General features: G+C 71.6%; 96 protein-coding genes and 1 tRNA gene (1 of these 97 only partly in view). 56 read left to right on the top strand and 41 right to left on the bottom strand.

Annotation, left to right across the window (positions count from 1 at the left end):
* The 15 genes from ftsZ to IRX98_RS15690 form a co-directional block, all read left to right on the top strand.
* Positions 1-980, top strand: partial view of a cell division protein FtsZ gene (gene ftsZ / locus IRX98_RS15620; protein ID WP_224278311.1) — the 3' portion only. 295 nt of this gene lie to the left of the window's left edge; the window shows 980 of its 1,275 coding nt (coding positions 296-1,275); its start codon lies off the left edge, out of view; it ends in the stop codon at positions 978-980.
* Between the two features lie 4 nt (positions 981-984).
* Positions 985-1,671, top strand: a complete 687-nt coding sequence (locus IRX98_RS15625; protein WP_224278314.1) for a purine nucleoside phosphorylase YfiH/LACC1 family protein — start codon at positions 985-987, stop codon at positions 1,669-1,671.
* Positions 1,668-2,369, top strand: coding sequence for a YggS family pyridoxal phosphate-dependent enzyme (locus IRX98_RS15630; protein WP_224278316.1), 702 nt, complete (start codon positions 1,668-1,670; stop codon positions 2,367-2,369). The genes IRX98_RS15625 and IRX98_RS15630 overlap by 4 nt, the downstream gene beginning before the upstream one ends.
* 61 nt (positions 2,370-2,430) lie before the next feature.
* A complete protein-coding gene (locus IRX98_RS15635) occupies positions 2,431-2,916 on the top strand; it encodes a cell division protein SepF (protein WP_224278317.1) in 486 nt (161 codons plus the stop codon).
* A 14-nt stretch (positions 2,917-2,930) separates the two neighbouring features.
* Positions 2,931-3,227 (top strand): YggT family protein, encoded by a 297-nt coding sequence (locus tag IRX98_RS15640; protein WP_224278318.1) that lies wholly within the window; start codon positions 2,931-2,933, stop codon positions 3,225-3,227.
* Positions 3,228-3,335: 108 nt separating this feature from the next.
* Entirely contained in the window at positions 3,336-4,091 is a 756-nt protein-coding gene (locus IRX98_RS15645; RefSeq protein WP_224278319.1) for a DivIVA domain-containing protein, read from the top strand.
* A 168-nt stretch (positions 4,092-4,259) separates the two neighbouring features.
* Positions 4,260-5,174, top strand: a complete 915-nt coding sequence (locus IRX98_RS15650) for a TraR/DksA C4-type zinc finger protein (protein WP_224278320.1) — start codon at positions 4,260-4,262, stop codon at positions 5,172-5,174.
* Positions 5,147-5,698, top strand: coding sequence for a signal peptidase II (gene lspA / locus IRX98_RS15655; protein WP_224278321.1), 552 nt, complete (start codon positions 5,147-5,149; stop codon positions 5,696-5,698). The genes IRX98_RS15650 and lspA overlap by 28 nt, the downstream gene beginning before the upstream one ends.
* A complete protein-coding gene (locus tag IRX98_RS15660; RefSeq protein WP_224278322.1) occupies positions 5,695-6,633 on the top strand; it encodes an RluA family pseudouridine synthase in 939 nt (312 codons plus the stop codon). The genes lspA and IRX98_RS15660 overlap by 4 nt, the downstream gene beginning before the upstream one ends.
* Complete coding sequence (locus tag IRX98_RS15665) at positions 6,623-7,321, top strand: GNAT family N-acetyltransferase (protein WP_224278324.1); 699 nt, start codon at positions 6,623-6,625, stop codon at positions 7,319-7,321. The genes IRX98_RS15660 and IRX98_RS15665 overlap by 11 nt, the downstream gene beginning before the upstream one ends.
* A gap of 1 nt (position 7,322) precedes the next feature.
* The gene (locus tag IRX98_RS15670) at positions 7,323-7,847 is read left to right on the top strand and encodes a DUF6886 family protein (RefSeq protein WP_224278326.1); all 525 of its coding nucleotides are present in this window, start codon (positions 7,323-7,325) and stop codon (positions 7,845-7,847) included.
* A 30-nt stretch (positions 7,848-7,877) separates the two neighbouring features.
* Entirely contained in the window at positions 7,878-8,840 is a 963-nt protein-coding gene (locus tag IRX98_RS15675; RefSeq protein WP_224278328.1) for a DUF2332 domain-containing protein, read from the top strand.
* Between the two features lie 159 nt (positions 8,841-8,999).
* Entirely contained in the window at positions 9,000-12,569 is a 3,570-nt protein-coding gene (gene dnaE, locus IRX98_RS15680) for a DNA polymerase III subunit alpha (protein WP_224278330.1), read from the top strand.
* Positions 12,566-13,126, top strand: coding sequence for a hypothetical protein (locus IRX98_RS15685; RefSeq protein ID WP_224278333.1), 561 nt, complete (start codon positions 12,566-12,568; stop codon positions 13,124-13,126). Before dnaE ends, IRX98_RS15685 begins: the two co-directional genes overlap by 4 nt.
* A gap of 67 nt (positions 13,127-13,193) precedes the next feature.
* Positions 13,194-14,912 carry a DUF3352 domain-containing protein gene (locus tag IRX98_RS15690; protein ID WP_224278335.1) on the top strand — a complete coding sequence of 573 codons (1,719 nt, stop codon included), beginning with the start codon at positions 13,194-13,196 and terminating at the stop codon, positions 14,910-14,912.
* 15 nt (positions 14,913-14,927) lie between these two features.
* Here the strand turns inward: IRX98_RS15690 and ybaK are convergent, their stop codons facing one another.
* Together ybaK and IRX98_RS15700 are read right to left on the bottom strand one after the other, a co-directional pair.
* A complete protein-coding gene (gene ybaK / locus IRX98_RS15695; RefSeq protein WP_224278337.1) occupies positions 14,928-15,416 on the bottom strand; it encodes a Cys-tRNA(Pro) deacylase in 489 nt (162 codons plus the stop codon).
* 132 nt (positions 15,417-15,548) lie between these two features.
* Entirely contained in the window at positions 15,549-16,214 is a 666-nt protein-coding gene (locus tag IRX98_RS15700) for an LON peptidase substrate-binding domain-containing protein (protein ID WP_224278339.1), read from the bottom strand.
* A 78-nt stretch (positions 16,215-16,292) separates the two neighbouring features.
* Here IRX98_RS15700 and hisD point away from each other — a divergent pair, with 78 nt between their 5' ends.
* The 5 genes from hisD (at position 16,293) to IRX98_RS15725 (ending at position 20,988) form a co-directional block, all read left to right on the top strand.
* Complete coding sequence (hisD, locus tag IRX98_RS15705; protein ID WP_224278342.1) at positions 16,293-17,615, top strand: histidinol dehydrogenase; 1,323 nt, start codon at positions 16,293-16,295, stop codon at positions 17,613-17,615.
* Entirely contained in the window at positions 17,612-18,742 is a 1,131-nt protein-coding gene (locus tag IRX98_RS15710) for a histidinol-phosphate transaminase (RefSeq protein ID WP_224278344.1), read from the top strand. The genes hisD and IRX98_RS15710 overlap by 4 nt, the downstream gene beginning before the upstream one ends.
* Positions 18,739-19,347 carry an imidazoleglycerol-phosphate dehydratase HisB gene (hisB, locus tag IRX98_RS15715; RefSeq protein WP_207081809.1) on the top strand — a complete coding sequence of 203 codons (609 nt, stop codon included), beginning with the start codon at positions 18,739-18,741 and terminating at the stop codon, positions 19,345-19,347. Before IRX98_RS15710 ends, hisB begins: the two co-directional genes overlap by 4 nt.
* On the top strand, positions 19,344-19,982 hold the full coding sequence (gene hisH / locus IRX98_RS15720; RefSeq protein WP_224278346.1) for an imidazole glycerol phosphate synthase subunit HisH: 639 nt from the start codon (positions 19,344-19,346) through the stop codon (positions 19,980-19,982). The genes hisB and hisH overlap by 4 nt, the downstream gene beginning before the upstream one ends.
* 67 nt (positions 19,983-20,049) lie before the next feature.
* On the top strand, positions 20,050-20,988 hold the full coding sequence (locus IRX98_RS15725; RefSeq protein WP_308045184.1) for an L-lactate dehydrogenase: 939 nt from the start codon (positions 20,050-20,052) through the stop codon (positions 20,986-20,988).
* Here IRX98_RS15725 and IRX98_RS15730 read toward each other — a convergent pair.
* Complete coding sequence (locus IRX98_RS15730) at positions 20,985-21,491, bottom strand: hypothetical protein (RefSeq protein ID WP_224278350.1); 507 nt, start codon at positions 21,489-21,491, stop codon at positions 20,985-20,987. The two genes, IRX98_RS15725 and IRX98_RS15730, sit on opposite strands and share 4 nt — an antisense overlap.
* Positions 21,492-21,606: 115 nt before the next feature.
* On the opposite strand from IRX98_RS15730, the gene IRX98_RS15735 reads away from it, so the two are divergent.
* A complete protein-coding gene (locus IRX98_RS15735) occupies positions 21,607-23,121 on the top strand; it encodes an HNH endonuclease signature motif containing protein (protein WP_224278351.1) in 1,515 nt (504 codons plus the stop codon).
* A 75-nt stretch (positions 23,122-23,196) separates the two neighbouring features.
* Here IRX98_RS15735 and IRX98_RS15740 read toward each other — a convergent pair whose 3' ends face one another.
* A complete protein-coding gene (locus IRX98_RS15740; RefSeq protein ID WP_224278353.1) occupies positions 23,197-24,036 on the bottom strand; it encodes a DUF3626 domain-containing protein in 840 nt (279 codons plus the stop codon).
* Between the two features lie 114 nt (positions 24,037-24,150).
* Here IRX98_RS15740 and priA point away from each other — a divergent pair, with 114 nt between their 5' ends.
* The 8 genes from priA to IRX98_RS15780 all read left to right on the top strand — a co-directional run bounded on the left by priA (position 24,151) and on the right by IRX98_RS15780 (position 32,417).
* On the top strand, positions 24,151-24,900 hold the full coding sequence (gene priA / locus IRX98_RS15745; protein WP_224278355.1) for a bifunctional 1-(5-phosphoribosyl)-5-((5-phosphoribosylamino)methylideneamino)imidazole-4-carboxamide isomerase/phosphoribosylanthranilate isomerase PriA: 750 nt from the start codon (positions 24,151-24,153) through the stop codon (positions 24,898-24,900).
* Positions 24,897-25,349, top strand: a complete 453-nt coding sequence (locus IRX98_RS15750) for an NUDIX hydrolase (protein WP_224278357.1) — start codon at positions 24,897-24,899, stop codon at positions 25,347-25,349. The genes priA and IRX98_RS15750 overlap by 4 nt, the downstream gene beginning before the upstream one ends.
* On the top strand, positions 25,346-26,137 hold the full coding sequence (gene hisF, locus IRX98_RS15755; protein ID WP_224278359.1) for an imidazole glycerol phosphate synthase subunit HisF: 792 nt from the start codon (positions 25,346-25,348) through the stop codon (positions 26,135-26,137). Before IRX98_RS15750 ends, hisF begins: the two co-directional genes overlap by 4 nt.
* A 9-nt stretch (positions 26,138-26,146) precedes the next feature.
* Positions 26,147-27,052 (top strand): ABC transporter substrate-binding protein, encoded by a 906-nt coding sequence (locus IRX98_RS15760; protein ID WP_224278361.1) that lies wholly within the window; start codon positions 26,147-26,149, stop codon positions 27,050-27,052.
* A complete protein-coding gene (locus IRX98_RS15765; RefSeq protein ID WP_224278362.1) occupies positions 27,052-27,927 on the top strand; it encodes an amino acid ABC transporter permease in 876 nt (291 codons plus the stop codon). The genes IRX98_RS15760 and IRX98_RS15765 overlap by 1 nt, the downstream gene beginning before the upstream one ends.
* The gene (locus IRX98_RS15770; RefSeq protein WP_224278364.1) at positions 27,924-28,661 is read left to right on the top strand and encodes an amino acid ABC transporter ATP-binding protein; all 738 of its coding nucleotides are present in this window, start codon (positions 27,924-27,926) and stop codon (positions 28,659-28,661) included. The genes IRX98_RS15765 and IRX98_RS15770 overlap by 4 nt, the downstream gene beginning before the upstream one ends.
* A 127-nt stretch (positions 28,662-28,788) precedes the next feature.
* The gene (locus IRX98_RS15775; protein WP_224278366.1) at positions 28,789-30,612 is read left to right on the top strand and encodes an ABC transporter ATP-binding protein; all 1,824 of its coding nucleotides are present in this window, start codon (positions 28,789-28,791) and stop codon (positions 30,610-30,612) included.
* Positions 30,609-32,417 carry an ABC transporter ATP-binding protein gene (locus tag IRX98_RS15780; protein WP_224278369.1) on the top strand — a complete coding sequence of 603 codons (1,809 nt, stop codon included), beginning with the start codon at positions 30,609-30,611 and terminating at the stop codon, positions 32,415-32,417. Before IRX98_RS15775 ends, IRX98_RS15780 begins: the two co-directional genes overlap by 4 nt.
* A gap of 20 nt (positions 32,418-32,437) precedes the next feature.
* On the opposite strand, the gene IRX98_RS15785 is transcribed toward IRX98_RS15780, so the two are convergent.
* Complete coding sequence (locus tag IRX98_RS15785; RefSeq protein ID WP_224278371.1) at positions 32,438-32,872, bottom strand: SsgA family sporulation/cell division regulator; 435 nt, start codon at positions 32,870-32,872, stop codon at positions 32,438-32,440.
* Positions 32,873-33,075: 203 nt separating this feature from the next.
* Between IRX98_RS15785 and IRX98_RS15790 the strand changes: the two genes are divergently transcribed.
* Both IRX98_RS15790 and IRX98_RS15795 read left to right on the top strand, forming a co-directional pair.
* Positions 33,076-33,573, top strand: a complete 498-nt coding sequence (locus tag IRX98_RS15790; RefSeq protein ID WP_224278373.1) for a PGPGW domain-containing protein — start codon at positions 33,076-33,078, stop codon at positions 33,571-33,573.
* 62 nt (positions 33,574-33,635) lie between these two features.
* Positions 33,636-33,707, top strand: a tRNA-Val gene (locus tag IRX98_RS15795).
* A 155-nt stretch (positions 33,708-33,862) separates the two neighbouring features.
* Here IRX98_RS15795 and IRX98_RS15800 read toward each other — a convergent pair.
* The 3 genes from IRX98_RS15800 to mobF form a co-directional block, all read right to left on the bottom strand.
* Complete coding sequence (locus IRX98_RS15800; RefSeq protein ID WP_224278376.1) at positions 33,863-34,060, bottom strand: helix-turn-helix domain-containing protein; 198 nt, start codon at positions 34,058-34,060, stop codon at positions 33,863-33,865.
* Positions 34,053-34,292, bottom strand: a complete 240-nt coding sequence (locus IRX98_RS15805) for a hypothetical protein (protein WP_224278378.1) — start codon at positions 34,290-34,292, stop codon at positions 34,053-34,055. Before IRX98_RS15805 ends, IRX98_RS15800 begins: the two co-directional genes overlap by 8 nt.
* A 486-nt stretch (positions 34,293-34,778) precedes the next feature.
* On the bottom strand, positions 34,779-37,253 hold the full coding sequence (gene mobF / locus IRX98_RS15810; RefSeq protein WP_224278379.1) for a MobF family relaxase: 2,475 nt from the start codon (positions 37,251-37,253) through the stop codon (positions 34,779-34,781).
* 495 nt (positions 37,254-37,748) lie between these two features.
* Here mobF and IRX98_RS15815 point away from each other — a divergent pair, with 495 nt between their 5' ends.
* The 4 genes from IRX98_RS15815 (at position 37,749) to IRX98_RS15830 (ending at position 40,851) form a co-directional block, all read left to right on the top strand.
* Positions 37,749-38,306, top strand: coding sequence for a VanZ family protein (locus tag IRX98_RS15815; RefSeq protein WP_224278380.1), 558 nt, complete (start codon positions 37,749-37,751; stop codon positions 38,304-38,306).
* Positions 38,307-38,869: 563 nt separating this feature from the next.
* Positions 38,870-39,775, top strand: coding sequence for a phytanoyl-CoA dioxygenase family protein (locus tag IRX98_RS15820; RefSeq protein ID WP_224278381.1), 906 nt, complete (start codon positions 38,870-38,872; stop codon positions 39,773-39,775).
* Between the two features lie 294 nt (positions 39,776-40,069).
* A complete protein-coding gene (locus IRX98_RS23775) occupies positions 40,070-40,426 on the top strand; it encodes a DUF6281 family protein (protein ID WP_224278486.1) in 357 nt (118 codons plus the stop codon).
* A gap of 158 nt (positions 40,427-40,584) precedes the next feature.
* Entirely contained in the window at positions 40,585-40,851 is a 267-nt protein-coding gene (locus IRX98_RS15830; RefSeq protein WP_224278382.1) for a hypothetical protein, read from the top strand.
* Positions 40,852-40,932: 81 nt separating this feature from the next.
* Here IRX98_RS15830 and IRX98_RS15835 read toward each other — a convergent pair whose 3' ends face one another.
* Positions 40,933-41,442 (bottom strand): hypothetical protein, encoded by a 510-nt coding sequence (locus IRX98_RS15835; RefSeq protein ID WP_224278383.1) that lies wholly within the window; start codon positions 41,440-41,442, stop codon positions 40,933-40,935.
* 199 nt (positions 41,443-41,641) lie between these two features.
* Here IRX98_RS15835 and IRX98_RS15840 point away from each other — a divergent pair, with 199 nt between their 5' ends.
* A complete protein-coding gene (locus IRX98_RS15840) occupies positions 41,642-42,142 on the top strand; it encodes a hypothetical protein (RefSeq protein ID WP_224278385.1) in 501 nt (166 codons plus the stop codon).
* 101 nt (positions 42,143-42,243) lie between these two features.
* Here the strand turns inward: IRX98_RS15840 and IRX98_RS15845 are convergent, their stop codons facing one another.
* On the bottom strand, positions 42,244-43,452 hold the full coding sequence (locus IRX98_RS15845; protein ID WP_224278387.1) for a hypothetical protein: 1,209 nt from the start codon (positions 43,450-43,452) through the stop codon (positions 42,244-42,246).
* The gene (locus IRX98_RS15850) at positions 43,449-43,955 is read right to left on the bottom strand and encodes a SigE family RNA polymerase sigma factor (protein ID WP_224278389.1); all 507 of its coding nucleotides are present in this window, start codon (positions 43,953-43,955) and stop codon (positions 43,449-43,451) included. The genes IRX98_RS15845 and IRX98_RS15850 overlap by 4 nt, the downstream gene beginning before the upstream one ends.
* A gap of 195 nt (positions 43,956-44,150) precedes the next feature.
* Between IRX98_RS15850 and IRX98_RS15855 the strand changes: the two genes are divergently transcribed.
* From IRX98_RS15855 to IRX98_RS15870, 4 genes are all read left to right on the top strand, one after another.
* Positions 44,151-44,885 carry a UPF0158 family protein gene (locus IRX98_RS15855; protein WP_224278391.1) on the top strand — a complete coding sequence of 245 codons (735 nt, stop codon included), beginning with the start codon at positions 44,151-44,153 and terminating at the stop codon, positions 44,883-44,885.
* Positions 44,886-45,083: 198 nt separating this feature from the next.
* Positions 45,084-45,923: a hypothetical protein gene (locus IRX98_RS15860; RefSeq protein ID WP_224278393.1), complete on the top strand. Its 840-nt coding sequence runs from the start codon at positions 45,084-45,086 to the stop codon at positions 45,921-45,923.
* Complete coding sequence (locus IRX98_RS15865) at positions 45,920-46,468, top strand: SigE family RNA polymerase sigma factor (protein ID WP_224278396.1); 549 nt, start codon at positions 45,920-45,922, stop codon at positions 46,466-46,468. The genes IRX98_RS15860 and IRX98_RS15865 overlap by 4 nt, the downstream gene beginning before the upstream one ends.
* A 178-nt stretch (positions 46,469-46,646) precedes the next feature.
* Positions 46,647-47,558: a tyrosine-type recombinase/integrase gene (locus IRX98_RS15870; protein ID WP_224278398.1), complete on the top strand. Its 912-nt coding sequence runs from the start codon at positions 46,647-46,649 to the stop codon at positions 47,556-47,558.
* A gap of 10 nt (positions 47,559-47,568) precedes the next feature.
* On the opposite strand, the gene IRX98_RS15875 is transcribed toward IRX98_RS15870, so the two are convergent.
* Together IRX98_RS15875 and IRX98_RS15880 are read right to left on the bottom strand one after the other, a co-directional pair.
* A complete protein-coding gene (locus IRX98_RS15875; RefSeq protein ID WP_224278400.1) occupies positions 47,569-48,672 on the bottom strand; it encodes a tyrosine-type recombinase/integrase in 1,104 nt (367 codons plus the stop codon).
* A gap of 454 nt (positions 48,673-49,126) precedes the next feature.
* Positions 49,127-49,420, bottom strand: coding sequence for a hypothetical protein (locus IRX98_RS15880; RefSeq protein WP_224278402.1), 294 nt, complete (start codon positions 49,418-49,420; stop codon positions 49,127-49,129).
* Positions 49,421-49,588: 168 nt separating this feature from the next.
* Here IRX98_RS15880 and IRX98_RS15885 point away from each other — a divergent pair, with 168 nt between their 5' ends.
* The gene (locus IRX98_RS15885) at positions 49,589-49,780 is read left to right on the top strand and encodes a hypothetical protein (protein ID WP_224278404.1); all 192 of its coding nucleotides are present in this window, start codon (positions 49,589-49,591) and stop codon (positions 49,778-49,780) included.
* 208 nt (positions 49,781-49,988) lie between these two features.
* A complete protein-coding gene (locus IRX98_RS15890) occupies positions 49,989-50,141 on the top strand; it encodes a hypothetical protein (protein ID WP_224278407.1) in 153 nt (50 codons plus the stop codon).
* A gap of 25 nt (positions 50,142-50,166) precedes the next feature.
* Here IRX98_RS15890 and IRX98_RS15895 read toward each other — a convergent pair whose 3' ends face one another.
* The 16 genes from IRX98_RS15895 to IRX98_RS15970 all read right to left on the bottom strand — a co-directional run bounded on the left by IRX98_RS15895 (position 50,167) and on the right by IRX98_RS15970 (position 65,756).
* Positions 50,167-52,308 carry a SpoIIE family protein phosphatase gene (locus IRX98_RS15895; protein WP_224278409.1) on the bottom strand — a complete coding sequence of 714 codons (2,142 nt, stop codon included), beginning with the start codon at positions 52,306-52,308 and terminating at the stop codon, positions 50,167-50,169.
* Positions 52,309-52,398: 90 nt separating this feature from the next.
* Positions 52,399-52,989, bottom strand: coding sequence for an isopentenyl-diphosphate Delta-isomerase (gene idi, locus IRX98_RS15900; RefSeq protein WP_224278411.1), 591 nt, complete (start codon positions 52,987-52,989; stop codon positions 52,399-52,401).
* The gene (locus IRX98_RS15905) at positions 52,986-54,023 is read right to left on the bottom strand and encodes an NAD(P)/FAD-dependent oxidoreductase (protein WP_224278413.1); all 1,038 of its coding nucleotides are present in this window, start codon (positions 54,021-54,023) and stop codon (positions 52,986-52,988) included. Before IRX98_RS15905 ends, idi begins: the two co-directional genes overlap by 4 nt.
* Positions 54,016-54,558 (bottom strand): isoprenylcysteine carboxyl methyltransferase family protein, encoded by a 543-nt coding sequence (locus IRX98_RS15910; RefSeq protein WP_224278415.1) that lies wholly within the window; start codon positions 54,556-54,558, stop codon positions 54,016-54,018. The genes IRX98_RS15905 and IRX98_RS15910 overlap by 8 nt, the downstream gene beginning before the upstream one ends.
* Positions 54,555-55,613: a type III polyketide synthase gene (locus IRX98_RS15915; protein WP_224278417.1), complete on the bottom strand. Its 1,059-nt coding sequence runs from the start codon at positions 55,611-55,613 to the stop codon at positions 54,555-54,557. The genes IRX98_RS15910 and IRX98_RS15915 overlap by 4 nt, the downstream gene beginning before the upstream one ends.
* Before the next feature lies 1 nt (position 55,614).
* On the bottom strand, positions 55,615-56,823 hold the full coding sequence (locus IRX98_RS15920) for an NAD(P)/FAD-dependent oxidoreductase (protein WP_224278419.1): 1,209 nt from the start codon (positions 56,821-56,823) through the stop codon (positions 55,615-55,617).
* Complete coding sequence (locus IRX98_RS15925) at positions 56,820-57,644, bottom strand: UbiA family prenyltransferase (protein WP_224278421.1); 825 nt, start codon at positions 57,642-57,644, stop codon at positions 56,820-56,822. The genes IRX98_RS15920 and IRX98_RS15925 overlap by 4 nt, the downstream gene beginning before the upstream one ends.
* Entirely contained in the window at positions 57,641-58,483 is an 843-nt protein-coding gene (locus IRX98_RS15930) for a phosphatase PAP2 family protein (protein ID WP_224278423.1), read from the bottom strand. Before IRX98_RS15930 ends, IRX98_RS15925 begins: the two co-directional genes overlap by 4 nt.
* Positions 58,480-58,980 carry a glycosyl-4,4'-diaponeurosporenoate acyltransferase CrtO family protein gene (locus tag IRX98_RS15935; protein ID WP_224278425.1) on the bottom strand — a complete coding sequence of 167 codons (501 nt, stop codon included), beginning with the start codon at positions 58,978-58,980 and terminating at the stop codon, positions 58,480-58,482. The genes IRX98_RS15930 and IRX98_RS15935 overlap by 4 nt, the downstream gene beginning before the upstream one ends.
* Positions 58,980-60,149, bottom strand: a complete 1,170-nt coding sequence (locus IRX98_RS15940; protein WP_224278426.1) for a glycosyltransferase — start codon at positions 60,147-60,149, stop codon at positions 58,980-58,982. The genes IRX98_RS15935 and IRX98_RS15940 overlap by 1 nt, the downstream gene beginning before the upstream one ends.
* Positions 60,146-61,543: a cytochrome P450 gene (locus IRX98_RS15945; protein ID WP_224278428.1), complete on the bottom strand. Its 1,398-nt coding sequence runs from the start codon at positions 61,541-61,543 to the stop codon at positions 60,146-60,148. The genes IRX98_RS15940 and IRX98_RS15945 overlap by 4 nt, the downstream gene beginning before the upstream one ends.
* Entirely contained in the window at positions 61,540-61,878 is a 339-nt protein-coding gene (locus IRX98_RS15950) for a lycopene cyclase domain-containing protein (protein WP_224278430.1), read from the bottom strand. The genes IRX98_RS15945 and IRX98_RS15950 overlap by 4 nt, the downstream gene beginning before the upstream one ends.
* Complete coding sequence (locus IRX98_RS15955) at positions 61,875-62,219, bottom strand: lycopene cyclase domain-containing protein (RefSeq protein ID WP_224278432.1); 345 nt, start codon at positions 62,217-62,219, stop codon at positions 61,875-61,877. The genes IRX98_RS15950 and IRX98_RS15955 overlap by 4 nt, the downstream gene beginning before the upstream one ends.
* Positions 62,216-63,829: a phytoene desaturase family protein gene (crtI, locus tag IRX98_RS15960; RefSeq protein WP_224278434.1), complete on the bottom strand. Its 1,614-nt coding sequence runs from the start codon at positions 63,827-63,829 to the stop codon at positions 62,216-62,218. The genes IRX98_RS15955 and crtI overlap by 4 nt, the downstream gene beginning before the upstream one ends.
* Before the next feature lie 2 nt (positions 63,830-63,831).
* Positions 63,832-64,710, bottom strand: coding sequence for a phytoene/squalene synthase family protein (locus IRX98_RS15965; protein WP_224278487.1), 879 nt, complete (start codon positions 64,708-64,710; stop codon positions 63,832-63,834).
* A gap of 2 nt (positions 64,711-64,712) precedes the next feature.
* The gene (locus IRX98_RS15970) at positions 64,713-65,756 is read right to left on the bottom strand and encodes a polyprenyl synthetase family protein (RefSeq protein WP_224278436.1); all 1,044 of its coding nucleotides are present in this window, start codon (positions 65,754-65,756) and stop codon (positions 64,713-64,715) included.
* A gap of 85 nt (positions 65,757-65,841) precedes the next feature.
* Between IRX98_RS15970 and IRX98_RS15975 the strand changes: the two genes are divergently transcribed.
* The gene (locus tag IRX98_RS15975; protein WP_224278438.1) at positions 65,842-66,723 is read left to right on the top strand and encodes a DICT sensory domain-containing protein; all 882 of its coding nucleotides are present in this window, start codon (positions 65,842-65,844) and stop codon (positions 66,721-66,723) included.
* A 30-nt stretch (positions 66,724-66,753) separates the two neighbouring features.
* Complete coding sequence (locus tag IRX98_RS15980; protein WP_224278440.1) at positions 66,754-67,428, top strand: HAD family hydrolase; 675 nt, start codon at positions 66,754-66,756, stop codon at positions 67,426-67,428.
* Here the strand turns inward: IRX98_RS15980 and IRX98_RS15985 are convergent.
* On the bottom strand, positions 67,374-67,859 hold the full coding sequence (locus tag IRX98_RS15985; protein WP_224278442.1) for an MSMEG_6728 family protein: 486 nt from the start codon (positions 67,857-67,859) through the stop codon (positions 67,374-67,376). The two genes, IRX98_RS15980 and IRX98_RS15985, sit on opposite strands and share 55 nt — an antisense overlap.
* 85 nt (positions 67,860-67,944) lie before the next feature.
* Here IRX98_RS15985 and IRX98_RS15990 point away from each other — a divergent pair, with 85 nt between their 5' ends.
* Positions 67,945-69,018, top strand: a complete 1,074-nt coding sequence (locus IRX98_RS15990; RefSeq protein ID WP_224278444.1) for a YihY/virulence factor BrkB family protein — start codon at positions 67,945-67,947, stop codon at positions 69,016-69,018.
* Positions 69,015-69,959, top strand: a complete 945-nt coding sequence (locus IRX98_RS15995; RefSeq protein WP_224278446.1) for an SDR family NAD(P)-dependent oxidoreductase — start codon at positions 69,015-69,017, stop codon at positions 69,957-69,959. Before IRX98_RS15990 ends, IRX98_RS15995 begins: the two co-directional genes overlap by 4 nt.
* Position 69,960: 1 nt before the next feature.
* Here IRX98_RS15995 and IRX98_RS16000 read toward each other — a convergent pair whose 3' ends face one another.
* The 5 genes from IRX98_RS16000 to IRX98_RS16020 are packed head-to-tail and all read right to left on the bottom strand — an operon-like array spanning position 69,961 to position 75,283.
* A complete protein-coding gene (locus tag IRX98_RS16000) occupies positions 69,961-71,211 on the bottom strand; it encodes a cytochrome P450 (protein WP_224278448.1) in 1,251 nt (416 codons plus the stop codon).
* A 28-nt stretch (positions 71,212-71,239) separates the two neighbouring features.
* A complete protein-coding gene (locus tag IRX98_RS16005; RefSeq protein ID WP_224278450.1) occupies positions 71,240-72,061 on the bottom strand; it encodes a glycosyltransferase family 2 protein in 822 nt (273 codons plus the stop codon).
* Positions 72,058-73,068 carry a glycosyltransferase gene (locus IRX98_RS16010; protein WP_224278452.1) on the bottom strand — a complete coding sequence of 337 codons (1,011 nt, stop codon included), beginning with the start codon at positions 73,066-73,068 and terminating at the stop codon, positions 72,058-72,060. The genes IRX98_RS16005 and IRX98_RS16010 overlap by 4 nt, the downstream gene beginning before the upstream one ends.
* Positions 73,065-74,180, bottom strand: a complete 1,116-nt coding sequence (locus tag IRX98_RS16015) for a glycosyltransferase (protein ID WP_224278454.1) — start codon at positions 74,178-74,180, stop codon at positions 73,065-73,067. Before IRX98_RS16015 ends, IRX98_RS16010 begins: the two co-directional genes overlap by 4 nt.
* Entirely contained in the window at positions 74,177-75,283 is a 1,107-nt protein-coding gene (locus IRX98_RS16020; RefSeq protein WP_224278457.1) for a glycosyltransferase, read from the bottom strand. Before IRX98_RS16020 ends, IRX98_RS16015 begins: the two co-directional genes overlap by 4 nt.
* Before the next feature lie 147 nt (positions 75,284-75,430).
* On the opposite strand from IRX98_RS16020, the gene thrS reads away from it, so the two are divergent.
* From thrS to IRX98_RS16040, 4 genes are all read left to right on the top strand, one after another.
* The gene (gene thrS, locus IRX98_RS16025) at positions 75,431-77,416 is read left to right on the top strand and encodes a threonine--tRNA ligase (RefSeq protein ID WP_372456093.1); all 1,986 of its coding nucleotides are present in this window, start codon (positions 75,431-75,433) and stop codon (positions 77,414-77,416) included.
* Positions 77,417-77,421: 5 nt separating this feature from the next.
* Positions 77,422-77,922, top strand: a complete 501-nt coding sequence (locus IRX98_RS16030) for a hypothetical protein (protein WP_224278459.1) — start codon at positions 77,422-77,424, stop codon at positions 77,920-77,922.
* Positions 77,922-79,079 (top strand): MalY/PatB family protein, encoded by a 1,158-nt coding sequence (locus IRX98_RS16035; protein ID WP_224278462.1) that lies wholly within the window; start codon positions 77,922-77,924, stop codon positions 79,077-79,079. Before IRX98_RS16030 ends, IRX98_RS16035 begins: the two co-directional genes overlap by 1 nt.
* A 307-nt stretch (positions 79,080-79,386) precedes the next feature.
* Positions 79,387-80,874, top strand: coding sequence for an HNH endonuclease signature motif containing protein (locus tag IRX98_RS16040; protein ID WP_224278464.1), 1,488 nt, complete (start codon positions 79,387-79,389; stop codon positions 80,872-80,874).
* Between the two features lie 176 nt (positions 80,875-81,050).
* Here the strand turns inward: IRX98_RS16040 and IRX98_RS16045 are convergent, their stop codons facing one another.
* Genes IRX98_RS16045 through IRX98_RS16055 form a run of 3 tightly spaced genes read right to left on the bottom strand, consistent with a single transcriptional unit; the run spans position 81,051 to position 83,050 of the window.
* On the bottom strand, positions 81,051-81,911 hold the full coding sequence (locus IRX98_RS16045; protein ID WP_224278466.1) for a phosphotransferase: 861 nt from the start codon (positions 81,909-81,911) through the stop codon (positions 81,051-81,053).
* Positions 81,912-81,951: 40 nt separating this feature from the next.
* A complete protein-coding gene (locus IRX98_RS16050) occupies positions 81,952-82,524 on the bottom strand; it encodes a hypothetical protein (protein ID WP_224278468.1) in 573 nt (190 codons plus the stop codon).
* Between the two features lie 49 nt (positions 82,525-82,573).
* The gene (locus IRX98_RS16055; RefSeq protein WP_224278470.1) at positions 82,574-83,050 is read right to left on the bottom strand and encodes a GNAT family N-acetyltransferase; all 477 of its coding nucleotides are present in this window, start codon (positions 83,048-83,050) and stop codon (positions 82,574-82,576) included.
* A gap of 23 nt (positions 83,051-83,073) precedes the next feature.
* Here IRX98_RS16055 and IRX98_RS16060 point away from each other — a divergent pair, with 23 nt between their 5' ends.
* Positions 83,074-83,583 carry an HIT family protein gene (locus tag IRX98_RS16060; protein ID WP_224278472.1) on the top strand — a complete coding sequence of 170 codons (510 nt, stop codon included), beginning with the start codon at positions 83,074-83,076 and terminating at the stop codon, positions 83,581-83,583.
* On the opposite strand, the gene IRX98_RS23575 is transcribed toward IRX98_RS16060, so the two are convergent.
* Both IRX98_RS23575 and IRX98_RS16070 read right to left on the bottom strand, forming a co-directional pair.
* On the bottom strand, positions 83,568-84,710 hold the full coding sequence (locus tag IRX98_RS23575) for a N(5)-(carboxyethyl)ornithine synthase (protein ID WP_224278474.1): 1,143 nt from the start codon (positions 84,708-84,710) through the stop codon (positions 83,568-83,570). The two genes, IRX98_RS16060 and IRX98_RS23575, sit on opposite strands and share 16 nt — an antisense overlap.
* The gene (locus IRX98_RS16070; RefSeq protein ID WP_165354226.1) at positions 84,707-84,844 is read right to left on the bottom strand and encodes a hypothetical protein; all 138 of its coding nucleotides are present in this window, start codon (positions 84,842-84,844) and stop codon (positions 84,707-84,709) included. The genes IRX98_RS23575 and IRX98_RS16070 overlap by 4 nt, the downstream gene beginning before the upstream one ends.
* Positions 84,845-84,917: 73 nt before the next feature.
* On the opposite strand from IRX98_RS16070, the gene IRX98_RS16075 reads away from it, so the two are divergent.
* From IRX98_RS16075 to pdxS, 3 genes are all read left to right on the top strand, one after another.
* On the top strand, positions 84,918-85,691 hold the full coding sequence (locus IRX98_RS16075) for an inositol monophosphatase family protein (RefSeq protein ID WP_224278476.1): 774 nt from the start codon (positions 84,918-84,920) through the stop codon (positions 85,689-85,691).
* Between the two features lie 9 nt (positions 85,692-85,700).
* Positions 85,701-86,324, top strand: coding sequence for a phosphatidylinositol phosphate synthase (gene pgsA / locus IRX98_RS16080; RefSeq protein WP_224278478.1), 624 nt, complete (start codon positions 85,701-85,703; stop codon positions 86,322-86,324).
* A 66-nt stretch (positions 86,325-86,390) separates the two neighbouring features.
* Positions 86,391-87,299, top strand: coding sequence for a pyridoxal 5'-phosphate synthase lyase subunit PdxS (gene pdxS / locus IRX98_RS16085; RefSeq protein WP_207081745.1), 909 nt, complete (start codon positions 86,391-86,393; stop codon positions 87,297-87,299).
* A gap of 9 nt (positions 87,300-87,308) precedes the next feature.
* On the opposite strand, the gene IRX98_RS16090 is transcribed toward pdxS, so the two are convergent.
* Complete coding sequence (locus tag IRX98_RS16090; protein ID WP_224278480.1) at positions 87,309-88,454, bottom strand: serine hydrolase domain-containing protein; 1,146 nt, start codon at positions 88,452-88,454, stop codon at positions 87,309-87,311.
* 66 nt (positions 88,455-88,520) lie between these two features.
* Between IRX98_RS16090 and pdxT the strand changes: the two genes are divergently transcribed.
* Together pdxT and IRX98_RS16100 are read left to right on the top strand one after the other, a co-directional pair.
* Complete coding sequence (gene pdxT / locus IRX98_RS16095) at positions 88,521-89,126, top strand: pyridoxal 5'-phosphate synthase glutaminase subunit PdxT (RefSeq protein WP_224278482.1); 606 nt, start codon at positions 88,521-88,523, stop codon at positions 89,124-89,126.
* Between the two features lie 36 nt (positions 89,127-89,162).
* Positions 89,163-89,948, top strand: a complete 786-nt coding sequence (locus IRX98_RS16100) for a YebC/PmpR family DNA-binding transcriptional regulator (protein ID WP_224278484.1) — start codon at positions 89,163-89,165, stop codon at positions 89,946-89,948.
* Positions 89,949-90,179 lie beyond the last annotated feature (231 nt).

The raw sequence follows: 90,179 nt of genomic DNA on the forward strand, positions 1-90,179 counted from the left end.
CGGCTGGCGAGGGTGGCGGCACCGGCACCGGCGGCGCCCCCGTCGTGGCGCGCATCGCGCGCTCGCTGGGCGCACTGACCATCGGCGTCGTGACCCGCCCGTTCGCCTTCGAAGGCCGTCGTCGCGCCAACTCCGCGGAGGAGGGCATCAGCCAGCTCCGCGAGGAGGTCGACACCCTCATCGTGATCCCCAACGACCGGCTGCTCTCGATCACCGACCGCAGCGTGTCGATCCTCGACGCCTTCAAGCAGGCCGACCAGGTCCTGCTGCAGGGTGTCTCGGGCATCACCGACCTCATCACCACGCCGGGCCTGATCAACCTCGACTTCGCCGACGTGAAGTCCGTCATGGCCAACGCCGGCTCGGCCCTCATGGGCATCGGTTCGGCGCGTGGCGAGGACCGCGCCGTCGCCGCGGCCGAGATGGCCGTCTCCAGCCCGCTGCTCGAGGCGAGCATCGAGGGTGCCCACGGCGTGCTCCTCTCCATCGCCGGTGGCTCGGACCTCGGCCTCTTCGAGATCAACGAGGCCGCGGCGCTCGTCTCGCAGGCCGCGCACGCCGAGGCCAACATCATCTTCGGCGCCACGATCGATGACGCGCTCGGCGACGAGGTGCGCGTGACCGTCATCGCCGCCGGCTTCGACGGCGGCATGCCGAAGCGTCGCTCGGACGGCAACGTGCTCCAGCGCAGCCAGCCCGCCCAGACGCAGGAGCAGACCCGTGCCGCCGCGCAGCAGCTGGCCGGGGGCTCCTCGACGCCGTCCGGACAGGGCGGCGGGCAGCAGGGGCAGGGCAGGCCCCAGGCCCCCGCCCAGACCACGTTCGCTCCCTCGGCCCCGTCCCAGCAGCAGCAGCAGCAGCAGGCCGCGCCGTCGCAGTCCGCCACCCCGTCCACGCCGGCTGCCCCCGCGCAGCCGCGCCCGGCCCGGCAGGTGCAGTTCGACGACGACGAGCTCGACGTGCCCGACTTCCTCAAGTGAGCACGTGAACCTGCGCCACCGCGATCGGATCGAAGGCGACCTCGTCATCGAGGTCGCCTTCACCGACGTCTCCCTGAGCCTCGGCGACGCCGCCGAGCCGGCCGTCCGTGACGAGGCCCTGCGCCTGGTCGCGGGCGAGACCGGCGCGTCCCCCGTGCTGATGCACCAGGTGCACGGTGCCGACGTCGAGCCGGTCGAGGCTCCGGGTGTCGCGCCCACGTGCGACGCCTTGGTCACCTCCCGGAGCGGCGTCGCCCTGCTCGCGCGCGCTGCCGACTGCGTCCCCGTCCTGCTGGCCGACCCTGCGACCGGCTGGATCGCCGCCGTGCACAGTGGTCGCCCCGGCCTCGCCGCCGGCGTGGTGCCCGCGGCGATCGCCCGCCTGCGCGAGCAGGGTGCAGAGCCGAGCGTCGCCTGGGTGGGGCCGCACGTGTGCGGGTCCTGCTACGAGGTGCCGTCCGACCTGCAGGAGGAGGTGGCCGCCGTCGTGCCGGAGTCCCGCTCCACGACCTCGTGGGGAACCCCGGCGCTCGACCTCGGTGCCGGTGTCCGAGCGCAGCTCGCCTCCGCCGGCATCACCGACGTCCGTTCCGTCGACGCCTGCACCCGCGAGGACTCCTCGTGGCCGTCCCACCGGCGCGACGGCACCGCGTCCACCCGCTTCGCCGGGGTCATCTGGAGCCACGCGTGAGCGCCCGCGCGGATGAGGTGGCCGCCCGCCTCGACGACGTACGCCGTCGCATCCGTGACGCCTGCGCCGAGGCCGGGCGGCCGGACGACGACGTCTCGCTCGTCGTGGTCACCAAGTTCTTCCCCGCCTCCGACGTGCGGCTGCTTGCCGACCTCGGTGTCACCGACGTCGGCGAGAACCGCCACCAGGAGGCCGAGGCCAAGGCGCGCGAGTGCGCCGACCTCGGACTGCGCTGGCACTTCATCGGCGGGCTGCAGTCCAACAAGGCGGCCGCCGTGGCGTCGTACGCCGGCGTGGTGGAGTCGCTCGACCGTCCCAAGCTCGTCGCCCCGTTGTCGCGCGGGGCCGGCGCGCGCGGGCACGAGGTCGACGTGCTCCTCCAGGTCAGCCTCGACCCGCCGGGGGCCGGCCACCGGGCCGGCGCCGATCCCGACGGGCTGGCGGCGCTGGCCGACGCGGTGGGGGAGTCCGCGGACCTGCGGCTGCGCGGGCTGATGGCCGTGGCGCCGCTCGGGGAGGACCCCGCGGAGGCCTTCGCGCGCCTGGCGCGGATCCGCACCACCTTCCTCGAGGACCACCCGGACGCCACCGTGCTGTCCGCGGGGATGAGCGGCGACCTCGAGCAGGCCATCAGCCACGGCGCGACACACGTGCGTGTCGGGTCCGCGGTCCTCGGTGAGAGGCCCGCGGTCAAGTAGTGTCCACATCAGTCAAGTGGCGCCCGGACCCGGGCGCCCGGTCTACCGGAGGATCTGTCTCATGAGCGGCGCGATGCGCAAGATCGGCGAGTACCTCGGCCTGCTCGAGGACACGGGCCACTACGACGACTACGACGGCGACACCGAGACGACGACCCAGGAGGCTGTCGACCAGCGTCCGGTCGCGCGCGAGCGTCGCCCTGCCCCCGTGTCCGACCTCGCCGAGCGCCGTCGTCCGGCGCCGGTCCAGACAGGAGTCGTGGCTGAGTTGAGCCGCATCACCACCCTGCACCCCCGCAACTACAACGAGGCCCGTCTCATCGGTGAGAACTACCGCGACGGCACGCCCGTGATCATGAACCTCAGCGAGATGGACGACAACGACGCCAAGCGCCTCGTCGACTTCGCTGCCGGCCTGATCTTCGCCACCCGAGGCACGATCGAGCGCGTGACCAACAAGGTCTTCCTGCTCTCGCCGCCCAATGTCGCGGTCTCGGCCGAGGACAAGCAGCGGATCGCCGAGGACGGCTTCTTCAACCAGAGCTGAGGCACCCTCTACCCGTGTACTACTTCGGCCTCACCCTCTACGTCATCCTCTACCTCTTCATCGCGCTGCTCTGGATCCGGTTCATCGTGGACTGGGTCCAGGTCTTCGCGCGGCAGTGGGAGCCCCGTGGCCCCCTGCTCGTGGCGCTGGAGGGCGTCTACTCCGCGACGGACCCGCCGATCATGGCGCTGCGCCGCGTGGTCCCGCCGCTGCGGATCGGCTCGGTCGCCCTCGACCTGAGCTTCATCCTCGTGCTCGTCACGGCCTGGCTGCTGCTGAGAGTGGTCGCCACTCTCTTCCTGTCGGCCTAGGCTGAACCATCCGCCACACGGGTCACTGTGCCCTGTGGATCCCCGGGCGCTATTGTCTCCTGACAGCAGAGCCACCGTGATATCGATCGTGAAAGTTTGGGTGAGGTCATGCCGCTGACGCCTGAGGACGTGAGCAACAAGCGCTTTACGCCCGTACGCCTCCGTGAGGGCTACGACATGGGCGAGGTCGACCAGTTCCTCGACGAGGTCGAGGCGGAGCTCGCGCGGCTCACCAAGGAGAACGACGACCTGCGGTCGAAGCTCTCCGCCGCCCAGTCCGGCGCGTCCGCTCCCGCCCCTGCGACCACGTCGTTCGCGCCTGCGGCACCCGAGCCGGAGCTCGAGCCCGAGCCGGAGCCGGAGCCGGAGCGCGCTGCCCCGGCGGCCGTCGCCGCCGCGCCGACGCAGACGGCCCGAGTCAGCAACATCGCCGACGCGTCCAACGCGGCGGCCCGCCTGCTCGAGATCGCCACGCGCAACGCCGACGAGCTCGTCGAGGACGCCAAGAACGAGGCCGACCGCATCGTCGGCGCCGCGCGCACCAAGGCCGAGCGCCTCGAGGCCGAGTCCAAGACGAAGGCCGACCGCATGGAGGCGGACGCCCGCCAGCGCTCGCAGATGCTCGACTCGGAGACGGCCGAGCGTCGCCAGCAGATGTTCGGCGACCTGGAGAAGGAGCGCGACAAGCTCAACAGCGACGTCGAGACCCTCCGCCAGTTCGAGCGCGAGTACCGCTCGCGCCTGAAGACCTACTTCACGCAGCAGCTGGAGGCCCTGGCCAACGGCAGCGAGAGCCAGGCCCCGGTCGACAGCTCGAGCGCGCCGAAGCGCCTGCGCTCGGTGCTCGGCGACGACGAGAGCTGAGCACGCCACGCAGGCTCGAACACGCCTGTGCAAGGAGGACGGTCACCCGAGAGGGTGGCCGTTCTCGCATTTCGGCGAGCCAGTGTTGGAACCCCCGTCCCCAACGGCTACCCTCCCTGCCACGTGTGGTTCCCGCCACACCCGATGCATGGCTGGAGGCCCTCGGAGATGGCTGGCACGCGCAAGTCCCTGGCCGGCACTGCCGCGGCCGCTGCCAAGCGGGTGATCGGACGCCGCGGCGCCGCACCCGAGGCCCCCGCGCCGGAGAAGGCGGCTCCAGCCAAGAAGGCGGCTGCGAAGAAGGCGGATCCCGCCAAGAAGGCGGCTCCGGCGAAGAAGGCGGCCGCGAAGACTGCGGCTCCGGCCAAGAAGGCCGCTCCGGCGAAGAAGGCCGCTGCGAAGAAGGCGGCTCCGGCCAAGAAGGCGGCTCCCGCCAAGAAGGCCGCTCCGGCGAAGAAGGCCGCTCCCGGGAAGAAGGCTGCTGCCTCGAAGGTTGCGCCTGCCAAGAAGGCGGCTCCTGTGAAGAAGGCCCCGGCCAAGAAGGCGGCGCCGACCAAGAAGTCGGCTCCGGCGAAGAAGACTGCTCCCACCTCGTCCTCCCCGAACCCGAAGGCTGCTCCTGTGACCAAGGCCGTGCCCGCGTCCGCCGAGAAGGCTGCGCCCGTGAAGAAGGCCCGCAAGGCCACCCCCTCCACCCTCGTCGTGCTCGAGGGCGAGGACGCCTGGACCCGCGCCGAGCTCAACGAGGTCGTCAAGGACCTGCGTGAGCACCGTGAGCGCCTCGCCGCCTCCGTCGGTCACGCCGAGGAGGAGTTGGCCCGCCTCATGCGCGACGCCGGTGACGGTGCGGGCCACGACCAGGCCGACGTGGGCGCCACCAGCTTCGAGCGCGACCACGAGCTCACCGTCCTGGCCAAGGAGCGCGAGACCCTCGGGCAGCTCGACCGGGCCCTGGCCCACATCGACGACGGCACCTACGGCGTCTGCGACTCCTGCGGCAACGCCATTGGCAAGAATCGGTTGATGGCGGTGCCCCATGCCACACTGTGCCTGACATGCAAGCAGCGCGAGGAGCGTCGCTGAGTTCCAGCGACACAGTCCAGGACGACCCGTCCCGTCGGCGACCCCGTGCCCTGCTGCTGTTCGCGTCGGTCGCCCTCGTGGCGTACGCCCTCGACCTCGGGACGAAGCAGTGGGCGCTCGCCGAGCTGGCCGACGGTGACATCGCGGTCCTGGGTGACTGGTTCGTCCTCCACCTGACGTTCAACCCCGGTGCCGCATTCAGCACCGGCACCGACTTCACCATCGTCTTCACGGGCCTCGCCGTGGTCGCGGTCGTGGTGGTCCTGTGGCTCAGCCGCCGGATCGCCAGCACGGGCTGGGCGCTCGCCCTGGGCTTCCTGCTCGGCGGCGTCGCCGGCAACCTCACCGACCGCCTCGTGCGCCAGCCCGAGCCGCTGCACGGGCACGTCGTCGACTTCCTGATGCTGCCCAACTGGCCGGTCTTCAACATCGCCGACATCTGCATCAACGTCGCGGCCGGCCTGATCATCCTGCAGACCTTCCGCGGGATCGCCCTCGACGGCACCCGGGAGTCCGACGCATGAGCACCCACACCGAGCAGCGCACCGTGCTGGTGCCCGACGGGCTCGCCGGCGAGCGCGTCGACGCCGCCATGGCGCGGATGTTCGGGTTCTCCCGCACCAAGGCCGCCGACCTCATCGCCCAGGGCCACGTGCTGGTCGACGGCGCGGACGTCGGCAAGAGCGACCGGGTCCACGCCGGCTCCATGCTCGACGTCACCATCCCGGCCGAGCGCGACCCGCTGGAGGTGAAGGCGGAGATCGTCGAGGGCATCCGGATCATCCACGACGACGACGCCATCGTGGTGATCGACAAGCCGGTCGGCGTGGCCGTGCACCCGTCCCCGGGCTGGCGCGGACCGACCGTCGTGGGCCACCTCGCCGGCGCCGGCTTCCGCATCTCGACCTCCGGTGCGAAGGAGCGCGAGGGCATCGTCCAGCGACTCGACGTCGGCACGTCCGGCGTCATGGTGATCGCGAAGTCCGAGCGCGCCTACTCGGTGCTCAAGAACGCGTTCCGCCACCGCACGGTCGACAAGACCTACCACGCGCTCGTGCAGGGCCACCCGGACCCGCTGGCCGGCACGGTCGACGCCCCGATCGGTCGTCACCCGCAGCACGACTACAAGTTCGCCGTGATGGGCGACGGTCGCCCGAGCATCACCCACTACGAGACCCTCGAGGCCCACCGGTTCGCCAGTCTCCTCGAGGTCCACCTCGAGACCGGTCGCACCCACCAGATCCGGGTGCACATGAGCGCACTGAAGCACCCCTGCGTCGGCGACCTGACCTACGGCGCCGACCCCACCCTCGCCAAGCGCGTGGGGCTCGAGCGCCAGTGGCTGCACGCCATGCGCCTCGGCTTCGAGCACCCCGAGAGCGGCGACCACGTCACCTACGAGTCCACCTACCCCGACGACCTCGCGCGCGCGCTCGAGGTCATCCGTGATGAGCACTGAGCCGGTCCTGCGTCCGGCCACGGCCGCTGACCTGCCGGCACTCGCCGAGGTCCACCTCGCCGCCCGTGCGGCTGCGGGTCCGGCGTTCCCGCCTGCGGCGCACCCCGACGACGAGGTGCGCGCCTGGGTGCGCGGCTGGGACCTGTCGGCGTACGACGTCCGCGTGGCGGAGCTCGACGGCCGTGTCGTCGGCTACTCCCGGGCCACGCCGACCTGGCTCGACGACCTCTACGTCGCTCCCGTCGCGCAGGGCAGGGGAGTGGGGACCGCCCTCCTGCGCGACGTGCTGGCGGGCCATCGCGACGGCGTCGGGCTGTGGGTCTTCGAGTCCAACCGGCCGGCCCGCGACTTCTACGCCCGCCACGGCTTCGTCGCCCTCGAGCGCACCGACGGCTCGGCCAACGAGGAGCGCGCGCCCGACATCCGCCTCGTGTGGCCCGGCAGCGACCCGGTCGCCTGCTTCCGCGCGATGATCGACGAGGTCGACCTCGTCCTCGGCGACGTGCTCGCCCGGCGTACGGCGCTCACCCGGGCCGTGCAGGCCGTCAAGCCGACCGGCGAGCGCGACCCCCGCCGCGAGGCCGAGATCGCCCGGCGGGTGGCGGACGTCGTCCCCGAGCTCGGCCGGGAGCGCGTGGCTCGGATCGTCGACGTCATCATCACCGAGTCCCTCGACGCCGCCCGCTGACGTGCTGCCGGGGCCCGGGGAGGTCCTGCACTTCAGCGAGGACCCCACGATCGAGCGGTTCGTGCCCCACGTCGCGGCCACCGCGCAGCAGCCGGAGGCCTACGTCTGGGCCGTCGACGCGCTGAACGCTCCCTGCTACTGGTTCCCGCGCCAGTGCCCGCGGGTCTGCTCGTGGGACGCCTCTCCTCCGGCGGGTGTCGCGCGCGTGCACGCTGTCGAGGAGCGGTGGCTGGCGACGGTGCGGGCGACCACGCTCCACGCCTACCGCTTCGCCGCGGCGGACTTCGAGCCCTTCGGCGACCGCCCGCACGCCCACGTCGCGACGCACCCGGTCGTCCCCCTCGGCCCTCCCGTCCCGGTCGACGACCTGGTGGGCCTGCACGCCGCCCACGGGATCGAGCTCCTCGTGCTGCCGGAGCTCGAGGAGCACTTCGCGGACGTCCGCGAGCGCGGACGGGAGTTCTCCGGGATCCGCCTGGGCAACGCGGGCATCGGTCCGGGTGGTCCGTTCCCGACCCGCCGCTGAGGCTGCGGCTGGCGGGGGCAGGATGGGTCCGTGCTGCTCCACGACGACGTGATCGCCGAGTACCTCGACTTCGCCGCCTACGCCGCGGGCGACTCGCCCTGCTTCGAGGAGTGGGCGCGGGGCGTCGCCGACGACCCCGAGGTGCTGGCCTGGCTCGGCACGCTCCCGACGATCAAGCGCCAGCCCAACCTCGTGTTCGCGGCTGCGCGCTGGCACGGCGCTCCCGCGCCCGGGCCGTACGCCGGACTGCGCCGGGTGCTGCTCGGGCAGGAGCCGGACGTGCGCGCCACCGTCATGGCCCGCGCCACCCAGACCAACGAGGTGGGCCGGCTCGCGACGCTGGTGCCGGTGCTGGCGCTCGTGGAGGGCCCGCTGGCGCTGGTCGAGGTCGGTGCGAGCGCCGGGTTGTGCCTGTTCCCCGACCGCTACGACTACGCCTGGCCGCCGCTGGGAGGGTTGCGGGGGAGCGGCGGGCCGGTGCTCACCGCGCAGGCGAGCGGACCGCTGCCGCTGCCCGTCCGGCACCCGGAGGTGGCCTGGCGCGCCGGGATCGACCTCAACCCGCTCGACGTCACCGACCCGGACGCGACGGCATGGCTGGAGAACCTGGTCTGGCCCGAGCAGGACGAGCGTCGGGAGCGGCTGCGCGCAGCGATCGACGTGGCCCGCCAGGACCCGCCGCTGCTGGTGCGCGGCGACCTCCTCGACCGGCTGCCGGACCTGCTGGAGCAGGCGGCTCCCCACGGCACCCCGGTCGTGCTCCACTCGGCCGTGGTCGCCTACCTCGACGAGCCCGACCGACGCCGGTTCCACGCGCTCATGACCGACCTGGTGACGGCCGGTCGGTGCCGCTGGATCAGCAACGAGGGGCCACGCGTGCTGCCGGACGTGACCGGCGACCGCGCGGTCCCGCCGGGGCGCTTCGTGACCGCGCTCGACGGTGTCCCGGTCGCCCTCAGCCACGGCCACGGCCACACCGTCGACTGGCTCTGAGCGGACCCGGCGCAGGGCCGGGTGTCCTGTCGGTGGGGCCGTGCACACTGACGTAGGCTGACGGCCTTCCCCCTTCTGGACACGAGGGCTGAGCAGTCAGCGCGACCCCCCAGAAACGACACCGTCAGCGACTCCTCGAAAGGTGCGGAAGTCTCCTCCATGTCGGCCGGCTCATCCCCACGCTCCTCGGACAGCTTCGTGCACCTGCACGTCCACACCGAGTACTCCATGCTCGACGGGGCCTCGCTCCTCGACGGCCTGTTCAGCCGCACCAGCGAGCTCGGCATGCCGGCGATCGCGATGACCGACCACGGCAACCTCCACGGCGCCTACGACTTCTACTCCAAGGCGCGCAAGCACGGCGTGAAGCCGATCATCGGCATAGAGGCCTACATCACCCCCGGCACCCAGCGCGGCGAGCGCCGCCGGGTGCGGTGGGGCCAGGGCGACCTCGCCGAGGAGGGCGGCAACGACGTCGCGGGCGGCGGGGCCTACACCCACATGACGATGTGGGCCGAGAGCACCGAGGGCATGCACAACCTCTTCCGGCTCTCGTCGCGCTCCAGCCTCGAGGGCTACTACTTCAAGCCCCGGATGGACAAGGAGATCCTGGCCGAGCACAGCAAGGGCCTCATCGTCAGCACCGGCTGCCCCAGCGGCGCGATCCAGACGCGGCTGCGCCTGGGCCAGTACGACGAGGCGGTCCGCGAGGCCGCCGAGCTCCAGGACATCTTCGGCCGCGACAACGTGTTCCTCGAGCTGATGGACCACGGCATCGACATCGAGAAGCGGGTCCGCGACGACCTGCTGCGCCTCGGCAAGCAGATGGGCCTGCCGCCCATCGCCACGAACGACTCCCACTACAACAACCCGGAGGACGCCGCCGCCCACGACGCCCTCATCTGCGTCGCGTCCGGCAAGCGGCTCTCCGACACCAACCGGCTCAAGTTCGACGGCGGCGGCTACTACATCAAGTCGGCTGCCGAGATGCGCGAGCTGTGGGGCGACCGGTTCGGGATGCCCGAAGCGTGCGACAACACCCTCGCGATCGCCGAGCGCTGCGAGGTCGAGTTCACCGAGTCCACCGGCGGCTACATGGCGCGCGCCGACGTGCCGGCCGACGAGACCGAGGAGTCGTGGTTCCGCAAGGAGGTGTGGCGCGGCATCGAGGCCCGCTACCCCGGCGAGCTGACGACCCAGGAGGTCCGCGACCGGGTCGAGATGGAGCTCGCGATCATCTCGCAGAAGGGCTACTGCGGCTACTACCTCGTGGTCGCCGACTTCATCAACTGGGCCAAGGACAACGGCATCCGCGTCGGCCCCGGTCGCGGCTCGGGTGCGGGGTCGATCGCGGCCTACGCGCTGCGGATCACCGACCTGTGCCCGCTCGAGCACGGCCTGTTCTTCGAGCGGTTCCTCAACCCCGAGCGACCCTCGATGCCCGACTTCGACATCGACTTCGACGACGCCCGCCGCGGCGAGGTCATCCACTACGTCAGCGAGAAGTACGGCGCCGACCGCGTCGCCCAGATCGCGACGTTCGGACGGCTCAAGGCCAAGGCCGCCATCAAGGACGCCGCCCGCGTCCTCGACCACGGCTTCGCGATCGGCGACCGGATCACCAAGGCCTACCCGGCCGACGTGATGGGCAAGGGCGTTGCGCTCAAGGACATCTTCAACGCCGACCACAAGCGCTACAACGACGGTGGCGAGTTCCGCGCGCTGCACGGCCAGGACCCCGACGTCCGCACCATCTACGAGACCGCGGTCGGCCTCGAGGGCCAGATCCGCAACTGGGGCGTGCACGCCGCCGGCGTCATCATGTCGAGCGAGCCGCTCATCGACATCGTGCCGATCATGGCCAGGCCGCAGGACGGTGCGGTCATCACCCAGTTCGACTACCCGATGTGCGAGTCGCTCGGCCTGGTCAAGATGGACTTCCTCGGCCTGTCCAACCTCCGCATCCTCGACGACGCGATCAGCAACATCGAGGTCAACCGCGGCGAGACGGTCGTCCTGGAGGAGCTCGGCTTCGAGGACCGCGCGACCTACGAGCTGATGGGCCGCGGTGACACGCTCGGCGTCTTCCAGCTCGATGGCTCGGGCATGCGTTCGCTGCTCCGCTCGCTGCAGCCCGACGCCTTCGCCGACATCACGGCCGTCAGCGCGCTCTACCGCCCCGGCCCGATGGGTGCCGACTCCCACAACAAGTACGCCCGTCGCAAGAACGGCCGCGAGGCGATCGAGCCGATCCACCCGGCGCTCGCCGAGGCGCTCGAGCCGGTGCTGGGGGAGACCTACGGCCTCATCGTCTACCAGGAGCAGGTGATGGCGATCGCGCAGGTGCTCGCCGGATTCACCCTGGGTGCCGCCGACAACCTGCGCCGCGCGATGGGCAAGAAGAAGAAGGAGGAGCTCGACAAGCAGTACGCCGGGTTCCAGGCCGGCATGCTCGAGCGGGGCTTCCCGCAGGTCGCGATCGACAAGCTGTGGGAGATCCTGCTCCCCTTCTCCGACTACGCCTTCAACAAGTCGCACTCCGCCGCCTACGGCGTCATCACCTACTGGACCGCCTACCTCAAGGCCAACTACCCGACGGAATACATGGCCGCGCTCCTCACCTCGGTGAAGGACGACAAGGACAAGATGGCGATCTACCTCAACGAGTGTCGCCGGATGAAGATCCAGGTGCTGCCGCCCGACGTCAACGAGTCCCACGCCAACTTCACCCCCGTCGGCACCGACATCCGCTTCGGCCTCACCGCGGTGCGCAACGTCGGCAGCAACGTCGTCGACGGGATCGCCTCCGCCCGTGAGCAGAAGGGCCGCTACGCCGACTTCAACGACTTCATGGAGAAGGTCCCCGCGCTGGTGTGCAACAAGCGCGTGGTCGAGTCGCTGATCAAGGCAGGTGCCTTCGACGACATGAAGCACAAGCGGCGCGCGCTGGTCGCGGTGCACGAGACCGCGGTCGACCAGTTCGTCGACCTCAAGAAGAACGAGGCCATCGGCCAGGACTCCCTCTTCGGCGGCCTGAGCGAGGACGACGCCGGCTTCGGGGTGAGCGTGACCATCCCCGACATCGACGACTGGGACAAGATGACCCTGCTCGGCCACGAGCGGGAGATGCTCGGGCTCTACGTCTCCGACCACCCCCTCCTCGGCCTCGAGCACGTCCTGTCCCAGGGCACCGACTGCACCATCGGCCAGCTGATGCTCGACGAGGACCGCCCCCACGGCACCACCCTCACGGTCAGCGGGCTGGTCACCTCGGTCGCGCGCAAGATCACCAAGCGGGGTGACCCGTGGGCCACCATCACGCTCGAGGACCTCGACGGCGCCATCGACGTGCTCCTCTTCCCCAGCGCCTACACCCTCGCGTCCACGCTCCTGGTCGAGGACCAGATCGTGCGGATCAAGGGCCAGCTCTCCCGCGACAAGGACCAGCCCGAGCTGCGCGCCCAGGAGGTCAGCGCCCCCGACCTGACGCAGGGGCCCGCTGGACCGGTGGTGATCAGCCTCCCGTCGACCCGCTGCACCCCGCCGGTCGTCGCCCAGCTCCGCGACGTCCTCGGCACCCATCCCGGGATGACGGAGGTCCAGCTCCGCCTGCTGACCCGCAGCTCCACCAAGGTGCTGCGCCTCGACGACAACCTGCGCGTCAGCCCCAGCCCGGCGCTGTTCGCCGACCTCAAGCAGCTGCTCGGCCCGGGGTGCCTGACCGGATGAGCGACCAGGTGGTCGTCGAGCAGGAGAGGCGCAGCGCGGCCGGAGCCCTCGGTCGTCTCGGCGTCCTCGTCGCGGTGTTCGTCGCCGCGGGCGCGGGCGCGGGCGTCGTGTGGGAGCGGCTGTGGGACGCGCCCGGGGGCCTGACCTACCAGGGCCAGTGGTACCTCGAGCCCGCCGGGCCCGACGTGGCCTTCGAGGGCGTCGCGTTGTTCGTCCTGATCGCCTTCCCGCTGGGACTGGTGCTGGCCGCCCTGGCGGGGCTGTGGCGCGGTCACGAGGTCGTGACCCTCGTCGGCGTGCTCGCCGGCGCGGCGCTCGCCTCCGTCGTGATGTACGCCGTCGGCAGCGCCCTGGGGCCGGCCGACCCGCAGGCACTGGCGGCGGGCGCGCCGGACTACACCCCGCTCTCGGGCGACCTCGCGCTCACCGCCCCGGACTCCGATCGGGAGCCGTGGCTCTCGACCGCGCTGGTCGCCTTCCCGGCGGGCGCGATGGCTGGTCTGGTCGGCACCTACCTTTTGGGAAGTCGGGGGTTGCGACGGCCCTCCCGCGGGTAGGCTGACCCGCGACCACACTGGTAGTCCCGAGCACCTCGGGACGCTGCAACGGGGGAGCGGGAGCAAGATGAGCATGTCACCGGGTGGACCGGAGTACCTCGAGGGATCGGGGCCGGCCACGACCGCCCCCGACAACGACAACCGCAAGCGGCTGATCGCGCTCGGCGCCATCGTCGCCGGCGGCGCGGTGGTCGCAGGTGGCGCCTGGGCGGCGACCAGCTTCTTCGCCACCGGTGAGCAGCCCGCCGAGGCGTTGCCCGCCTCGACCGTCGCCTACATGAGCGTCGACCTCGACCCCAGCGGCGGGCAGAAGATCGAGGCGATCCGGACGCTGCGCAAGTTCCCGGCCTTCACCGACGAGATCGACCTCGAGACCGACGACGACCTCCGCGAGCGCCTGTTCGAGGAGATCACCTCCTCCGGCGAGTGCGAGGGCCTCGACTACGCCGAGGACGTCGCGCCGTGGCTGGGCTCGCGCGCCGCCGTGGCAGCGGTCGACCTCGGTGAGGACGAGCCCGCGCCGGTCGCGGTCGTCCAGGTGACCGACGCGGGTGCGGCCGAGGAAGGGGTCCAGACCCTGATCGACACCTGCGGCGGCGGGTCGAGCGACGAGAGCGGTGACGTGGGCGGCTGGGCCGTCGAGGGCGACTGGCTCGTGCTGGCCGAGACCGACGAGATCGCCGACCAGGTGGTCGAGGCCGGGGGCTCCGGCACGCTCGCCGACGACGCGGCCTACGCGAAGTGGACCGGCGAGGCGGGTGACGACGGCTTCATGTCCTTCTACGTTGCCAAGAGCGCCGCCCAGTACCTCGGCGACGTGGCCGCGCTGGGTGCGCCGCTGACCGGGATGTCGTCGGACTCGATGGGCGGGTTGGACGAGCCCTTCGACCAGGAGTGCCTCGACTCGGCCACGACGTCCGAGGAGTTCGACGCTTGCTTCTCCGAGCCGACCGAGCCCTCCTCCGACAGCGGCTCGGGCGAGGTCCCGCCGGAGCTCCAGCAGGTGATCGACGACTTCGACGGCATGGCCGCCACCGTCCGCTTCGACGACGGCTCGATGGAGATCGAGTACGCCGTGTCCAACTATCAGCCCGACATGACGAAGTTCGTCGACTCCGACGAGGGTGCCTCGATGGTCGCCGGACTCCCCGAGGACACGGTGGCCGCGCTGGGCTTCTCCCTCGAGGAGGGCTGGGCCGAGGCGTTCGTCGACTACATCAAGACCACGCTGCCCGACGACACGGCGTCGATCGACGAGGGCATCGCGGAGCTCGAGAGCGAGACCGGGCTCGAGTTCCCCGAGGACATCGAGACGCTGATGGGCGAGGGCGTGACGATCTCCCTCGGCGGGGGCATCGACCCCGACGCGATCGCCAACGGCGGCCCCGGTGAGCTGCCCGCAGGCATCACCATCAAGGGTGACGCCGAGGAGATCCAGGCAGTGCTCGACAAGATCGTCGACCAGGTGCCCTCGGAGATGACTCCGATGATGGAGGTGACCGAGGGGGACGGCTACGCCGTCCTGGCGTTCCAGGACGGCTACCGCGGCAAGCTGGAGGCCGGTGGCGACCTCGGTGGCACCGACGACTACGGCCGGGTGGTGGAGGACGGCGACGCCCAGTCGGTGCTCTACGTCAACTTCGACGCCGACGACAACTGGCTGGTCCGCGTCACCGACGACATGCCCGAGGTGAGCGAGAACCTCGAGCCGCTCTCGGCCTTCGGGATCAGCAGCTGGGTGGACGGCGACGTGCTGCACGGCCAGATGGAGCTGACGACCGACTGAGTCGCTCGTACGCACTCAGCGACCGATGGTGGCGGTCACCGCACCGGTGACCGCCACCAGGTCGTGCGGGGCGAGCTCGAGGTCGAAGCCGCGTCGCCCGCCGGAGACCAGGATCGTGCCGTGCTCGAGCGCGGAGGCGTCCAGCACGGTCGGGTGGGCGCGCTTCTGACCGATGGGGGAGATGCCTCCCGCGACGTAGCCGGTGGCCCGCTCGGCGGCTGCGACCTCGGCCATGACCGCCTTGCTCCCGCCGAGGGCGCGCGCCAGGGCCTTCAGGTCCAGCTGCCCGGAGACCGGGACGATCCCGACGACCAGCCGGCCGTCGAGCGAGGCGAGCAGCGTCTTGAAGACCCGCGCCGGGTCGACGCCCAGCGCCTCGGCCGCCTCGAGGCCGTACGACGCCGCGCGGGGGTCGTGCTCGTAGGCGCGCACCTCGTAGGCGATGCCCGCGGCGCCCAGCGCCACGGTGGCCGGGGTGCCGCCGGGGGACTTGCGCTTTGCCACGGCTGCTCACTCCTCGCGTTCGTCATGGTGGATTTTCGACGCGCTCGTGCGACTTCGTTCCTCAGCCGCGTCGCTTGCTCGATCTGGCCGCGCCCACGCGCCGCGCTCCTCCCTCACGCGCCGCTGCGCGTCTCAGTTCGGCGACCACGCGGTGCGCGCGACCTGGGTCGCGGGCAGGGAGGGGATGACGTTGATCGCGCGGAGCTCCTCGGTGAGCAGGCGCGTCACCAGCCGGAGCCGCTCGGTGGCGTCGGGCGCCTCGAGCAGCGACTGGCGCTCGGCCATCGGCAGCGGGGTGAGGGCGGACAGCGTCCAGGCGAGGTAGTCGGGGTCGCGCGGCAGCGTGCCGCTGAACGGGTCGCCCTGGAGCTCGGTCATCGCTGCGCGGAAGGCCGTGAAGGTCGAGCGCGCGCGGTCGAGCACGTCGATGGGCACCTCGACCTCGGGCTCCGGCATCACCGCGACCATGCCCTGGGGGAACTCGTCGCCGCGCGACATCTCCTCCAGCTTCAGCCGCTCGCGTGCGACCGCGACGATGTCGAAGGTGCCGTCCTCGCGGCGGTCCACCTCGGTGAGCTGCAGCACGCACCCCACGCGGTAGACCGACTGGGCGCCGTGGTCGCCGACCTCGTAGCCCTCGCGGATCGCCACGGTGCCGAAGACCCGCGCCGCCGGGTCGTCCACCGTGAGCAGGTGCCGCACGAGCATGCGGTAGCGGTCCTCGAAGACGTGGAGCGGCAGGCTCATCCCCGGGAACACCACGGTGTTCAGCGGGAACATCGGCAGCGGGTCGCTCACGTTGCGAGACTAGCCGGGCGTGTCCACCCGGCACCCGCGACTTCGGTCCGACCCGCCGGGGAACCTAGACTCGGGGGCATGTCCCTCATCCGCCGCATCGACCTGCGGGACGCCGACCGGGCGTCCGTCGACTATCGCGCGAGCGTGCCTCGCGCCGAGTTCGACGTCGAGGCCGCGACGCATCAGGTGCAGCCGATCATCGACGCCGTCCGGGCCCGGGGCGTCGAGGCGATCACCGAGTTCTCCGCCCGTTTCGACGGCGTCGAGACCGAGGACATCACCGTGCCGCGCGAGGCCATCCGGGCCGCGCTCGAGGAGCTCGACCTGGGCGTGCGCGCCGCGCTGGAGGAGTCGATCCGCCGGCTGCGGATGACGTCGGAGGCCGAGCTCGAGCACGACGTGACCAGCGAGGTCGCGCCGGGCGCGACCGTCACCCACCGCAAGGTGGCCATCGACCGCGTCGGCCTCTACGTCCCCGGCGGGCTCGCGCCGCTGGTCAGCAGCGTCGTCATGAACGTCGTGCCCGCCCAGGTCGCCGGGGTGCGCTCGATCGCCCTCGCCAGCCCGCCGCAGAAGAACAACGGCGGCCTGCCGGAGCCCGCGATCCTGGCTGCGTGCGCGCTGCTCGGCGTCGACGAGGTGTACGCCGTCGGCGGCGCCCAGGCGATCGCGATGTTCGCCTACGGAGCCGGTCCGTGCGCGCCGGTCAACCTGGTGACGGGCCCCGGCAACATCTACGTCGCGGCGGCCAAGCGGCTGCTGCGCGGCGTGGTCGGCATCGACTCCGAGGCCGGTCCCACCGAGATCGCGATCCTCGCAGACGACAGCGCCGACCCGGCGTACGTCGCCGCCGACATGGTCAGCCAGGCCGAGCACGACCCGATGGCCGCATCCGTGCTGGTCACCGACTCGCTCGCCCTCGCCGACGCGGTCGAGGCCGAGCTCGACAAGCAGGTCCACGCGACCCGCCACACCGAGCGGATCCTCACCGCGCTCGGCGGTCGCCAGTCCGGCATCGTGCTGGTCGACGACATGGACCAGGGCGTGGAGGTCGTCGACGCCTACGCCGCCGAGCACCTCGAGATCCAGACCCTTGACTCCGCCGGCCACGCCGCGCGCATCCGCAACGCTGGCGCGATCTTCGTCGGACCGTGGTCCCCGGTCTCCCTGGGCGACTACTGCGCCGGCTCCAACCACGTGCTGCCCACCGCCGGCTGCGCCTGCCACTCCAGCGGGCTGTCGGTGCGCGCCTTCACGAAGTCGGTGCACGTCATCGACTACTCGCGTGAGGCGCTCGCCGAGGTCGCCGACCACGTGGTGACCCTGTCGGGGGCCGAGGACCTGCCCGGCCACGGCCAGGCGGTCAGCGTCCGGTTCGACGCCGAGCCCACGCAGCCGTGAGCGGCCGGTTCCCACCCCTGCGCGAGGAGCTGCAGGGGATCGAGCCCTACGGCGCGCCCCAGCTGACGCTCGAGCAGGCGCCGGTCCAGCTCAACGTCAACGAGAACCCCTACGGTCCCTCGCCGGAGGCCGCGGGCGACATCGCGCGTGCCGTCGGCGAGGCGGCGGTGACGCTGAACCGCTACCCCGACCGGGAGTTCGTCGAGCTGCGCGAGGCGCTGGCGGCGTACCTCAACACGTCGGGCGGCTCCGGCATCACGCCCGCGATGGTGTGGGCGGCCAACGGGTCCAACGAGGTGATGCTGCAGCTGCTGCAGGCCTTCGGCGGCCCCGGACGCGTCGCGCTGTCGTTCGCGCCGACGTACTCGATGTATCCCGAGTACGCCCGCGACACGATGACCGAGTGGGTGGCCGGCCACCGCGCCGAGGACTTCTCCCTCGACCTCGACGCCGCGCGGGAGCTCGTCCTCGAGCGCAAGCCGTCGGTGGTGCTGCTGCCCAGCCCCAACAACCCCACCGGCACCGCCCTCCCGCCCGAAGCGGTGTCCATGCTCTGCGAGGCTGCCGGGTCCTACGAGCCCGGGGGCCTCGTGGTGGTCGACGAGGCCTACGGCGAGTTCCGCCGCGCCGGTACGCCGAGCGCGCTGGAGCTGCTGCCCGAGCACCGCAACCTCGTGGTGACGCGCACGATGAGCAAGGCGTTCGCGCTGGCGGGCGCCCGACTGGGCTACCTCGCCGCGGACCCCGCCATCGGCGACGCGATCCGGGTGGTACGGCTGCCCTACCACCTCTCCGCCGTCACCCAGGCGACCGCGCTCGCCGCGCTGCGGTACGCGCCGGAGCTGCTCGGCCGGGTCGACGACCTGCGCGCCGAGCGCGACGCGACCGTGGTGTGGCTGCGCGAGCAGGGCTTCGAGGTCGCCGACTCCGACGCCAACTTCGTGCTGTTCGGCCGCTTCGGCGACCGGCACGCGGTCTGGCAGGGGCTGGTCGACCGCGGGGTGCTGATCCGTGAGACCGGACCCGAGGGCTGGCTGCGCGTCTCGGTTGGCACCCCCGACGAGATGGCAGCATTCAGGAAGGCACTGATGGACGTGACCATCGACGCGAACGAGGAGCAAGCATGAGCCGCACCGCCAGGATCGAGCGCACCACCAAGGAGTCGAAGGTGCTCGTCGAGGTCGACCTCGACGGGACCGGCCGCTCCGAGGTGTCCACCGGCGTGGGGTTCTACGACCACATGCTCGACGCCTTCTCGCGCCACTCGCTGACCGACCTCGTCGTCCGCACCGAGGGCGACACCCACATCGACGCCCACCACACCGTCGAGGACACCGCGATCGTGCTCGGCCAGGCCCTGCGCGAGGCGCTGGGCGACAAGTCCGGCATCCGCCGCTTCGGTGACGCGACCGTGCCGCTCGACGAGGCGCTCGTCCAGGCAGTCGTCGACGTCTCGGGCCGCCCCTACTGCGTGCACACCGGCGAGCCCGAGGGCCAGGTCTACGTCGCGATCGGCGGCACCGGTGCGGCGTACCAGGGCTCCCTGACCCGCCACGTCTTCGAGACCATCTCCTTCCACGCCCACCTCGCGCTGCACGTGCGCGTGCTGGCCGGACGCGACCCGCACCACCTCGTCGAGGCGCAGTTCAAGGCGTTCGCCCGGGCGTTCCGCGACGCGGTCGCGATCGACCCGCGCGAGACGGGTGTGCCGTCGACCAAGGGCAGCCTGTGACCCCTGACGTCGTCGTCCTCGACTACGGCTCGGGCAACCTGCGCTCGGTCGTGCGGGCCGTCGAGCGCGCCGGCGCCGAGGTCACCCTGACCGGCGACTTCGAGACCGCTCTCGCGGCCGACGGCCTCGTGGTGCCCGGCGTGGGGGCGTACGCCGCCTGCATGGAGGGCCTGCGCGCCATCAAGGGCGACCGCATCATCGGCCGGCGCCTGGCGGGCGGCCGGCCGGTGCTGGGCATCTGCGTGGGCATGCAGGTGCTGTTCTCCGGCGGTGTCGAGCACGGCGTGGAGACCGACGGCTGCGACGAGTGGCCCGGCCTGGTCACCCGCCTCGAGGCCGACGTGGTGCCGCACATGGGCTGGAACACGGTCGAGGTGCCGTCCGGTTCGCGGCTCTTCAGCGGCATCGAGGACGAGCGGTTCTACTTCGTGCACTCCTACGCCGCGCGGTCGTGGGACCTGGTCACCAACGACCGCACGCGCGCGCCCCTGGTGACGTGGGCCGAGCACGGGGGAGACCGGTTCGTGGCGGCGGTCGAGAACGGGCCCCTCGCGGCGACCCAGTTCCACCCCGAGAAGTCGGGGGACGCGGGCGCCGAGCTGCTCAAGAACTGGGTCGCGTCGCTCCGCGCCTGAGGTCTTGCTCGGACCTCCGGTCTGCACCAGTGGTCGCGGCCCGCTACCGCGTGCCACAGTGTCGTCCGTGTCCAAGGTCGCAGTCGTCGGAGCCGGAGCGGTCGGGACCGCCATCGCCTATGCAGCACAGACCCGTGGCACCTGCCGTGAGCTCGCGCTGTTCGACCTCAACGCCGGCAAGGTGCGCGCCGAGGTGCTCGACCTCAACCACGGCCTCCAGTTCACCCCGATGGCCCGGATCACCGGCAGCGACGACCTGGAGGTCTGCGCCGGCGCGGACGTCGTCGTCATCACGGCCGGCGCCAAGCAGGACCCCGGACAGACCCGCCTCGACCTCGCCGCGGCCAACGTGGCGATGTGCCGCGAGCTCGTGCCCGAGCTGGTGCGCCTCGCGCCCGACGCGCTGCTGCTGGTCGTGACCAACCCCGTCGACGTGGTGACCTACGCCGCGCTGGAGTTCAGCGGTCTGCCGCCGCACCGGGTCTTCGGCTCGGGCACGGTGCTGGACTCCTCCCGACTGCGCTTCCTCATCGCCGAGCACACCCGCGTGGCCGTGCAGAACGTGCACGCCTACATCGCCGGCGAGCACGGCGACTCCGAGGTGCCGCTGTGGTCCACCGCGACCATCGGGGGCGTGCCCGTGAAGGACTGGGAGGGCAACGGCGTACGCACCCTCGACGAGGAGGTGCGCACCCGCATCCACCACCAGGTGGTCACCTCGGCCTACGAGATCATCGCCGGCAAGGGGGCCACCAGCCTCGCGATCGGCCTGGCCGTCTCCCGTGTCCTGGAGGCGGTGCTCAACGACGAGCACCGGGTGCTGCCGGTGACCTCACGCCTCGACGACCTGCACGGCCTCTCCGACGTCTGCCTGTCCATGCCGTCGGTGGTCGGGCGCAACGGCATCGAGAGCGTGCTCGCCACCCCGCTCGCCGACGACGAGCTCGACGCGCTGACCGCGTCCGCCGCCGCGGTCACCGCCGTGGCACGGAGCCTGGGCCTCTAGCCCGACGCGCCCTGGTCCGACTCGGCGAGCGCCTTCAGGGTGAGCAGCTGCTTGCGGGCCATCACCAGGTCGCCGACCGACAGCGCCGGTGCGAGGATGCGGTGGGTGCGCGCGGCCACCTTCAGCAGCAACCGGGTGCCCGTGGCCTCCGGCACGACGGCGTACGACATGTACGCCGACATGATCCGCGCGGTGAGCTCGCGTCCGGGGTCGACCGCCAGCACCTCGCCCTGGTCGATCCCGAAGGCCCGGGTGAACGGGTCGCCGGGCGTGGGCTCCGGCACGTCGCGCAGCTCGCGAGGCGAACGGCGCCCGAGGTTGTCGACGAGGTCGTAGGAGTACGGCGCGATCCGCACCTGCCGCAGCCGCGCCCACACCGTCTCGGGGTCGGCGTGGACAGTGACGCCCCGCCACGCCTCGAGCGTGGGGGCGGCGACGAGCGCGTCGCAGCCGTAGCGCCGCTCCACCTCGGCCTGCGTCACGCCCCACCGATCGCCGATCACGCTGCCACGCTAGTCGGGGCCGCCACTTCGTTGGTCGAGTAGCCGGAGCTAGGTACGAGCGGAGGCGTATCGAGACCCGCGCCCACTGTCGGACCCCTTCCCTAGACTCGAACACATGATCGAGACACTGGAAGCGGGGCCGGAGGCTGGGGCAGACGCCCTGAGCCCCGCAGCCCTGCTCGCCTCGATCCGCTCCCGCAAGGCGGCTGAGGATCAGGCCGCGGCCGATGTGCTGGAGCTCGCTGCCAGGTGGGCGGACCTGCACCCGCCGGAGTCGATCCACAGCGCAGCGTCGTTCACGGTGGCGGGGTGTGAGCACGAGGAGCCGATCGCCGGACCGGGTACGCCGCTGGTGGCGGAGTTCTGCGTCGCCGAGCTCGGCACCGTCCTCGGCATCACGAGCGTGTCGGCGAAGAAGCTGATCGGTCATGCCCTGGAGCTGCGCCACCGTCTCCCGCGGTTGTGGGCGCAGGTCCACGCGGGACGGGTGCCGGCGTGGCGGGCTCGTGCGGTCGCCGAGGCGACGATCCACTCGACCCCTGCGTTGACTCGTGAGGCGGCGCGGTTCGTCGACGCGCAGGTCGCGGCCGTGGCCGGCAGGATCGGGCCCGCGCAGCTGGACCGGCTCGTCGCGGAGACCATCAAGCGCTACGACCTCGCCACGGTGGACCCGGCGGCGGATCCGGAGGACGGTTACCTGCACGTGGACCCGCGCCACGTGACGATCCACGACCAGGACGTGCACTTTGCCGGGACGGTGCGGCTCGAGGCCGAGGTCGACCTCGCCGACGGTCTCGACATCCACCAGGCCCTCGCCTACCGTGCTGCCACTCTCAAGGCCCTCGGGTCCGAGCTGCCGCTCGACGCACGGCGCGCCAAGGCCCTGGGTGACCTGGCCCGGACGCAGACCGCGCTCGACCTCCACGACTCTGCTGCTGGTCGAGCAGCCGGTGGATCTGCTGGTGATCGAGCAGCCGGTGGATCTGCTGGTGGTCGAGTAGCCGGTGGATCTGTTGGTGGTCGAGTAGCCGGTGAGGAACGAGCCGGCGTATCGAGGCCCGACCTCCCCGCAGCCCGTCAGGTCGTCCTCCACGCCCACTTCGACGCCACCACGGCCGGCGACACCACGATCTTCAGTCCGACCGGTCGGCTCGAGGAAGGCCAGCGGCTGGTCCTGCTCGACCAGCTGAAGTCGTGGTGCGGTGACTCGCGGACGAAGGTCACGGTCAAGCCGGTCATCGACCTCAACGAACCGAAGTCTGCGCCGGGATACGAGATCCCGGACCGGATCCGTGAGCACGTCATCCTCCGGGATCGGACCTGCGTGTTCCCGTGGTGCGCGCGGCCCGCGCGTGGTTGCGACGTCGACCACGTCACCGAGTTCGACCACGACGCCGAGGCAGACGGTCGACCCCAACCCGGACCGACGGAGACCGAGAACCTGGGCGCGTTGTGCCGGTTCCACCACAGGCTCAAGACCCACTCCGCCTGGCGCTACGACATGGTCGCGCCCGGAGTGTTCGAGTGGACCTCTCCTCACGGCCACCGATACCGCCGCGACCGCACGGGCACCACCGCACTCGACCCACCTGACCCCGGCCGTCCCCGGGTCCCGTCGCCGCGAAGATGACCACGCCCTATACCCCGCCACCCACGCGTCGGCGGGGTCACAGGCACGTCCCGGTCCGCCCGGCGCGGCCGGGCCTCACGAAGAAGCAGGTGCCCCGAGCGCCGCGACGCAGTGCCAGACCTTCTTCAGGTCCTGCGGATCCTCGTCCCCTCGGAGTGCGGCACGGCCGATGACCGCGGCGTCCAGGACGCCGGCTGCGGCGATCCTCCTGCCGACGTCGACGATCCGCGGCCCGCGCAAGTCGGGGTGCCGCTCGAGCACGTCGATCGGCAGGCGGCGGCCCTCGTGCCACTCGACCGGGACGCCCAGCGTGTGCGCCTGGTCCGCGACCTCGGTGCCCCTGAAGCACGGGTCCAGCACGAGCGCCTCGACGTCGGTGTCGAGCCTGACCGTGCCGTGCACATGGGCCTCGACGTAGTCGTCCAGCACCCCGTGCCCCTGACCGTCGGCGAGCTGGATCAGGTCGAACCGCTCGGCCGTGCCCATTGCCGTCGGGTCGAAGGTCGAGTCAGGGAAGCAGAACGTGCTTCGGTCCAGGACCGACTCCTTCAGGCGGAGGTGCGAGGACCCGAAGCGCGGTGCCCCGCCGATCGGTCGCCGACGGTGGTTCAGGGCCCCGTACTTCGGGCGCTGGGCGGCCGGTGCGTCGTCGTACGCGTCACCGAAGATGCGTTGCTCCCACCGCCACCGGTCGCCGCCGGGATGCGCGGTGAGCCCACCGTTGCTCGTCCCGGTCTCGAACTGCGAGCGGTAGACGCCGTCCCGGGCGAGGCACTCCAGCACGTTCGCACCGTCGAGGACCCGGTCCGGGTGGAAGTTGAGCGTGACGCGCAGCGAGCGGTCCAACGCACCGCCCGACGACGCCGCCGCAACGTGGGCGACCGCGCGAGCCGACCAGGAGCTGGTCGGCGTCACCACCGTGCTCCTCCGCCACCGATCCCCATGGGGTCAGTCAACCCGACGTGTGCCCCGTCTCGTGCCAGCGAGGGCACTCCCGGCCCGGCACGGCGCGACTCCTAGGATTCACCCATGCCCAGCACCCCCGAGCAGCCCTACCTCGAGCTCCTGCCCGCCGTCGACATCAAGGGCGGCCAGGCCGTCCAGCTGGTGCAGGGCGTGGACGGGTCGGAGAAGCGCTTCGGCGACCCGGTCGAGGCCGCGCTGCGCTGGCAGGAGGCGGGCGCCGAGTGGATCCACCTCGTGGACCTCGACGCGGCGTTCGGGCACGGCCACAACCGCGACCTCCAGGCCAGGATCGTCGGGGCCCTCGACATCCAGGTGGAGATGAGCGGCGGCATCCGCGACGACGAGTCGCTGGAGGCCGCGATGGCGACCGGCTGCCGGCGCGTCAACATCGGCACCGCCGCGCTCGAGCAGCCCGAGTGGTGCGCGAAGGCGATCGCGACGTACGGCGACCGCGTGGCCGTGGGCCTCGACGTGCGGGGCACCACCCTCGCCGCGCGCGGCTGGACCCGCGAGGGCGGCGACCTCTACGAGACGCTCGCCCGTCTCGACTCCGAGGGCTGCGCGCGCTACGTCGTCACCGACGTCAACAAGGACGGGATGCTCCAGGGCCCCAACCTCCAGCTGCTCCGCGACGTCTGCGCCGCCACCGACAAGCCCGTCGTGGCGAGCGGCGGCGTCACGACCCTCGACGACATCCGCGCCCTGATGACGCTCGTCGGTGAGGGCGTCGAGGGCGCGATCGCCGGTACGGCGCTCTACGAGGGTCGTTTCACCCTCGAGGACGCGCTCGCCCTGACGAGGCCGACGTCGTGAGCCTGGAGTTCACCGACTACCACACCCGGCTGGCGGCGTACGCCCTGCTGGTCGACGAGGACGAGCGCGTGCTCCTCGCGTGGTGGAACGGCGAGGGCCACAGCGACCCCGAGTGGTCGCTGCCCGGCGGCGGCATCGACTTCGACGAGTCGATCACCGACGGGCTGGTGCGGGAGGTCTTCGAGGAGACCGGCTACCGCATCGATCCGGGCGCGCTCGTGACCGACCACCACTTCACCGCCCGCGGCCGGACCTTCGACGGATGGTTCCGCTCGCAGCGGTTCGTCTTCGAGGCCACGATCACCGGGGGAGAACTCGGGACGACCGAGGTCGGCGGTTCGACGGACCACGCCGCGTGGGTGCCGCTCTCCGACCTGGAGGGACAGCCGCGCTCGGAGATCGTCGACATCGCGCTGGCCGCCCGTGGGGCCCAGGGGGCACGCGCATGAGCCTCGCGATCCGCGTCATCCCGTGCCTCGACGTCGACGGCGGCCGCGTCGTCAAGGGCGTCAACTTCACCGAGCTCCGCGACGCCGGTGACCCGGTCGAGCTCGCCCGCCTCTACGACGCCGAGGGCGCCGACGAGCTGACCTTCCTCGACATCTCCGCCTCCCACGAGGGCCGCGCGACGACGATGGAGGTCGTCAGTCGGTGCGCCGAGGAGGTCTTCATCCCGCTCACGGTCGGTGGCGGGGTGAGCAGCGTCGACGACGTCGACCGCCTGCTGCGCGCCGGTGCCGACAAGGTCGCGGTCAACACCGCCGCCATCCACCGCCCCGAGCTCGTCGCCGAGATCGCCGACCGCTTCGGCAACCAGGTGCTGGTGCTGAGCGTCGACGCCCGCCGCGTCGGCCCCGACCACGAGGGCAGCGCCAGCGGCTTCGAGGTGACCACCCACGGTGGGCGCAAGAGCGCCGGCCTCGACGCGATCGAGTGGGCCGTGCGCGCCGCCGAGCTGGGCGCGGGCGAGATCCTCCTCAACGCCATGGACGCCGACGGCACCACCGACGGCTTCGACCTCGAACTGATCCGGGCCGTACGCCGCGAGGTGAGCATCCCGGTCATCGCCAGCGGGGGAGCGGGCGCGGTCGAGCACTTCGCGCCGGCCGTCGACGCGGGCGCCGACGCGGTCCTGGCCGCGACGGTCTTCCACTTCGGCACCCTGCGCATCGGGGACGTCAAGGCAGGTCTGTCCACGGCCGGCCACCCGGTCCGCTGGGGCGCGCACGCGCCGTAGGATCAGCCCATGCTGAAGACCGCCCGGCCGCGCTCGATGCGGCACCTCGTCCTCGCGGCGACCGCGACCGCGACCCTCGTCCTGACGGCGTGCGCCCCGACCGACGAGGCCGACTCCGGCTCCGACAGCGCCGCCGACGGCTCGTCGGAGTCGCCCGCGGCCGACGAGTGCACGCCCGACTCGATGGAGACCATCGCCGACGGGACCCTGACGATCGCGACCGACGACCCGGCCTACGAGCCGTGGTTCGTCGACAACGACCCGACCAACGGCCAGGGCTACGAGTCCGCGGTGGCCTACGCCATCGCCGAGCAGCTCGGCTACACCCAGGACCAGGTCACCTGGGTCACCGTGCCGTTCAACAAGGTCGTCCAGCCGGGCCCGAAGGACTTCGACTTCGACGTCAACCAGGTCTCCATCACCGAGGCGCGCCGCAACGCTGTCGACTTCTCGTCCGGCTACTACGACGTCGTGCAGACGGTCATCACCAACAAGGGCAGCTCGATCGACGGCGTCACCAGCATCGCCGACCTCGCCGACGCCAAGCTCGGCGCCCAGGTGGGCACCACGAGCTACACCGCGATCATCGACCAGATCCAGCCCTCGGAGGAGCCGGCCGTCTTCGACACCAACGACCAGGCGGTGCAGGCGCTGAACAACGGCCAGATCGACGGCATCGTCGTCGACCTGCCCACCGCCTACTTCATGACGGCCGTCCAGCTCGACGACGGCACCATCGTCGGCCAGCTGCCGCTGCCCGCGGGCGAGCCCGAGCAGTTCGGCGCGGTGCTCGACAAGGACAGCCCGCTGACCGACTGCGTGTCCGGCGCCGTCGACGCCCTGCGTGAGGACGGCATCCTCGACCAGATCAGCCAGGAGTGGCTGGCGCAGCAGGGCGCACCCGAGCTGTCCTGATGCCGGAACGGGTGGCCTCCACGGCCGCTGGGGACTGGGCGCCGTCCGCGGTCCAGCGCGACCGCGACGAGTGGCGGAGGCGTCGTACGCTCCGCAGCGCGGCGATCGCGGCGGCCAGCACCCTGCTCCTGCTCGGCGCGCTCGCTGGCGCCGTGGTCAGCTCACCGGGCTGGGACCGGGTCCGCGAGACCTACTTCAGCTGGGACAAGGCGGTCTCGTCGTTCCCGGCGGTGCTCGACGGGCTCTGGCTCAACATCCGCGTCATGGCGATCTGCTGGGTCCTGATCCTGGTGCTCAGCCTCACGGTCGCGGTGGTGCGGACGCTGCGCGGCCCCGTCGCGTTCCCGTTGCGGCTCCTCGGGACGGCGTACGTCGACATCTTCCGCGGCCTGCCGCTGCTGCTCGTGATCTTCCTGCTCGGCTTCGGTGGTCCCGCCCTGCGCCTGCAGGGGCTGCCCACCTCGCCCCTGTTCTGGGGCGGCACCGCGCTCGTGCTCTCCTACTCGGCCTACGTCGCCGAGGTCTTCCGGTCCGGCATCGAGTCGGTGCATCCCAGCCAGCGGCTCGCCGGTCGCTCGCTGGGGCTGTCCTACGGCCAGACGCTGCGCCACGTCGTGCTGCCGCAGGCGTGGCGGCGGGTGATCCCGGCCCTGATGAACGACCTGGTCTCGCTCCAGAAGGACTCCGGACTGATCGCGGTCCTCGGGGTCTACGACGCCATCCGCAGGGCGCAGATCGAGACGTCGCTCGACTTCAACTACACGCCGTACGTCGTCGCGGGCGCGCTGTTCTGCTGCCTCACCATCCCGATGGCCAGGCTCACCGACCGCTACGCCCGCAAGAAGGGCTACCACGGGGCAGGAGGCCATCTGTGAGCACCGAGCTGCTGCGGCTGGAGGGCGTGCGCAAGTCCTTCGGCGACCACGTCGTGCTCAGCGACGTCGACCTCTCGGTCGAGCCCGGCCAGTGCGTGGTGCTCATCGGCGCGTCGGGCTCGGGGAAGTCGACGCTGCTGCGCTGCGTCAACCTCCTCGAGGTCGTCGACGACGGCGTGATCACCTTCGAGGGCCGCGACATCACCGACCCGCGGGTCGACGGCGACGAGGTGCGATCGCGGATGGGGCTGGTCTTCCAGTCCTACAACCTCTTCCCGCACCTCGACGTCATCGGCAACGTCACCCTGGCGCTCAGGCTGGTGCACGGCGTCGGCTCCGAGGAGGCGCGCACCCGTGGCCTCGCCATGCTGGAGCGCGTGGGCCTCGCCGAGAAGGCCACCGCCCGCCCCGACGACCTCTCGGGCGGCCAGCAGCAGCGCGTGGCCATCGCCCGGGCGCTGGTGGCCAACCCGCGGCTCATGCTCCTCGACGAGGTGACCAGCGCGCTCGACCCCGAGCTCGTGGGGGAGGTCCTCGACCTGCTCGGCGAGCTCAAGGACGAGGGCGTCACGATGCTGCTCAACACCCACGAGATGGGCTTCGCCCGCGAGGTCGCCGACCAGGTCTGCTTCCTGCACGCCGGGCGGATCCACGAGCAGGGGAGCCCCGAGCAGGTGCTCGGCGACCCCCAGCAGGAGCGCACCCGCGGCTTCCTGTCCCGCATCCGCGCCTGACCCCACCCGTCCGGTCGATCCGATTCGTCCGCTGTCGGTCCCGAGGAATAGCCTGACCCGGCTGGTTGGTTGCGCTCGGCAACCGACGTGGTCGGCGGACGAGACGGACAGGCGAGGTGCGACACCGGTGGGCGAGGACGCGGAGCTGAAGGGCACCACCACGCGCGACGGCTTCCGGGTCCTGTGGGTCGGCGTCAAGCGCGAGCCCAAGGTCTTCACGGTCGCCACCCTCGGGGCGGTCCTCTTCGGTGTGCTCACCGTGGCCGACGCCTGGGTGCTCGGCTGGTCCACGGAGAACGTGCTGATCCCGGCCTTCGACAACGGCGAGATCGGCACCGACATGCTGGTCTGGGTCTTCGCGCTCTTCATGGCCGTGGCCATCCTGCGCGCTGTCGGCATCGTCGCGCGCCGCCTCGGCGGCGGCATCATGTACTACCGGATGCAGTCGCACACCCGTCGGGCGGTGACCAGGCAGTACCTCTCCCTCCCGATGGAGTGGCACCAGCGCCACCCGACCGGCCAGCTGCTGTCCAACGCCTCCTCCGACATCGAGGCCGCCTGGTCGCCGATCATGCCGCTGCCCATGGCGCTCGGCACCGTCGTGATGATGGTCATCGCGGTCGTCCAGATGTTCGTCGCGGACGTCGTGCTGGCCCTGGTCGGGCTGCTGGTCTTCCCGGCCGTCGTGGCGGCGAACCTCCTCTACCAGCACTACTCCTCGCCCCTGATGACTCGCGCGCAGGGCCTGCGCGCCGAGGTCAGCGAGATCGCCCACGAGTCCTTCGACGGCGCCATGGTCGTCAAGACCCTCGGCCGCGAGACCGAGGAGACCGACCGCTTCGGCGCCAAGGCCCGTGAGCTGCGTGACGTCAACATCCGCGCAGGCCGCATCCGCGCGATCTTCGACCCGGCCCTGGCCAGCCTCCCGGGACTCGGCGTCCTCGTGGTGCTCGCCGTCGGCGTCGCGCGCGTCACCAGCGGTGCCACTGACGCGGGCGACGTCGTCACCGTCGCCTACCTCCTCACCATCGTCTCCTTCCCGATCCGCGCCATCGGCTGGCTGCTGGGCGAGTTCCCGCGCTCGGTCGTGGGCTACCGCCGCGCCAAGGCCGTGCTCGACGCGCAGGGGTCGATGCAGTGGGGCGACGCCGAGCTGCCCCGCACCGAGGAGGGCGCCCTCCTCGAGGTCCAGGATCTCCACTACTCCTACGACGCCGAGACGCCCCTGCTGCGCGGAGTCGACTTCGACGTACGCCCGGGGCGCACCGTCGCGCTCGTCGGCGCGACTGCGTCGGGCAAGAGCACGCTGACCAGCCTCATGACGCGACTCGTCGATCCCGACTCGGGCACGGTCCGCGTCGACGGGCAGGACGTCACGCAGCTGCGCAAGGGCCAGCTCTCGCGCAGCGTCTCGCTGGTCCCGCAGACCGCCTTCATGTTCGACGACACGGTCCGCGACAACGTCACCCTGGGCGCTGACGTCCCCGACGAGGACGTGTGGGCGGCCCTGCGCACAGCGCAGGCAGACGGCTTCGTCGCGGCCCTGCCCGGGGGGCTGGACTCCCTGCTGGGCGAGCGCGGCACGTCGCTGTCCGGTGGCCAGCGCCAGCGGCTGTCCCTGGCCCGTGCGCTGGTGCGCCAGCCCCGGCTGCTGATCCTCGACGACGCCACCTCCGCGGTGGACCCCGAGGTCGAGGCACGCATCCTCGCCTCGCTGCGCGACGACGTCGGCGGGTCCGCCGCCTCGCTCGTGGTCGTCGCCTACCGCAAGGCCACGATCTCCCTGGCCGACGAGGTCATCCACCTCGACGGGGGTCGGATCGTGGGGCGCGGCACCCACGCCGAGCTGCTGGCCTCCAGCCCGGCCTACGCCCAGCTCGTCAACGCCTACGAGGTCGACGCAGACGCAGACGCCGGTGCCGGTGCCGGCGCAGAGGGGACCACGCGATGAGTGCCACCGCACCCACCTCCGGCACCAAGATGGACTCCGGCGAGGAGATCGGCGCCTGGGCGACGATCCGCCTCGGCATGAAGTACTCCCCGGAGCTCCGCGAGGGCCTCGGCTGGACGCTCGCCCTGGCCGTCATCGCCTCGTGCGGGCAGATCGTGGTGCCCATCGCGGTCCAGCAGACCCTCGACAAGGGGCTCAACGGCCCCGGCGGCCCCCGCTTCGACTTCGTCGCCTGGATGGGCGTGCTCGCCGCCCTCGCGATCGTCGTCACGAGCGTCGCGTCCTACGCCATGACCAACCGGCTCTTCACCACCTCCGAGCACGGCCTGGCCACCCTGCGCACCAAGGCCTTCCGCCACGTCCACGACCTGCCACTGCTGACCCAGAACACCGAGCGCCGTGGCGCGCTGGTCTCGCGCGTCACCTCCGACGTCGACCAGGTGAGCCAGTTCCTGGTGTTCGGTGGCCTGATCTTCGTGGTCAGCATCGGGCAGATCCTGGTCGCCACCGTCCTGATGCTGTTCTACAGCTGGGAGCTCGCCGCAGTCGTGTGGCTCTGCTTCGCACCGCTCTTCGGTTCGATCCGCTGGTTCCAGAAGAAGCTCTCCGCCGCCTACACCGTCGTACGCCAGCAGGTGGGCGTCCTGCTCGGCGCCATCTCCGAGCCCGTCGTCGGCGCCGCCGTGGTCCGCACCTACGGTGTCGAGGACCGCACCCAGCGCCGCATCGACACCGCGATCTCGGACTGGCAGAACGCCTACACCCACGCCCAGACCTACACCGTCACGTCCTTCTCCCTGGGCGGCCTGTCGGGTGGTCTGGCCAACGCCGGCGTCATCATCGTCGGGATCCTGCTGGGCTTCACCTCTGACATGACCCCGGGACGGGTGCTCGCCTTCGCGTTCCTCGTCACCCTGTTCGTCGGCCCCGTGCAGATGGGCACGCAGATCCTCACCGACGCGCAGAACGCCATCGCCAGCTGGCGTCGCGTCCTCGGGATCCTCGAGACCCCCGCCGACCTGATCGACCCCGGCCCCGAGGGCGAGGCGCTGCCGCGCGGCCCCATCGACGTGCGGTTCGACCGCGTCACCTTCGCCTACCCCGCCGGACCGCCGGTGCTGCGCGACATCGACCTCACCATCGACGCCGGCACCCGGGTCGCGATCGTGGGGGAGACCGGGTCGGGCAAGTCGACCTTCGCCAAGCTGCTCACCCGCCTGATGGACCCCACCGAGGGCTCGGTGCTGCTCGACGGCATCGACGTACGCCGCATCGACGCCGGGTCGCTGCGCCGCAGCGTCGTCCTCGTGCCGCAGGAGGGCTTCCTCTTCGACGACACCATCGCCGCCAACGTGCGCTACGGCAAGCTCGACGCGACCGAGGACGAGATCCGTGCTTCGGCCGTCGAGCTCGGCGTCGACGACTGGGTGGCCGGCCTCCCGCGCGGCCTGCACACCCAGGTCGGCCAGCGAGGCGAGTCGCTCTCGGCCGGCGAGCGCCAGCTCGTCGCGCTGCTGCGGGCCCACCTCGCCGACCCGGACCTGCTGGTCCTCGACGAGGCCACGAGCGCGGTGGACCCGTCGCTGGAGATGCAGATCGGCCGCGCGCTCGAGCGACTCATGCAGTCGCGCACGTCCGTGACGATCGCGCACCGGCTCTCCACTGCGGAGAGCGCGGACGAGGTGATCGTGGTCGACAAGGGCCGCGTCGTGCAGCGCGGACCGCACACCGAGCTGGTCGCCCAGCACGGCAGCGTCTACTCAGGCCTGCACCGCAGCTGGATCGCCCAGCACTCCCACGGCTGAGCCGCGGACCGGGCAGCGCCTCAGGACGCGAGGACCTGGCTGATGAGCAGGTCGGCGTCGAAGAAGTCCGACTCGGTGCCCGGCGCGACGAGCGCCGCGGTGCGGGCGATGAAGTCGTGGATGTCGCCGGCTCGGGCCAGCAGCACGAGGTGCCCGTCGGGCGAGCTCAGCTCGATGCTGACCATCGCGCGGCCGCTGACCCCGACGGTGGGGGACACGTGCACGTCGCCGTCGCCGGAGGGGCTCTCGGTGCCCCGGATCAGCAGGTCGCGGCCGAAGGTCCACACCAGGTTGCCGTCGGAGGTGATGAACGTCATCGCCACGGCGAAGGGGTCGGAGCTTCGGTAGCCGAGGACGGTGTCGATCTCGTGGCGGATGCCGCGCTCGTCCATGCACTCGACCGTGATGTCCAACGCGACATCGGACAGGGTGTGCCCGCTACCGGACATGTTCATGGAGGCTCCTTGGGGTGCGCCCGGGGGTGAGGCCGGATTGAGTTGTTCATGAGACGACATCCGGACCCCCTCGTGATGCGAAACGACAAAATATGGTCAACACTGGTTTAGACCGGATCTTGACCCGGACTCATGATGAACTTGACGTTACATGCGATTAGAGCCCTGCGTGGGCGTGTGGCGCAGCCCGGTAGGTTTTCCCCATGACAGGGGCAGCGAAGCGCATCGCTCTCGAGATCCTGGGGTGGGTGCTCCTGCTCCTGGGCGTGGCCGCGATCTTCCTGCCCGGCCCGGGGCTGCTCGGCATCTTCGCCGGGCTCGCCCTGCTCTCCCAGCAGTACGACTGGGCCGAGCGCCGCGTGGAGCCCGTCCGCATCCGCGCGCTCCTGGGTGCGGCGGAGGGCGTGGAGACGTGGCCGCGCATCGTCGCCTCGTGCCTGGGCGCCGTGGCGCTGGCCGCGTGCGGCGTGCTCTGGATCATCAAGCCGCCGGCGCCCGAGTGGTGGCCGGTGTCGGAGACGTGGTGGCTGCCGGGCGGGATCTGGACGGGCATCACCCAGGTCGCGTCGGCGTTCATCGCGATCGCGTTGATCGTCTACAGCTACCGCCGCTTCCACGGCCACCCGGAGAAGGCCGCGGAGCTGCGCCGCCAGATCAAGGGCGAGGGCTCCGAGCGCGAGCAGGCCGCCGACCGGTCCTGAGCGGACCTCGGACCCCCTGATTGCAGTGGCGCTGCCGCCATGGGATATCGTTCCGGCGTCGCGGGCGATTGGCGCAGTGGTAGCGCGCTTCGTTCACACCGAAGAGGTCACTGGTTCGAACCCAGTATCGCCCACCCGAGTAGCTGCAGGTGAGAGGCCCTTTCCCATCCGGGGAAGGGCCTCTCGTGCAACATACGTGCAACAAGACCGACGCTGATCCGGCCAATGCTTGGCATGACTTGCTGTGTCGTTCGGCGGTGCGGCCGCTGTCAGCGGGGCCCACCGATCGTCAGGAATGCCCGGCGGGAATTTGTCGAGGGGTGGCCTCGAGGTCCTCGAGCTTGATCCGGATAGCGCGCTTGCCACAGCGGTACGCCGGGAGGTTGCCGGCGGCGATCCAGCGGCGGATGGTCTTGGTCGAGACCGACATGGCCTCGGCGGCCTCCTCGAGGCTGAGGTAGACGGGGATGGTGCGTCGTTCAGCCATCCGAGCCCACCTCCGTGTGCGTGATGGTCGCTGAGGCGAGGAAGCGTCGGGCTTCGGCGACGGTGATGTACAGCCGGCCGACGCCTTGGAAGCGGGTCCACCTGGGTCCCACGCCACGCTGGCGCCAGTCGCGGACGGTGCGCTGGGGTGTGCGGATGAGGTCGCAGAACTCTTCGAACAGGATCAGGTTGTTGTCGTCCCAGTCGTCGGGGATGCCGATGGGTGTCACCATCACGTCGCCTTTCGTCGTGGCCGTCGACGGATTCGAGGGCCTTCTCCCGGAAAAGCAACGGCCTGCTGTGCGGATCGGACATCCGCTGGCCATCCGTTGGTCATGCGATGGTCATCCGTGTCGAGGTCGGCGTCTCCGTAGTCACCTATGTCGTCGCTGGTCCCTCGAGCGATCACCCTTGGGGAAACCCGGATCAGCGACCGATCCCGCGGGACGGCGGCACGGTGGATGGGACCGGCGGGGTTGTGCGCCGCGGCCCGTCGCGCAGTGCCGCAGCCTGCAGTGCGGTCGCGGGTGAGGGCGCCGGTGTGGTTGCGGGTGAGGGCGCGTTCGGTCCATACCGGTCGATGTCGTCCGCGGCCCTCTGGGCGGCCTGGGCGGGTCCGAGGTCCGCACGGTCACGGCTGAAGACCTCAACCCACTGGCTGCGGGCGTCATCGACCGTCTCGGCGACGAGGTGGGCGACGTTGTGGTGACGGCCCCGGGTCATAGCGACGTACGCCGACGCCGCGCCGGTGTTTCACCGAGGGCGATGTGTGCCGAGTCGACAGTCTCGCCCTGGGCCCCGTAGGCAGTGGTGGTGAATGCCAGCTCGACGTGCTCGCGGACGTACTCGGCGGGAAGCGCGCGCTGCCCGGCGCGACCGACCACCAACAGGCTGCCGTCCTCACCGACACCGGCGACGGTCCAGGTGTCACGGTTGGCGACCTCGAGGTCGCGGTCGTTGCGTCGGGTCGCGACTCGGTCGCCGAGGCCGATTTGCTCACCACGACGCGTGACAGGCTCGCCAGCACTGTCCCCAGCCCGCTCACCAGATGGCTCACCAAGTCGTGTGTCAGAGCCGTGACGGCGGTCGCGGATGGCTGCGTTGAGCGCACTCACCTGGTCGCGGGTGTCGGCGATGATCAGCTGCTCACCATCCCTGGCACCATCCTTGACACTGCCATCGACACCGTCGGCGCCGATGGCGGCGAGGGCTGCGGTGCGTTCGACGTCGGTTGCGTGAAGGACGATCTGCCCGCGCTTGAGGATGGCGTCGAAGACCTCACCGGGCCGCTCACCCGAACGCATGAGAAGTGAGAGGTCGGCGTACGCGGGATCGGTGAACCGGTGGACCGACTCGAGCTCATGACGGGCTGCGGGTGACACCCAGCGCGCGGCGAGGTCGAGGACACCGCCACGCCCAACTGCCGGGAGCTGGTGGCGGTCACCGAGGAGCGCGACCCTGGCGTGGGCTCGGTCGGCGATGGCGAACAGCGCGCGGGCTGTGTCCTGGTCAAGCATGCCGGCCTCGTCGACGAGCAGGACGTCGCCGGGAAGCAGGCGTGCGCGGGCCTCAGGTGTGGCGTCGGTCTGCGACCAGTGGCCGTCCTCATCCCACCGGTAGCCGTGTTGGTGGATGAGCCAGGCTGCGGAGAAGGCGTCGGCGCCGACCTGCTGCTGGGCTGCTTGAGCGGCCTTGAGGGTGGGGGTGACGACCACGAGTCGACGGTCGGCGGCGTCGAGTACGTCGCGTGCCGCTGCGAGGGTCGTGGTTTTCCCGGTGCCGGCGGCGCCTTCGATCACGAGCAGACCGGCGCCGCCGGCCAGCGCCGCCACGATACGTCGCTGCGTGGGGTCGAGCCGCGCCAGATCAACGGGGCCGCGGACCCGGACCGCGTCGGTCACCGGCCGCGCGGCGCGTGCGGCGATGCTCTCGATCAGGTCGGCCTCGACCGCAAGGACCCGCTCGGAGGTCAGGCTGCGGGCGTGCTCAGGGACGTCGTCGCGGTCCAGCAATGGCACGCACCGTGTCCGGGCACGCTCGGCGATGTCCTCGACCAGCTCGTGCCGCACCCCACGTTCCGCGACGACGCCGACGGCGGCGATCAGTCGTTCGACCTCACCGCGGATGTCGGGGGCGTTCCACGCCGACCGCTTAGACCCGAGCCGGGTCAGCACGAGATCGGCCGCGACGTCGCGGTTGAGTCGACCGATATGCAGACCCGGTTCCGTCGCGGGAATGGTGGGTGGGTTGAACCCGAGGTCGCGCAGCTCGTTGTTCCATGCGGCGACGAGGTCGGCGCCGCTGCGTGGCACGACCTTGTCGGGTCGCGCGTCGGCCCACGCACGTCGGTCCCACGTCTGGCGCAGCCGCGGCCCGGGCTCGGTGCCGGGATGCGATGCTCGCCAAGCAGCCTCGTACCGATCGACGTTGCGGCCGATCTGCGCGGCGCGCTGGCTGAACCGTCCGACGTACGGCGCGAGCTGCTCGATCTCGCCGTCGTCATCCAGCGTGTACCCCCGCGCAGCCAGGGCTGCCCGGAACTCGGGGTCGCACATCACGGCCGCGTGCCCGATCCCGTTGAGCGCCTCGATGCTGTCCACCACCCCGACCGAGTGAAGGCCACGCCACGCCCCACGCGCGAAGACGCGTGCGCTGATCTGCACGTGCAGGTGACGGTGCGGGTCACCGGCACGCGACGTGTAGTGCTGCACCACCGCGGCCTCGAGCTTCTCCACCGGTACCTGCAACTGCCGACCACGCGGCCCGACGCGGGTGGTGGCGTGCTCGCCCACCCACCCGATCACCTCACCTGCGGCTCGGTCCATCGCCGCGTCGTACGCCGCCGCGATATCGGGGTTAAGTGCGGCGGCGACCGACCACGACTTCGGGCCGTTGACGACGACCTCGACGAACCGGAGTGCGTGCGAGTCGTCGCGCAGCCGCCCCTTCGGCGTTCCGGTCTCGATGTCGTAGCCCGCGACCCAGCGTTCATAGGCGTCCCCATCGAGCGTCCCCCCGTCCTGGACTGCGGTAACACCGCGTCCCCCCTCCCTCGGCGGAGTCGCGGCGATGTATCGCTCGGCCACCCCGGTGCCCTCGGCCAGGTAGTAGTCATCAACCCGGGAACGGTCGGCCTCGACGTAGGAGCGCGCAGCGGACGCCGAGCCGCGGTAGAACTTGATTCCACCGTGCACGCCCGTCACCGCCCATCAGCACTCGTCACCTAGCCTTGAAATGACGCCCGGCCCGCCCCAAGGGGCGGACCGAACTACGGACCTTCGTAGCATGCGTGCCGCTCGGTTTTGAAGGCTTTCGAGGTGGGTGCGGCGGTGCGGAATCCGGGTCCGTCACTGAACGTCAATCGAGCCGTCGCGCTGCAGGAGGCGCCGACGACTTCGGGTGGTGTGGCTGGATCGGCGTGGCCGTCGTAGCGTCATCGATCTTGGCTTTCGTCGGCCAACTTGGCGCGACGATGCGGGCGCTCCTCCGGACCGTTTTGGGGCGTCCGGCTGTATCGGTGAGCAACCGACCTGAACCCAACCCGGCACCCGGTTCGCCGGCCGGAAGCTGATGCGTCCGCCGCCCATCGACACGATTGTGTTACCGGATCTGCCGATGAGCGGGTGCGGTGCATCGCCGTCCGTGGCGAGTCGCTGGGGTTGAGGCGTCCCCACCCTTAGGTTCGGACCATGTTCGACGACGACGTCTGGCGGTACCTCCCGCTTGGTCCGCTGCCCACTCTCCTCGTGGCCGTTGTCGGGCTCGCTGCGGCTACCTACGTCACGGTGAACCGTTCCCGAACCGCTCGTACGGCGGCGGCGGTCATGCTCGTGTTCTCGGTGCTAGTTGTGCTCGTCGTGACAGCGCGAGGCACCCTGGCGAGCCCCGACGGGGAGTTCAGTTGGAGACTCGGCGAGTCGATCCGAGGCGAACTCGGCAGCGTGAACCGGGCATTGGGCCTGGTCAACGTCTTCGGGAATGTCGCGTTGCTTGTTCCGGTCGGCTGGATGGCCGCCGTCCTGTCGGATCGCCGAGAAGTACTTGTCGGGGTAGCGAGCGCGCTGGCGCTGTCGGTGTTTGTGGAGGTGTGGCAGATGCTCTCGGGGTCGTTCGGCGATGTCGACGATCTAGTCCTGAACTCCCTTGGAGGACTAGTGGGGGCCACTCTCGCTGTCATGCTGAAGCCCGTGCGGCGAGGCCGTACGGCTGGCGCTCCCGTAGTGGCGCAGAGCGAGTCCGCAGGCTAAGGAGCAGCCCTACCCAGCCGACATCGGTGCTTCGGAAGAACATTCGGATCTGCCGCGTTGAGGGCGGCTACGCTCGCCCGGATCTGCCGCGTTGAGGGCGGCTACGCCCGCCCGGATCTGGCACCCCTCTGTGTCAACGGGTGCTTGGAGTGAGGGTCTTCCGGCTGGCTGATGGTCGGCGTAGCGTCGGCTTCGCGGGTCCGGGAAGTGGCTGATCCAAAGTGCCGATGAGCGGGTGCGAGTCGGCCGTGCTGGATTGGAGAGTCGCCCCGCAGTGCCCTCCCGGATCCGCTCCATCCTGCTGTTGAGCGAACTGGGCGTCGGCGACGAGCTGGCGGTAGACGACGTCGGACAGGCGTCGCTTCAGGCACCGCAGTGCGACGCGAACCGGTTGCGGTCGGCGAACCGTGCCACGTCACCGACGTAGCCGCGTTCAGTGTTCGCGGCCGTGGCGCCGAAATTCGCGGAGAGTTCCCAGCTTCCGGCTGGCTGCAAGGCGTAGGAAATCGAGTGCGCCGGCCATAACAGCCGCGTAGAACTGGTGTATGGACATGAGTAGAGCAGTGCAGTCTTGGGTCGACGACGGCTTCGTCATCCTGCCGAGCTATCTCCCAGATGACGTCCTGGCGCCAGCCGTCGACGACCTGGAGCTCATGTTCCCCAATGCCGACGACTTCCACGACGGCATCGACCCCGCACGCAACGCCCGCTTCATCGGCGACGAGTTCAACGGCATCGACAGCTTCCCGTTCACCAGCCTTGCGCTGTGCCGTGTCCCCGTCTCTGCTGCCCTCGTCTCCCTCGCCGAAGCGCTGTTGGGCACGCAAGACATCCGTTTGTACTCCGCGGAAGCGTGGGGCAAGTACGAAGGAGCAGCCGACTACGACCAGGACCTCCATCGTGACTTCCTCAACCACACCATCCTTGCGCCCTCCAGTGCACCTCAATTCCGACAGCTCGAGCTCTTCGTCTTCCTGTCGGAGGTCACCCCCGAGCTAGGTGCACCACGGATGGTTCGACGGTCCAGCATCACCGACGAACTACCCGCGAAACCGAACTTCTTCCCCGCACATGCCGTCAGTGAGGACGACGAAGGCTTCGTCGATGCGGCCGGCCGGCCCGACTTGTACGAGATCGAGACACCGGCGGCCGGCCCAGCAGGAACCGTCGTGGCCTTCCAGCCGCAAACGGTGCACAGAGGTGCCGCCATCACCCAGCCACGCGGGTCCCGGTTCACGATGCACCTCAACTACCGGCCGGCAGAAGCAGAGTGGGCCCACCGACATGCCTGGGCCGACCGCAGCCACAACCCGCACTGGTACACATTCGTCGAGCAAGCCAACCCCCGGCAGCTCGAGCTGTTCGGCTTCCCCCCGCCCGGACACTCCTACTGGACCGTCGAGACCCTGACCGGCGTCAGCCAGCGCTACCCCGGCCTCGACATGAACCCGTGGCGGTCGAGCCTCTAGCCGGCACACGCTCCGAGGTCGATGCTTCGCGAACGTCGCAGTCTGCCGCTGATGGTGCGCGCATCTGCCGATGAGCGCGTACTCGTTCGCTAGCGTCAGTCTGTCGGCGGCTGCGCGACCTACGGGAGTCACGCGAGCGACGACCATTACGTTCGTCAGTGCTCTGGAACCATGAGAGGCCGTCGTTCGTCTTAGTTTCTACTGCCAGAGTGAGGTGTCGTGTCTCTTCGAATCGCATCGTGTGCAGTTCTCGTATTGGCGGCAACAGCAGGCTGCACCAACCAGCGCGAATCGGTGCGCGTCGATGGCTCCCCGGAGGGCGGGACGACGGCGAGCCCCACTGCTGGTGCGCTCCCGTCTGAGTGCACGCCGTTAGTCCGGTTCAAGGGAGTCGTTTATCAAGGACTGGGCTACACCAATCAGGTTGGCGAGAAGATCGGGTGGGCTCGGGAGGCCGAGTGCCTCGACGTGACTGGGGAAGGTCCTCTCTTCACCCAAGGGTCACCTGAGGTCCGCGTGAGTGTCGTGCGCGGCTATCCCCCCACCGCCGTCCTCGCGGCCTCCGTCAGTAACACCCTGTACAGCGTGTATGTCGCCGACACCGTGCCCCCAGCGGAACGCGAAGCCATCGTTCGCGATCTCGCTGAGTGACCTGTCGAGCCAGAAGGTGTGGTCCCAACCCCGATCAAAGCAGCCCTCACCCATACGACCGGATCTGCCGCGTTGAGGGCGGCTACGCTCGCCCGGATCTGCCGCGACCCGTGCGACCGCTCATGCCGATGAGCGGACGCCGCAGTTAGGGTCGAGGCATGGCGAGCGTCTCCATTGTGAACAACGGGAAGGCGTTGCTTTGCGTGCTTGCCGAGCCGCTGGGTGAGGACTTCTGGATTGAGCCCGATCAGACGTTGACCTTCTCGACCCCCGACGAGAGGCCGATGGTTTCCTGGTATGAGGGCGGTACGTCCGTCTGGGTCAACGACGGCGACCCATACGACGTAGCCGTCACGACCGGAGCGGGCGAGGCCGTCACGTGTGGTTTCCAGCGGCCACCGGGTGCGTTCGAACCGGCCACCTGACAACCGCCCGAAACGACCGCACATGCCGCGACCCGTGCTTCTGCACATGCAGATGAGGGAGCCTCGCCCCAATGCTGGGCGTCAGTCGTCGTTGGTGGCGACGACCAGCATGGGCTCGTGGTCACCCCGACCACCCACGCAACGTCGCCACTCAGTCGGCGCACTCATGCCTACCGCCTTCCAGACGTCTTGCACCCAGCCCGACAGTGCGACTGAATCGCCTACATCGAAGGAGTCGTAGTCCCCGGTCAGACGGATGCGCGGCGACTCTGCTGACAAGCGGGAACCGTATGGCGCGAAGAGCAGCAAGGTCCGACCGTCCTCCAGAGTGACTGTGACGCAGCCTTCGGGACTCACACCGGCGGTCACGTTGTAGCGGGCGTCGTCGAATTTCTCGAACGATGGTGCGTCACCTGGAGCCAGGAGGGCCTGGGGTTGGTCCAACGCACTGTTCGCGGGCGTCGCCGCCTGTTGCCTGTTGTCGGACGCATTCCGGGCGGGTTCGGCCGTGCTGGAGCAGCCAGACATGGCAGCCAGCAGCACACCTGCGACAGCCGCCGCGTGTATCTCTGCCCCGCAGGTGACCCTCACGCACCTGAGTATGGCTTCGACGTGGGCATGTGGGCCTTTGCGTGACCGAACCGCAACGTCTGGATCTGCCGCGTTGTGTTCGCGGATCCGCCGATGAGCGGCCGTCGAACTCAGGGGTATCCCCGATACCGTCGCGCCGCTTGCGCACCTACGTTGAGGGTTATCTGGTGCCACTGGCGCCCCGATCGGAAGGTGCGAGATGAGCGTCTCACCCGAGCCCGGCGATGTCGTTCGTTCTATCGTCACGGCTGACTACCGCCCGGTTGAGAACTCCGTCGAGATAGTCCGAGAAAGGCGGACCGGCGACCACTACGTGGGGGCCGTGGCATTCGAGGACGACAGCGGCGTACAGCGCCGTGGGCTCTACGGTCTGCAACTTCACCACTACGGGGTGTGGCGACCCAACGGCCACTGCATGGGCAGCGCGCGTCCCACCAACGAGCGAGATGTCTGGATGACCTGGGGAGGCTGGGGCGGGGACACTCACGAGATGTCCGTCGTGGGCGGATGGGTCGCTGACCCGTCCGTGAGCGTGGCACGAGCGATTGACGATGCGACGGGTCGCATCCTCGACGACGACGTAGAGAACGGTGTGGCGCTGTTCGTCTTCGACGGCTACTTCGGCCGCTACGCGCGGATGGAGTTGCTGGACCCAGACGGGGAGCCGACGAGGACCGGCCCCCTAAACCGTCGCCCCTGACAAGCCCTGTCTCCATCCTCAGACTTGCCGCGAGCAGCGCATCCGCACGTGCCGAGATCCGTACTCGGTTCGAACTCTGCTTCCCGGGCCATCGGCCAGTGTCATCGGCGGCATTCTGTGTACCCGTCGGGCCACCAGCCGTCCTCTTGCTGGGTGAGGGAGTAGACGATGAGGGCGGCTCCGTCGGCATCGCTGGCGATGACTTGGGCGGCGCGCTCTTTCGTGTGGACAGCACTGATGGACAGTGAGCCGAGGAACGGGACGACGGCTTCTTGGGGTGTGGGCTGCCCCGGACCGGGAATGTCCAAGGCCACGCTGGTCTGTTCCGCGAAGGGGCAGGAGAGGCCGCCGTAGACGGTGTCTGGACTGGGCTCGCTCCCGCCGGGCTGCGGTGGGGGGACGACGGTGACTTCCGACTGTACGGAGGCGATCTCTTGTTGTCCCTGCGGCAGGCACGGGTGTGGGTCGATGCGGTCAGCCGGGTGGAACCCGCCTCCCATCTGGACCGTGTCGCCGCTGCGTGCCGCGGGATTGCCTTCGGAATCGCGGAGGGTCACCAGTCCGTCCTCGTCACTGGTAGCGGTGTACCCGGAGGGCCAGGTCGCGTAGGTCCGTGTACCTGCGGGTGGGTGGTCCAGCGCAACGCATCCGTTCTCGTCCAGCGCTAGCGTTCCTGTGAGCAGCGCCTGGTGTCCGGGTTCGCCCGGCTTCCAGTCGTTGGTGGGCAGGTTCACCGTGTTGGCGGAGGTACTGACGACTACTTCCACGACTTCTGTCGGGTTGCCTTCCTCGGACACGGTGAGGTGCTCTGGGGGCGACGCCAATCCGGTCACGGTGACCACAACAGGCACGGCATCGGCGGTGCACACCGCGTTCACGTCCGCATGTGCCAGTTGCAAGGAGAGCGTGCCGTCACGGTCGGTGACGGCCGGGGTCGGTGGACAAGAACTGCTGTAGCCGCCGCGGCTGGCGTACATCAGGCCGCCGCCGTCGGGATCCCACGCGGCTTCTCCGCTCGCCAGTCCCCTGCTGGTGAGGGCATCGTCACCCGCCTCGACTGTGGCGTTGAGTCCGTTCCCATTGGTGGCGCCGTCTGCGACGAGCGTGTCGCCGCCGGTCGGCCCCAAGCGGGAGAAGGCGAAGGAGCCGCCCATCACCACGAGAACGACTAGCGACACCGCGCCGACCTGTACGCGTCGTCGGCGGCGCTTCGCCGCCCGGCCCGAAGCAAGGACGTCGGCGAGCGGCGGCTGTCCGACGGGCATCTCGTCCAGAAGTCGAGTCAGCGTGGCGGGTGCGTCTTTGCTCATCGGGGGCGTCCTTCGGCGAGGTCTGCGATGTGGCTGTTGCCCGCTAGTTGCCCCAGCGCACGGGAGAGGCGGCTCTTCACGGTGCCGGGGGCGATGCGCAGGATGTCGGCTGTCTGCTGTTCGCTCAGTTGCGCCAGGTGGCGCAAGACGATCACTTCACGGTGTTCCCGGCTCAGGTCGTCCAGCGCACGGCGAAGGGCGTCGGCGATCTCCACCTGCGGGGTTGAGTCGGGGACGTGCTGTTGAGGGAGCACGCTGGTCGGGCGTTCCCCCCACCACCGGCGCCGACGACTGTCCTTGTGAGAGTTCAGCAGGATCCGGTACACGTACGCGTCTCGGTCATCAGCCTTGGAGACCTTGCCCCACGCCAGGTAGCAGCGAAGCAAGGTCGTCTGTGCCAAGTCGTGCGCATCTTCGAGCGTGCACCCGAGGACCACGGCAGAACGCACGAGGTTGCCCCAGCGCGCCGCCGCGTAGGCGGAGAAGTCTCCGTCGTGGTCCATCAGCGCTCCTGTTCGTCTCTACCCCTCCGACGAGATGGGCAGGCACCTAGGTTCCACCACAGCCCCGACAGGTGGGCAGGCTGTCCGTGCGCCTTGGATCCTCGGGCGGCGCAGATGGTCTCCTGACGATCTAGCCAAACGTCCGGATCTGCCGCGAGTAGTGCGCGGGATGGCAGCGATGGGAAGAATGCCGTCATGTCCCAGCGAGAGCGGCTACGAGAGTTTCGCGCTGCCGTGTTCACGGCGGATGGAGAGGCGCTGGTGTCGCTGCTCCGCGCGGGTCCCTGGCCAGGTCACGCGCTCCAGTTGATCGGTGATGGGCTGCTCGCGGCGCTGGCTCAGAACGTCGGTGGAGCGCGCGGGCTGGCTGAGCGGTGCGTGACCGCTTTGCGCGAGAGGTACTGGGAGGGCGACGAGGATCTGGTTGCGGCGTTGACGGCGAGACTGGGGGCTGAGCAAGCTGCGTTGTTGAGGAGCTTGCCGGTCGATCTCGACGAACTCGTTGATGTGCTCGAGGGAGATGCGGTCGCGGGAGGCGGCCGCATTGATCTTCACACCGGCGAGGTGTGGCCCGAGGCGGTGTTTGAGTGCGGGCTCGAGAGCGAGGAGGAGGGGGAGGATGAGGACCTCGACGACGGCGAACGCTGGCTGTGGGTCGTCAGCGAGGGCTCACGCGCTGGCTATCGCGACATGGAGCTGTTCGTGGCCGGTGTCGCCGAACCAGACCTCGCCGGCCTACTGGCGCGGGCGTTGGAGGGTCGGGGCGCGTTCCGTCGTTTCAGAGACGAGCTGACAGGCTGGCCCGACCTTCAAGATCGCTGGTATGTGTACTCCGCGGAACGGCGGCGGGGCCGCGCCCGAGCCTGGCTCGCCGCCGAAGGCTTCACCCCGGCAGCGCCGGCCGCCGCCGGTGCTCAGAAGACGACCTGATCGCGGCAGCCCCCGCGCATCGCGGCAGATCCGGGCGAGCGTAGAGACCATCGACATGCGGGGACTAGATGTGGCGCCGTTGTTTCGGGACGGGGTTCCGGTCCTGGAGCCGGTACCTCAGTCGGCACTTGATGACAACCGATCCGCCTCTTCTGCGTATTTGTGTGTGACAGCATCGGTACGAACTCAGGAGCAGCGATGGACCTCATGGACCGTTTCGAGAAGGCCACGTCGGGTGGTCCTGAGCATCGGGCGATCGAGGACAGGCTGGCCGTTGGCCGCCGTGCCAGCGCACGACGCAGGGCAAGCCTCGCCGTCGGGGCAACGGCCGCCGTACTAACTGCCGCCGGTGTCGTCTGGGCCGTCCAGCCCGGCGTCGACTCGGTTTCTGGCAAGGACATCGTCGCGTCCGACGCAGGCAGCGTTGAGCGCGACTCTGGGGCACCGGAGTCGCCCACGAGCACGCCGTCCCCTCCGACCGCCCTGTTCCGCTACGACCTCGACACCGCCGCGCTTGAGGTGGCCGACGGTGTCACCATCGTGCGACAGGTCGAGAACCCGGTCCCTCACAAGGACGTCACGTCAGCGGCCGCCGTGGTGGACTACAGGGGCGAGCGCAGGTGGGTCATGGCAGCCGTCGTCCGCGGGCGGTCGGGCTGGGGATCCGACATAGAGGCGACCTCGTCCCGGAACTTTGGGCAGTGGGTGCATGAACTCACGGTTCTGAACACGGCGCAGATGTTCAGCGACGGCTCATTCCACGGCGACTGGGTCACGCTGGACAGCGACGGCGGTCTGACGGCTCAGAATGGGGCCACCGTCGTGGAGCAATCCACTCCGGCGAGGATCGACCAGGCACCCGCTGATGTGCCCAGCGCAGTTGGCACGATCGACGTTGACGGGGCGCTGTTGTGCGTGGTCGCTCGGATGCTTCCTGGTGAGGACGTCGACATCACCTACTTGGCAGAGTCCGAGCACCAGGGTTGCGGAGAAGCCGTACCAGGCATCGACTACCCGGGCGCTCCGGCAACCTCATGAGGCGAGCAGAACGCGAAGCGGCCTACTCGGCATTCGTCCTGTCCAGACAGGACCACCTCCGACGCATCGCATACGCCCTGTGTGGCAACTGGCACGACGCCGACGACCTGCTTCAAGTCGCGTTGACAAGGCTCTACACGGCGTGGCCACGCATCTCCTCTGACGGGAACCCCGAGGCCTACGTGCGCACCATCTTGATGCGAGCAAACGTCGATAACCACCGCCTGCGGGGCCGTCGTGTTCGCACGGCGCGCCTCGATGCAGCCGGTGACCCAGCCGCGCTGGCTGGGTTCCCCGTTGACGAGCGCGACGCGCTCATCGAGGCCGTTCAACGGCTCCCGGAGATGCAGCGCAAGGTCATCGTGCTGCGGCACTGGCTCGGCTTTGACGTGCACGAGACAGCCCGCGAACTGAACATCTCCGACGGCACGGTCAAAAGCCACTCATCACGCGGCCTGGCGGCGTTGCGGGCTCGGCTCGAAGCCGAGTCCGACGAGGAGGAGCAACCCACGGGCGCCGTAGGCCACCAGGCACAACGAGCGTGACCACAAGGGCCACACGGCAACAGCGGCGGTGTCGTCGCAACATGCCATTCTCAATAAGCAGCGCAACCGGTCATCGGCAGATGCGGGTGACCCAGAGACGATCTGCCCGAAACTGCTCGCGGAGCGCGAGCGGAGCACGTCTATTGACGGGCGGGCAGGTGCGGCGCGTCGTAGATGCATGGACACCGACACCCTTCCAGCACTGATCGACGCTGATGACCCCATGCTGCGCCTCGCCGTCGCCGCCCACCTAGCCCGCTACAAGGGACGCACCCGCGCCCACACCGCCTCCGACCTCAACGCCTACCTGCGTTGGTGCGTCGAACATGACCTCATGCCACTGCAAGCGCAGCGAACTCACATCGAGCTCTACCTACGCTGGCTTCAAGAAGTGCGACGTCTGCAGCCCTCGACAGTCTCCCGGCGCCTTTCCGTGCTCGCCACGTTCTATCGAACCTGCGTCATCGACCGGGTGCTCGAGCACTCACCGGCCGAGTACGTCCGACGCCCTCACGTGCCGCAAGAGTCGCCCACGCTCGGCCTCAGCCATCTGCAGTTCGAGGCCATGCTCACCGCAGGACGCGACTCCGCCAACCCCAACGACTTCGCCCTCGTCGCCATGCTCGGTCTCCTTGGCTTGAGGATCTTTGAAGCTACCGGCTCGAAGATCCAGGCGCTTGGCGAAGCTCGTGGCCATCGCGTGCTCACCGTTCATGGAAAGGGCGACAAGACGGCCCAAGTCCCGCTGCCACCGGCTGTTGCCCGCGCCATCGACCGAGCGATCGATGAGCGCCAAGACGGTCCGATCCTCCTCAACCGAGATGGCCGACGGATGGACCGGCACGCCGCCACCCGAAGGCTACGAGTCCTAGCCAGGTCCGCGGGTGTCACCACCGCTCGGATGCACCCACACATGCTGCGCCACACCTTCGTGACCACGATGCTCGACGCCGGCGTTGACCTGCGCGACGTCCAGATCGCCGCTCGCCACGCCGACCCGCGCACCACGATGCGCTACGACCGTGCGCGCAACAACCTCGATCGTCACCCGAACTACATCTTGGCGGCATTCATGGCGTCAGCGACATGAGAGCCCACCCTCATGACGGAGTCCTCGTCACCAAGTCTGAGAGCGCTTCGGCGATGACCTTGTCGCGGTTCTGAGCCGCGTGTTGATAGCGCAGCGCTGCGCCTGCCGTGGAGTGCCCGAGCCGCGCCATGAGCTCGGCGAGCGTGGCGCCCGTACTGGCGGCCAGGACGGCCCCTGTGTGGCGGAGGTCGTGGAAACGCAGGTCGGGTCTTCCTGCCTCCTCACGGGCCTTGTAGAAGACCTTGTAGAGCGTGGCGGGTGCCAGGTGTCTGGTCGGGTCTCCGGCAGCGGGGAAGAGAAGTCCTTCGCGGCCTCCGGTGATGTTGCCGGCCAAGTGTGCTTTCACTGCGGGCAGCAGGTGCGGCGGGATCGTGACGTCTCGTGTGCCCGCGTCTGACTTCGGAGTGCCGACGATGAACTGTCCATCGACTCGCACCACTGCGCGACGGATCTTCACGACACCACCGGTGAGGTCGACGTCTTGTCGGCGTAGCTCGGTGATCTCCCCGAACCGGAGGCCACACCAGGCGGCGAGCAGCACCATCAGTCGGTAGCGCTCCGGCATGGCCTGGGCGAGCGCTTCGAGTTCGGGCAGAGTCGCCGGCTCGATCTGCTTGGCACGCTTGACATTTCCGGCGCCGCGGATGTGGCACGGGTTGTGCGTGATGAGACGACGCTGCACGGCGTCTCCGAGAATGGTCCGCAGCAGCCCGTAGGCGTGCGCTCGAGACGTCGGGGTCGAGTCCCCGAGCCGGTAGTACCAGTCATCGACGAGGTCGGCGGTGATGTGCTTGAGCGCTATGTCGCCGAAGGTGGGCAGCAGCTTGGCGTCGAGGATCTTTCGGTAGTGGTAGCGGCTGCGGGGTTTGAGGGTGCGGTTCGTCAGCCAGCGTTCGGCGTGCTCCCCGAACGTGATCGGCGGCTTGGTCGTGGGCGGGGTCCAGTCCTCACTCTTGATCTCACGACGTCGGTCCGTGAGCCAACCCTCGGCATCCTCAGCCGTCTCGAAGGTGACTGGCGCCTTGTGTCGGAGCGTGTCGGGGCCGAGATAGGAGGCTTGCCAACGTCCGGACGGGAGCTTCCGGATAGCTCCGAAACCGCGCCTGCGTGCCATGCCTGATTTCCCCTCGCGTGCAACAACGTGCAACAAGGATGGCAGAAAGTGTCCGCTTGCGTCCACGTCGAGAGGCGATACAAAGTCCCATTACCGCAGGTCAGCGGCCTATTGACCACTTCTGTCCAGTATCGCCGCTGCCCGGGCAATAGAATTCGAACCCAGTATCGCCCACCACCACGACCAGGTCTGAGGCCCCCGATGGGGGTCTCTTTCCATGTCCGGTCCCCCCTAGGGGTGTACGTTTGGCGCGTCGGACAGTTTGCCCGCTCGCGGTGACACGCTCACCACCGTGGGTCGACCTTCGGCAGTCCCAACTGGGGACGCTCCTTTTCAAGAAGGCGGCGAGGAGCGTCACGCGCGGAACATGTGTGCCCTCCCTACGCAGCCCCCCGGGGGGCCGCATCTGGGGAGGGCTGGACACACCTCTCGGCGACCTGGTCGCTCGTCGCTCTCAGGGGCGCGGGTTGTCCCGACGCCACGGCTTGGTGTCGCGCCGCGCACCCATCCCGGCGGCGCACTTGCGGCACACCTCACGCACCTCGTCGGCGTCCCGTCCCGTGGCGGGCTGTGCGTCGACCCACTGCACGTGCGAGAACCGGTACAGCCGCGCCCTGCCGATCTGCACGCCGCAGACGGTCTGGTTGGTGCCACGCACCCACGCGTGCACGAGACCGGCCGGCGCACGGAACCCGTCCGGGTCCACCCAGCTGTCCGACGCTGCGACGGCTGCGTCCTTCGGTGCCATGACCCCCGGTAACCACCACCCGGCCCTGCCATACCCGCCATACCCGGCCCTGCGCACCCACAGGGACCTCGTGCATGTCCGGGCCGTTCGGCCCTGTACGCCGCTGCGGCCGCGGAGCACCGTGGAGGGCAGGCCGGGAGGACCGGCCGGCCACACAGAGGGGTCGTCATGGACGAGCACCACGAAGCCGAGGAGCCCGCCGAGATGTCCAGCGCCGTGCGCTCACGGTTCTGGGCGGGACTGAACCACGCGTCCGACCACGGGGCGGACGGACAGGAGCCCGACGTCGGCGAGGCGCAGCCGGGCGGGGCCGGCCCCACGGCACAGGAGTCCTTCGCATCTCAGGACCAAGGGCCCTGACCAGCCGACAGCGTGGCGCCTAGCGTCAGTGGTGCGCGCCGGACAGCCGGGGGACCAGATGACGCGCGACGGGTCCGGGTCGCCGTGCTCACGCAGTGCGTACGACCCCGACCCACCACCGGGGGCCTTGCGACCGACGCTGGCAAGGCCCCCGGTTCCTCGCGGCAGCGGGCGCATCCCGAGCCGGTCCCGGGGTACGGGTGCAGGCATGGACGACGACCGCGAGATGCCCACGACCAACCAGCCCCTCAACGCACCCGGCCCGCGCCCCAAGGTCACCCCGCTGCTCGCCGTGCTCGGCGTCGTGCTGCTGGTCGCGCTGATCTTCAGCGTGATCTCGCTGCTGCGCTACAACACCTGAGCCCGGGCATCCCGGGCCGCGCGGGTCACGGCTGTCGGAGCCGTACGGCCAGCAGCGCGACGTCGTCCTCGGGCGTGCCGTCCACCATGCCGTCGAGCAGACGGTCGCAGAGGTCCTCGACGTCGGCAGCGCCGGGCGCAGTGGTGCGTACGAGGTCGATGAGCTCGTCGATGCCCTCGTCGACGTCGCGCCCGCGTCGCTCGACGAGGCCGTCGGTGTAGAGGATGAGCGTGGCGCCGGGCTCGACGAAGGCCACCTGCTCCGCGCGGCGGGTCTCCGGGTCGAGCCCGAGCAGCAGGTCGTTGTCGTCCACGTCGGCGAGACGGGTGACGTCCCCGCCCGGCGTCAGCAGCAGCGCCGGCGGGTGTCCTGCGTGCGCCCAGCGCAGCACGACCTCCTCGCCGGCGTCGGCCCCGGCGCGGGGATGGCGCTCGAAGCGTGCGACCACTGCGGTGGCGGTCGTCTCCATCTGGAGCGACTGCATCACCGTGTCGACCCCCGACAGCACGGCGGCCGGCGCGTAGCCGCTGTGCACGGCCAGCCCGCGCAGCAGGCCGCGCAGCTGCCCCATGGCGGCCGCGGCCTCCACGTCGTGCCCCACCACGTCGCCGACGACGACCACGACGTCGTGCCCGCCGGGGCCACGGCTCTGCTGGAGGAACGCGTCGTACCAGTCGCCGCCGATGCGCGCCACGTCGCCCGCGGGGGCGTAGCGGGTGACGATCTCGAGGTGCTCGGGCCGGGGCGGATCGGTGAGCATGCTGCGCTGGAGGGTCTCGGAGACCTCGCGCTGCGAGGCGTACAGCCGTGCGTTGTCGAGGGCGAGGGCCGCGCGGGACCCGATGTCCTCGAGCAGGGACTGGTCAGCGGTCGAGAAGGCCCGCCGGTCGTGGCCGCGGAAGAGGCTCACCACGGCGACTGTGCGACCGCGGGCGCGCAGCGGCACGATCATCGCGCTGGAGGGCGCCAGCTCGTGCAGGCGCTCGCGGGCCGGACCGGGGGACAGCACGGTGGCGATCCGGTCGGTCGCGTCCGAGGTGAGGAGGACCGATGCCATGTTGCGTACGGCGTGGGCCAGGAAGGACCCGTCGGTCAGCGCACCGAGGCGCAGCGAGGCGTACTCGCGCAGCGTCCCGGTCAGGGTCTCGTCGGTGTGGGCCCAGGTGACGTCGCGCAGGCCCCGGCGCCAGTCGCTGGCCTGCGGGTCCTCCACCAGCGTCACCAGGCACCAGTCGCCGAGCTCGGGGACCAGCAGGGTCGCGAGCCGGCTGACGCCCTCGGTCGGGTCGAGCGTGTCGCCGAGGTCCTCGGAGACCGATGCGAGCAGCGCGAGGCGGTGCGCGGACCGGTCCAGCGCGTCCTGCGTGGCACGACGCGCGGAGATGTCGTGGAAGTAGACGGCGAGCCCCTCCGGCGAGGGCCAGGCGCGGACCTCGTACCACCCGTCCAGGGGGGCCGGGTAGTGCGCCTCGAACGACACCGGACCACCGGTGGCGAGGGCCTCGCGGTAGTGGGTCTCGAACGTGCTCCCCACCGCCGCGGGGAAGGCCTCCCAGATGCTCTCGCCCAGCAGGCGGGCCCGGCCCTGGCCGAGCAGCCGCTCGGCCTCGGAGTTGACGTAGGTGAAGCGCCACTCGTGGTCGAGCTGGTAGAACGCCGACGACATCGACTCCAGGACCCGGCCGACCCGGGCCTCGCCGTCGTGCACCGAAGTCGTGTCATAGGCAGCGCCCACGAGGCGTACGGCCCGGCCCGTGGTGTCGTCCGCCAGGGCACGGCCCCGCGCCTCGATCCACCGGAGCTCACCGGTCGGCAGGACGACGCGGTACTCGGCCTCGTAGTCACCGCACGTGGCGATCGCCCGCTCCAGGGCGTCGCTGACGCGCCGCAGGTCGTCGGGGTGCACGCACCGGTTGAAGGACTCGATGGTGCCGCCGAAGGACTCCTCGTCGAGCCCGAACAGCTCGAGCAGCCGACCGTCCCACCTCAGCCGGTCGTGGACGAGGTCCCAGACGAACGCGCCGACACCTGCGGCGTCCACCGCCAACCGCCACGCGATGCGGTCGCTCTCGGCGTCGAGCGTGGTCGCCGAGCGTGGCGGCGGGACCCGCGGGGCGGACTCGTCGCGCGCGTGCTCGTCCGCGCTCGTCGGACCGCTGTGGGACACCGAGGCCTACCTTCATGCCAGATCCGGGCAACCCGCCGTCTCGAGGCACCGGCTACAGGGTGTCACACCGGCGGGCACCGCCATGGCGTTTCAGGCGTGACGCGGGCGCGCGGCCGGCGGCAGGTCGTCCTCGGGGGCGACGGGCGCCGACAGCGGGTCCGCGGGGAGCTGCTCCACCTGCTCGCGGCACCACACGGAGACCTCGCGCGTGCCCGACAGCACCGCGGCACGGAAGTCTGCCCACGGCTCCCACGCGGTCTCGCCGACCTCGGTCGGGTCGGGGTCGACCGGCCCCGGTGCGAGCGCGACGTAGACCGGGCACATCTCGTTCTCCACGACCCCGTCCTGCTCGGCGCGGTAGCGGAACCGCGGCAGGACCAGGCGCAGGTCGGTGAGGTGGGTGCCCAGCTCCTGCTCGACCCGTCGGCGCACGGCCTCGGCGAGCGGCTCCCCGGGTGCCGGGTGCCCGCAGCAGCTGTTGGTCCAGACGCCGGGGAAGGTGCGCTTGTCGTCGGCACGACGGGTGAGCAGGACGTTGCCCGCCCCGTCGAAGAGGTAGCACGAGAAGGCGAGGTGCAGCGGCGTCCCGGCGTGGTGGACGCCGAGCTTGTCGGCGGTGCCGACGGCGTGGCCCTCCTCGTCGAGGAGCACCACCTGCTCGGGGGCGGCGAGGTGGGTCATGAGGTCCTTCCGACAGGTCGGGCGAGCTGGTTGACGGCGGTGGAGAACAGCCAGGGGGCGCGGGCCGCCGCCGGGACGAGGTGGCGGCGCACCGTCGGCTGCCCGGTGGCGCGCAGGAGGAGGTGGGTGAGCGCCTCGTGGCGCAGGCCGAGCCGGCGGGCGACGGACGCGTAGTGCTGGGGGCGTCCGGCGGCCAGGCACTCCACCGCGGCCCGGGCCTGGCCCAGCCCGAGCGCGAGCCCCTCCCCGGTGAGGGCGTCGACGTAGCCCGCGGCGTCGCCGACCAGCAGGACCCGGCCGCGCACGCGGGAGCTGGCCCGCTGGCGCAGCGGTCCGGCGCCCATCACGGTCGTGCGCGGACCGGTGAGGCGCTGCTCGAGCACCGGGAAGTCGGCGAGCAGGTCCTCGAAGCGGGAGCCGGCGTCGGCGAGAACGGCGACGCCGACCAGGTCGTCGCCGACGGGGGTCACGTAGGCCTCGGCACGCCGCGACCAGTGCACCTCGACGTACGACGACCACGGCGCCTGCCGGACGTGGCAGCGCAGCCCGAAGCGGCGCCGGCCCGAGTGAGGCACCTCGAGCCCCACCAGCCGGCGCACGGGGGAGTGCAGCCCGTCGGCCGCGACCAGGTAGCGCGCCCGGCGTCCCTCGACGACGAGGTGGTCACCCCGGTCGTCGACGGTGCGGACCGGGGTGGGGTCGACCTCGATCCCGGCGGCCTCCACCTGCTCGGACAGCGCGGCGTGGAGCACCGTGCGGCGTACGCCTCGACCCGGGCCGGCGGCGAAGGCGGCGCGGACCTCCTTGCCCACCCGGTCGTCGAGGTAGTGGATGCCGGCCAGGTCGCGACCGTGCGGGTGGACGCCCAGGTCGGCGAGCTCGGCGACGGCGCCGGGCATGAGGCCCTCGCCGCACGCCTTGTCGACCGGGCCGCCGCGCGGCTCGTGCACCAGGACCGACAGCCCGGCCCGGTGGGCGTGCAGCGCCGTGGCGAGGCCGACGGGCCCGCCGCCGGCGACGACGAGGTCATGCACCGGCGGCCTCCGTGGTCCGGGGCAGGGTCGCCAGCGCGCGGTCCTCGACCCGGATCCGGACCGCGAGCAGGCCGGCGTTGAGGACGGTGAAGACCAGCGCGGTGATCCAGGCGGCGTGCACGAGCGGCAGGGCGATGCCCTCGACCACGACCGCGACGTAGTTGGGGTGGCGCATGAGCCGGTAGGGGCCGCCCGTCACCGGCGGCAGTCCCGGCACGATGATGACGCGGGTGTTCCACCGCCGCCCGAGGGTGCTGATGCACCACCAGCGCAGGGCCTGCGAGGCGACGACGAGGGCGAGCATCGACCACGCCAGGACGGACGGGACGTCCGGGCGCCGGACCCATGCCTCGACGAGGGCGCCGACGAGCAGGCCGGTGTGCAGCACGACCATGAAGGGGAAGTGGCCCTGGCCGCTCTCGACTCCGCCGCGCTCCTTGCTCCACGCGGCGTTGCGCACCGACACCACCAGCTCGGCCACGCGCTCGAGGCCGACGAGGGCGACGAGGACGGTGAAGGCCAGCAGCGTGGTCACGACGTCGCCCTCAGCAGCACGAGCTCGGAGCAGAAGCCCGGGCCCATGGCCAGGAGCACGCCGTGGGTGCCGGGGGCGGGCGGGCGCTCGCGCAGCGTGTCCTCCAGGACCTGGAGCACCGAGACCGAGGAGAGGTTGCCGACCTTGGCCAGCGACTCCCAGGTGAGCCGCACCGCGTCGCGGGGGACCTCCAGCGCCGACTCGAGCGCCTCGATGACCTTGGGGCCGCCGGGGTGGCACACCCACCACCCGATGTCGGCGCGGGTGAGCCCGTGGGAGTCGAGGAACGCGTCGACGTCGCCGCGCAGGTAGCGCTCCACGAGGTGCGGCACCTCGGCGTCCAGGACGATCCGCAGGCCGCTGGCGGCGACGTCGAAGCCCATGGTGCGCTCGCTGTCGGGGTAGAGGCGGCTCCGGGAGTCGAGGACCTCGACCGGACCGCCGGGCCGACCCTCGCTGCCGACGGCGACGACCGCGGCGGCACCGTCACCGAAGAGCCCGCTGGCCACCAGGTTGGGCACCGACACGTCGTCGCGCTGGAGGGTGAGCGAGCACAGCTCGACGGCGACGAGCACGGCGGTGTGGCCGGGGTGGCCGAGCAGGTAGTCGTGCACCCGGGCGATGCCGGCCGCGCCAGCCACGCAGCCCAGCCCCACCAGCGGCATCCGGCGTACGTCCTCGCGCAGCCCCACCTGGGCGGCGATGCGCGCGTCGAGCGAGGGGACCGCCAGGCCCGTGACGGTCGCGGTCACGACCAGGTCGACGTCGGAGGGCGTCAGGTCGGCGGCCTTGAGCGCGTCGACGAGGGCGCGCGAGCCCAGCTCCACGGCGTGCTCGATGAACTGGTCGTTGGCGTGCCCGAAGTCCTCGAGCCGGGCGTAGTCCTCCAGCGGCAGCACCGTGTGGCGTCGCTCCACGCCGGCGTTGCGGTGGAAGCGCCGCAGCAGGGCGTGGTCGAGGCTGCGCTGGGAGATCACCTGGGCGAAGGCCTCGGTGATCTCGGCCTGGGGATGGGAGTGCGCCGGCAGCGCACCTCGGACGGAGAGGATCCTCATGTCAGCTACCTCGATGTGATCGGGACGGGGGCGGGTCGGACGGGAGGGACGGACGGGCGAGGGCGCCGAGCAGGCCGCCTGCCAGGCGGGGGCCGATCCGGCCGTCGCCGAGGCCGAGCTCGACGAGCGTGTCGAACGCGTGGCGGTCGCGGCCGGCCGCGCGGATGCCGGCGTCGACGATCCGGGGGGACTGCGCGAGGCGCGAGGCCAGCCAGGTGTGGCGCAGGTGGGTGCCCAGCATCTCGCGGACCACGGTGCGGTGCCGCTCGCCGGCGTCGTCGCCACGGCCGAGGGCCACGGCGCGTGCGGCGGTGCGCCCGGCGGCGATGCCGGTGGCGACGGCGTAGTAGATGCCCTCGCCGGTCATCGGGTTGACCAGGCCGGCCGCGTCGCCGACCAGCAGCACGCGACCGTCGGGCTGCTCCCAGCGCCAGGAGCTGAGGGGCAGGTGGTGCCCGCGCCAGTCGGTGCCGGTGCTCGCCATGCCGGGCAGGAGCTCCTCGAGCTGCTCGAGCAGCAGGCGCCGGCTCGGCGGGCTCCCCTCGCCGCGGCCCCGCGGCAGCAGCTCGCCGTAGCCGACGTTGGCGAGGCCGTCGCCGCGGTCGAACGCCCAGGCGTACGACGGCTGGGTGCGCTCGCCGTAGCGGATCACCTGACGCCCGGCCAGGTGCGGGGGAGTCGGCGCGTAGCCGCGGATCGCGAGCGCGCGCTGGTCGCGTCTCCGTCCGAGCAGCGCGGTGCGCACGAGCGAGTGGGCCCCGTCGGCGCCGACGACCACGCGCGCGGCGAAGCGCTCGGAGACCACCGCCCGCCCGGGCTCGGTCGTGACGGATGTGACCCGGTGGCGGCGCAGGACCGCACCGGCGGCCACGGCCTTCTCGACCAGGCGGGCGTCGAGCACCCGGCGCGGCACGACGTAGGCCTCGCGGCGCATCGGCCCCGCGACGCGTACGTCGCCGCGGGACAGCTCCAGGTCGCGCAGCGGCGCCCAGCCGTCCACCACGTCGGCGGCGCCGACCTCGGCGAGCCGGTCGATGGCGTGCGGGGCGATCCCGTCGCCGCACGACTTGTCGCGCGGGAAGTCACTCCGGTCGAGCAGCAGCACCCGCAGGGTCGGGTCGGCGGTGAGCGCGCCGAGGGCGGCCGACGACCCGGCCGGGCCCGCGCCCACCACGACGAGGTCCCACTGCTCCACGCCCGGGGCGCTCATCGGGCCACCACGAGCAGGGTCGCGTCGACCAGCGCGATGGCGATGGCGGCGAGGAAGGGAGCGCGACGGGGGCCGGTGACGACCACGACGGCCAGCGCGAGCACGAGCGCCGCCGTCGCCACGGTCACGGCGGTCGGGGGTGCCGCGCCGACGAGGGCGACGAGGGAGGCGGTGACGAGGACGACGGCTGCCACGGGGGCGATGCGGGCGCGCCCGAGGCGGTGCGGCAGGCCGCGTACGCCCGTGGCCGCGTCGTCGTCGAGGTCGGGCAGGACGTTGAGGAGGTGGGCGCCCACGCCGAGCAGGGCAGCCGCCAGCGGCCACCACCACGGCGGCAGCTCACCGTCGGCCAGGGACACGACCGCGGTGAGGCCGCCGAACGAGAGGGCGTACGGCGCCCAGGACCACGCCGTCGCCTTGAGCCCGAGGTTGTAGGCCCAGGCCGACGCCACGCAGCCGAGGTGCACCAGCCCTGCTGCGGTGCCGAGCGCCATCGACAGCAGCACGCACACCACGACGGCGGCGGCGCAGGCGGCGCGGACGCCGCGCACGGACACCTCCCCGGTCGCCATCGGCTTGTCGGTGCGTCCCGCGGCAAGGTCGCGCGGGAGGTCGATCAGGTCGTTGCTCCAGCCGATCGACAGCTGCCCGGCGAGCACGGCCGCGACCACGAGCGCGGACCGGGATGCATCCAGTCCCTGGGCCACGCAGAGGAGTCCGGCCAGGACGGTCACGGCCACTGCCGGGCCGGCGTGTGCGGCGCCCAGGACGCCGAGGGCCGCGCGCGAGCCGCGGCGCGCGGGTGCGGTGGCGGCGCTCATGTGCCCACCCTTGCTCGCCGCGCCAACGACGTCGGTGCCAGCGTCGAGGCCAGGCCCAGCGCGAGCGCGGCGACCAGCCAGCCGGCCAGCACGTCAGCGACGTAGTGCTCGCCGGTGTAGACGAGCACCGCCGCCATCGTCACGGCGTAGGCGAGCAACGCCCCGCGTGCCCACCGTGACACCGAGGGCCAGAGGAAGAGGGCGACGAGCAGCGCAGCCCCGGCGTGCAGCGACGGCATCGCCGCCACCGGGTTGCTGCCGTCCTGCCCGAGCTGGGTGAGGCGACCGACCACGTCGAGGTGGAGGTAGTCCCACCCGACGTGGGAGATGCGCTCCACCGGTCCGATGTCGCCGCTCTCGGAGGCGAGCCACGGCGGTGCGGCGGGGTAGGCGACGTAGATCGCGATCCCGAGGAACGACATGGACAGCACGGCCACCAGCCACGAGGTGAATCGCTCGCGCAGCCGGAACCAGACGAGGGTCGTCAGCAGCGGGATGGTGACGAAGTGGGTGACGTAGACCAGCGCCGCGATGGCGTCGTACCACTGCGGGGAGCCGGCGAGCAGCCGCTCCTGGAGCCACACGGTGGGCACGGCACCGAACAGGCGCTCGTCGGCCACCGCGGGACCCGAGACGTGCAGCGGCGCGCCCACCCGGTTGGTCGTGGCCCCGTCACCGGTCTCGAGCGGCGCGCTGACCCACCCGGCGACGGCGTAGGCGAGGAGGATCGCGCTCAGCGGCGACCACGAGATGAGGAACTGCGCGATCGGGCCGTGGCGCGAGTCGTCGCCGGACGTCTCGGCCCGCTCCCCGGTCCGCGCCTGCGCCTCGGTGCTCACGACCGGCTCCCGCGCCGCGACAGCCGCACGAGGATCGCCTGGGTGCGGAAGCGGTTGTAGCGCTGGATGAGGATGAAGGGCAGGTTCACGAGCACCCCGTACCCCATCAGGAGCGCGGCAGGCAGCGGCGGGTTCCAGAGCACGAAGAGGGGGCTGCACGCCATCGCCCACCAGTGCCCGAGCTCGGCGCGACGCGTCTCGCGGACGAACTGCTCGAGCCCCGCGACGTCGGCCGAGGGCAGCTGCCGCTTGCTCACCCCGCCCGCGAACAGGGCGCCGGCCTCGGGGAGCCGGTCCTTCCACCGGTGGATGCGCAGCCGGCGTCGGTAGAGCCGTCCGTCGCGCTCGAACGCCCGCTGGCGCAGCACGAACCCGTCCCGGCCCAGCCGATCGTCGCCGAGGCGGTGCGCGGCATATCCGGTGGCGGCGTGGAAGACGCCCCAGGCGACCACGTCGACGGCCACCGTGACGGTCTGCGGCATCACGTAGCGCAGCATCACGCCACCTCGCGGGCGGAGTCGTGCCCGCGCAGGTCCACGTCGCGACCTCGCCACCGCACCGACCGGCGTACGCCGCTCAGGACCGCGGAGCGCGCGAAGAGCAGGTCGAAGGCGAGCAGGGAGACCGGGGTCAGGGCCCAGGTCCACCAGCGGAAGGACCCCAGCCGGCGCAGCACCGCGCGCAGCTGCCAGGCGAGGGCGACGTACGCCGCCACCCACACCGCTGCGTGCCCGCCGACCAGTGTGCCGCCGATCCCCGTCGTCGCGTCGAGCAGCGTCAGCGCGGCGCCGACGGCGACCGCGTGGTGCACGGAGACGAAGAGCCCGGTGCCGAGCGCGGCCGGGAGCCACGCGGTGGAGGCCCCGGAGGCGATGTTCTTCGTCCAGCCCGCCGCGAGCTGGCCCACGCCCTCGGGGTAGCTGCGCATCCGCACCGACGCACCTCCCGTCGCGCACACCACCGGCAGGCCGGCGCGGTGGTAGGCCGCGGCGAGGGCGGCGTCGTCGAGGATCGCGGAGCGGACCGCGGCGTGACCGCCGACGGTGGCGAGGTCGGACCGGGAGGTGAGCAGGCAGGGTCCGAAGGCCATCGGGACGCGCGAGCGCACCGCCCTCGCCCGGGGGCCGGTGAACGCGGCGCTCGCCATCACCGCGACGACGTTGAACCACGCGGAGAGCTGCTCGTGCGGGCGGACGACGCGGTGGTAGGGCTGCACCGACACCAGCCCGCCAGAGCCGGCGTGCAGCTCGAGGAGCCCGGCGAGGGCGTCCGGCGCCAGCACGGTGTCGGCGTCGAGGAAGAGCAGGAGGTCGCCGTCGGTGACGTCGGCGCCCACGTGGCAGGCCCATGCCTTGCCGGTCCAGCCTGCGGGCGGCTGTCCTGCGGGCACGACCCGGGCGCCGGCGGACCGTGCCACCTCGGCGGTGGCGTCGCGGGAGTCGTCGTCGACGACCACGACCTCGCGCACCGGGGTGTCGAGCGCGGCGAGCGAGGAGAGGAGGTCGGGCAGGGTGAGTGCCTCGTCGCGCGCCGGAACGACGACCGAGACCCGCGCCGAGGACGGTGCGGCCGCGGTGCCGCGAGGCGGCACACGGAGATCGGCGAGCAGCCAGCGCGCCGTCGCCATCGCGGCGAGGACGAGGACCACCACGACGACGTCGCTCATGCGCGTGCTCGGTCCAGGCGGGTGACGACCAGCGGCATCCCGCCGCGCGGGTGCACCGCCACCCTGGCCTGCGGCTCGGGTCGGCTCCAGCCCTCGGGCACGGCGAGCCGGTGCTCGCGGAGCACCTCGTCGAGCACCATGACCATCTCGCCGAGCGCGAACTCCCGTCCGATGCAGAGGCGGGGCCCCTGCCCGAACGGCAGGTACGCCGTGCGGCCCGCCCCCGGGTCGAGGAAGCGCTCCGGACGGAACGCCAGCGGCGCGGTCCACGGGTCGGGCCGGCGGTGCACGAGCCACGGGCTGATGATGGCGAGGGTGCCGGCGGGGACGTCGTGGCCCGCGACGACGTCGTCGGCCAGCGAGCGCCGCGAGAGCGCCCACGCGGGCGGGAAGAGACGCAGCGCCTCGTCGATAACGGCGCGGGTCCACGGCAGGGCCTCGCGCGTGGCGACCAGCGACACCGGCCCCGGGTGCGCGGCGAGCTCGGCGCGGGTGCGGTCCTGGACCTCGGGGTGCTCGGCCAGCAGCATGAACGTCCACGCCAGCGACGCGGCGACGGTCTCGTGCCCCGCGACGATCATGGTGACGAGCTCGTCGCGGACCTCGGCGTCGGTGAGCCCGCTGTCGAGCAGCAGGCCCAGCAGGTCGTCGCCGTGAGGAGCCGTGCTCGTCCGACCGTTGCGGGCCCGGCGCTGGGCGATGATCTCCGCCGACGCCGCGTCCAGGCGGCGCCGCGCCGAGCGCAGCCGCACGTTGAGGCGCGTGGGCGTCCAGTGCGCCCGGGGGAGGATCGCGCGGCCGAGCCGGACCACGAGTTCCGCGGCGTCGCTCGTCGCGTCGAGCAGGGTCTGGGCCTGGCCGGACAGGTCGGCGGAGAAGAGCGCGCGTCCGACCGCGTCGAGGCCGATGGTGTGGGTCAGCGCGGCCACGTCGACCACCCCGGTGCCCCCGCCGGCGCCGACCGCGGCGGGCAGGCGTACGCCGACAGCGGACCGTGCCGCGGCCCGCACCTGCTCGCCGACCGCCTCGAGGCGCTGGTGGTGGAATGCGGGGGCAGCGAGGCGACGGTGGTCGATCCAGCTCGGCTCCGCGGAGGCCAGCAGGCCCTGTCCCGTGACCCGGGCGAGGGCGGCGTACTGCACGGTGTCCTTGCCCCAGCTGCGTGCCGAGGTCTGCAGGACGTGGCGCACGGCAGCGGGGTCGTTGAGGAGCAGCGCGGGAGCACCCGGCACCGGGAAGGACACGAGGTCGCCGTACTCCTGGGAGACCGAGGCAAGGAACGACAGCGGGTCGGCTCGGATGGAGCGGAACTCACGGGCCATGTCGAGCGAGGTCGGCCCGGGTACGCCGATGTCGGTGGGCTGCATCTCCTGCAGCCTCGTCGAGATGCTCACGCGGCCTCCTGCGCAGGCCGGCGCCGGCCGAGCCACGTCCAGACGACGCAGCTGGTCAGCACCAGTGCGAAGCCGAAGGCCAGGTCCTCGACCGGTGCGTAGACCAGCCGGCCGTCGCCGACGAGCACGATCCTGTCGCTGCCGATGATGGCGTCGGGGGAGTAGCGCACGATCCCGCGCCCAGTGAGCCAGCCGTTGGTGAGCAGCTGGAAGAACACGATGATGGCGTAGGCCGACCACCAGTCCCGGGTCGAGGTCACGCGCGTGCGCAGACCCCACCGGTCCAGGGCCAGGGCGACGAGCACGCCCACCACCGCGAGGGCCGTGTAGGTCACGCGTCCCCCTCGTGCGCGGCGCTCGCGAGCCGACGTCGGGCGGCGCTGACGCCCTCGAGCGTCAGCACCGCCACCAGCGGGATCACGACGAAGAAGCCGATCTCCTCCAGCGGCAGGCCGCCGACGCGCCAGGGCAGCGTCTGACCGGCGTCGAAGGACCAGTGCCCGGCCGCGGTGGCGTAGAGGTCCCACACCACGAACGGCGTCCCGGCCAGCAGCACGGTGAGCAGCAGCCGCCGGGGCTGGCGCAGCACGTCGAGCCGGAAGGCAGGCACCAGCGGCAGGGTCCCGGCCAGGCAGAAGGCAAGCATGGCGACGTAGGACCAGTGGACCAGGCTCATCGGCCGCCCACCGGCTGCGCCGACCGGTCACCGGTCAGTCGCTTGAGCACCAGCTCGGCGCTGATCAGGCACATCGGCAGGCCGACGCCGGGCACCGTGGTCGAGCCGGCGTAGAGGAGCCCGTCGACCTTCGCCGAGGTGTTCCCCGGGCGGAGGAAGGCGCTCTGTCGCAGCGTGTGCTCGAGGCCGAGCGCCCCGCCCCGCCAGGAGTGGTAGCGCGCCTCGAAGTCCTCGGGACCGACGGTGTGGCGCACGACGACCCGGTCGGCGAGGTCGTGGACCCCCGACCACCGGGCGACCTGCGCGATCGCGGCGTCAGCCGTGCGCTCGACCTGCTCCGAGCCCGCACCGTCGTCGCCCCCGCGCCCGATGCGGGTGTCGGCCGGCACCGGGACGAGGACGAAGAGGTTCTCGTGGCCCGCGGGCGCCACGGTCGGGTCGGTCTCGGAGGGCTTGCAGACGTAGACCGACGCCGGTTCGGGGACGCGGGCGTCCTTGCCGAAGATGTCGCCGAAGTTCTGCCCCCAGTCGCTGGTGAAGAACAGCGAGTGGTGCGGCAGCTCGGGCAGCGACCCCTCCACGCCCAGCATCGCCAGGACAGCGCCCGGTCCGGGCGAGCGGTCGCGCCACACGCGCTCGGGGTGCGTCTGCAGAGCGGTCGGCAGGAGGGCGGTCTCGAGGTGGTGGAGGTCGGCGGCACCGACGACGACGTCGGCCGGCAGCACGACCCGGTCACCCGAGGCGTCGAGGTGCTCGACACCCGTCACCCGCGCCCGGCGCCCGGCGCCTTCCGTCACGATCGCGGTCGCCTCGCACCCGGTGTGCAGCCGCGCCCCGTGGCGCTCGGCCAGGGCGGCGATGACCTCGATGAGGCGGGTGAACCCGCCCTGCGGGTAGAGCACGCTGTCGCCGAGGTCGAGGCGGCTCATCAGGTGGTACATGCTCGGCGCGCGGCTGGGGGAGGAGCCGAGGAAGACCGCGGGGTAGCCCAGCACCTGCCGCAGCCGGTTGTCGGAGAACGACGCGGCGACGTGGCTCTCCAGCGACCGGGTCAGCAGCCGGCTCAGCTTCGGGGTGCTGCGGACGACGTCGGGGTGGAGGAACGACGAGGTGGCGTCGAAGTTGCTGTAGAGGAAGCGGCGCAGCGCCATGTCGTAGGTCTCCTCCGCCGAGCGGAGGTAGGCGTCGAAGCGCTCACCGGCACCGGGCTCGAGGGACTCGAACAGGGCGCGGTTGTGCGCCCGGTCGGGGCGTACGTCGATCGACTCGTCGTGGCCCTCGAAGAACACCCGGTAGCTCGGGTCGAGGACGGTGAGGTCGAGCTCGGCGTCCGCCGTGGTGCCGAGCAGCGAGAAGAAGTGCTCGAACACCTCCGGCATCAGGTACCACGACGCGCCGGTGTCGAACCGGAACCCGCTGCGCTCCACGCTGCCGACCCGACCGCCGAGGTCGTGGTTCTTCTCGACGAGGTCGACGCTGTGCCCCCGCGAGGCAAGCAGGGCGGCCGTGGCCAGCCCGGCGATGCCGCCACCGATGACCACGATCCGCTGCGCGGACCCGTCGGGGGCGGTCGTGCCCGTGCGCCGGCCGAGCCGGTCGGGGAGTGCCATTCTCATGCTCGTCCTTCGTGGAGTGAGCCCAGCGCGAGGCGGAGCTTGACTGCGGCGGGCACGCGCACGCGCTGCCGGCGGATGTCGGCGGCCGGCGTCGCGCGCAGCCGCGCGGCCAGCTCGGCGAAGGTCGCGTGCGCGGCGCGCACCGCGCGCCGGCTGCTCGGGGGCAGGTCGGGGACCACGGCGGCCGCCGCGGCCAGGTCGGCGTCGATGTCGTCGAGGATCCGGTCCCGGTCGCGGTCGCAGAAGCGCTCCACGTCGAGGCCGGGGAAGTAGTCGCGCCGCAGGACGTCGTGGTCGTCGGAGAGGTCACGGACGAAGTTGAGCTTCTGGAAGGCCGCGCCGAGCCGCCTCGCCCCGGGGGTGAGGTCCTCGTAGGCGCGGGCGCGGTCACCGACGGCGTCGGGCGCGGCGAGGAAGGCCCGCAGGCACATCAGGCCGACGACCTCGGCCGAGCCGTAGACGTAGCGGTCGAAGCTCTCCTGGGTGTGCGTCGTGGTGTCGAGGTCGGTGCGCATCGAGGCGAAGAAGGGCGCCACGACGTCGTCCTCGATGCCGACGGCCTGCGCCGTGCGGGCGAAGGCGTGCACCACGAGGTTGCCGCTCCAGCCGGTCGCGAGGGCGTGGCGTACGTCGTCCTCGAGCCAGTCGAGCATGGTGGCACGGGCGTCGCGCCCGAGCGCGGGATCGGGGTTGTCGACGATCTCGTCGGCGACCCGCACCAGGGCGTAGACGTTGCGGACCTGGGTGCGCACCGGCTCGCCGAGCAGGCGCGAGGCCAGGCCGAAGGAGCTGGAGTACTGGCGGATCACGACGGCCGAGCTCTCCTCGGACACCACGTCGTAGAGGTTGCGCGGGACACCGCGCCCGACGAACATGCTCACGCCGCCGCCTCGCGTCCGCCGACGAGGACCGAGGTGGAGGCCTCGAGGTCGTCGAGGAGCTCGACGGGGACGCCGACCTCGTCGACCATCGCCCGCGCGGCGGTGAGGTGCTCCGCGGCGAGGTCCTCGACGAACGCGCGGGACCCCGAGGTGGTCAGCAGCTCGCGCACCCGGGCGAGGTCGTCGTCGTCGAGGTCGCGCCCGACGAGGGGACGCACCTGCTCCCACTCCGCGGTCGTCCGCGCGTGGACGAGCAGGGGCGTCTGCTTGCCTGCGCGCAGGTCGCTGGTCGTGCTCTTGCCCGAGCGCGCCGGGTCGCCGAAGACGCCGATCAGGTCATCGACCAGCTGGAAAGCCAGGCCCATCGAGCGGCCGGCCTCACCGAGCCGGGCGACCACGGGCTCCGCGGCACCGGCGAGCACCGCGCCCGCCTGGAGCGGGAGGGAGAACGAGTAGGCGCTGGTCTTCTGCTCCTCCATCGCCAGGCTCTCGGCGAGCGACACCTCGTGGTGGGCCATCGTGAGGCGTACGTCTGCCAGCTCGCCCGACGCGGTCGTGTGCAGCGCGACGTCGAAGAGGTCGAGGAGGCAGTGCACGACGTCGGTCGGGGCGCCGCAGGTGGCCACCGCACGTACGGCGGCCGCGAGGGCCAGGTCGCCGGCCAGGATGGCTGCGGTCAGGCCGTAGGCGCCCATCGCCTCGGGACCGGCGCCACCACGGTGTGCGGCGTCGCGGAAGGTGCCGCTGACGTTGGGCCGTCCGCGCCGCAGGTGGTCGTCGTCGATGACGTCGTCGTGGATGACGAACGCGGTGTGGAGCAGCTCGACGGCAGCACCCACCTCCGCAGCGACCAGCGGCAGGGTCCCGCCCAGGGCGTCGTGCGTCGCGACGACCAGGCGCGGGCGCAGCCGCTTGCCGTCCTCGGTGGCCGCGGCCAGCGCGTCCCAGAGCGCCGCGTGGTGGGGATCGATCGCGGTCGCCCGCACGCGTCCCTCGTCCAGCAGCCTCGCGAGTGCCTCGTCACAACTGGTCGAACTCATCGGTGCCCTCCATGAGCTGCTCAAACCCACCGCTCCCAAAAACCTATGCAACACTGCCAAGGAAATCTAGGCGAGAGGTAGAGGAATGGCACACCAGCATCCCACCTCGCCGCCCCCCGGGTCCAAGGTGTCCGGGGGCGAGCTGTCGATCGGCGAGCTCTCCCGTAGGACCGGGGTACCCATTGCCACGATCCGCAGCTGGGAGTCGCGCCACGGATTTCCGCGGCCCCGTCGCCAGGACGGCGGGCACCGCCGCTACGACGGGTCCGACGTGGAGGCCGTGCGCGGCGTGCTCGAGCGCCGCCGCGGCGGCCTGTCCCTCACCGCGGCCATCGAGCGGGCGGCGTCCCCGCGGGTGCGGTCCGGGTCGGTCTTCGCCGAGCTGCGACAGCGCCACCCGGAGCTGGTGCCGCACGTGCTCTCGCGCGACACGCTGCTCGCGATGAGCCGCGCCATCGAGGACGAGTGCTGCGCGCGTGCCGCGCAGCCGCTGCTCTTCGGTGGCTTCCAGCGCGAGAGCCGGCTGCGCGGGTCGCTCGACCGCTGGCGCGAGCTGGCGCGCACGTCGCGCCGCACCGTGGTCTTCGCCGACCTCCCGAACCCCGCTCCGCTGGCCGACGGAGCACCTGTCGAGGTGGGACTGCCCGCGGACGCCCCGCTCAACCGGGAGTGGCTGGTCGTGTGCGACGCCGGCGACCTCCCCGCCTGCCTGGCCGCCGTCGAGCTCCCCGGACGATCTGGTGCTGCGCCGTCCGAACGCAGCTTCGAGGCCGTGTGGTCGCTCGACCCCCGCGTCGTGCGCGACGCGAGCCGGGTGTGCTCGGTCCTGGCCGACGGCTACCGGCCCGGCTGGCGTCCTGCTGGTCCGCAGCTGACCGACGACGAGCCCCCGCCCGCGTCGGAGGACCTGCGGCGTGCGTCCCACCTCTTCGAGAGGATGGTCTCCTACCTCGATGCGACGAGGTGAGGCAGACAGGTGACTCGGACGGGGGACGCAGTGGCGATCAGGGCAGTGGTGCTCGACATCGGGGGAGTCCTCGAGGTCGTCGACGACGAGGTGTTCCCCGCTCCCGCCGAGGCCCGGCTGGGCCTGGCCCCCGGCAGCATCTCCGGCGGGCTGGCGGCGTTGCCGGGCGACGCGATGCTGGGCGAGGTGACCGAGGACGAGGTCCGCGCGGAGTGGCAGCGGGCGCTCGGGCTCGACGACGACCAGGTCGACGGGCTGCTCGAGGACTACTGGCGGTGGTACGTCGGCACCCTCGACCGCCCGCTGCTCGACTGGTTCGCCTCGCAGCGCCCGGCGCGGCTCACCGGCATCCTGTCCAACTCCGGTCCCGGCGCCCGTGAGCGCGAGCGCCACCACGGGTTCGAGGACCTCACCGACGACATCGTCTACAGCCACGAGGTGGGGGTGGCCAAGCCCGACCCCGCGGCGTACGAGCTCACCGCCCGCCGTCTCGGGGTCGAGCCCCACGAGGTGCTGTTCCTCGACGACGTCGAGGCCAACGTCGACGCCGCGCGGCGCGCCGGCTGGCACGCCGTCCTCCACCGCGACACCGCGACGTCGATCGCGGAGATGGAACGGATCATCGCCGAGACGTCCCGGGACCGACCGGCTCAGGCCGGGTCGCTGCCCGACTCCCCGGGCGGGTCGGGGAGCGGCCAGACGTAGGGAAGGTCGTCGGGAACCCCCGGGAACAGCGGGCCGTAGTGCGCCGGGTCCTTGCGCACGAGCGCCGACCGGTGCGCGCGGTGGAAGTCGTCGTCCCCGATCCACCACGGCAGGTCCCCGGTCGCCGCGAGCTCCTCCTGGCTACGGATGCCGGTGACACCGGCCGCCCGGAGGTCGACCACGAGGGTGGCGGCGCAGGTGTCGTCGTGGCCGCGACCGGTCCACGCCTCGCAGCACGCGAGGGCGTAGCGTCCGAGCGCCTCGAGGTGTCCGCGCCACATCCGTACGGCGGGGTGGTGGCGCCAGCCGTAGCCGGGGACCGTCAGGCCCCTGACTACCTGGAGGCACTCGACGCGCTGCTTGCCCAGCCGCTTGGCATCCAGCACGGCAGCAGAACGCGCGAAGTCGGGCCAGGGGAGGAAGGTCTGCATCGGGATCCACGCTAGGCACGCCCCCGTCCGCGCTGCACCGCCCGAGGGGAGGGGGTGAAGGTGCGGAGGCTGGGTACGGGGACGCATGCACCACACCTCCGACCGCACCCCTGACCACACCGACAAGCCTGACTCGCCCACCGACCTCACGAAGCCGTCGTGGACCTACGTCCTGCGCAAGACGTGGCGGGAGTTCTCCGACGACCAGTGCACCGACCTGGCCGCCGCGCTGACCTACTACGCCGTGCTGGCCATGTTCCCGGCCGCCGTCGCGATGCTGTCGCTCGTCGGCCTCGTCGGCGACGGCCGCGCCACGGTCGACGCGCTCCTGCAGGTGCTGCGCGACGTCGGGGCGAGCGGTGCCGCGGAGGTCCTGGAGCCCACGCTCGTGGAGCTGAGCCAGACCTCGGCCGCCGGGTTCGGCCTGGTCGTCGGCCTCGCGCTCGCGCTGTGGTCCGCGTCGGGCTACGTCGGTGCCTTCGGCCGCGGCATGAACCGGATCTACGAGATCCGGGAGGGCCGGCCCTTCTGGAAGCTGCGCCCGGCCATGCTCCTCGTCACCCTCGTGTCGGTCGTCCTCAGTGCCGTCGTGGCCCTGGGCCTCGTCGTCACCGGACCGGCTGCGCAGGCGGTCGGCGACGCCCTCGGGCTGGGCTCGACGATCGTCACCGTGTGGAGCATCGCCAAGTGGCCGGTGCTGCTGCTCGTGGTGATGCTGCTCGTCGCGCTGCTCTACTGGTCGACGCCCAACGTGAAGCAGCCGAAGTTCCGGTGGGTCAGCGTGGGCGCCGCGGTCGCCATCCTCGTGTGGGTCGCGGCGTCGGTGGGCTTCGGCTTCTACGTCGCCAACTTCAGCTCCTACGACAAGACCTACGGCTCGCTCGCCGGCGTCGTGGTCTTCCTGCTGTGGCTCTGGATCACCAACCTCGCGCTCCTCTTCGGCGGCGAGCTCGACGCCGAGCTCGAGCGGGGCCGTGAGCTCCAGGCGGGGATGCCCGCGGAGGAGGAGATCCAGCTGCCGCCCCGCGACACCCGGAAGATCGACAAGGCGGAGGAGAAGGACCGCGAGGACGCGCTCCGCGGACGACGGCTGCGCGAGAGCGCCGGACGTCACGCCGACGTCGACGCCCACCGCCGCGACGACGAGGCGGCCCGGTGAGCGGCGTCCGCGTCGTCCTCGTGACCGGCGCCTCGAGCGGCATCGGCGAGGCTGTCGTCCGCCAGGCTGCCGGACGGGGCGACCACGTCGTGCTGGTCGGTCGCGCGGTCGGCGCCCTCGACCGGGTGGCGCTCGCCTGCGAGGGGCTCGGTGCCGCATCGGTGCTGGTCGCGCAGGCCGACGTCAGTGACGACGCGCAGGTCGCCTCCGCGGTCGCGGCGGTGCTGGCGCGGCACGGGCGGCTCGACGTCGTGGTGAGCTGCGCCGGGGTCGTCGCCTACGGCCGCATCCCTGACGTGCCGGTCGAGGTCTTCGACCAGGTGCTGGCCACCAACCTCAACGGCCCGGTGAACCTCGCCCGCCACGTGCTGCCCGTGCTGCGCGACCAGCGCGAGGGGAGCCTGGTGCTGGTCGGCTCGCTGATCGGGCACATCGCGGTGCCCGACATGGCGGCGTACGTGCTGAGCAAGTGGGGCGTGCGCGCGCTGGTGCGCCAGCTGCGTGTCGACAACCGCGACCGGCCCGGCGTGCGGATCGGCTACGTCGCCCCCGGCGGGGTGGACACACCGATCTACCGCCAGGCAGCGACGTACGGCGACTCGGTGGGGCGCCCGCCCTTCCCCGTCGATCCGCCGGAGCGCGTGGCGGATCGCGTGCTGACCGTCGCCGACCATCCGTGGCGGGGCGGCCAGGTCGGCTTGTCCAACGACGTGATCCGCTTCGGGTTCACCGTGCTTCCGTGGGCGTACGACCGGCTCGTGGGGCCACTGTTCAAGGTGGTCGCCCAGGACCTGGTGTCCCCCGTGGTGCGGGGGCCCGGCAACGTGCTGGCGCCGCGCGAGGAGCTGGACCGTCTGCGAGGTGACTACGGCAACGCGTTGCTCGGAGTGGGTGCCAACCTGGTCGAGGCCGTACGCCGCCGTGTGGCGCCGCCTGCGTGAGTCAGCCGGCCGGGACGAAGGGCCCGGTGCCGTCGGCCTCTCCCGGCGACACGTCGGTCATGAGCAGCTCCTCCGACGGCAGCGTCGGCATCCGGTCGGTGCGCACGTCCGGTGACCTGAGCGTGAAGCGCGCCCGGGAGAGGTGTCGGAGGGTGACCACGAGGAGCGCTGTCGTGACGTCCTCGCCGGGGCATCGGTGACCGAGGGGGCCGCCACCTCCCTGGGGCACGAACCGGAACGGGTCGGGGTCCGAACCGACGAACCGTGCCGGGCAGAAGTCGTCGGCCTGGTTCCACTGGTCGGGGTGGTGGTTGGTGCCGGGGACGTCGAGCACCACCCGGTCGCCCCTGCGGACGTCATGGTGTCCGAAGCGGAAGGGCGTGGTCGCCAGGGCGGTGAGGGCCGGGACGAAGGGGGTGCGCCGGCGGACCTCGTGGGCGAAGGCGACGAGGTGCCGGTCGGCGTCGGGACCGAGCAGGGGCGCGGCGTGCCCGGGGTGCTGCGCGAGGGCGAGGGCGGCGAAGGTCCCGAGCCAGCTGACGGCGACGGTGGGGCGGAGCACGTTGAGCAGCTCGACCGCGGCGACGCGGACCGGGAGTGCGTCACCCGCACCGACGGAGAAGGCGTGCACGGCCGTCCCCTCCGGCGGCTGGTGACGTCCGTCCCGGGTCCGCCGCACCAGGTCAGCCGCCCAGGCCTCGGCACGCCGGCGGGCTGCCCATGCCTTCACGTAGGCGCGGCCCGAGAAGCCGAACCCGTCCACGATCGCGGCGAGGTCGCGGGCCACCTCCTCGCCCCGGAGCCCCGCGCAGCCGGTGCCCGCCCACTCCAGCACAGCGATGCCGTAGATCCGGACGAGCCCCTCGTGGACCCGCACGCCGGGACCCAGCGCCCAGGCCCGCAGGGCCTCGTCGAGCCTCTCGTCCACGCGACGGGCCAGGTCCGCCACGGCCTCGTCGCTCAGCAGGTCGAGGAACACCTGCTTGCGCACGCGGTGCTCCTCCCCGTCGAGGCCGTGCACGGCGCCGCGCCCGAAGAGGAGGTGCGCCAGCGGCGGCGGGACAGCGCGACGACGGCGCATCCGCGACTCGTCGTAGAACATCCGCGCCCCCTGCTCCCCGCGGACCACGAGCGTGCGCCGCCCGAGCATGCGGGTCTCGAAGGCGTCGTCCTCCTCGTGCCGCCGCGAACGGGCCAGCGGCAGGGCGTCGTACCCGTGGCGCAGGAGCAGGGCAGCGAGGTCGTCACGCATGTGGGAGCCGTGCCCACAACGGCGAGGACTATTCGCCCGTGACCCGGTCCCGGAGCGCCCAGCTGCCCGTGCCCGTGCGGCGCACCAGCCCGCGCTCCTCGAAGGCCTCCAGCCAGCCGAGCATCGGCCACTCGCCCCAGCGCGCGTGGAAGATCCGGGCGTTGCGGACGATGTCGGCGACGTGCTCGACCGGCGGCCGGGAGACCGGGTGCCACTGGTGGAAGGCGCGGGCAGCGCCCACCCAGCCGAGGTCGAGGCCCGCGACGAGCGCAGCGCGCGCGAAGTCGGTGTCCTCGCCGCCGTAGCCGACGTAGTCCTCGCAGAAGCCGCCGGTGCGGCGCCACGCGGTGTCCGAGCAGGCGAAGGACAGCGACCAGAAGAGGTCGGGTTCGGCGCCGTGCTCGCGCTCGCCCGGGTCCGGCGCCGGTCGTGCGGCATGGGGCGAGTCGAGGCCGCGCAGGGCGGTCAGTTCGTAGCCCCCGGGTGGGGGCGGGTCGAGGTAGGTGACCGGGCCCGACCACACGGTGTCCGGCTCGTCGCCCACGACCTCGGCGTAGGCGCCGACGAGCTCGGTGTCGGCCAGGCAGTCGACGTCGAGGAAGACGAGGGTGCGCGCGCCTCGGGCCAGGGCCACCTCCGCGCCGCGGTTGCGCGCGGCGGCGAGCGGGAGACCCAAGGGGGCGCGGGGCAGCGCGGCGTCTGCCCCGCCGGACGCCACGAGGACCGGGTCGTCCATGGCGACCACGACGTGCTCGAAGCCGTCGGAGGTCGAGGCGGCGAGCGACTCGCGCTGGCGCGCGAGGTGCTCGCTGCGGCCGTGCACCACCGTCACGACGGCGGTATCGCTCATGCCGCGGACCCGGGGGAGACGACCTGCTCGACGACGGCCGCGATGCGCTGCGGCGCGTTGCCGTCGCACCACCGGGACCAGCCCTCGCCGTCGAGGAGGAGCGCCTCGTGCAGCAGGTCGCGCCACCCCAGGTCGGGGACGGTGTCGAGCACGACGGCCGGCCAGCCGTCGGCGAGGGCTGCCGCGGTCACGTGCTGCTCGTCGAACGGGCGCGGCGCCGGCACCACGACTGCGGGCACGCGGAGGGAGGCGACCTCCGCGAGCGCGTTCTGACCAGGGTGGAGCACCACGACGTCGGCGTCGGCGACCACGGCCGCCGGGTCGGCGTGCCAGCTGCCGAGGGTGCGGCTGAGCACGCTCCAGTCCCAGCGGGGTGTCTGCTCCCGTGCTCGTGCGATCGACTCGAGGGTGAAGCCGTCGCCGCCGGTGCCGGCCAGCAGCACGACGTGCGGCCGGGAACGGTGGGCCGGGACGTGCCGGGGCGCCACGGGGAACCGGGAAACGGCACCGACGGCGTTGAAGCGGTCGGCGTGGATGCCATGCAGGCCCGGCAGCAGCCGGTCGGTCCAGCCCGCGGGCCACGGACCGACGAGCGCGTCGGCGGCGCCGAAGCCGAGCAGGTGCGGCGGGTCGGTGCGCCGTCCGGGAGCGGTGAGCGCCACGACCGGCACGCCGTGCAGGCGCACCAGCAGGCAGACCTCGACCGACTGGTCGACGACCACCGCGTCGGGTGCGTGCTGCTCGATCCACGCCGAGACGGCGGCCATGCGGTTCCGCAGGCCGGCGTCCTGGAGCGGCACCCAGTGCAGCAGGCCGCTCGAGGTGACGTCCGCGTCGTCGTACGTCGCCGCCTCGTCGTCACGGGGGAGCTGCACCCAGGGCCCGGTCCACGCCTCGGGGCGCGGCAGCGACGACAGACCGGTCACCGGTCCCGGGAGGTGGGGTGCGACGCTCAGGGCCCGGTGGAGGTGGCCGGTGCCGTGGTGGTGGACGTAGTAGCCGATCACGCCGCGAGCCTGCGGCCCAGCAGGCGGACGTACTCGTCCTCGTAGCGGTCGACCATCCGGTCGAGCGAGAGCTCGGCGACGGCGTGCTCGCGGCAGCGCGCGCGGTCGAGGGTGAGGGCGTCGCGCATCGCGAGCGCCAGCATGTCCACGTCGCCCGCGACCGCGAGGCGGCCGGTGTCGCGAGACAGCACCTCCGGCAGGCCGCCCCGGGCGTACGCCGCCACCGGGGTGCCGCAGGCCAGCGCCTCTGCGGCGACGAGGCCGTAGGGCTCGTCCCATGCCGGGGTCACCACGGCGACCGCCGAGCCACCGACCAGCGCGGCCAGCTCGGCCTGCGGCAGGTGCCCGGCATACGTCGCGTCGGGACCGAGCAGCGGCTGGACCCGGGTGCGGAAGTAGTCCTCGTCGAGCAGCGGCCCGGCCAGCACGATGGGGATCCCCGCGCGTCGGGCGGCGAGCAGCGCGTCGTGGGGCGCCTTCTCCGCGACCAGGCGACCGGACCACACCGCGCTCACGCCGCCGGGGCCGGCCGGCCACCGGTCGACGTCGATGCCGTTCAGCACGCACGTGCTCGGCGTGATCGGCGCCCAGGAGGCCGCCGTGTGCCGCGACACCGCGGCGAACGAGCTGGTGCCCCGGTCCAGCCGGACCGCAGACTCCAGCCACCACAGGGGTGGGGTGTGCAGCGTGGTCAGCATCGGCGCGGGCAGCGTGCGCGCCATCGCGACCGGCAGGTAGTGGAGGCTGTTGTTGTGCACCACGTCGAAGCCCGTCCCCGCCGACCCGGCGAGGTCCAGCATGAGGGAGAGGTAGGCGTGGTGCTCGGCCACCTCGACGTACGGCGGCGCCCCCACGTCGTGGCGGCCGGGGTGCTCGGGCAGCGCCTCGACGTCGAGCTCGACGACGCCGAGGGCGGGGTCGGATCCCGGAGCGGCGAAGACCGCGACCTCGTGCCCGCGGCGGGTCAGCTCGCGCGCCAGGTGCCACGTCATCGACTCCAGCCCCCCGGTGAAGGGCTCGGCGATCGGGAAGCGGCTGTTGGCGACGAGGCAGACGCGGAGCCGGTCGGCCCGCTGCTCATGCTGGCCCTCGCGCACGGTGAGGGCCGTCACCTGCTCAGCTCCCGGTAGAGCTCCTCGTGGACCCGGGCCACCTCGGGGCGCTGAGCCGTGCGCTCGTCGAGGGTGGCCCCCCACCGCGGGCGCTCGGCGTGCGCGCGCACCACGGCGTCGCGCAGCGAGTCGGCGTCGAAGTCGTCGCCGTCGTTGGTGTAGGTCAGGACCGGGCCCTGGTCGGCGTAGTAGCCGCAGGTCGGCGCCAGCACGGTCGTCTGCAGGTCGCGGCACGCCTCCAGCCAGCCGGAGTGGGTGCCGAACGTGTAGGGCAGCACCGAGAGGTCGAGCGAGGCGAGGTAGGCCCAGAGGTCGTCGTCGGAGAAGAAGTCGTGGACGTGCAGCTCGAGCCGCTTCGCGGTGGCCTCGCCGCGCAACCAGTCGGACAGCGCGGAGTCGCGCCGGGCGCCGTCGGGGTCGAGGACGTCGCGGTGGCAGTTCACCTGGAGCACCGCGTCGTCCAGCCCGGCGACCGTGTCCACGAGCGTGGGCAGCAGCCGCATCGGGTCCATGTTGGCCCGCAGGCTCTTCAGGTGCAGGCCCACGCGGAAGGGTCGGTGGCGCCACAGCGGCCGCACCTCGAGGGCGCGGGTCATGGTGGGGAGGTCGACGACGTGCGGGTGCGGGACCACGAGCGGCGTACGCCCCCAACGGGACTCGATCTCGCGCGCGGCCCCGGGGGTCAGCGTGATGAGGGCGTCCGCGGCCTCGACCAGCACGTCGAGCTGCTCGTCGTGGAGGCGGCGGTCGCTGTGGTGCGGGTTGCGCAGGTCGTGCACGGTGAAGACGAACGGCTTGCCGCGCCCGCGGAGCACGCGCGTCAGCCGCTCCAGCTGCTCAGGCGCGCACGCGTCGAAGCCGAAGTGGAGGTGGAAGACGTCGAAGTCGGCCTGTCGGGCCCACTCGGGGTCGAGCATCACCGGCGGCCACCAGGTCGCCCCGGCAGGGCGGTCGGGGTTCCCGGGTGCCGGGTCGGGCAGGCGTACGGCTCCCCGGCCGTCGACGGGGGAGAGGTGGCGTACGTAGACGTGCCCCGACGGGACCGAGGCGATGGTGAGCGGCGGGGCCGAGGAGGGCGCCTGCCGGCGTTGCGCGAGCGTCATGCACGCGATGTACCCACGTTCGCCGCCACCACCGCGGACCCCACCCGACCGGGTGTGCGGCGAAACCGGGGTGAGCGCGACCACGACCGGCCGATAGCATCGCCGGAGCATCCCGCCCCACCCTCCACACCCCTCACAGGAGCTCTCGTGCCCGACATCAAGGTCGTCCGCATCCACGCCGATCAGCGTGCGGAGACCACGGTCACGACCGGCACCAAGGCCTGGGAGCTCTTCCGCGACGACGCCGACGTGATCGCCGCGCGGGTGGCCGGTCAGCTCAAGGACCTCGCCTACGAGCTCGCCGACGGCGACGAGGTCGAGTCCGTGGCCATCGACAGCGCCGACGGCCGCGACATCCTGCGCCACTCGACCGCGCACGTGATGGCCCAGGCGGTGCAGCAGCTCTGGCCCGAGGCCAAGCTCGGCATCGGCCCGCCGGTCGAGAACGGGTTCTACTACGACTTCGACGTCGAGACCCCGTTCGTGCCCGAGGACCTCGTGAAGATCGAGTCCGCGATGCGCAAGATCATCAAGGAGAACCAGCGCTTCGAGCGCCGCGTGACCACCGACGCCGACGCGCTCGACGAGCTCAAGGACGAGCCCTACAAGGTCGAGCTGATCGGCCTGAAGGGCGGCGCGGGCGCCGCGGACACCGAGGGCGCGAGCGTCGAGGTCGGGGCCGGCGAGCTCACCATCTACGACAACATCGGGCGCAACGGCGAGGCCAAGTGGTCCGACCTGTGCCGCGGCCCGCACCTGCCGACCACCAAGCGGATCCCCGCCTTCAAGCTGATGCGCAGCGCCGCGGCCTACTGGCGCGGCGACGAGAAGAACAAGATGCTCCAGCGCATCTACGGCACCGCGTGGGAGACCAAGGAGGCGCTCGAGGAGCACCTCCACCGCATCGAGGAGGCCGAGCGCCGCGACCACCGCAAGCTCGGTCGCGATCTCGACCTGTTCAGCTTCCCCGACGAGATCGGCTCCGGTCTCGCGGTCTTCCACCCCAAGGGTGGCGTGATCAAGCGCGTGATGGAGGACTACGTCCGCCAGCGCCACATCGAGGAGGGCTTCGACTACGTCGGCACCCCCCACATCAGCAAGGAGGGGCTGTTCCACACCTCCGGACACCTGCCCTACTACAAGGACACGATGTTCCCGCCGATGGAGTTCGAGGGGTCGGACTACTACCTCAAGGCGATGAACTGCCCGATGCACAACCTGATCTTCCGCTCGCGCGGACGGTCCTACCGCGAGCTGCCGCTGCGGTTGTTCGAGTTCGGCTCCGTCTACCGCTACGAGAAGTCCGGTGTCGTGCACGGCCTGACCCGCGTGCGCGGACTGACCCAGGACGACAGCCACTCCTACGTCACCCCCGAGCAGGCGCCGGGCGAGGTCAAGCACCTCCTCGACTTCGTGCTCGGCCTGCTGCGCGACTTCGGCATCGACGACTTCTACCTCGAGCTCTCGACCCGCGACGACGCCAAGCCCGACAAGTTCGTCGGGTCCGACGAGGACTGGGCGACGGCCACCAAGGTGCTCGAGGACGTAGCGGTCGAGTCGGGGCTCGAGCTGGTGCCCGACCCGGGCGGTGCCGCGTTCTACGGCCCGAAGATCTCCGTGCAGGCCCGCGACGCCATCGGCCGCACCTGGCAGATGTCGACCATCCAGTACGACTTCAACCAGCCGCAGGGCTTCGAGCTCGCCTACCAGGCGGCCGACGGCAGCCGGAAGCAGCCGGTGATGATCCACTCGGCGAAGTTCGGCTCCCTGGAGCGCTTCTTCGGCGTGCTCGTCGAGCACTACGCCGGCGCCTTCCCGCCCTGGCTCGCACCGGTGCAGGTGCAGGCGATCCCGGTCGCCGACTTCGCCGCGGACTACCTCCACGACGTGGCCCGTCGGATGAAGTCCCAGGGGCTGCGCGTCGAGGTCGACGACTCCGACGACCGGATGCAGAAGAAGATCCGCAACGCGCAGCTGCAGAAGGTGCCGTTCATGATCATCGCCGGCAACGACGACATCGAGGCGGGCGCGGTCTCCTTCCGCTACCGCGACGGCCGCCAGGACAACGGCGTGCCGATCGACGAGGCGATCGAGCGGGTCGCCCGCGCGGTGGCAGCGCGCGAGCAGGTCTGACGCGCGTGCCCGAGCCCGACGACCAGGTCGACCACGACTGGCCCGAGGGCGGGGGCGCGCCCTTCGACACCGCGCCGGACGAGACGCGATGGGTGTTGTTCGCACGGGGACGGTTCGGCCGGACGTGGCCGGCGGGCGACGCCCTCGACTTCGGCAGCTCGACGACCGACTTCTCGCGTCGTGTTCCGTTGGGCTACGCGACCATCCAGGTCGTCGAGCGGCTCGCGGTCGTCGACCGTGGCACCGTGCTGCGTGAGTGGCCCCTGTCTGGTCCGCGCATGGACGTCGAGGTCCCGGTCCTCGACCCCTACCAGCGCCACGTCCCCGGCTTCGAGCCGGACCCGACCTTCGAGGTCCTCGACGGGCGGGGCAGCCGGCGCGGCCCGGACGGCGCGTGGATCCACCATCGGCACGACTCGTACGACGCGGCGATCGCCCATGCGCGCACGATGACCGACCGGCGTGTGCTCGTCGTGCGCCTCATCGAGGAGAAGGGCTGGCACTGATGACTGCCACCGAACGACGACCGATCGTCGACCTCACCGATGCGGAGGCGCGCCGCGCGCTGCCGCTCAAGTGGGGCACGGTGCCCGACGACGTGATCCCTGCGTGGGTCGCCGAGATGGACTACGCGGTCGACCCGGTGGTGATGATGGCCGTCCAGCGCGCGCTCGCCGACGGCGTCACGGGATACCCGCTCGATGACTATCCCGAGCTCGCCGAGGCCTACGTCGGCTGGGCCGGGCGGCACTTCGGGTGGGCGCCGGAGCCCGCGGCGGTCCGCGCCGTCGTGGACGTGACGGCGGGTGTCCGCCTCGCGATCGACGTCCTCAGCGGACCCGGCGGAGTGGTCTTCCCGACGCCCGGCTACAACGCCCAGCACCGGCTGGCCGACATCACCGGTCGGGCCGAGCACCTGCTGGAGGTGCCGGCCTCGGCCGAGCGCGCCGAGATCGACCTCGACCGCCTCGACGGGCTCCTCGCCGACGGCGCGCAGACGCTGATCCTGAACCAGCCGCACAACCCGTGGGGCCGCGCGTTCACCCGCGCCGAGCTGGAGGGGATCCGCGACGTCGTCCTCCGCCATGGTGCCCGCGTGGTGTGCGACGAGATCTTCGCCCCGCTGGTGCTGCCCGGTGCGGAGCACGTCTCCTACCTCGCGATCGACGGCACCCACGACCACGCGGTCGCGGTGGTCTCGGCGTCCAAGGCGTTCAACACCGCCGGCCTGAAGTGCGGGCAGCTCGTCGTTCCCTCGGCCGCCGACCGGGCCCGGCTCGACGCGGAGCCGATGTCGCGCAACGACTCCTACTCCCCGCTCGGCATGGTCGCTGCCCGCGCGGCCTACGACCACGGCGACCCGTGGCTCGCGTCGCTGGTCGAGCGACTCGACCAGCAGCGGACGCTGCTCGGGTCGCTGCTCGCCGAGCACCTGCCGGAGGTGCGGATGCGGCCGATCGAGGCGACCTACCTGGCCTGGCTCGACGCCTCCGCCTACGGCCACGACGACGCCGCGGGCGTCGCCCTCCAGCGCGGTCGGGTGATGGTCAGCCCGGGGGAGTCGTACGCCCCCGGCACGACCGGCCACGTGCGGCTCAACGTCGCCACCTCGCCGGAACGGCTGACTGAGGTCGTACGCCGGCTCGCCCAGGCCTGGACCTGATCGCTCCTTCTTCCTTCCTCGCCGGTTGAGGCGCGAGCGCAGCGAGCCTCGGAACCATGCTCACCCTCGGTGCTCGAGCACCCGCCGCCTCCCCCTCGGTGGTCGAGTAGCCGGGCCGTCTTTCCCTCTCGGTGGTCGAGTAGCCGGAGCGGTCTTTCCCTCTCGGTGGTCGAGTAGCCGGGCGGTCACTGGTCGAGTAGCCGGAGCGGTCGCTCTCTCTCGGTGGTCGAGTAGCCGGAGCGAGGTACGAGCGGAGGCGTATCGAGACCCGAAGCGAGTGTCGGACCCCTTCCCTAGACTCGAACGCATGATCGAGATGCTAGGAGTGGAGCCGGAGGCCGGGGCAGACGCCCTCGGCCCCACGGCCCTGCTCGCCTCGATCCGCTCGGCCCGGACTGCTGAAGACGCTGCCGCCGCGGAGCAGCTCGACCTCGCGGCCCGGTGGGCGGACCTCCACCCGCCGGAGTCGCTCCACTCGGCCGCGACCTTCACCGTGGCTGGCTGCGAGCACGAGGAACCGATCGCCGGCCCGGGCACGCCGCTGGTCGCGGAGTTCTGCGTCGCCGAGCTCGGCACCGTCCTCGGCATCACGTCGGTGTCGGCGAAGAAGCTCATCGGCCACGCACTCGAGCTGCGCCACCGCCTCCCGAGGCTGTGGGCGCAGGTCCACGCCGGGCGGGTCCCTGCTTGGCGTGCGAGGGCGGTCGCCGAGGTGACCATCCATTCGACCCCGTCCCTGACGGTCGAGGCAGCCGCCTTCGTCGACGCCCAGGTCGCCGCCGTGGCCGGCAAGATCGGCCCCGCACAGCTGGACCGCCTCGTCGCGGAGACCATCAAGCGCTACGACCTCGCCGACGTCGACCCGGCCGCGGACCCGGAGGACGGCTACCTCCACGTCGACCCGCGCCACGTGACGATCCACGACGAGGACGTCCACTTCGCCGGGACCGTACGGCTCGAAGCGGAGATCGACCTCGCCGACGGACTCGACCTCCACCAAGCCCTCGCCCACGGCGCAGCCACCCAGAAGGCCCTCGGCTCCGAGGAGTCACTGGACGCTCGCAGGGCCAAGGCACTCGGCGACCTGGCCCGCACGCAGACCGCGCTCGACCTCCACGATTCTGCCGGTGGCCGAGCGGCCGGTGAATCTGTTGATGGTCGAGTAGCCGACGAATCTGTTGGTGGTCGAGTAGCCGGTGAGGAACGAGCCGGCGTATCGAGACCAGACCTCCCCGCGGCCCGCGAGGTCGTGCTCCACGCCCACTTCGACGCCAGCCTGTCCGGCGACGCCACGGTGTTCGGGCCGACGGGGCGGCTCGAGGAGGGCCAGCGACTTCTGCTGCTCGAGCAGATCCAGTCCTGGTGCGGCGACTCGCGCACGAAGGTCACGGTCAAGCCGGTCATCGACCTCAACCAGGAGAAGTCCGCGCCGGGTTACGCGGTCCCGGACCGGATCCGTGAGCGCGTGGTCCTCCGCGACCGGACCTGCGTGTTCCCGTTCTGCGGTCGACCGGCCCGGGGTTGCGACGTCGACCACGTCATCGAGTACGACCACGACGCCGAAGCGGAGGGTCGACCTCACCCCGGGCCTACGGAGACCGAGAACCTGGGCGCGTTGTGCCGGTTCCACCACCGCCTCAAGACCCATTCCGCCTGGCGATACGACATGGTCGCCCCCGGGGTGTTCGAGTGGACCTCACCGCACGGCCACCGCTACCGACGCGACCGCACCGGCACCACCGCGCTCGATCCGCCCGACCCAGGCCCACCCCGGATCCCGTCACCCCGAAGATGACCCCGCCCCGCACCCCGCCAGCAGTAGGAGGCGGGGTCACAGGCACGTCCGCACCTGCTCACCGTCCTGCAGCGAGCGATCAGACGAACCGCAGAGCGTCGACGTAGGCGTCCAGATCGGTGTGCAGGCGCAGCAGTCGATCACACGCCCGCTTCGTCTCCCCGCGCCCCAGCGGGTCATCGGCTCGCGTGGTGGACCAGCCATCCTCCCCACGCCGCGACCCAGCCGCCGAGCACCCAGGGTTCGGCGGGCGGGAACACTCCGGCGGTACGGCCGTACGCCGCGATGACCCGCTGGAACCCGCGCGGATCGGTGCTCCAGTCGAGGGCCACCGTCGAGGCCTCCCTGATGACTGATTGCGGCCCCGCGGCATCCCAGTCGAGTGCCACCAGGGTGTCGCCGACGCTCAGGGCGTTCTTGGGGTCGAGGTCCCCGTGCGAGCTCGCGTGGCGTGTCCTCACACCGTTCGCTGCCGTATGGGCCTCCAGTTCGGCCAGACGTGGTGCTGCTCGTCGAAGGTGCTGGGCGAGCAGATGGGGCATCTCGGCGTGGTCGGCAAGTCCGGCCCACGTCTCTTCGTCTCGGGGCTCGTCGTCGAGGACGTCGTCGAAGTGCTCGGACACGTTGTGAATCCGAGCCGTGAGCTCACCGACCTCCTCGAGCCAGGCGTACGGCTGCACCGGTCGTCCCTCCACCCACCGGTGGACCCTGACGAGGTCTCCAGCCACGACAGCCAAGCAGTCGCCTCCAGCAGCCAGCATCGGCTCCGGACACGGGACGCCGCGCCGGAACGCCGCCGCCTCGATGGCGTGAGCCCTCTCGATGTTGTCGCGGAACCCGGGCTCGTCCGTGTGGGCCCGCATGACCTTGACGGCGAACGCTCCCGTGCTCGTGTCGAGCTTCCACATCTCGTTCGACAGGCCTCCGGTCACGGGACGCACGGCAGTGGGGCGGCCCAGCTCGAAGACCTCGGCGATCGCGTCGAGCGGATCCCCGCCGTCCTCGTCGGACCACTGACGTACGACTGCCCTGACCATGTCGCGAGGGTAGCCACGCGTCCGCCCCGGTGCCCGCCGGTCACGGTGCCGACAGCGTCAGGTCGATCGCGCGCAAGCGACCCTGCTCGTCCGCGACCAGCACCAGCGCGAAGTCCCGCGCGCAGTCGCGGTTCGCGGGCACCGGCCTGAGCACGACGAGCCGACCGACGGGCAGCGCGCCGGTGCGTGTCGGCGCGCAGGTCACCCCGTCGTACGCCGCCTCGTGCACGACGGGCGTCCCGTTCATCTGCGCTGTCCTGAGCGGGCCGAGGAAATCGATCGGGCACGACGTGGCGGCGTAGCCCTCCCAGCCCTCCGGGCACGCGGTCCACAGGCCACCGTCAGCGAGCGCCGAGGCGACGTCGACGGACGCCGCGGGCTCACCGCCCAGCGTCAGCCGCACCGACGCCCGGTGGGGAAACGACGCGGACCCCCCCGCGGCGCGGGCGACGAACCGGTCCGCCAGGCGACCGAGGTCGGGCGCGAGGGTCGGAGCAACGGTCGGCACAGGTGCCGAGGGCTCGGGCACCGTCGGGCGTGATGGGGCCGGATCGGCAGAGCACGCCGACAGCAGGGCGAGCAGGACCACCGCCGCGGGGCTCGTCGTCACCATGCACGTACGACGCGCGCGGCGACCGTCCCGTTGACCACGGGGGGCGACCTCAGACCGCCTTGACGTACCTCCGGCACGGCGACACGAAGGTCTGTCCGCCGGCGGTCACCTCGTAGGGCAGCTCGCCCTCGTCATGCCAGCCGCACCGCTCGTAGAACCGGCGCGCACGCGCGTTGCCGGCGACCACCGCCAGCCAGGCGACCTCGTGCCCGCCTGCGGCCACCTGGCGCTCCGCCTCGGCGAGCAGCACGTCGGCGAGCCCGGTCCCGCGAGCCGCAGCGCCGACGAAGACCTGCTCCACCTCGTCGCCCACCACCATCACGAACCCGAGCAGCCCACCGTCGCCGGACACCGCCACCGTGGTGTCGGCGACGCGGGCGGGCGTGCGCTCGTGGAAGGCCGGCAGCGTGCGGGCGGCCGTCAGCCCGTCGGGCACGTGCCCGGCATGGCCGTCGTGCCAGCCCTGGTGCCACAGGTCGGCGACCGCGGCCATGTCGGCCGCGACGGCCGGTCGGATCGAGGTCACGGCCCCACCCTAGGATCGCGGGCATGAGTGACGACGCGCTGGAGCGGATCTGGACGCCCCACCGGATGGCCTACGTCCGCTCGGCCGTCGACGACGAGGGGTGCCCGTTCTGCGCGATCCCCGGCCACCCCGACGACGAGTCGCTGGTCGTGGCGCGCGGCGAGTCGACGTACGTCGTGCTGAACCTGCACCCCTACAACCCCGGCCACCTCATGGTCCTGCCCTACCGCCACGTCGCGGACCTCGCCGACCTCACGCCCGAGGAGTCGCTCGAGCTCATGGCGATGACGCAGCAGTCGCTTCGCGCGATCCGCGCGGTGAGCCAGCCGCACTCCTTCAACGTCGGGCTGAACCTCGGTCGCTCGGCCGGCGGGTCGCTGTCGGAGCACCTGCACCAGCACGTGGTCCCGCGCTGGACCGGCGACGCCAACTTCATCACCGTCGTCGGTGGCGCCAAGATCCTCCCGCAGCTGCTCGCCGACACCCGCCGGCTGCTCGCCGACGCGTGGGACGGGGCTCAGGCCACCGCGTAGGGGTGCTCCGGCCCCCGCCCCTGGAACGCCAGGATCGCGGGGTTGCAGACGCGCCCGTCGCGGACCTCGATGGCCCGGCGGATGGTCTCGTTCGCGTCCCATGCCGCAGGGCCGCCGAGCACGGTGTCGACGAAGGGCAGCAGCGCCTCGCTGTTCTCCCACGTCGCCGAGCTCCACAGGTACGACGGGCTGTGGTCGACCGCGTAGTAGTGCACCCGGTCGCCGACGGTGAACATCGGGTCGTCGAACGTCGTCGGCACCGCCCACTCGAAGCCCATCGCCTCGTCGCACGACACGTCCACGACCAGGCTGCCCTGGCGGAAGGCCGCGACGTCTGCGGTCCGCAGGTAGGTCAGCGGCGCCGCGGTGTCCTGCAGGGTGCAGTTCACGACGATGTCGTTCTCCGCCAGGTACGCCGCCAGCGGCTCGCGGCCGCGGTCGGTGATCACGTGGCTGACACCCGGGGTGTCGGGGTCGTGGTCGAACTGGCGGATCCGCACCGAGTGGATCGGCGAGCCGACAGCCGCGACCCCGCGGGTGGTCAGGACCGCGACGTCGGCGACGCCGTGGGCCTTGAGGGCGGTGACGGCCCCGCGCGCCGTGGCGCCGAAGCCGATCACCACCGCGCTGAGCCGGCGCCCGTAGTCGCCGGTGATCCCGATGAGCTCCATGGCCTGGATCACCGAGCAGTAGCCGGCGAGCTCGTTGTTCTTGTGGAAGACGTGCAGCCCGACGTGGCCGTCGGACGTCCAGTGGTTCATCGCCTCGAAGGCGATCAGCGTCAGCTCGCGGTCGATCGCGAGCTGGGTCATCCGCTCGTCCTGCACGCAGTGCGGCCAGCCCCACAGCACCTGGCCGGGGTGCATCATCGCGACGTCCTCGTGCTGCGGCTTCGGCAGCACCACGACGTCCGACTCGCGCAGGATCTCCTCACGGGAGGCGAAGCCCGCCACGAGCGGGGCGAGCTCGTCGTCGCCCACGCCGAAGCGGGCGGCGTACCCGTGCTCGAGCGTGGTGCGTGCCGCGACCTCGGGGTCGAGGCGCGCGAGGTGGTCGGGGTGGAGCGGGAGGCGGTGCTCGTTCTCCTTGGCGGACGTGCCGATGACGCCGAGGCTGAGCCGACTCACTTCTTCTTCGGAGGGAGGAACGTCTCGTCGGCGCCGCTCTTCCCGGCCGCCTTGGCGTGCTTGTCAGCACGCTTCTCCTTGATGGACTTGCCGGACTTCTTGGACATGCCTTGCCGTGGCGACTTGTCGCTCATCGGGGCTCCTCGGTTCGGTAGCCTGACTGGCTCCGTCCTGCCACAGTACGCCTGCCGCACTACCGTGGGCGCCATGGATCACGCGCACCTCGCCGCCGACGCCGCACTCGCAGCCGACCTGGTCCGCGAGGCGGCCCTGCTGGCCGCCCGGATCCGGGGCGAGGGGCTCGACGTGTCGCGCAAGACCAGCGGCTCGGACATCGTCACGCAGGCCGACACCGCGGCCGAACGCCTGATCGTCCAGCAGCTCACCGCCGAGCGTCCCGACGACGCGATCGTGGGGGAGGAGGGCACCTCGCGCCCCGGCACGTCGGGTCGCACCTGGGTCATCGATCCCGTCGACGGCACCTACAACTTCTCCCGCGGCAGCGACTGGTGGTGCAGCGCGATCGCGCTGCACGACGAGGCCGACGTGCTGCTCGGCGCCGTGCACCACGCCTCCACCCTCCGCACGTGGGTCGGCGGCCCCGGGCTGCCGACCACGCTCGACGGTGCGCCGCTCGCGCCCCTGCCCGCGACGCCGCGCGAGGCGCGCTGCGCCACGACCTACCTCCACCCGCCGTTCTACGGCAGCGAGGTGGGGGAGGCCTTCGCCCGTGCACTCGGCGAGGTCGGGACGTTGCGGATGCTCGGCTCGGGCACGATGGACGTGATGGCCATCGCGTCGGGCCAGTGGGACGTGCTCTTCCAGCACTCGGTGGCCGACTGGGACCGCCTCCCGGGCGCGGCGATCATGCGGGGCGCGGGCGGCGAGTCGGTCGTCGTACACGCTGCCGGCGTGGACTGGACCGTCACCGGCGCGCCCGCGGCGGTGGCGGACGTCAGGGACGCGCTGCTCGAGCGGTAGCCTGCGGCCGTGCTCGACAGGTTCAAGCAGTTCTGGCAGGGCGTCATGCTCGCGCCCTTCGTCAACCTCTTCGTCCGCCTCGGCATCAGCCCCGACGTGGTGACGCTCGTCGGCACCCTCGGCGTGAGCTTCGGAGCGCTGTTCTTCTTCCCCCGCGGGATGGTGTGGGAGGGCGTCCTCTTCATCACCGCCTTCGTCTTCAGCGACCTCATCGACGGCGCGATGGCCCGCAAGACCGGCCGCAAGGACGACTTCGGCGCCTTTCTCGACTCCACCCTCGACCGGGTCGCCGACGGCGCGCTCTTCGGCGGGCTGGCGCTCTACTTCGCCTGGCAGGCCGAGAGCCGCCTCTACCTCGTGCTGTGCCTGGTCATCCTGCTGATGGGCGCCGTGACGTCGTACGCCCGCGCCAAGGCCGACCACCTGGGCTACGACGCCAAGGTCGGCATCGCCGAGCGTCCCGACCGCCTCGTCGGCATGCTCGTCCCCGCCTTCTTCGCCGACGTCCTGAACCTGCCGATCCTGCTCGAGGTCGCGCTCTGGGCGCTCGCCATCGCGGCGACCGTGACCGTCGTCCAGCGCATCTGGGTCGTGCGCCGCCAGGCGCTGGAGCGCGCGGCCTCGCAGGCCTGATCGGGCACCCCCTCGAGGGTCGAGCCCGATGCATCCTTTGGGATGAGCCCGGACTACGATCTGGCCATGGCTGAGCACACCCCCGAGACCCCCATCGAGCACGGCACGAGCCGCGTCAAGCGCGGCATGGCCGAGATGCTCAAGGGCGGCGTCATCATGGACGTCGTCACCGCCGAGCAGGCGAAGATCGCCGAGGACGCCGGCGCCGTCGCCGTGATGGCGCTCGAGCGCGTCCCGGCCGACATCCGCGCCCAGGGCGGCGTGTCGCGCATGAGCGACCCCGACATGATCGACTCGATCATCGAGGCCGTCTCGATCCCGGTGATGGCCAAGGCCCGCATCGGCCACTTCGCCGAGGCGCAGGTCCTTCAGTCCCTCGGTGTCGACTACATCGATGAGTCCGAGGTGCTGACCCCGGCCGACTACGCCAACCACATCGACAAGTGGAAGTTCACCGTGCCCTTCGTGTGCGGCGCGACCAACCTCGGCGAGGCCCTGCGTCGCATCACCGAGGGCGCGGCGATGATCCGCTCCAAGGGCGAGGCCGGCACCGGCGACGTGTCCAACGCCGTCATGCACATGCGCACCATCGGCGGCGAGCTGCGCCGCCTGCACTCCATGTCCGAGGACGAGCTCTACGTCGCGGCCAAGGAGCTCCAGGCTCCCTTCGAGCTGGTCAAGGAGGTCGCGGCGGCGGGCAAGCTCCCGGTCGTGCTCTTCACCGCCGGCGGCATCGCCACCCCGGCCGACGCGGCGATGATGATGCAGCTCGGCGCCGAGGGCGTCTTCGTGGGCTCGGGCATCTTCAAGTCCGGCAACCCCGCCGAGCGCGCCGAGGCGATCGTCAAGGCCACGACCTTCTTCGACGACCCCGACGTGGTCGCCAAGGTCTCGCGCGGCCTCGGTGAGGCCATGGTCGGCATCAACGTCGACGAGATCCCGCAGCCCCACCGCCTCGCTGAGCGCGGCTGGTAGCCACCCGCCTCAGCGCACCGCCCGCGACAGCACCGTCGCGGCATCGACGAAGCCGTACGCCTCCTCGCCCGCCTGGGCGGGGAGGCCTATGCGCACCACCATCGTCCGTGTGGTCGGGTCGACGAGCAGCACCTGGCCGCCGAAGCCGAGCGCGGCGTAGACGTCCTCGCCGACAGACGGCGCGAGCTGACCGGTGACCTGGCGCAGCGGCTGGCCCTGCGCGTCGACCGCGTCCGTGGCCCCGCGCAGAAGGCCGGGACGGTTCAGCCACCACAGGTAGCCGTAGGCCGCGTTGTGCGGGGTCGAGGGACGACCGACGGCGTCCGTGACGTAGCCCTTGTCGAGCAGCCGGGTGCCGTACGCCTTGCCCCTGCCGAGCTGCAGCATGCCGAAGCGGGCGAGGTCGAGGCACGTGGTCTGCAGGCCGTAGAACACCGCCGCGTCGTCGGCCCGGTCGGTGATGAACCGCGTGCGCGCCATGCCGAGGGGCTCGAAGAGCCGGGTCCGGGCGTACCTCGCCACCCCCATCCCGGTCGACCTCTCCAGCACCCGCTCCAGCACCTGGATCGCGGCGTTGTTGTAGGCCCACGCCGTGCCGGGCGCGTGCTGCTGCGACAGCCCGATGGCGTACGCCGTCCGGCTGCGTGCCGCGAGCAGGTCGGCGTAGTCCGACTGCAGCGACCAGAAGCGCCCGCTGTCGTTGGCGAGGAGGTTGCGCACCGTCACCGTCGCCGAGGCCGTCCCGCGCCACTGCGGGACGTAGCGCGCGACGCGGTCGTCGAGGCGCAGGTCGCCGTCGCGCACCGCGATGCCGACCAGGGTGCTCGTCACCGACTTGGTGATGGAGTAGACCTCGCGGGGAGCGTCGCGCCGCAACTGCCAGTTGTCCTCGCGGACGAGCTTGCCGTTGCGGACCACCGCGAAGCAGGTCGAGTCGCGGCGCCTGGCGACCTGCGCGCCGTCACGGAGGGCACTGCCGCGGAGACCGACGCTGGCGGGGGAGCGCACCGGCCACCCCTCGACGCGCTTCCCGTCCGTGGCGGGTGCCGAGGCGGCGGTCGCGCTGACGGCGCGGTCCGGCGGTCCGGCGTACGCCGTGGCGGCCACGATGGCGCCCGCGACGGTGAGGGCTGCGAGGCCACGACGAAGTCCCATGGGCGCAGGATACGGCCGGGCCGACCCGCCTGAGCATGGATCGACCCGCGGTCCTACCCTCCCTCTGTGCCTGCCGCCCAGCCCACCATCGGCGTCCTCGCCCTCCAGGGCGACGTCCGCGAGCACCTCGCGGCGCTGCGCTCGCTCGGTGCCGACGCGATCTCCGTACGCCGCCCCGCCGAGCTCGCGGCCTGCGACGGCCTCGTCCTCCCGGGCGGGGAGTCCACGACGATGGTGAAGCTCGCTCGGATCTTCGACCTGCTCGAGCCCCTGCGCGACGCCGTACGAGCGGGCCTGCCCGCGTTCGGCACGTGCGCCGGGATGATCCTGCTCGCGGACCGCATCGAGGACGGTGCCGCGGGGCAGGAGACGATCGGCGGCCTGCACCTCACGGTGCGCCGCAACGCCTTCGGGCGCCAGGTCGACTCCTTCGAGGAGGACCTGCACGTCGACGGGCTCGACGACCCGGTGCGGGCCGTCTTCATCCGGGCGCCGTGGGTCGAGGCGGTCGAGGACGACGTCGAGGTGCTCGCGCGCGTGGAGACCGGTCCGGCCGCGGGTAGGATCGTCGCCGTCCGGCAAGGCCCCCTGATGGCGACCTCGTTCCATCCCGAGGTCGGCAGCGACGACCGGGTGCACGGCATGTTCGTGGACCTGGTGCGCTCGGCCTGAGCGGACCGACCAGCACGTCGAGAAGAAGAGGGACTCATGTCAGGCCACTCCAAGTGGGCAACGACCAAGCACAAGAAGGCCGCGATCGACGCCAAGCGCGGCAAGCTCTTCGCCAAGCTCATCAAGAACATCGAGGTGGCGGCCAAGCAGGGCGGCGGCGACCCCGCCGGCAACCCGACCCTCTACGACGCCATCCAGAAGGCCAAGAAGAGCTCGGTCCCCAACAAGAACATCGACTCCGCCCTCAAGCGCGGCTCGGGCGCCGAGTCCGGTGGCGTCGACTACAAGACGATCTCCTACGAGGTCTACGGCCCCCAGGGCGTCGCGATCCTCGTCGAGTGCCTCACCGACAACACCAACCGTGCCGCGATGGAGGTCCGCACCGCCGTCACCCGCAACGGCGGCACGATGGCCGACCCCGGCTCGGTCTCGCGCCTGTTCACCCGCAAGGGCATCGTGGTCGTTCCGAAGTCGCAGGACCACGACGGCACGGTCCGTGAGGTCAGCGAGGACGACGTCCTCGAGGCGACCCTCGACGCCGGCGCGGAGGAGGTCAACGACCTCGACGAGGCGTTCCAGGTGCAGAGCGAGGCCACCGACGTGGTCGCCGTACGCACCGCGCTCCAGGACGCCGGCATCGACTACGACTCCGCCGACGTGGAGTTCGTCGCCAGCCTCGAGATCCCCGTCGACGCCGCCGGCGCCGCCAAGGTGCTCCACCTCGTCGACGCGCTCGAGGACCTCGACGACGTGCAGGACGTCTTCACCAACGTCGACATCCCCGCCGACGTGATGGCCGAGCTCGAGGCCGCCGACGCCTGACGAGCCGGTCCACCCGCTCGCGCCTCGCGCCGCCCGCCTCTCCCGCTGTGCCCGCCTCTCCCGCTGTGCCCGCCTCTCCCGCTGTAACGCCGGGTTAGTGCTTGGGCGGATTCAACTGGTCGTCGCAACACCCCCTGATGTCGGAGGTGTTCACAGATGGCGACGGCGGACTGGAGCAAGAAGACCAGCGATGTTCCCGAGGGTGCGCGTCGGCAGTGGCGTGCTGACAGA

This window comes from Nocardioides lacusdianchii (genome assembly GCF_020102855.1).
GTDB classification, from domain to species: domain Bacteria; phylum Actinomycetota; class Actinomycetes; order Propionibacteriales; family Nocardioidaceae; genus Nocardioides; species Nocardioides lacusdianchii.

What these genes read in the sequence shown, in the direction of transcription:
- hisB (WP_207081809.1), top strand. Translation starts at nt 18,739, where the DNA reads ATGAGCCGCACCGCCAGGATCGAGCGCACCACCAAGGAGTCGAAGGTG.
- IRX98_RS15845 (WP_224278387.1), bottom strand. Translation starts at nt 43,452, where the DNA reads ATGAGCAAAGACGCACCCGCCACGCTGACTCGACTTCTGGACGAGATG.
- IRX98_RS16020 (WP_224278457.1), bottom strand. Translation starts at nt 75,283, where the DNA reads ATGACGCTCGCGCAACGCCGGCAGGCGCCCTCCTCGGCCCCGCCGCTC.
- IRX98_RS16035 (WP_224278462.1), top strand. Translation starts at nt 77,922, where the DNA reads ATGACTGCCACCGAACGACGACCGATCGTCGACCTCACCGATGCGGAG.
- IRX98_RS16050 (WP_224278468.1), bottom strand. Translation starts at nt 82,524, where the DNA reads ATGGTGACGACGAGCCCCGCGGCGGTGGTCCTGCTCGCCCTGCTGTCG.
- IRX98_RS16045 (WP_224278466.1), bottom strand. Translation starts at nt 81,911, where the DNA reads ATGGTCAGGGCAGTCGTACGTCAGTGGTCCGACGAGGACGGCGGGGAT.
- crtI (WP_224278434.1), bottom strand. Translation starts at nt 63,829, where the DNA reads ATGGCACTCCCCGACCGGCTCGGCCGGCGCACGGGCACGACCGCCCCC.
- priA (WP_224278355.1), top strand. Translation starts at nt 24,151, where the DNA reads ATGCCCAGCACCCCCGAGCAGCCCTACCTCGAGCTCCTGCCCGCCGTC.
- IRX98_RS15840 (WP_224278385.1), top strand. Translation starts at nt 41,642, where the DNA reads ATGAGCGTCTCACCCGAGCCCGGCGATGTCGTTCGTTCTATCGTCACG.
- IRX98_RS15885 (WP_224278404.1), top strand. Translation starts at nt 49,589, where the DNA reads ATGGACGAGCACCACGAAGCCGAGGAGCCCGCCGAGATGTCCAGCGCC.
- idi (WP_224278411.1), bottom strand. Translation starts at nt 52,989, where the DNA reads ATGACCCACCTCGCCGCCCCCGAGCAGGTGGTGCTCCTCGACGAGGAG.
- pdxS (WP_207081745.1), top strand. Translation starts at nt 86,391, where the DNA reads ATGGCTGAGCACACCCCCGAGACCCCCATCGAGCACGGCACGAGCCGC.
- IRX98_RS15855 (WP_224278391.1), top strand. Translation starts at nt 44,151, where the DNA reads ATGTCCCAGCGAGAGCGGCTACGAGAGTTTCGCGCTGCCGTGTTCACG.
- IRX98_RS15815 (WP_224278380.1), top strand. Translation starts at nt 37,749, where the DNA reads ATGTTCGACGACGACGTCTGGCGGTACCTCCCGCTTGGTCCGCTGCCC.
- hisD (WP_224278342.1), top strand. Translation starts at nt 16,293, where the DNA reads ATGTCCCTCATCCGCCGCATCGACCTGCGGGACGCCGACCGGGCGTCC.
- IRX98_RS15985 (WP_224278442.1), bottom strand. Translation starts at nt 67,859, where the DNA reads ATGCAGACCTTCCTCCCCTGGCCCGACTTCGCGCGTTCTGCTGCCGTG.
- IRX98_RS15685 (WP_224278333.1), top strand. Translation starts at nt 12,566, where the DNA reads ATGAGCGACCAGGTGGTCGTCGAGCAGGAGAGGCGCAGCGCGGCCGGA.
- IRX98_RS16090 (WP_224278480.1), bottom strand. Translation starts at nt 88,454, where the DNA reads ATGGGACTTCGTCGTGGCCTCGCAGCCCTCACCGTCGCGGGCGCCATC.
- IRX98_RS15875 (WP_224278400.1), bottom strand. Translation starts at nt 48,672, where the DNA reads ATGGCACGCAGGCGCGGTTTCGGAGCTATCCGGAAGCTCCCGTCCGGA.
- IRX98_RS15760 (WP_224278361.1), top strand. Translation starts at nt 26,147, where the DNA reads ATGCTGAAGACCGCCCGGCCGCGCTCGATGCGGCACCTCGTCCTCGCG.
- lspA (WP_224278321.1), top strand. Translation starts at nt 5,147, where the DNA reads ATGCAAGCAGCGCGAGGAGCGTCGCTGAGTTCCAGCGACACAGTCCAG.
- IRX98_RS15805 (WP_224278378.1), bottom strand. Translation starts at nt 34,292, where the DNA reads ATGGTGACACCCATCGGCATCCCCGACGACTGGGACGACAACAACCTG.
- IRX98_RS16070 (WP_165354226.1), bottom strand. Translation starts at nt 84,844, where the DNA reads ATGAGCGACAAGTCGCCACGGCAAGGCATGTCCAAGAAGTCCGGCAAG.
- dnaE (WP_224278330.1), top strand. Translation starts at nt 9,000, where the DNA reads ATGTCGGCCGGCTCATCCCCACGCTCCTCGGACAGCTTCGTGCACCTG.
- IRX98_RS15915 (WP_224278417.1), bottom strand. Translation starts at nt 55,613, where the DNA reads ATGAGGATCCTCTCCGTCCGAGGTGCGCTGCCGGCGCACTCCCATCCC.
- IRX98_RS15785 (WP_224278371.1), bottom strand. Translation starts at nt 32,872, where the DNA reads ATGAACATGTCCGGTAGCGGGCACACCCTGTCCGATGTCGCGTTGGAC.
- IRX98_RS16000 (WP_224278448.1), bottom strand. Translation starts at nt 71,211, where the DNA reads ATGCGTGACGACCTCGCTGCCCTGCTCCTGCGCCACGGGTACGACGCC.
- hisF (WP_224278359.1), top strand. Translation starts at nt 25,346, where the DNA reads ATGAGCCTCGCGATCCGCGTCATCCCGTGCCTCGACGTCGACGGCGGC.
- IRX98_RS15920 (WP_224278419.1), bottom strand. Translation starts at nt 56,823, where the DNA reads ATGAGCGCCCCGGGCGTGGAGCAGTGGGACCTCGTCGTGGTGGGCGCG.
- IRX98_RS15890 (WP_224278407.1), top strand. Translation starts at nt 49,989, where the DNA reads ATGGACGACGACCGCGAGATGCCCACGACCAACCAGCCCCTCAACGCA.
- IRX98_RS15690 (WP_224278335.1), top strand. Translation starts at nt 13,194, where the DNA reads ATGAGCATGTCACCGGGTGGACCGGAGTACCTCGAGGGATCGGGGCCG.
- IRX98_RS15660 (WP_224278322.1), top strand. Translation starts at nt 5,695, where the DNA reads ATGAGCACCCACACCGAGCAGCGCACCGTGCTGGTGCCCGACGGGCTC.
- IRX98_RS16040 (WP_224278464.1), top strand. Translation starts at nt 79,387, where the DNA reads ATGATCGAGATGCTAGGAGTGGAGCCGGAGGCCGGGGCAGACGCCCTC.
- IRX98_RS15935 (WP_224278425.1), bottom strand. Translation starts at nt 58,980, where the DNA reads ATGCTGCGCTACGTGATGCCGCAGACCGTCACGGTGGCCGTCGACGTG.
- IRX98_RS15975 (WP_224278438.1), top strand. Translation starts at nt 65,842, where the DNA reads ATGGCACACCAGCATCCCACCTCGCCGCCCCCCGGGTCCAAGGTGTCC.
- IRX98_RS15800 (WP_224278376.1), bottom strand. Translation starts at nt 34,060, where the DNA reads ATGGCTGAACGACGCACCATCCCCGTCTACCTCAGCCTCGAGGAGGCC.
- IRX98_RS16100 (WP_224278484.1), top strand. Translation starts at nt 89,163, where the DNA reads ATGTCAGGCCACTCCAAGTGGGCAACGACCAAGCACAAGAAGGCCGCG.
- IRX98_RS15665 (WP_224278324.1), top strand. Translation starts at nt 6,623, where the DNA reads ATGAGCACTGAGCCGGTCCTGCGTCCGGCCACGGCCGCTGACCTGCCG.
- IRX98_RS15925 (WP_224278421.1), bottom strand. Translation starts at nt 57,644, where the DNA reads ATGAGCGCCGCCACCGCACCCGCGCGCCGCGGCTCGCGCGCGGCCCTC.
- IRX98_RS16005 (WP_224278450.1), bottom strand. Translation starts at nt 72,061, where the DNA reads ATGAGCGATACCGCCGTCGTGACGGTGGTGCACGGCCGCAGCGAGCAC.
- IRX98_RS15955 (WP_224278432.1), bottom strand. Translation starts at nt 62,219, where the DNA reads ATGAGCCTGGTCCACTGGTCCTACGTCGCCATGCTTGCCTTCTGCCTG.
- IRX98_RS15790 (WP_224278373.1), top strand. Translation starts at nt 33,076, where the DNA reads ATGACAGGGGCAGCGAAGCGCATCGCTCTCGAGATCCTGGGGTGGGTG.
- IRX98_RS16075 (WP_224278476.1), top strand. Translation starts at nt 84,918, where the DNA reads ATGGATCACGCGCACCTCGCCGCCGACGCCGCACTCGCAGCCGACCTG.
- IRX98_RS15780 (WP_224278369.1), top strand. Translation starts at nt 30,609, where the DNA reads ATGAGTGCCACCGCACCCACCTCCGGCACCAAGATGGACTCCGGCGAG.
- IRX98_RS15635 (WP_224278317.1), top strand. Translation starts at nt 2,431, where the DNA reads ATGAGCGGCGCGATGCGCAAGATCGGCGAGTACCTCGGCCTGCTCGAG.
- IRX98_RS16060 (WP_224278472.1), top strand. Translation starts at nt 83,074, where the DNA reads ATGAGTGACGACGCGCTGGAGCGGATCTGGACGCCCCACCGGATGGCC.
- IRX98_RS15765 (WP_224278362.1), top strand. Translation starts at nt 27,052, where the DNA reads ATGCCGGAACGGGTGGCCTCCACGGCCGCTGGGGACTGGGCGCCGTCC.
- IRX98_RS15830 (WP_224278382.1), top strand. Translation starts at nt 40,585, where the DNA reads ATGGCGAGCGTCTCCATTGTGAACAACGGGAAGGCGTTGCTTTGCGTG.
- IRX98_RS15965 (WP_224278487.1), bottom strand. Translation starts at nt 64,710, where the DNA reads ATGTTCGTCGGGCGCGGTGTCCCGCGCAACCTCTACGACGTGGTGTCC.
- IRX98_RS15735 (WP_224278351.1), top strand. Translation starts at nt 21,607, where the DNA reads ATGATCGAGACACTGGAAGCGGGGCCGGAGGCTGGGGCAGACGCCCTG.
- IRX98_RS15645 (WP_224278319.1), top strand. Translation starts at nt 3,336, where the DNA reads ATGCCGCTGACGCCTGAGGACGTGAGCAACAAGCGCTTTACGCCCGTA.
- IRX98_RS15970 (WP_224278436.1), bottom strand. Translation starts at nt 65,756, where the DNA reads ATGAGTTCGACCAGTTGTGACGAGGCACTCGCGAGGCTGCTGGACGAG.
- IRX98_RS15650 (WP_224278320.1), top strand. Translation starts at nt 4,260, where the DNA reads ATGGCTGGCACGCGCAAGTCCCTGGCCGGCACTGCCGCGGCCGCTGCC.
- IRX98_RS15860 (WP_224278393.1), top strand. Translation starts at nt 45,084, where the DNA reads ATGGACCTCATGGACCGTTTCGAGAAGGCCACGTCGGGTGGTCCTGAG.
- IRX98_RS15880 (WP_224278402.1), bottom strand. Translation starts at nt 49,420, where the DNA reads ATGGCACCGAAGGACGCAGCCGTCGCAGCGTCGGACAGCTGGGTGGAC.
- IRX98_RS15865 (WP_224278396.1), top strand. Translation starts at nt 45,920, where the DNA reads ATGAGGCGAGCAGAACGCGAAGCGGCCTACTCGGCATTCGTCCTGTCC.
- IRX98_RS15870 (WP_224278398.1), top strand. Translation starts at nt 46,647, where the DNA reads ATGGACACCGACACCCTTCCAGCACTGATCGACGCTGATGACCCCATG.
- IRX98_RS15940 (WP_224278426.1), bottom strand. Translation starts at nt 60,149, where the DNA reads ATGAGCGACGTCGTCGTGGTGGTCCTCGTCCTCGCCGCGATGGCGACG.
- IRX98_RS15990 (WP_224278444.1), top strand. Translation starts at nt 67,945, where the DNA reads ATGCACCACACCTCCGACCGCACCCCTGACCACACCGACAAGCCTGAC.
- IRX98_RS15850 (WP_224278389.1), bottom strand. Translation starts at nt 43,955, where the DNA reads ATGGACCACGACGGAGACTTCTCCGCCTACGCGGCGGCGCGCTGGGGC.